Annotated in this window: 113 protein-coding genes (2 of these 113 running past the window's edge); 55 read left to right on the top strand and 58 right to left on the bottom strand. The window is 67.8% G+C overall.

Annotated elements, in window-relative coordinates:
• Together ETP66_RS01390 and ETP66_RS01385 are read left to right on the top strand one after the other, a co-directional pair.
• Positions 1–788: the 3' portion of a vWA domain-containing protein gene (locus tag ETP66_RS01390; RefSeq protein ID WP_130839889.1), read on the top strand. It extends 436 nt beyond the left edge of the window; the window shows 788 of its 1,224 coding nt (coding positions 437–1,224); its start codon lies beyond the left edge, outside the window; the stop codon is at positions 786–788.
• A 118-nt stretch (positions 789–906) separates the two neighbouring features.
• A complete protein-coding gene (locus ETP66_RS01385) occupies positions 907–1,119 on the top strand; it encodes a hypothetical protein (protein WP_130839970.1) in 213 nt (70 codons plus the stop codon).
• Between the two features lie 33 nt (positions 1,120–1,152).
• On the opposite strand, the gene ETP66_RS01380 is transcribed toward ETP66_RS01385, so the two are convergent.
• From ETP66_RS01380 to ETP66_RS01315, 14 genes are all read right to left on the bottom strand, one after another.
• Complete coding sequence (locus ETP66_RS01380) at positions 1,153–2,325, bottom strand: extracellular solute-binding protein (RefSeq protein WP_130839887.1); 1,173 nt, start codon at positions 2,323–2,325, stop codon at positions 1,153–1,155.
• An 85-nt stretch (positions 2,326–2,410) separates the two neighbouring features.
• Positions 2,411–3,562, bottom strand: a complete 1,152-nt coding sequence (locus ETP66_RS01375) for a Wzz/FepE/Etk N-terminal domain-containing protein (protein ID WP_130839885.1) — start codon at positions 3,560–3,562, stop codon at positions 2,411–2,413.
• A 48-nt stretch (positions 3,563–3,610) separates the two neighbouring features.
• On the bottom strand, positions 3,611–5,467 hold the full coding sequence (locus ETP66_RS01370; protein WP_130839883.1) for a polysaccharide biosynthesis protein: 1,857 nt from the start codon (positions 5,465–5,467) through the stop codon (positions 3,611–3,613).
• Between the two features lie 52 nt (positions 5,468–5,519).
• Positions 5,520–6,644 (bottom strand): DegT/DnrJ/EryC1/StrS family aminotransferase, encoded by a 1,125-nt coding sequence (locus ETP66_RS01365; protein WP_130839881.1) that lies wholly within the window; start codon positions 6,642–6,644, stop codon positions 5,520–5,522.
• Positions 6,641–7,255 carry an acetyltransferase gene (locus tag ETP66_RS01360; RefSeq protein WP_130839879.1) on the bottom strand — a complete coding sequence of 205 codons (615 nt, stop codon included), beginning with the start codon at positions 7,253–7,255 and terminating at the stop codon, positions 6,641–6,643. The genes ETP66_RS01365 and ETP66_RS01360 overlap by 4 nt, the downstream gene beginning before the upstream one ends.
• A complete protein-coding gene (locus ETP66_RS01355) occupies positions 7,252–7,872 on the bottom strand; it encodes a sugar transferase (protein ID WP_130839877.1) in 621 nt (206 codons plus the stop codon). The genes ETP66_RS01360 and ETP66_RS01355 overlap by 4 nt, the downstream gene beginning before the upstream one ends.
• Positions 7,873–7,898: 26 nt before the next feature.
• The gene (locus ETP66_RS01350) at positions 7,899–8,804 is read right to left on the bottom strand and encodes a hypothetical protein (protein WP_130839875.1); all 906 of its coding nucleotides are present in this window, start codon (positions 8,802–8,804) and stop codon (positions 7,899–7,901) included.
• Positions 8,805–9,095: 291 nt separating this feature from the next.
• Positions 9,096–10,199, bottom strand: coding sequence for a glycosyltransferase family 4 protein (locus tag ETP66_RS01345; protein WP_236630064.1), 1,104 nt, complete (start codon positions 10,197–10,199; stop codon positions 9,096–9,098).
• A gap of 14 nt (positions 10,200–10,213) precedes the next feature.
• The gene (locus ETP66_RS01340; RefSeq protein ID WP_236630066.1) at positions 10,214–11,335 is read right to left on the bottom strand and encodes a glycosyltransferase; all 1,122 of its coding nucleotides are present in this window, start codon (positions 11,333–11,335) and stop codon (positions 10,214–10,216) included.
• Positions 11,336–11,413: 78 nt separating this feature from the next.
• On the bottom strand, positions 11,414–12,535 hold the full coding sequence (locus ETP66_RS01335; RefSeq protein ID WP_130839870.1) for a glycosyltransferase: 1,122 nt from the start codon (positions 12,533–12,535) through the stop codon (positions 11,414–11,416).
• Positions 12,536–12,600: 65 nt separating this feature from the next.
• On the bottom strand, positions 12,601–13,581 hold the full coding sequence (locus ETP66_RS01330; protein ID WP_130839868.1) for a glycosyltransferase family 2 protein: 981 nt from the start codon (positions 13,579–13,581) through the stop codon (positions 12,601–12,603).
• On the bottom strand, positions 13,544–14,965 hold the full coding sequence (locus tag ETP66_RS01325) for an oligosaccharide flippase family protein (RefSeq protein WP_130839866.1): 1,422 nt from the start codon (positions 14,963–14,965) through the stop codon (positions 13,544–13,546). Before ETP66_RS01325 ends, ETP66_RS01330 begins: the two co-directional genes overlap by 38 nt.
• Positions 14,952–15,893: a UDP-glucuronic acid decarboxylase family protein gene (locus ETP66_RS01320; RefSeq protein ID WP_130839864.1), complete on the bottom strand. Its 942-nt coding sequence runs from the start codon at positions 15,891–15,893 to the stop codon at positions 14,952–14,954. Before ETP66_RS01320 ends, ETP66_RS01325 begins: the two co-directional genes overlap by 14 nt.
• Positions 15,893–17,290, bottom strand: a complete 1,398-nt coding sequence (locus ETP66_RS01315; protein WP_130839862.1) for a UDP-glucose dehydrogenase family protein — start codon at positions 17,288–17,290, stop codon at positions 15,893–15,895. Before ETP66_RS01315 ends, ETP66_RS01320 begins: the two co-directional genes overlap by 1 nt.
• A 70-nt stretch (positions 17,291–17,360) precedes the next feature.
• Between ETP66_RS01315 and ETP66_RS01310 the strand changes: the two genes are divergently transcribed.
• Positions 17,361–17,861 (top strand): hypothetical protein, encoded by a 501-nt coding sequence (locus ETP66_RS01310; RefSeq protein WP_430731866.1) that lies wholly within the window; start codon positions 17,361–17,363, stop codon positions 17,859–17,861.
• Positions 17,862–17,975: 114 nt separating this feature from the next.
• The gene (gene bshA, locus ETP66_RS01305) at positions 17,976–19,070 is read left to right on the top strand and encodes an N-acetyl-alpha-D-glucosaminyl L-malate synthase BshA (protein ID WP_130839858.1); all 1,095 of its coding nucleotides are present in this window, start codon (positions 17,976–17,978) and stop codon (positions 19,068–19,070) included.
• A gap of 42 nt (positions 19,071–19,112) precedes the next feature.
• Here the strand turns inward: bshA and lon are convergent, their stop codons facing one another.
• Together lon and ETP66_RS01295 are read right to left on the bottom strand one after the other, a co-directional pair.
• Positions 19,113–21,539, bottom strand: a complete 2,427-nt coding sequence (gene lon, locus ETP66_RS01300; RefSeq protein ID WP_130839856.1) for an endopeptidase La — start codon at positions 21,537–21,539, stop codon at positions 19,113–19,115.
• Between the two features lie 201 nt (positions 21,540–21,740).
• A complete protein-coding gene (locus ETP66_RS01295; RefSeq protein WP_130839854.1) occupies positions 21,741–22,673 on the bottom strand; it encodes an L-lactate dehydrogenase in 933 nt (310 codons plus the stop codon).
• A gap of 16 nt (positions 22,674–22,689) precedes the next feature.
• Here ETP66_RS01295 and ETP66_RS01290 point away from each other — a divergent pair, with 16 nt between their 5' ends.
• Together ETP66_RS01290 and ETP66_RS01285 are read left to right on the top strand one after the other, a co-directional pair.
• A complete protein-coding gene (locus tag ETP66_RS01290) occupies positions 22,690–23,628 on the top strand; it encodes an alpha/beta hydrolase (protein ID WP_130839852.1) in 939 nt (312 codons plus the stop codon).
• Positions 23,621–24,157: a class I SAM-dependent methyltransferase gene (locus ETP66_RS01285; protein WP_130839850.1), complete on the top strand. Its 537-nt coding sequence runs from the start codon at positions 23,621–23,623 to the stop codon at positions 24,155–24,157. Before ETP66_RS01290 ends, ETP66_RS01285 begins: the two co-directional genes overlap by 8 nt.
• Here ETP66_RS01285 and ETP66_RS01280 read toward each other — a convergent pair.
• Positions 24,147–26,129: a (Fe-S)-binding protein gene (locus ETP66_RS01280; RefSeq protein ID WP_130839849.1), complete on the bottom strand. Its 1,983-nt coding sequence runs from the start codon at positions 26,127–26,129 to the stop codon at positions 24,147–24,149. The genes ETP66_RS01285 and ETP66_RS01280 overlap by 11 nt on opposite strands.
• 74 nt (positions 26,130–26,203) lie before the next feature.
• Here ETP66_RS01280 and ETP66_RS01275 point away from each other — a divergent pair, with 74 nt between their 5' ends.
• Positions 26,204–26,404, top strand: coding sequence for a hypothetical protein (locus tag ETP66_RS01275; protein WP_130839847.1), 201 nt, complete (start codon positions 26,204–26,206; stop codon positions 26,402–26,404).
• On the opposite strand, the gene ETP66_RS01270 is transcribed toward ETP66_RS01275, so the two are convergent.
• The 11 genes from ETP66_RS01270 to ETP66_RS01225 form a co-directional block, all read right to left on the bottom strand.
• Positions 26,383–26,838, bottom strand: a complete 456-nt coding sequence (locus tag ETP66_RS01270; protein ID WP_130839845.1) for a divergent PAP2 family protein — start codon at positions 26,836–26,838, stop codon at positions 26,383–26,385. The two genes, ETP66_RS01275 and ETP66_RS01270, sit on opposite strands and share 22 nt — an antisense overlap.
• Complete coding sequence (locus ETP66_RS01265; RefSeq protein ID WP_130839844.1) at positions 26,822–27,673, bottom strand: bifunctional 5,10-methylenetetrahydrofolate dehydrogenase/5,10-methenyltetrahydrofolate cyclohydrolase; 852 nt, start codon at positions 27,671–27,673, stop codon at positions 26,822–26,824. Before ETP66_RS01265 ends, ETP66_RS01270 begins: the two co-directional genes overlap by 17 nt.
• Positions 27,674–28,129, bottom strand: a complete 456-nt coding sequence (gene nusB / locus ETP66_RS01260; RefSeq protein ID WP_130839842.1) for a transcription antitermination factor NusB — start codon at positions 28,127–28,129, stop codon at positions 27,674–27,676.
• Entirely contained in the window at positions 28,113–28,454 is a 342-nt protein-coding gene (locus ETP66_RS01255) for an Asp23/Gls24 family envelope stress response protein (protein ID WP_130839840.1), read from the bottom strand. Before ETP66_RS01255 ends, nusB begins: the two co-directional genes overlap by 17 nt.
• Before the next feature lie 9 nt (positions 28,455–28,463).
• Positions 28,464–29,801 carry an acetyl-CoA carboxylase biotin carboxylase subunit gene (gene accC / locus ETP66_RS01250; RefSeq protein ID WP_130839838.1) on the bottom strand — a complete coding sequence of 446 codons (1,338 nt, stop codon included), beginning with the start codon at positions 29,799–29,801 and terminating at the stop codon, positions 28,464–28,466.
• On the bottom strand, positions 29,798–30,304 hold the full coding sequence (gene accB / locus ETP66_RS01245; RefSeq protein WP_130839837.1) for an acetyl-CoA carboxylase biotin carboxyl carrier protein: 507 nt from the start codon (positions 30,302–30,304) through the stop codon (positions 29,798–29,800). The genes accC and accB overlap by 4 nt, the downstream gene beginning before the upstream one ends.
• A gap of 68 nt (positions 30,305–30,372) precedes the next feature.
• Complete coding sequence (gene efp, locus ETP66_RS01240; protein WP_130839835.1) at positions 30,373–30,927, bottom strand: elongation factor P; 555 nt, start codon at positions 30,925–30,927, stop codon at positions 30,373–30,375.
• Complete coding sequence (locus ETP66_RS01235) at positions 30,924–31,826, bottom strand: quinate 5-dehydrogenase (RefSeq protein ID WP_130839833.1); 903 nt, start codon at positions 31,824–31,826, stop codon at positions 30,924–30,926. The genes efp and ETP66_RS01235 overlap by 4 nt, the downstream gene beginning before the upstream one ends.
• Positions 31,827–31,832: 6 nt before the next feature.
• Entirely contained in the window at positions 31,833–31,997 is a 165-nt protein-coding gene (locus ETP66_RS11960; RefSeq protein ID WP_201738435.1) for a hypothetical protein, read from the bottom strand.
• A 37-nt stretch (positions 31,998–32,034) separates the two neighbouring features.
• A complete protein-coding gene (gene speB / locus ETP66_RS01230) occupies positions 32,035–32,904 on the bottom strand; it encodes an agmatinase (RefSeq protein ID WP_130839831.1) in 870 nt (289 codons plus the stop codon).
• A 27-nt stretch (positions 32,905–32,931) separates the two neighbouring features.
• Positions 32,932–34,257 (bottom strand): M20/M25/M40 family metallo-hydrolase, encoded by a 1,326-nt coding sequence (locus ETP66_RS01225; RefSeq protein WP_130839829.1) that lies wholly within the window; start codon positions 34,255–34,257, stop codon positions 32,932–32,934.
• Between the two features lie 17 nt (positions 34,258–34,274).
• On the opposite strand from ETP66_RS01225, the gene mglB reads away from it, so the two are divergent.
• From mglB to ETP66_RS01175, 10 genes are all read left to right on the top strand, one after another.
• Positions 34,275–34,766: a GTPase-activating protein MglB gene (gene mglB / locus ETP66_RS01220; protein ID WP_130839828.1), complete on the top strand. Its 492-nt coding sequence runs from the start codon at positions 34,275–34,277 to the stop codon at positions 34,764–34,766.
• A gap of 1 nt (position 34,767) precedes the next feature.
• Entirely contained in the window at positions 34,768–35,358 is a 591-nt protein-coding gene (gene mglA / locus ETP66_RS01215) for a GTPase MglA (RefSeq protein WP_130839826.1), read from the top strand.
• A gap of 154 nt (positions 35,359–35,512) precedes the next feature.
• Positions 35,513–35,644 carry a cytochrome c oxidase subunit 2A gene (locus ETP66_RS01210; protein WP_330848606.1) on the top strand — a complete coding sequence of 44 codons (132 nt, stop codon included), beginning with the start codon at positions 35,513–35,515 and terminating at the stop codon, positions 35,642–35,644.
• 4 nt (positions 35,645–35,648) lie between these two features.
• Positions 35,649–36,203 (top strand): cytochrome C oxidase subunit II, encoded by a 555-nt coding sequence (locus ETP66_RS01205; RefSeq protein ID WP_130839824.1) that lies wholly within the window; start codon positions 35,649–35,651, stop codon positions 36,201–36,203.
• A gap of 1 nt (position 36,204) precedes the next feature.
• Complete coding sequence (locus ETP66_RS01200; RefSeq protein ID WP_130839822.1) at positions 36,205–37,893, top strand: cbb3-type cytochrome c oxidase subunit I; 1,689 nt, start codon at positions 36,205–36,207, stop codon at positions 37,891–37,893.
• Between the two features lie 54 nt (positions 37,894–37,947).
• Positions 37,948–38,415 (top strand): hypothetical protein, encoded by a 468-nt coding sequence (locus ETP66_RS01195; protein WP_130839820.1) that lies wholly within the window; start codon positions 37,948–37,950, stop codon positions 38,413–38,415.
• A 177-nt stretch (positions 38,416–38,592) separates the two neighbouring features.
• Entirely contained in the window at positions 38,593–38,862 is a 270-nt protein-coding gene (rpsO, locus tag ETP66_RS01190; protein ID WP_130839819.1) for a 30S ribosomal protein S15, read from the top strand.
• 58 nt (positions 38,863–38,920) lie between these two features.
• Complete coding sequence (pnp, locus tag ETP66_RS01185) at positions 38,921–41,065, top strand: polyribonucleotide nucleotidyltransferase (protein WP_130839817.1); 2,145 nt, start codon at positions 38,921–38,923, stop codon at positions 41,063–41,065.
• A gap of 81 nt (positions 41,066–41,146) precedes the next feature.
• Positions 41,147–42,877, top strand: a complete 1,731-nt coding sequence (locus ETP66_RS01180; RefSeq protein WP_130839815.1) for a ribonuclease J — start codon at positions 41,147–41,149, stop codon at positions 42,875–42,877.
• Between the two features lie 3 nt (positions 42,878–42,880).
• The gene (locus ETP66_RS01175; protein ID WP_130839813.1) at positions 42,881–43,327 is read left to right on the top strand and encodes a universal stress protein; all 447 of its coding nucleotides are present in this window, start codon (positions 42,881–42,883) and stop codon (positions 43,325–43,327) included.
• Here the strand turns inward: ETP66_RS01175 and ETP66_RS01170 are convergent.
• Together ETP66_RS01170 and ETP66_RS01165 are read right to left on the bottom strand one after the other, a co-directional pair.
• Positions 43,306–44,271: a sodium:calcium antiporter gene (locus ETP66_RS01170; protein ID WP_130839811.1), complete on the bottom strand. Its 966-nt coding sequence runs from the start codon at positions 44,269–44,271 to the stop codon at positions 43,306–43,308. The genes ETP66_RS01175 and ETP66_RS01170 overlap by 22 nt on opposite strands.
• Before the next feature lie 3 nt (positions 44,272–44,274).
• Positions 44,275–46,707, bottom strand: coding sequence for a cation-translocating P-type ATPase (locus ETP66_RS01165; RefSeq protein ID WP_130839810.1), 2,433 nt, complete (start codon positions 46,705–46,707; stop codon positions 44,275–44,277).
• Between the two features lie 67 nt (positions 46,708–46,774).
• Here ETP66_RS01165 and ETP66_RS01160 point away from each other — a divergent pair, with 67 nt between their 5' ends.
• From ETP66_RS01160 to ETP66_RS01150, 3 genes are all read left to right on the top strand, one after another.
• A complete protein-coding gene (locus ETP66_RS01160; protein ID WP_130839808.1) occupies positions 46,775–47,341 on the top strand; it encodes a thioredoxin family protein in 567 nt (188 codons plus the stop codon).
• Between the two features lie 64 nt (positions 47,342–47,405).
• Positions 47,406–48,338 carry an NAD-dependent epimerase/dehydratase family protein gene (locus tag ETP66_RS01155; RefSeq protein WP_130839806.1) on the top strand — a complete coding sequence of 311 codons (933 nt, stop codon included), beginning with the start codon at positions 47,406–47,408 and terminating at the stop codon, positions 48,336–48,338.
• Positions 48,339–48,481: 143 nt separating this feature from the next.
• Positions 48,482–49,030: an SLAC1 family transporter gene (locus ETP66_RS01150; protein WP_236630063.1), complete on the top strand. Its 549-nt coding sequence runs from the start codon at positions 48,482–48,484 to the stop codon at positions 49,028–49,030.
• On the opposite strand, the gene ETP66_RS01145 is transcribed toward ETP66_RS01150, so the two are convergent.
• A complete protein-coding gene (locus ETP66_RS01145) occupies positions 48,923–50,335 on the bottom strand; it encodes a lyase family protein (protein WP_130839804.1) in 1,413 nt (470 codons plus the stop codon). The two genes, ETP66_RS01150 and ETP66_RS01145, sit on opposite strands and share 108 nt — an antisense overlap.
• Positions 50,336–50,498: 163 nt before the next feature.
• Here ETP66_RS01145 and ETP66_RS01140 point away from each other — a divergent pair, with 163 nt between their 5' ends.
• The 12 genes from ETP66_RS01140 (at position 50,499) to ETP66_RS01085 (ending at position 63,589) form a co-directional block, all read left to right on the top strand.
• Positions 50,499–51,794 (top strand): ABC transporter substrate-binding protein, encoded by a 1,296-nt coding sequence (locus ETP66_RS01140; RefSeq protein ID WP_130839802.1) that lies wholly within the window; start codon positions 50,499–50,501, stop codon positions 51,792–51,794.
• The gene (locus tag ETP66_RS01135) at positions 51,795–52,658 is read left to right on the top strand and encodes a branched-chain amino acid ABC transporter permease (RefSeq protein WP_130839800.1); all 864 of its coding nucleotides are present in this window, start codon (positions 51,795–51,797) and stop codon (positions 52,656–52,658) included.
• Positions 52,655–53,728 carry an ABC transporter permease subunit gene (locus tag ETP66_RS01130; RefSeq protein ID WP_130839798.1) on the top strand — a complete coding sequence of 358 codons (1,074 nt, stop codon included), beginning with the start codon at positions 52,655–52,657 and terminating at the stop codon, positions 53,726–53,728. Before ETP66_RS01135 ends, ETP66_RS01130 begins: the two co-directional genes overlap by 4 nt.
• On the top strand, positions 53,725–55,392 hold the full coding sequence (locus tag ETP66_RS01125) for an AMP-binding protein (protein ID WP_130839796.1): 1,668 nt from the start codon (positions 53,725–53,727) through the stop codon (positions 55,390–55,392). Before ETP66_RS01130 ends, ETP66_RS01125 begins: the two co-directional genes overlap by 4 nt.
• A complete protein-coding gene (locus ETP66_RS01120) occupies positions 55,373–56,137 on the top strand; it encodes an ABC transporter ATP-binding protein (protein ID WP_130839794.1) in 765 nt (254 codons plus the stop codon). Before ETP66_RS01125 ends, ETP66_RS01120 begins: the two co-directional genes overlap by 20 nt.
• Positions 56,130–56,873 (top strand): ABC transporter ATP-binding protein, encoded by a 744-nt coding sequence (locus tag ETP66_RS01115; protein WP_130839793.1) that lies wholly within the window; start codon positions 56,130–56,132, stop codon positions 56,871–56,873. Before ETP66_RS01120 ends, ETP66_RS01115 begins: the two co-directional genes overlap by 8 nt.
• A gap of 118 nt (positions 56,874–56,991) precedes the next feature.
• Positions 56,992–58,176 (top strand): ABC transporter substrate-binding protein, encoded by a 1,185-nt coding sequence (locus ETP66_RS01110; RefSeq protein WP_130839791.1) that lies wholly within the window; start codon positions 56,992–56,994, stop codon positions 58,174–58,176.
• 54 nt (positions 58,177–58,230) lie between these two features.
• Positions 58,231–59,106, top strand: a complete 876-nt coding sequence (locus ETP66_RS01105; RefSeq protein WP_130839789.1) for a branched-chain amino acid ABC transporter permease — start codon at positions 58,231–58,233, stop codon at positions 59,104–59,106.
• The gene (locus ETP66_RS01100) at positions 59,106–59,882 is read left to right on the top strand and encodes an ABC transporter ATP-binding protein (RefSeq protein WP_130839788.1); all 777 of its coding nucleotides are present in this window, start codon (positions 59,106–59,108) and stop codon (positions 59,880–59,882) included. The genes ETP66_RS01105 and ETP66_RS01100 overlap by 1 nt, the downstream gene beginning before the upstream one ends.
• A gap of 28 nt (positions 59,883–59,910) precedes the next feature.
• Positions 59,911–60,660 (top strand): ABC transporter ATP-binding protein, encoded by a 750-nt coding sequence (locus ETP66_RS01095; protein ID WP_130839786.1) that lies wholly within the window; start codon positions 59,911–59,913, stop codon positions 60,658–60,660.
• Between the two features lie 6 nt (positions 60,661–60,666).
• Complete coding sequence (locus tag ETP66_RS01090) at positions 60,667–62,520, top strand: AMP-binding protein (protein ID WP_130839784.1); 1,854 nt, start codon at positions 60,667–60,669, stop codon at positions 62,518–62,520.
• Position 62,521: 1 nt separating this feature from the next.
• A complete protein-coding gene (locus ETP66_RS01085) occupies positions 62,522–63,589 on the top strand; it encodes a branched-chain amino acid ABC transporter permease (RefSeq protein WP_130839782.1) in 1,068 nt (355 codons plus the stop codon).
• A 46-nt stretch (positions 63,590–63,635) separates the two neighbouring features.
• Here ETP66_RS01085 and ETP66_RS01080 read toward each other — a convergent pair whose 3' ends face one another.
• The 4 genes from ETP66_RS01080 to coaE are packed head-to-tail and all read right to left on the bottom strand — an operon-like array spanning position 63,636 to position 65,905.
• Positions 63,636–64,181, bottom strand: coding sequence for a glycerol-3-phosphate acyltransferase (locus tag ETP66_RS01080; RefSeq protein WP_130839780.1), 546 nt, complete (start codon positions 64,179–64,181; stop codon positions 63,636–63,638).
• Positions 64,182–64,184: 3 nt separating this feature from the next.
• On the bottom strand, positions 64,185–64,592 hold the full coding sequence (locus ETP66_RS01075) for a SufE family protein (RefSeq protein WP_130839778.1): 408 nt from the start codon (positions 64,590–64,592) through the stop codon (positions 64,185–64,187).
• A 9-nt stretch (positions 64,593–64,601) separates the two neighbouring features.
• A complete protein-coding gene (locus ETP66_RS01070; protein WP_130839776.1) occupies positions 64,602–65,294 on the bottom strand; it encodes an SDR family oxidoreductase in 693 nt (230 codons plus the stop codon).
• Between the two features lie 5 nt (positions 65,295–65,299).
• Positions 65,300–65,905 (bottom strand): dephospho-CoA kinase, encoded by a 606-nt coding sequence (coaE, locus tag ETP66_RS01065; protein WP_130839774.1) that lies wholly within the window; start codon positions 65,903–65,905, stop codon positions 65,300–65,302.
• Here coaE and ETP66_RS01060 point away from each other — a divergent pair.
• Together ETP66_RS01060 and amrB are read left to right on the top strand one after the other, a co-directional pair.
• Positions 65,885–67,180: an HDIG domain-containing metalloprotein gene (locus ETP66_RS01060; protein ID WP_130839773.1), complete on the top strand. Its 1,296-nt coding sequence runs from the start codon at positions 65,885–65,887 to the stop codon at positions 67,178–67,180. The genes coaE and ETP66_RS01060 overlap by 21 nt on opposite strands.
• A complete protein-coding gene (gene amrB, locus ETP66_RS01055; protein ID WP_201738434.1) occupies positions 67,155–68,267 on the top strand; it encodes an AmmeMemoRadiSam system protein B in 1,113 nt (370 codons plus the stop codon). Before ETP66_RS01060 ends, amrB begins: the two co-directional genes overlap by 26 nt.
• Positions 68,268–68,299: 32 nt before the next feature.
• Here amrB and rnr read toward each other — a convergent pair whose 3' ends face one another.
• The 5 genes from rnr to glmM are packed head-to-tail and all read right to left on the bottom strand — an operon-like array spanning position 68,300 to position 73,787.
• Positions 68,300–70,555 (bottom strand): ribonuclease R, encoded by a 2,256-nt coding sequence (gene rnr / locus ETP66_RS01050; RefSeq protein ID WP_130839772.1) that lies wholly within the window; start codon positions 70,553–70,555, stop codon positions 68,300–68,302.
• Between the two features lies 1 nt (position 70,556).
• Positions 70,557–71,801 (bottom strand): aspartate aminotransferase family protein, encoded by a 1,245-nt coding sequence (locus ETP66_RS01045; RefSeq protein WP_130839771.1) that lies wholly within the window; start codon positions 71,799–71,801, stop codon positions 70,557–70,559.
• A gap of 10 nt (positions 71,802–71,811) precedes the next feature.
• Positions 71,812–72,210: an acyl-CoA thioesterase gene (locus ETP66_RS01040; RefSeq protein WP_130839769.1), complete on the bottom strand. Its 399-nt coding sequence runs from the start codon at positions 72,208–72,210 to the stop codon at positions 71,812–71,814.
• Positions 72,198–72,476 carry a ribosome-binding factor A gene (locus tag ETP66_RS01035; protein ID WP_130839767.1) on the bottom strand — a complete coding sequence of 93 codons (279 nt, stop codon included), beginning with the start codon at positions 72,474–72,476 and terminating at the stop codon, positions 72,198–72,200. The genes ETP66_RS01040 and ETP66_RS01035 overlap by 13 nt, the downstream gene beginning before the upstream one ends.
• A gap of 9 nt (positions 72,477–72,485) precedes the next feature.
• Positions 72,486–73,787: a phosphoglucosamine mutase gene (glmM, locus tag ETP66_RS01030; RefSeq protein WP_130839765.1), complete on the bottom strand. Its 1,302-nt coding sequence runs from the start codon at positions 73,785–73,787 to the stop codon at positions 72,486–72,488.
• A gap of 170 nt (positions 73,788–73,957) precedes the next feature.
• Between glmM and ETP66_RS11885 the strand changes: the two genes are divergently transcribed.
• Complete coding sequence (locus tag ETP66_RS11885) at positions 73,958–74,119, top strand: hypothetical protein (protein ID WP_161569056.1); 162 nt, start codon at positions 73,958–73,960, stop codon at positions 74,117–74,119.
• A gap of 16 nt (positions 74,120–74,135) precedes the next feature.
• Here the strand turns inward: ETP66_RS11885 and polA are convergent, their stop codons facing one another.
• From polA to aroE, 3 genes are read right to left on the bottom strand one after another with little or no spacing between them, the layout of a single operon-like run.
• Complete coding sequence (gene polA / locus ETP66_RS01025) at positions 74,136–76,637, bottom strand: DNA polymerase I (protein WP_130839763.1); 2,502 nt, start codon at positions 76,635–76,637, stop codon at positions 74,136–74,138.
• A 9-nt stretch (positions 76,638–76,646) separates the two neighbouring features.
• The gene (locus ETP66_RS01020; protein ID WP_130839761.1) at positions 76,647–77,225 is read right to left on the bottom strand and encodes an IMPACT family protein; all 579 of its coding nucleotides are present in this window, start codon (positions 77,223–77,225) and stop codon (positions 76,647–76,649) included.
• Entirely contained in the window at positions 77,226–78,020 is a 795-nt protein-coding gene (aroE, locus tag ETP66_RS01015) for a shikimate dehydrogenase (RefSeq protein WP_130839759.1), read from the bottom strand.
• A gap of 62 nt (positions 78,021–78,082) precedes the next feature.
• Here aroE and ETP66_RS01010 point away from each other — a divergent pair, with 62 nt between their 5' ends.
• The 14 genes from ETP66_RS01010 to ETP66_RS00945 all read left to right on the top strand — a co-directional run bounded on the left by ETP66_RS01010 (position 78,083) and on the right by ETP66_RS00945 (position 89,457).
• Entirely contained in the window at positions 78,083–79,354 is a 1,272-nt protein-coding gene (locus ETP66_RS01010; RefSeq protein ID WP_130839757.1) for an NfeD family protein, read from the top strand.
• 3 nt (positions 79,355–79,357) lie between these two features.
• Complete coding sequence (gene floA / locus ETP66_RS01005; protein ID WP_130839755.1) at positions 79,358–80,335, top strand: flotillin-like protein FloA; 978 nt, start codon at positions 79,358–79,360, stop codon at positions 80,333–80,335.
• Positions 80,332–80,757: a hypothetical protein gene (locus tag ETP66_RS01000; protein WP_130839753.1), complete on the top strand. Its 426-nt coding sequence runs from the start codon at positions 80,332–80,334 to the stop codon at positions 80,755–80,757. Before floA ends, ETP66_RS01000 begins: the two co-directional genes overlap by 4 nt.
• Positions 80,721–81,716, top strand: a complete 996-nt coding sequence (locus tag ETP66_RS00995; RefSeq protein ID WP_130839751.1) for a PhoH family protein — start codon at positions 80,721–80,723, stop codon at positions 81,714–81,716. Before ETP66_RS01000 ends, ETP66_RS00995 begins: the two co-directional genes overlap by 37 nt.
• Entirely contained in the window at positions 81,694–82,113 is a 420-nt protein-coding gene (gene ybeY, locus ETP66_RS00990) for an rRNA maturation RNase YbeY (RefSeq protein ID WP_130839749.1), read from the top strand. The genes ETP66_RS00995 and ybeY overlap by 23 nt, the downstream gene beginning before the upstream one ends.
• Positions 82,068–82,466: a diacylglycerol kinase family protein gene (locus ETP66_RS00985; RefSeq protein WP_130839747.1), complete on the top strand. Its 399-nt coding sequence runs from the start codon at positions 82,068–82,070 to the stop codon at positions 82,464–82,466. Before ybeY ends, ETP66_RS00985 begins: the two co-directional genes overlap by 46 nt.
• Before the next feature lie 4 nt (positions 82,467–82,470).
• Positions 82,471–82,833, top strand: a complete 363-nt coding sequence (locus ETP66_RS00980) for a hypothetical protein (protein WP_130839745.1) — start codon at positions 82,471–82,473, stop codon at positions 82,831–82,833.
• An 87-nt stretch (positions 82,834–82,920) separates the two neighbouring features.
• A complete protein-coding gene (locus ETP66_RS00975; RefSeq protein WP_130839744.1) occupies positions 82,921–83,391 on the top strand; it encodes a GreA/GreB family elongation factor in 471 nt (156 codons plus the stop codon).
• A 17-nt stretch (positions 83,392–83,408) separates the two neighbouring features.
• Complete coding sequence (lysS, locus tag ETP66_RS00970; RefSeq protein ID WP_130839742.1) at positions 83,409–84,884, top strand: lysine--tRNA ligase; 1,476 nt, start codon at positions 83,409–83,411, stop codon at positions 84,882–84,884.
• Complete coding sequence (locus tag ETP66_RS00965; RefSeq protein ID WP_130839740.1) at positions 84,885–85,778, top strand: cation diffusion facilitator family transporter; 894 nt, start codon at positions 84,885–84,887, stop codon at positions 85,776–85,778.
• 54 nt (positions 85,779–85,832) lie between these two features.
• Complete coding sequence (locus tag ETP66_RS00960) at positions 85,833–87,488, top strand: acyl-CoA mutase large subunit family protein (protein ID WP_130839738.1); 1,656 nt, start codon at positions 85,833–85,835, stop codon at positions 87,486–87,488.
• Positions 87,489–87,501: 13 nt separating this feature from the next.
• Entirely contained in the window at positions 87,502–87,921 is a 420-nt protein-coding gene (locus ETP66_RS00955; protein ID WP_130839736.1) for a cobalamin B12-binding domain-containing protein, read from the top strand.
• Complete coding sequence (locus ETP66_RS00950) at positions 87,918–88,382, top strand: PaaI family thioesterase (protein WP_130839734.1); 465 nt, start codon at positions 87,918–87,920, stop codon at positions 88,380–88,382. The genes ETP66_RS00955 and ETP66_RS00950 overlap by 4 nt, the downstream gene beginning before the upstream one ends.
• A 166-nt stretch (positions 88,383–88,548) precedes the next feature.
• Complete coding sequence (locus ETP66_RS00945; RefSeq protein WP_130839732.1) at positions 88,549–89,457, top strand: DUF72 domain-containing protein; 909 nt, start codon at positions 88,549–88,551, stop codon at positions 89,455–89,457.
• A 231-nt stretch (positions 89,458–89,688) separates the two neighbouring features.
• Here the strand turns inward: ETP66_RS00945 and ETP66_RS00940 are convergent, their stop codons facing one another.
• The gene (locus ETP66_RS00940) at positions 89,689–91,272 is read right to left on the bottom strand and encodes a gamma-glutamyltransferase family protein (RefSeq protein ID WP_130839730.1); all 1,584 of its coding nucleotides are present in this window, start codon (positions 91,270–91,272) and stop codon (positions 89,689–89,691) included.
• Positions 91,272–92,198: an acetamidase/formamidase family protein gene (locus ETP66_RS00935; RefSeq protein WP_236630062.1), complete on the bottom strand. Its 927-nt coding sequence runs from the start codon at positions 92,196–92,198 to the stop codon at positions 91,272–91,274. The genes ETP66_RS00940 and ETP66_RS00935 overlap by 1 nt, the downstream gene beginning before the upstream one ends.
• 70 nt (positions 92,199–92,268) lie before the next feature.
• On the opposite strand from ETP66_RS00935, the gene mntR reads away from it, so the two are divergent.
• Positions 92,269–92,931 (top strand): manganese-dependent transcriptional regulator MntR, encoded by a 663-nt coding sequence (gene mntR / locus ETP66_RS00930; RefSeq protein WP_130839727.1) that lies wholly within the window; start codon positions 92,269–92,271, stop codon positions 92,929–92,931.
• Here mntR and ETP66_RS12340 read toward each other — a convergent pair.
• From ETP66_RS12340 to ETP66_RS00885, 9 genes are all read right to left on the bottom strand, one after another.
• On the bottom strand, positions 92,874–94,628 hold the full coding sequence (locus ETP66_RS12340; RefSeq protein WP_130839725.1) for a glycoside hydrolase family 125 protein: 1,755 nt from the start codon (positions 94,626–94,628) through the stop codon (positions 92,874–92,876). The two genes, mntR and ETP66_RS12340, sit on opposite strands and share 58 nt — an antisense overlap.
• Positions 94,625–95,578 (bottom strand): amidohydrolase family protein, encoded by a 954-nt coding sequence (locus ETP66_RS00920; RefSeq protein WP_130839723.1) that lies wholly within the window; start codon positions 95,576–95,578, stop codon positions 94,625–94,627. The genes ETP66_RS12340 and ETP66_RS00920 overlap by 4 nt, the downstream gene beginning before the upstream one ends.
• A 3-nt stretch (positions 95,579–95,581) precedes the next feature.
• Complete coding sequence (locus ETP66_RS00915; protein WP_330848604.1) at positions 95,582–96,571, bottom strand: ROK family protein; 990 nt, start codon at positions 96,569–96,571, stop codon at positions 95,582–95,584.
• A 104-nt stretch (positions 96,572–96,675) separates the two neighbouring features.
• Complete coding sequence (locus tag ETP66_RS00910; RefSeq protein WP_201738433.1) at positions 96,676–97,506, bottom strand: carbohydrate ABC transporter permease; 831 nt, start codon at positions 97,504–97,506, stop codon at positions 96,676–96,678.
• A 10-nt stretch (positions 97,507–97,516) separates the two neighbouring features.
• Positions 97,517–98,419, bottom strand: coding sequence for a carbohydrate ABC transporter permease (locus ETP66_RS00905; protein WP_130839719.1), 903 nt, complete (start codon positions 98,417–98,419; stop codon positions 97,517–97,519).
• Between the two features lie 18 nt (positions 98,420–98,437).
• A complete protein-coding gene (locus ETP66_RS00900) occupies positions 98,438–99,679 on the bottom strand; it encodes an ABC transporter substrate-binding protein (protein WP_130839718.1) in 1,242 nt (413 codons plus the stop codon).
• Positions 99,680–99,774: 95 nt separating this feature from the next.
• Complete coding sequence (locus ETP66_RS00895; protein ID WP_130839716.1) at positions 99,775–101,205, bottom strand: NAD-dependent succinate-semialdehyde dehydrogenase; 1,431 nt, start codon at positions 101,203–101,205, stop codon at positions 99,775–99,777.
• 163 nt (positions 101,206–101,368) lie between these two features.
• On the bottom strand, positions 101,369–102,172 hold the full coding sequence (locus ETP66_RS00890; RefSeq protein ID WP_130839714.1) for a crotonase/enoyl-CoA hydratase family protein: 804 nt from the start codon (positions 102,170–102,172) through the stop codon (positions 101,369–101,371).
• 206 nt (positions 102,173–102,378) lie between these two features.
• Positions 102,379–103,563, bottom strand: coding sequence for an ABC transporter substrate-binding protein (locus ETP66_RS00885; RefSeq protein ID WP_130839962.1), 1,185 nt, complete (start codon positions 103,561–103,563; stop codon positions 102,379–102,381).
• Between the two features lie 117 nt (positions 103,564–103,680).
• Here ETP66_RS00885 and ETP66_RS00880 point away from each other — a divergent pair, with 117 nt between their 5' ends.
• The 5 genes from ETP66_RS00880 to ETP66_RS00860 are packed head-to-tail and all read left to right on the top strand — an operon-like array spanning position 103,681 to position 107,238.
• Positions 103,681–104,220 (top strand): MerR family transcriptional regulator, encoded by a 540-nt coding sequence (locus tag ETP66_RS00880; protein WP_130839712.1) that lies wholly within the window; start codon positions 103,681–103,683, stop codon positions 104,218–104,220.
• Positions 104,114–105,274, top strand: coding sequence for an acyl-CoA dehydrogenase family protein (locus tag ETP66_RS00875; RefSeq protein ID WP_130839710.1), 1,161 nt, complete (start codon positions 104,114–104,116; stop codon positions 105,272–105,274). Before ETP66_RS00880 ends, ETP66_RS00875 begins: the two co-directional genes overlap by 107 nt.
• The gene (locus tag ETP66_RS00870) at positions 105,271–106,251 is read left to right on the top strand and encodes a phosphotransferase family protein (RefSeq protein WP_130839708.1); all 981 of its coding nucleotides are present in this window, start codon (positions 105,271–105,273) and stop codon (positions 106,249–106,251) included. Before ETP66_RS00875 ends, ETP66_RS00870 begins: the two co-directional genes overlap by 4 nt.
• Positions 106,244–106,594 (top strand): DUF6285 domain-containing protein, encoded by a 351-nt coding sequence (locus tag ETP66_RS00865; protein WP_130839707.1) that lies wholly within the window; start codon positions 106,244–106,246, stop codon positions 106,592–106,594. The genes ETP66_RS00870 and ETP66_RS00865 overlap by 8 nt, the downstream gene beginning before the upstream one ends.
• Entirely contained in the window at positions 106,591–107,238 is a 648-nt protein-coding gene (locus ETP66_RS00860; RefSeq protein ID WP_130839705.1) for a histidine phosphatase family protein, read from the top strand. Before ETP66_RS00865 ends, ETP66_RS00860 begins: the two co-directional genes overlap by 4 nt.
• Positions 107,239–107,251: 13 nt before the next feature.
• On the opposite strand, the gene ETP66_RS00855 is transcribed toward ETP66_RS00860, so the two are convergent.
• The 4 genes in view from ETP66_RS00855 to ETP66_RS00840 are tightly spaced (at most 37 nt apart) and all read right to left on the bottom strand, a layout consistent with a single transcriptional unit that may run on beyond the window.
• Positions 107,252–108,418, bottom strand: coding sequence for a serine hydrolase domain-containing protein (locus tag ETP66_RS00855; RefSeq protein WP_130839703.1), 1,167 nt, complete (start codon positions 108,416–108,418; stop codon positions 107,252–107,254).
• A gap of 9 nt (positions 108,419–108,427) precedes the next feature.
• Positions 108,428–109,165: an SDR family oxidoreductase gene (locus ETP66_RS00850; RefSeq protein WP_130839701.1), complete on the bottom strand. Its 738-nt coding sequence runs from the start codon at positions 109,163–109,165 to the stop codon at positions 108,428–108,430.
• A gap of 37 nt (positions 109,166–109,202) precedes the next feature.
• A complete protein-coding gene (locus tag ETP66_RS00845; RefSeq protein WP_130839699.1) occupies positions 109,203–109,544 on the bottom strand; it encodes a hypothetical protein in 342 nt (113 codons plus the stop codon).
• Positions 109,525–109,704 carry the 3' portion of an ABC transporter ATP-binding protein gene (locus ETP66_RS00840; RefSeq protein WP_130839697.1) on the bottom strand. It continues 573 nt past the right edge of the window, so only the last 180 of its 753 coding nucleotides appear in the window; its start codon lies off the right edge, out of view; its stop codon occupies positions 109,525–109,527. The genes ETP66_RS00845 and ETP66_RS00840 overlap by 20 nt, the downstream gene beginning before the upstream one ends.

The raw sequence follows: 109,704 nt of genomic DNA, 5'->3' as shown, positions 1-109,704 counted from the left end.
TCCTGGGCGCCTTAGGCCGCAACGCCCCCGGCCTCCACCCCACTCCCCACCACGCCCCCGGGGTGGAGAAGACCGGGGAGACCAAGGGGTGGGAGTGGGGGGACCCCCTGGAGCTCAACGTGCCCGAAACCCTGAAGCGGGCCGCGGCCAAGGGGCTCACCGACCTGGGCCCGGAGGACCTGGTCATCGACCTCGCGGAGTACACCGCCAGCATGAGCACCGTGGTCCTCCTGGACTGCTCCCACTCCATGATCCTCTACGGGGAGGACCGCTTCACCCCGGCCAAGCGGGTGGCCCTGGCCCTGGCCCACCTCATCCGCACCCAGTACCCCGGGGACCGGGTGCGCTTCGTCCTCTTCCACGACACCGCGGAGGAGATCCCCTTGGCCAGGCTCCCCCTGGCCCAGGTGGGCCCCTACCACACCAACACCAAGGCGGGGCTGGAGCTGGCCCGCGCCCTCCTCAAGAAGATGGGGGGGGAGATGCGGCAGATCATCCTCATCACCGACGGCAAGCCCTCGGCCCTCACCCTGCCCAGCGGGGAGATCTACAAAAACGCCTGGGGCCTGGACCCCCTGATCCTGGCGGAGACCCTCAAGGAGGCCACCCTGGCCCGGCGGGAGGGGATCCCCATCCACGCCTTCATGCTGGCCCGGGAGCCGGAGCTCCTGGCCTTCGTGAAGAAGCTCAGCCAGATCACCCGGGGCAAGGCCTACCTGACCCACCCCGGGAACATCGGCCGGTACCTCCTCCTGGACTTCCTGAACAAGAAGGTGCGGCGGAACTAGCCCCTAGGAGGCCGAGGTGAGGGAAAAGGCGGAAACCCGGTCCAGCAGCAAGGGAGGGCGGGGCGTCCGGCAAGGGGTTCGGAACAGCCCCTTGGGGGCCCGCGCCCCCAAGGGATACCTGGCCCTGCGCCTCGGCCTGCTCCTGGAGAGGCTCCGCCAGGCGAAGCCCCTGCCCAAGCCCCCGCCCGCCCTGTTCCGGGAGCACCCGGAGGTGCGGACCCCCCTCCGCCTGGACCTTCCCTACTACGCCGCCCGCAGGGGCGGGAAGTTTATCCTGATCCCTTGGGACGGCTACATGGAGGAGGTGGAGCGGGCCCTGGAGGAGCTTTAACATCTTGCCAAGCCATCCTGCTTCCTTGGCCCATCAGCGCAGCGGACCCATCGTTCGCAAAGCCTCCTGCTGCCCTTCATCCAACGCTCTTGGCGCCGGAAGGCCCGCCTTAAGGGCACGCTCCAGGGATCGCTCCAAAGCCGAGGCCCAAAGGAGCAAGGGGCCCTCCTGATGCCAGGGGACCAACATCCCCTTTAGGCCCAGGAGGAGACGCCCCACATCCTCACGAGCCCAAACCCGCTGAGCCTGCAAGCTAAGGGGAAGATAGTATGTAGACTGAGCCCAGAAAATTTGCCGTTCTGGCTCGGCCACATACCGATAGAAAGCCTCTAGACCCTGCTTTACCTCCGGAGAAGCTCCCCGCAAAACCACCAAAACCGATCCGGAGGCCGCCACCCTACCCTCCGCTTCCAAGGGCGGAGGGGCCAGCCCAATGGCAAAAGGCCAGTTGGCCCGACCCTGAGCTGCGGGAAGCAAGGTGGAAGGTCCCAAAGCCAAGAATGCCTTGGTCCTGAGAAAGTCAGCCCCGGCCGCCCAGATCTCTGTGGCTCCTCGTGCCTGCAGAGCACCGCGCCGGGCCATATCCTGGAGATAGGATAGGGTGGCGACGGCCTGGGGATGGTTAAAACTCGGCCGACCCTCCCGCACCAACCATCCGCCCCGGGCTAAGACCAGAGCGGAGAAGCTGTAGGCATCCGCTGAGAAAAGCAGCCCTCGAGCAGAACGGCTGCTGAGCCGCTCCGCAGCCTGGGCCAGCTCAGCGAAAGTACGGGGTGGCCTTACCTGGCGGGCCGCCAGAGCCTGCTGATTGAAAAAGAGCACCGCCACTGAGATTCCCAGAGGATACCCGTACAACCGCCCGCCCACCCGACCTAGGGCCAGAAGCTGGGAGTCGAGGTCGGGTTCCTGGAGCGGAGTAAGGGCCTCCAGCAGCCCTTCCCGAACCAGAACGGGCAGGAAACCCAGCTCCACTTGGGCTGCAGGAGGAGCGGTCCCGTTGCGCAACGCCGCCGCCAACAGGACCCCCATTTCGCGATAATCGCCCACGAACCGGGGTTCTATGCGGAAGCGGTTCTGGGCCCCGTTAAAGGCCTGGACATACCCCTCCAGAACCCCCCCCTCCCCCAGGGTATGCCAGAGGGGAATGACCAGCTGGGCCTGCACCGGGAGGGCAAGGGCGAAGGTTACCAAGAGAGCCGGCCTCATAGCCCCAGCCTACAGGATGGGCCGAGGAGCATCCCGGCACCGGGCCCGGGCAAAGCCACCCTTGCCCGCCCGAGCTCTACCGGCCCTAGGGCCGGGCCGAGCTCCCCCGGGCAGGAGGGCCCAGGGCTTCTTTCACAAAGGCCCCCGCTACCCCTAGGACAAGCCCCAAAGCCGCTCCAAAAACCAGAAGGGCAACCCGCCTAGGCGCCACCTCCTCGTATACAGGTTGGGCGCGAACCAGGACCTCGGCCAAGGCTCCTTGAACCAGTGCCAGTTCCAGCTGGAGGTCCAGGCGCTTCCGGGCAAGGGACGAGTAAGCTTCCTTAGCCAACTCCAAGGTTTGGGTCACCTCGCCCAGCTCCACCCAGGCCCTCGCTACCCGCTCCCGCAAGAGGGCCATGCGGGCCTCGATCCCCTCCAACCTCGCCCTAAGGGCTTCCCTCTCCCGCTCAAGGGAAAGCCTTTCCGGCCCCGAAGCAGCCTGGAGCCTGGATTCTAGCTCCACAAGAGCGCTTTTCATCCTCAGGTATTCGCCCGGCAGGGCATCGCTAACCGCGGTGACCTGGCCGGGAATCTGGGCCAATCCTTGGAGGAAGACCAGCTCCGCCAGGTTGCGCTCCAGGCTGCTGGACTGCCAGAAAGCTGCCCAAGCCGCCTGGGCCTGACGGTATGCCTCCCTTGCCTCGGCCAACGGGCCTTCCAGGAACCCGAGTTGGGCCTCCACTCGGGCCGAAAGCAGGTCCCTAAGCCGGCGCACCACCGCCTCTGCCCAAAGGTCGGCCGCTCTGGCCGCTGCCTCCGGGGAAGGAGCGCGCACGCTGAGCGAGGCCACCACCGTGAAGGAATGCCCCTGGAAACCCACCTGCTGGTGGATAGCCTGGCTCTCCAGGCTGAACCCTCGAATCATGCGTTGGGGCCCCAGGCCTTCCCCTCCCTCTTGCCAGGCAGGGGGAAGCTGCCCTTCCCTCTCCAGGGCTTCCCAGACTTCCCGAGCAACCTCTGGGGAGAAGGCCAAAGCCCTAAGCTCCTCGAGGGGAAGGGCAGTCTGGTCCTGCCCGGGAAGGGGGCGAACACCTAGGGTAGCCGTGGAAGCGTAGAGGGGCTTTGCCAGGAAAAACCCGTAAACGAAGGCCCCCAAGAGCCCCAGCAGGGGAAGACTCAGGATCAGGCCCCATTGACGCCTCAGCGTTTCTAAAATATCTCGCAAAGAGAGTTCGTCCCCAGGGATTTCCGCCATATCAAGCTAAGTATACCGGCCTTGGGTCCAGGAAATCCTCGAGCCAGATCATCCTGAATCGGTTTTACTTTCGGAAACGGGCAGGGCTTCCCAGCTGCCGGGGCTGTAAGAGGGCACCAAGAGGCTTAGGGCCTCCCGCACCTTACCCGGATCATAGGAGCGGGCCGCGGCGAACAGGCCTTCCAACAGGCCGGGAAAGTCTTCGCCCAGGGTGCCGTTCTTAGCCACGAAAATCTTCTCGTGTCTAGAGGCCTCTGTTCCCTCCTCCGCCGTGAGAAGCTCCTCATAAAGCTTTTCCCCGGGCCGCATACCGGTGAAGACGATCTCAATATCTCGGTAAGGCTCCAGACCTGCTAGACGGATCAAGTCCTTGGCCAGGTCCAAGATGCGCACCGGCTCCCCCATGTCCAACACGTAGACCAAACCCCTACCTCCCATACTCCCTGCCTGAAGGACCAGCTGGGTAGCCTCCGGGATGGTCATGAAGTAGCGGCGCATCTCCGGGTGGGTCACGGTCACAGGCCCTCCCCGGCGTATCTGCTCCAGAAACAGGGGCACCACACTACCCCTGCTACCCAGGACGTTGCCAAAGCGCACGGAAACGAAATCCTGCCCCTCCTTGGCTCGTTTGGCTCCCCAGGAAACCACCATCTCCGCTACCCGCTTGCTGGCCCCCATCACGGAAGTGGGGTTCACCGCCTTATCGGTAGAGATGTTCACCAGGCGCTCCACGCCATAGACCAGGGCCAACTCCACCAGGTTCCTCGTCCCCCCCACGTTGTTGAACACAGCCTCGGAAGGCCAAGCCTCCATCAACGGCACGTGTTTGTGGGCAGCGGCGTGAAAAACCACGTGGGGACGGTAAAGGCGAAACACCTGCTCCAACCCCTCCCGGTGCCGCACATCGGCCACCACCACCTTGTACCGGAGCTCGGGCCACTCAACCTCCAGCTCCTTCTCAAGCTGGAACAAGCTGTTTTCCCCCCGCCCTAGGAGGAGCAGAAGGTCGGGGTGGAACCGGGCCACCTGCCGGGAAACCTCGCTCCCGATGGAGCCCCCAGCGCCCGTGATGAGAACCACCCGGCCCTCTAGGTAGCCCGCGATCTCTTCCAGGTTGAGCCGCACAGGCCTCCGGCGCAAAAGGTCCTCCAAGCGAACCTCACGGATCTGGGGAAGCCCCACCCGACCGGAGAGAATCTCGTAGAGGGGGGGCAGGATGCGGTAGGGCACCCTTGAAAGCCGGGCCAGGTTCACCACCTGGCGCACCACGCTTCCGGGGGCAGAGGGCATGGCGATAAGGACCTCTTCCACCGCCAGCTCGCGCACGGCCTTAGGCAGGTCCTGGAGGGATCCCACCACCGGAACCCCCTTAATGGTCTGCCCCCGCTTGTTGGGGTCGTCGTCCAGGAAGCCCACGGGCCTCAGGCCCGCCTCAGGGTGCCGGAGCATCTCACCGGCGATCAAGCTTCCCGCCTCCCCTGCCCCGGCCACCAGGACACGCCGTCCTGTGGTCCCCTGCCCGCGCCGGTTTTCCCAATAAAGCCGGGTGGCCAAACGCGCCCCCCCCATGGCCAAAAGAGCCAAGACCCCGGCGATGGGGGGCACGCTTTTAGGCACGGGCAGGTACGCGGCCAAGAGCCAGGCGAAGAGCAGGAGGACTGCGGTCCCCAGAACCACGGCCTTCAGGAGGCGCAGGAGATCCCGTACCCCTACGCGGCTCCAAGCCTGGAGGTGCAGGCCAAAGAAGTAAACGAGCAGGGCCTTCACCGGAAGGCCCAGCAAGGCATACACCAGGGCCACCTCCCGGTACTGGGGAGGGAGGCCCTCGAGGCGAAGGGTAAAGGCCAGGGGCGTGGCTAAAGCCCAGAGGAGGAGGTCGAGGAGGAACTTGATAGTCGTCCGCATATGCCAGGTTCAGCTTACCCGGGGCAAGGGTGAAAAAGGAATGAACGGCGCTTTACCGCGCCAACCTCCTCAGGGCCTCGACCACCCGGTCCTGGTCCTCCGGTTCCAAAGCAGAGCCTGAGGGAAGGCAAAGGCCTTGCGCAAACAGGTTCTCCGCCACCCTCCCCCCCACCACCTCTGCCCCCTGAAAAACGGGCTGGAGGTGGAGGGGCTTCCAAACAGGGCGGCTTTCTATCCCTTCTTGCTCCAAGGCCTGTCGGATTTGCTCGGGAGAGTGCCCGAAAGCTTCTGGGTCCACCAGGATCACCGAAAGCCAGCGGCTGTGCTTGCCCCAAGGGGCTTCCGGCTGAAAGGAGATACCGGGCAGGTCACCTAGACCCTCCACGTAACGGCGGAAAACACGCCTCCTTGCCTCTACCCGGTCCCGCAGGACACGGAGCTGGGCCCGGCCTACTGCTGCTAGAAGGTTACTGAGGCGGTAGTTGTACCCCACTTCCCGGTGTTCATACCAGGGAACCGGCTCCCGGGCCTGTGCCGCCAGTTTGCGGGCTCGGGCAATGAGGGCGGGATCGTCGGAAACCAGCATGCCACCCCCGGAAGTGGTGATGATTTTGTTGCCGTTAAACGAGAAAACCCCCGTCAGACCAAATGTACCTGGGCTCCTCCCCCGGTAGGTAGCCCCCAAAGCCTCGGCAGCGTCCTCTACCAGGGCTACCCCATACTCTTGGCAAAGGGCCAGTATGGGGTCCAGGTTGGCGCTCTGTCCGTAGAGGTGGACCAGGACCACCGCCTTGGGAAGCCTGCCCCGCTTGGCCCTTGCCTCTAGAAATTCCCCCAAGAGGTCGGAATCCATGTTCCAAGAAACAGCCTCGCTGTCTATGAAAATTGGCCTGGCTCCCAGGTAGAGGATGGGGAATGCGCTGGCAGCGAAGGTAAGAGTGGAAACCGCTACCTCGTCCCCAGGCCCCACACCGGCCAGGATCAGGGCCAGGTGGATGGCCGCCGTACCGGAGCTCAGGGCTAGGGCATGCTTCGCACCCACCACCTCTGCGAACTCCCGCTCAAAGGCTTCCACCTGGGGGCCTAAGGGGGCGACCCAGCCAGACTCCAGGGCCTCCTGGAGGAAGCGGGCCTCGAGGCCGGAGAGGTGGGGAGGAGAAAGGTATATCCGCTTCATATGCCCCTCCTCACCCTGGCCGGAACGCCAAAGGCCACCGCACCCGGGGGGATATCCCGAACCACCACGCTCCCCGCGCCCACCACCGACCAGTCGCCTACCCTCACCCCTGGGGCAAGGGAAGCCCCTACCCCTACCAAGCAACCCTCCCCAATGCGGACCGCACCCGCCAAGCGCACCCCCGGAGCCAGGTGGGCAAACTCTCCCACGAAGCAATCGTGCTCTACAATAGCACCCGTGTTCACAATGACCTGCCGCCCAACCACCGCCAGCGCCTGGACCACAGCTCCGGCAAAAACAACCGTCCCCTCACCTAAGGAAGCCGACGGGTGGACGTAAGCCCGGGGATGAACAACGGTCAGCCAGGAAACGCCGGGATACCGCTCAAACAAAGCTTTCCGCAAGCGATTGTCCCCCACCGCCAGCACCGCCCCTGGAGCGGCTTCCTCCCCAAGAAGGCTCGTGGGGCCGACCACCGGCAGGCCCAGGATATTGGAGCCCCATTTGTCCGCATCGTCATCCAGGACAGCCGTGGGCCTGATTCCCAACTCCATGAGGGTGGCGACCACCACCTTGGCGTGCCCTCCACCCCCGACCACGTACACCCTCATGGCTCACCGGTCCCTTTAAACTCCGGCATGGTGGCATGGCCCGGGGCGGATATCCCCTCTCGCCTGAGTACCTTTAGGACGGTCAAGGCCAGCACCTTCAGGTCAACCCAGATGGTCCAGTTGTCCACATACCACACGTCCAGCTTGAACTTCTCTTCCCAAGTCAGGGCGTTACGCCCGTTCACCTGGGCCCACCCGGTAATGCCCGGCTTTACCTCGTGCCTGCGGGCCTGTTCCGGGGTGTAGCGCTCCAAATACTCCCTGAGAAGAGGCCTAGGCCCCACCAGGCTCATCTCCCCTTTTAGAACGTTGAAAAGCTCGGGGAGCTCGTCCAAGCTGGTTTCCCGCAGAAAGCGGCCAAAAGGGGTTAGGCGTTTGTCGTCGGGAAGAAGCCCGCCCTGGGCATCCCGTTCCTCGGTCATGGTCCGAAACTTGTAGATGACGAAGGGTTTTCCACCAAAGCCAGCCCTTACCTGCCGGAAAAGCACGGGGCTCCCCAGCTCCCGCCGCACCCTCCAGGCCAGATAGAGCATCAGGGGACCGAAGGCAAGGAGGCCAAAGCTGGCTCCTAGGACGTCCAGGCATCGCTTGAGAAAGGTGTTGCGGGCAACCCTCATGGCCTCACCGCGATCAAGTTCAACTGCTAGGTGCCGAGCGCCTCCCTGCCGGTTGTCGAGGGGAAGGAGGCCCACCCTACGGCCGATCTTTGCGCCTGCGCCCGAGCCCAGACCATGAAAACGGCAAGGTACACGAAGATGCGCAGGCGCATCGCCGTTCCCAAATTATCGTTTCCCAAAACGAAAACCGTGGTGTAGGCCAGTGCGAACAGCAGGAGAAATTTCGAGAAGAAATCTAGGCGAAGACGAGCACCCCACACCCCAGCAGCAAAATAGAGAAAGGGCAAGGATTCCGCCAGGAAAAGAAGGAAAGCCTTAAAGGAGTTGAGGTACAGGCCAAGGACCTGATACACAAAAGACAGGCCAAACACCCTCAAAAAATCCATTCCCGATCGCCCCTGGAAGCCGAGCCCGAAGGAGGAGCCCCCCCCTGCAAACCCCTCCTCCCCCCGGTACTGGGCAACGGGGGCCAATAAGCCCACGGTGTGGGCCACGTAGAGGGCCATCCCATAAAGGACCAACCCGGCGAAGATGGCCTCCCAGCGGAGGCGAAAGCGCGAAAAGAGGTGGGCCAACAAAAACCCGAGCCCCAAGGAAAAGCCCAGGTATCCCCGCAGGTGAAAGAGCACCCCCACCAGGACCGCAAACAGGGCGGCATAACCCACCCTGGCTAAGGTAGCCTTGGAAAAATAGCGGCGAGCAACGTAGACCCCGATCAGGAATATGCTCAGCATGAAGACATCCCGATAGATATCCAAAGTGAACCAAAAGGGAGCGGGATAAAGGGCAACCACGGCCGCCGAGAACCAAAACAGCCTGTGCCCGGCTCCCCTAACCTTAAAGCCCCCCACAGCGACATATGCGGCCGCTATGGGAACCAGCCAAACCCCCAGGAGCATATTCAGGAAGGCGACGCCTTGCCTGCTGTACATTCCCGCCTCGTACAACCCCCGTAGGAGGACAGGCCAAAGGGAGGTGGCGTAACCGACCCTTCCCTGGGCATAAGCGTGGTAATAGTCCCCGTCGTTGCCGGACTCAGGCCCTACAATCCAGCCCAGCAAAGGCACACCCCCCAAAACCACCAGGGCCCAGAGGTAGGTCTTACCCAAGGAAGCCGTCAAAAAGACGGCAAACCAGAACCGGCTGGGAAGCTGCGCCCAAAAGGGCAGGGATTTGCCCTTTGCCCTTCCCGGGCCTCTCCTTGTCGCCCAAGCCGCCATTCTCTAAAGCCCCAGATCCCTGACCAGCCGCTCGCTCGCCTTTCTTGCGTCAAACCGCCTCTCCGCCAACCTGCGGCTCTCCCAGCCCATGGGCAGGATGAGGCCAGGCTCCCGCAGGAAAATTTCCATGGCCTTCGCCAGGGCGCTCGCATCCCGGGGCGGCACCAGGAAGCCGTTCACCCCCTCCACCACCGTTTCCCGGCAACCGGGAGCGTCCGTGGTGATCACTGGACGGGCCATGGCCATGGCCTCCTGGGTGCTGCGGGGGACACCCTCCCGGTAAGAGGGTAACACATACACGCTGGTTTCCCGCAAGTACGGGCGCACGTCCCCCGCCCAAGGCACCCATTCCAGAATACCTTCCCTTACCCAGGCCCGCACCTCTTCTTCCCGGACAGCCCCGGGGTTGGTGTCCAGGGGCCCGATGAGAAGGAAGCGGGCCTCAGGATACCTGGCCTTCACCCTGCGGGCGGCCTCGGCGAACTCCCGCACCCCCTTCTCCTTGAGAAGGCGCGCAATGAGGGTAAAGGTGGGCGGGTCCAGATGAGGCGGGGCCGGAGGCCACTCCTCCAGGGGAACCCCGATTCCCCCTAGGAGCACCGCCTTCTCCCTGCGCACTAGACCGCGGGCCACGAACTCCTCGAGGTCATCCGGATTGAGGAAGAAGACCTTGTGGGCCAGGGCGAAGCTAAGGCGGAAAAGTAGGGTCAGTATGCTACGCACGAGCCGCCTCTTCAACCCCTCTTCTCCGGGCGTAAAGGCGTACCCCAGCCCCTCCACCACCGCCGCCCTAAGGGGGACCCCCGCCAGGGCCGCCGCCGGGATGCCGTAGGCGTTGGGCTTGGCCTGCCAGGTAAGGACCACCTGCGGACGCTCCCGACGAAAAAAGCGGAGGAGGGAAAGGAAACTCTTCAGGTCCTCCAGCGGACTTAACCCCGTGCGGCTCAAGGGGTAGTCCACGGGCAAGGCCCCCAGGGCCAGCACCCCCTCCCTGATCTCTGGGGTGAAGTCTGGACCTAAGACCCACACCTTCACCCCCCGCTGGGCCAGCTCCCGCAGCAGGGCTCCTCGGAAACGAATTAGGGAAGGGGTATAGGGGTTGACCATGGCCAGGGAGGGGCTTACACCAACCCTTTCCGCTTCAGCAGGCTCAGGTAAAGAGCCTCCCATCGCTCCACGATTTTATCCAACGAGAAGTGCTCTTCCACCCACTCCCGCCCCCTAAGGCCCATGAGGACGCGGTCCCCCTGGTCCAAGGCCAGCATCCGCTCCATAGCGCCAGCCAAGGCCTCCGGAGATCTGGGCCACACGAGGAAACCGCTTACCCCCTCCCGCACCACCTCCCGGTTGGCCCCCACGTCCGTGGCCACGATAGGCAGGCCGCTGGCGTGGGCCTCCAGAAGAACCATGGGCATACCCTCCCAGGCAGAGGACATCACGTAGGCGTCCGCAGCGTTCATAAGCTCGGGAACATCCTTGCGTAGCCCCAGAAAGCGCACACTTTCCCCCAATCTCAGCTCCAAAGCCAAACTTTTGACCTGGTCCTGCAAGCTCCCTTGGCCCACCACCCAGAGCCGGGCCTGGGGGTGCTTCCCCCTCACCTGGGCGAAAGCCCGAAGGAGGGTCGGGTAATCCTTGGCCTCCTCAAGCCGCCCCACGGCCAGCCACAAGAACTCCTCCCCCACCCCGAGTTCCTGGCGCTTAACCTTACGGATTTCCGGGCGGGGGGCAAAGCGCTCCGTGTCCACGCCATTGGGGATGTAGACCAGTTTGTCCGGCCTCACCGCCCTACCTTGGAGGAAGCGCTCGCACCCTTCCCTTGACACCTGGGTGGTCACATCCGCCAGGAAGTCCGTCAGGCGGTAGGCGAGGTGGGTGCTGCGCTCGGTTTTGAAGGAGCGGCCCACCTCGAGGGTGTTTTGAGCGGTAGAAATCAGCACCGGCACCGGGGCCAGCACCCGGGCCACGCGGGCCAGGAGGTTGGCGTGGATCATCTGGCTGTGGACCACGTGGGGGCGGTACCGCCGGAACAGGGCGGCGAGGCGCACCACTCCCCGAGGATCGGGTTGGCCGCGGCGCATGCCCAGGACCGCTACGGGAATACCAGCTTCCCTGAGTTCCCCCACAAAGGCCTGGGGCTCCAGCAGGGAAGCCACCTGCACCGCCCAACCCCGGGCATGCAAGCGATGGGCTAAAGCCACCACTTGTGTTTCCGCCCCTCCATAGGCTAGTCCCGTGACCACCTTGAGCAAACGCGCGTTTTTCGGCCGCTCCAAGAGCACCCCCCCTCTCGTTTTCCAATGGGGCAACCCGCAAAAAGATCATCTCGCGCGGTTATCCCTCAAGCCCAGCACTTCCTCGTACGCACGCAACGCCTCCTCCAAGCCAAAGCGTTCTCGAGCCCGCCTTGCCCGGGCCTGTTTTTCAGTTTCCGAATCGGGCTGAAGAAGGGCCTCCATCAATGCTTTAGCCAAGGCCTCCTCGTCCCCTACGGGGACCAAGCGACCCCATCTCCCTCCCTCCAGCACCTCTGCGGGCCCGTAAGGGCAATCCGTAGCCACCACCTTTGTCCCTAGAGCCAAGGCCTCAATGAGGACCGTAGGCAGAGCCTCCGAAGCGGAGGACAAGGCCAGCACCGAAGCCCGCCGCATGTAGGGGTAAGGGTTGGCCATGAATCCCGGCATCTCCACATAGGCCTCCAGTCCTAAGCCCCTTACCAAAGCCTCTAGCGCAGGCCGCTCGGGACCCTCACCTAAGATGAGGAGGCGGCTCGGCACCCGCTGGCGAACCTTGGCAAAAGCCCGGATTAGGAGGGAGAAGTCCTTTTGAGGAACAAGCCGCCCCACCCCTAACACCACGGGCTCCTCTCCCGGTCTGAACCAGGGGTGTTCCAAAGGTTCCTCGGCCTTCTGGTAAAGTTCCTCCGTCACCACGGGGTTGTAAATGGTGCGCACCTTTTCCCGTGGGACTCCCAGGTCACGAACCAGTTCCTCCGCCACCCCTCGGGAAACCGCCACCACCGCGTCCGCCCAAGGATAGGTGTTCCGGATCCAAAAGGGCATCAGCTTGCCCCGAAGCGTTTGGGACCACGCGGCGCTGGGAAGGACGCCGATGTGCTCCGCCACCACCAAACGGGTGGGCACCCGGGCCATGCGCCGGGCCCAGATGGCCACCACGTTGGCGTGATTCAAGGAGGATAGAAGAACAACGGGACGCTCTCTCTTTAAGTACCGGACCAGCGGGAGCAGGGATTGGGCCACGCGCCCACTTTTGAAATCCACCAACCTAAGCGGAGAAGGTATCTGGGCTAGAAGGGGGCCGTCGGCGCGAGCCAGGACGAGGTCCACCTGGTAACCCCTGCGGCTCAGGCCTTCTGCGAGAGTAAGGGTTATCCGCTCAGCCCCACCGGCTGCCAGTGAGGGCAAAAAAAGCCCTACCCTCACGTTCCACCCCCGATCCACCGCCCTAGGCGCTTAAGCCAAGGGGGCCTTCCCACCACATCCAGGCCTCAAATCAACCAGCGCGTGCGAAGACCGGGGGGAAGGAAGAGGACCAAAAGGAAGAAGACAGCCTGCCGAAAGCGCTTCCTTAGGGGCAGGTACGGCCAGGTAAGGGAAGCCGCGAGGCCATCAAGGCCTAACTTAGCGTAGCCAGTCCGGACCAGATCCGAGCCTAAGGCTTTGGCCAAGGCCTCTATTTTGTAGCCATGAGCGTGTCCAAAGGGGTATCGGGGAGTCCATCCCCTTTTGGCCGCTTCTCTTAAGATTATGCCCTTTTGGCATTCCCCAATCCGGATCTCCTTTTCCAACCATTCCCTAACCACGTTGAGGGTAGCCCAGGCGTTCTTCCCATGCACCCTGTAAAGGGCAAACGGCTCCTCCACGGAAACGATAGGCCCGCGAAGACCCGCAAGGGTCAGCAAGTAACTGTCCGCGCTGATCCTCCAACACTCCTCGGGCATGGGCAACACCGCGGACAAAAACTCCCGGGAAAAGGCGTTGCCGCTGGTAGGAGGGCTAGGGTACATCCTCCAACGCAGCAAATATTCCCTAACCGAGCCTGAGGGGAGGGGAACCTCTTTTTCGGGGTAGGAGTAACCCAAGGGTTTCAGGATGGCATCGACCACCTCCACCCTCCCCTGGACCGTGGTGATCCCCGGACGCCAGGCAGCCATCACCTGGGCTACAGCTTGGGGCAAGAGCACATCATCCGCATCCAAAAAAAGGACTACTTGACCCTTGGAGGCTCGGAAACCCGCATTGAAAGCGGAGGCTTGCCCCCCGTTTTCCTTGTAAACTGGCACGATTTTTCCCGAAAAAGCATACTCCTCTATCACATCTCGGGAGTTGTCGGTGGACCCGTCGTCCACCACCACAACCTCCAAATTAGTATAACTTTGATTTAAGGCGCTTTCTATCGCATCCCGCAAGTACTGCCCATAGTTGTAGTTATTAATCACGATGCTGACCAACGGCCCCTCTCTCACCATAACCTCCCTTCCAGACCAACCAATGCCTGCGGATCAACCCCCAAGCAGACCTAGACCAGGGCAAAGCCAGCCAGACTCCAAGAGGGCCGAGAGCCCACAAGCCCGCGTGCGGGGCAAAAAGGGCCAGGCCCAAAAAGATAGCCCAGCCCAGCGGTTCCCAAAGGGACAAAGGACCGACGCGGCGGAGGAGGAAAAGGTGGATGAGGGCATAGCTCAGGAGGGCAAGCACTTCGGCCAGACCGTAGCCCAAAAGGCCGAAGGAGGGCAATCCCCAAGCCAGCGTAATCCCCAGCAACCCCATGTGCGCCAGATGGAAGAGGAACACATCGAGGTTGTACCTCAGGACATAAAGCGCAGAGGAATGCAAGGAAAAAGTCGCATTGAAGAGGTAACCCAATGCGACATAAGGTAATACTTTCAAAACCAAATCTCCCGCAGGCCCCAAAAGCCAGGGCAAAACAAGGGGCGAAACCAGGGTAAAAACAAGAAAGACTGAACCCACAGCTAGGGTCTGGACCAAAGCGCCCTCTTCCACCCCCCTAAGCAGGCTACGGCGATCCCCTTGGAGGCGTCCTAACAAAGGTATCGAAATCCTCCAGCCAATCCCGTTGAGAAAGGCCAGGGGTTCTACAATGCGCACGGCCATCGCCACCAGCCCCGCTGCGTCTGTACCCACGTAGCGACCCACCAGGGTAAGCACCAGGGGCAAGCGCACCTGCCAGGCCCACGCGGAAGCGGAATAGCCTAGACCGTAGGCCACCATTTCTTTGAGCAAAGACCCGCGCCATGTCCAACGCGGGCGATATGGAAAGCGAAGCCAGTACCCCACCAGTAGAAGGGTCTGCTGTCCCCATACCCCCACCACAGGTGCCCAAACGCCTTTGCCCGCAAGGGCTAAGGGGATGGCTAAGGAAAGGGCTACAACCTGCCCGAGGAGCTCCACCCTCGCCACCACGGGATAGTCCAGCCTACGCTCTAACTGGCTTAAGGGAACCAAGGCCAGAAGCTGGATAGGTATGAGGGCAAATAAGGCGGTTATGGGCCAGAAGGCTTGCAAAGAAATGCTTGCCAGATGCAGAACCCCGTGGGAAAAGACGGGAGCCAGGAGCAGACTCGCACCCCCAGCCAAAACCAGATAGGCAAAGGCCTGGTCCAGGCGATCCCGGGTGAGCTGAGGATGGCGTATGAGGTACACTCCAATACCCAGGCTCAAGACTTGTATAGCAAAAATAGATATAGCCGCAGCTATGGCGAAGATTCCGTAGGCATCGGGACCGATTATTCGGATAACAAAAAAGAGGTTGGCTAGGCTCAGGAGCATTCCTATGCCCTGCCGCAAGGCAAGGGCGGTTCCGCCAAGAAGGATCTGCCTACGAAGCCCCATCAAGCACTTCCCTAAAGTGGTCTAGGGTCCTCCGCAATCCCTCCCGCACCGCTACCTTGGGCTCCCAGCCCAAAAGCTCGCGGGCCAGGGAGATGTCCGGCCGCCGCTGGCGGGGGTCGTCCTCCGGCAAGGGGCGGAAGACGATAGGGGAAGGGCTCCCTGTGAGCTCCTTCACCAACAGAGCCAGGTCCAGCACCCGGTATTCCTCCGGGTTCCCCAGGTTCACGGGGTAGGGGTAGTCCACCTCCATCAGGCGGCGGAGGCCCTCGATGAGGTCGTCCACGTAGCAGAAGGAACGGGTCTGGCTCCCGTCCCCATAGACCGTGAGGGGCTCCCCCCTCAGGGCCTGGACGATGAAGCTGGAGACCACCCGCCCATCCTCGGGGTCCATGAAAGGGCCGTAGGTGTTGAAAATGCGCACGATGCGCACGGAAAGACCATGGGCCCGGTGGTAGGCCAGGGTCAGGGCCTCGGCGTAGCGCTTGCCCTCGTCGTAGATGCTCCGGGGGCCCACGGGGTTCACGTTCCCCCAGTAGCTCTCCGGCTGGGGGTGAACCAGGGGGTCCCCGTAGACCTCGCTGGTGGAGGCCAGGAAGAAGCGGGCTCCCTTCCTCAGGCTCAGGTCCAGGAGGTGCCGGGTGCCTTCGGCGTTGACCAGGAGGGTTTCTATGGGGAGCCTCAGGTAGCGGGGCGGGGAGGCGGGGGAGGCGAAGTGGAGCACCCAGTCCAGGGGGCCTGCCACCTCCAGGGGTTTACTGACATCGGCTCTGAGGAAGGTGAAGTGGGGGTGGCGCCCCAGGCGCTTCAGGTTCCGGGTCTGCCCGGTGGAAAGGTTGTCCACCCCCACCACCTCGTGCCCTTCGCGCAAGAGCCTTTCCGCCAGGTGGCTGCCCAAAAAGCCGGCGACTCCGGTAAGGAGAACCCGCACTAAGACACCTCCCTCACCAGGCTACCCCTTTGCGGTACGCCCACACCCAGGTAACGGTACCCGAGCCTGAGGAGCTCCTCCCCGTCCAGGTGGTTGCGGGCGTCCACCACCAGGGGGGTGCGGAAAAGGGCCCTAAGGGACCCCCAGGGCCAGGTGCGGTACTCCGGCCAGTCCGTGGCCAGGACCGCCGCGTCCGCCCCCCGGAGGAGGGCCTCGGGGGTCTCGGCGTACTCCAGGGGAAGGGCAACCTCCCTCCGGGCCCGGGGCAGGGCCACGGGGTCGTGGGCCCGCACAAAAGCCCCCCGCTCCAGAAGGAGGGCCGCCAGCTCCAGGGCCGGGGATTCCCGCAGGTCATCGGTGTGGGGCTTGAAGGCCAGGCCCAAAAGGGCAATGGTCCTGCCCCGCAGGGTGCCCAGGGCCTCCTGGAGTTTGCCCACCACCCGCTGCCGCTGGGCGAAGTTCACCCGCCGGGCCGCCTCCACGATGGGCAAAGGGACCCCCGCCTCCTCCCCCATGGCCAGGAGGGCCAGGGTGTCCTTGGGGAAGCAGCTTCCCCCCCAGCCCAAGCCCGCCTGCAGGAAGCGGGGGCCGATGCGGCTATCCAGGCCGATCCCCCGGGCCACCTCGCGGATGTCCGCCCCCACCCGTTCCGCCAGGGCGGCCAGCTCGTTGATGAAGCTGATCTTCAGGGCCAGGAAAGCGTTGGCCGCGTACTTGATGAGCTCCGCCGAAGCCAGGTCCGTGGTGAGAAAGGGCACCGCCCCCATCCGCTCCGGCCGGGGGAGGAAAGGGGGCGGGGGGAAGCTCTGCTCCAGGACGGGTTCATAGAGCTCCCGTAAAGCGGCCACCGCCCTGGGGTCCTCCGCCCCCACCACGATGCGGTCCGGGTAGAAGCTGTCGTAGAGCGCCTGGCCTTCCCGCAGGAACTCGGGGTTGGAGGCCACCGCCAGGCGGCCGTCCAGCTCCCCTCCATGGGCCTGGGCGTAGGCCCGCCGCACCAGGGCTTCCACGAAGTTCCCGCTCCCCACCGGGACCGTGGACTTGTTCACCACCACGGTGAAGCCCTCCCCCAGGTGCCGCCCGATCGCCTCCGCGGCGGCCTGCACCTGGGAGAGGTCCGGGCCGCCCTTGGGCCCTGGGGGTGTGCCCACCGCCAGGAAGACCACCTCCGCCTGGGGGATGGCCTCCTCGTAGCGGGCGGTGAAGCGGATCCGCCCCTGGGCCAGGGCCAGGACCTCCCGCAGGTGGGGCTCGAAGAAGGGGAGCACCCCCTGCCTCAGGCCCTCCACCCGGGCCTCGTCCACGTCCAGAACCACCACCCGGTGCCCCAGGTAGGCCAGGGCCGCCCCCGTGGTGAGGCCCACGTAGCCAGCGCCGACCACCGCTACCTTTTTCATAGCCCCTCCCAGCACCACCTTAGCAGTATACGGGCGAGGAGCGGGTAAAAGGAGATCCCGGGAAGGTAGAATGAGGCCGGCCATGAGGCGGCTTTGGCCCTTCCTTCTGGGCCCCCTGCTGGCGGGCCTGGCCCTGGCCCAGGACTGGCGGCTCACCCGCAGCCAGACCCTGACCCAGGCCGGGGCCCGGGAGTGGCGCTACACCCTGGCCCCCGCGGGCAGGGAGGCCCAGGAGCTCTGGCAGAAGCTTTCGGAGCAGTACCGGGACCATCTGCGGGCCGGGTACCGGGTGGACCTGGGGGCCTGGCGGCTTTACTTCCTGGGGGGGAGGCTGCGCCTCGAGCCCCACTGCCCGGCGGTGAACCCCGCCTGCTTCACCTTTGGGGCCCTCCCCGTGCCCAAGAACCGCCAGGACCGCCTCCTCCTGGAGCTATCGCAGATGCTGGACCAGGCCCTCCTGCAGGCCCAGGGAACGGGGGGCAGCCTCACCCTCTCCCGGCTTTTCCGCCTGGAGGTGCGCCGGGGACAGGGGCCGCCCTACCCCGCAAGCCCCTCGGGCTGGCGGCCCTAGGGGGCGGGGCTGGGCTAGACTGGGAGGCATGACCCGGCGCGGGCGGCTGGCCGAGGCATCTGGCACGCAGGGCGCGGGGGGAAGCCTTCCCCTGCCCCACCGGCGGGTCCGGGCGTGAGGGGGCTCAGGCTCGGCCTGGTGGCTTACCCCGGCCTGGGGGGTAGCGGCATCGTGGCCACGGAGCTGGCGGACCGCCTGGCCCGGATGGGCCACCGGGTCCACCTCTTCGCCACGGAAAGGCCTTTCCGCCTGCCCCCGGGGAGCCCGGTCCGGTACGTGCCCGTGGACCTGCCCTTCTACCCCGTCTTCCCCGGGCCCCTGTACACCCTCTCCCTGGCAGGGGTCCTGGAGCGGGAGGCGGCGCGGCTCGGGCTGGAGCTGGTCCACACCCACTACGCCATCCCCCATGCCGCCGCCGCCTACCTGGCCTTTGGGGAGGGGTTCCCCCTGGTCCACACCCTTCACGGCACCGACGTTTCCCTTCTGGGCATGGACCCCGCCTTCCACGGCCCCACCAAAAGGGCCCTGCGGGCGGCCCGGGCCACCACCGCGGTGAGCCGGGCCCTGGCCAGGGAGGCGGAGCGGGCCTTCGGGGTGAGGCCCGCGGTCATCCACAACGCCGTGGACCCGGAGCGCTTCCGCCCCCGGCCTGAGCGCAAGGGGCTTTACGCGGAGGAGGGGGAGTGGCTTTTGCTACACGCCTCCAACTTCCGCCCCATCAAGCGGGTGCCGGACATCGTGCGGGCCTTCGCCAAGGTGCGGCGCAAGGTGGAGGCCCGCCTCCTCCTCCTGGGCAAGGGGCCCGAGGAGGGGGAGGCCAGAAGGGTGGCGGAGGAGCTCGGGGTCTTGCCCTTCGTCACCTTCCACCCCCCTACCCCCCGGCCGGAGGAGGTCCTGGGAGCGGCGGACCTCTTCCTCCTGGCCTCGGAGGAGGAGTCCTTCGGCCAGGCGGCCCTGGAGGCCCTGGCCAGCGGGGTACCGGTGGTGGCCACCGCCGTGGGGGGGGTGCCGGAGCTGGTGACCCCCGAGGTGGGCCGCCTGGTGGAGCTCGGAGACCTGGAGGGCTACGCGGAGGCCATCCTGGAGCTTCTGGCAAGCCCGGACCTCCCCGGGCTGCGGCGGCGGGCCCGGGCCTACGCGGTGGCGGAGTTCCACCCCGAGCGGATCACGGGCCAGTACCTGGGGGTGTACGAGGAGGCCCTGGGCTGAGGGCGGGGGGCGGGGTGGGGCGGCGCCTGGGCCGCGGGGCCCTCAGGCGCGGGCCACCAGCTCCTTCTTGGGCTTCTTGGCAGGGCCCTTGGCCTTGGTCTCCTTGGCGCGGGCCTCGAGGGCCTTCAGACCCCCCAGGAGGGCCAGGTCCAGCACCCGGTCCAGCCCCTCCACCAGGTGGAAGGTCATGTTCTGGCGCAGGGGCTTGGGGATGTCGGCGAGGTCGGGTTCGTTCTGCTTGGGCAGGATCACCTCGCGGATCCCCGCCCGCCTGGCCCCCAGGACCTTCTCCTTCACCCCGCCGATGGGGAGGACCCTGCCCGTGAGGGTGATCTCCCCCGTCATGGCCACGTCGTGGCGCACGGGGATGCCCGTGAGGGCGGAAACCAGGGCGCTCACGATGGCCACCCCGGCGGAAGGCCCCTCCTTGGGGATGGCCCCCGCGGGCACGTGGATGTGGATGTCGGATTCCTCAAAGCGCCTAAGGGGGATGCCGAAGCGCTCGGCGTTCCGCTTGGCGTAGGAAAGGGCCGCCCGCGCCGACTCCTTCATCACATCCCCCAGCTGCCCCGTGAGGATGAGGTTCCCCTTGCCGGGCATGGCCGAGACCTCCACGAACATGATGTCCCCCCCCACGGGGGTGTAGTACATCCCCGTGGCCACCCCCACCTGGGGCTCCCGGGCCTCGGTCTCCGGGAGGTGGCGGGGCGGGCCCAGGTAGCGCTCCAGGTCCCTTTCCGTGATGCGCACCCGCCTTTTGCCCTCCTCCAGGATCTGCCGCGCCGCCTTGCGCAGGAGGGAGCCGATCTCCCGCTCCAGCTGCCGCACCCCCGCCTCCCGGGTGTAGTGGGTGATGAGGCGCATGAGGGCCGCCTCCGTCACCACCACCTGGCCCTCCACGAGGCCCGCCTCCCGCAGCTGCCGGGGGAGGAGGTAGCGCTTGGCGATCTCCAGCTTCTCCACCTCGGTGTAGCTGGTGAACTCGATAGCCTCCATCCGGTCCCAAAGGGGCGCGGGGATGTTCTGGGGGAAGTTGGCGGTGCAGATGAACATCACCTCGGAGAGGTCAAAGGGCACCCCCAGGTAGTGGTCCACGAACTCCTTGTTCTGGGCGGGGTCCAGGACCTCCAGAAGGGCCGCCGCGGGGTCCCCCTGGTAGGAGATGCCCAGCTTGTCCACCTCGTCCAGGAGGAAGACGGGGTTCTTGGTGCCCGCCTGCCGGAGGCCCTGGACGATGCGCCCCGGCATGGCCCCGATGTAGGTGCGGCGGTGGCCCCGGATGTCCGACTCGTCCCGGGCCCCCCCTAAGGAGACGCGCACGTACTTGCGGCCCAGGGCCTCGGCGATGCTCTTGGCGATGGAGGTCTTCCCCACCCCGGGAGGCCCCACGAAGAGGAGGATGGGGCCCTTGTTCACCTCCTCCCCGGGGATCTCCCCCCGCTGGGCCCTCTCCGCCTTCAGCTTGCGCACCGCCAAAAACTCCAGCACCCGGTCCTTGACCTTCTCCAGGCCGTAGTGGTCCCGCTCCAGGATCTCCTTGGCCCGCGCGAGGTCCAGGTTGTCCTCGGTGCGCTGGTTCCAGGGGAGGTGGACGATCCAGTCCAGGTAGGTGCGCACCACGCTGGCCTCGGCGGAGTCGGGGTGCATGCGGGCGAAGCGGGAAAGCTCCCGCTCCACCTCCTGGCGCACCACGGGGGGCAGGTCCAGGGCAGCCACCTTCCTGCGGAACTCCTCCACCTCCTCCGCCCCCTCCTCCCCGTGGAGCTCCCGCTGGATGGCCTTCATCTGCTCCCGGAGGAAGTACTCCCGCTGGTTGCGGTCGATCTCCTCCTTGACCTGCTGCTGGATGCGCTTTTGGGTCTCGAGGAGCTCCAGCTCCGCCCCCAGCAGCACCAGGACCCGCTTCAGGCGCTCGGCCACCCCCGGGGTCTCCAGGACCTTCTGCTTGTCCTCCAGGCGGAAGTCCATGTGGAAGGCGATGTAGTCGGCGAGCTGGGAAGGATCCTCCAGGTTGAGGACGAACTGGGCCACCTCGGGGGCCAGGTACTTCCCCTCCTTGAGGAGGGCCTGGAAGCGGTCCTTCACCTCCCGCACCAGGGCCTGGACCAGGGTGGGCTCGGCGGGCTCGTCGGCCAGCACCTCCCCCTGGGCCTCGAGGTGGTCCCCCAGGTCCAGCCACTCCCTGACCCGCACCCGGGCGAAGGCCTGGACCAGGACCTGGACGGAGCCGTCCGGGTTCTTGCGCATCTTGAGGATGTTGCAAGCGGTGCCCACCCCGTAGAGGTCGGAGGGCCCAGGGGCCTCCACCTCCTTGTCCTTCTGGCTGACGATGAGAAGCACCCGCTCCCGGGCCAGGGCCTGGTCGATGGCCCGGATGGAGATAGGCCTCCCCGCGTCGATGGGCATCACCATCGTGGGGTAGATGACCGAGCCCCGCACGGGGCAGACGGGCATGTTCTGCGGCAGCATGCTCTTCCTCCTTTGACCTCCTTTGGCCTCGGCCGTGGCCTAAGCCTGCCTGTATCAAGTTTACTGCGAAAGGCGCTTCAGCACCAGGGGCCGGGCAGGCCGAGCGCCTCCAGGCGCGATCCCCCTAGCCGGCAGGGGGCGAAAGGGTGCGGGCACCTTCCCCTCGAGGCCCCCGTCGCAGCGCAGGCCACAACGGGGCGCTTAGAAGCCCAGGGCCGAGGCCGCCTCCTTGAGGAGGAGGGCGCTCTGCCGCAGGGCCTCCCCCTCCGCCGCGTCCAGGCCGGGGGGGATGGTGGCCTCCACCCCCGAGGCTCCCAGGACCCGGGGCAGGGAGAGGGCCACCTCCCGCACCCCAGCCACCTCCTCGGTGAAGGCGCTCACGGTGTAGACCCCCTTCTCGTCGGCGAGGATGGCCCGCACCAGCCGGGCCAGCCCCGCCCCGATCCCGTAGTAGGTGGCCCCCTTGCCCTCGATGATGCGGTAGGCGGCCTTCCGCACCCCCTCGTCGATGCGGGCCCGGTTCCCGGGGGTGAGGGGCCGGCCCCGGGCCTCGGCGAAGGCGATGAGGGGCACCCCTCCCACCTGGGCCCCCGACCAGAGGAGGACCTCCGAGTCCCCGTGCTCCCCCACCACGTAGGCGTGCACCGACTGGGGGGCCACCTCCAGGTGCTCCGCCAAAAGGGCGCGGAAGCGGGCGGTGTCCAGGATAGTGCCCGAGCCCACCACCCGCCCCAGGGGCAGGCCGGAAAGGCGGTAGGCCACCTGGGTCATCACGTCCACGGGGTTGGTGGCCACCAGGAGGACGGCCTCGGGGGCCGCCTCCCCCACCCGGGGGAGGATCTGGGCGAAGACCTGGGCGTTCCGGTCCAGGAGCTGGAGCCGCGTCTCCCCCGGGCGCTGGGCCACCCCCGCGGCCAGGACCACCACCCGGGCCCCCTCCAGATCCCCGTACCCCCCGGCCCGCACCCAGACCGGGTGGGCGAAGGGGGTAGCGTGGAGGAGGTCCTCGGCGTGGGCCCGGGCCAGCTTGGCGTCCAGGTCCACCAGGACCACCTCCCGCACCCCCCCCAGGAGGGCCATGGCGTAGGCGGCGGCGCTGCCCACAAAACCGGAGCCCACGATCCCTACCTTCACGGGTAGAGTATACCCCGTGGTGCGCGTGGACGGCCGCGAGGTCACCTTTTTCCCGCCCCCCGGGGCGGTGGCCCTGGTGGGGGACTTCACCGACTGGAGGCGAAACCCCATCCCCCTGGCGGGCCCCCTCACCCTGGAGCTGCCGGAGGGGGCCTACGTGGAGTACGCCTTCCTGGACGAAGAAGGCCGGCCCTTCCCCGACCCCGACAACCCGGAGCGGGCCGACAACCCCTGGTGGCCCTACGCCCGGGCCCTCCGGCTTCCCGGGCACCGCCTGGAGGCCCCCCCGGAGCCCGGGGAGGAGCCCAGGGTGGCCCGGCACCGCCTGGGGGAAAGGCGCTTCTACGTGGCGGGGACGGGGCCTTCCCCCAAGGCCACCCTGGCGGTCCAGGACGGGGTGGCCTTCTACCGCACGGGGGGGCTCCACCGGGTAGCCCGGGCCCTCCTGGAGAGGGGGGAGATCCCCCCGGTGCGCCTGGTCTTCGTGGAACCCCTGGACCGGGACCGGGAGTACCGCTTCTCCGAGGCCTACGAGGCGGAGTTCCACCGGGTGCTTTTGGAGGTGGAAAGGCTTTACGGCCCCTTGGGGGAGGTGGTCCTGGTGGGGGCCTCCTTGGGGGGGCTCTTCTCCCTGTGGCAGGCCGGGCGGCACCCGGAGCGCTTCGGGAAGGTCCTCGCCCTCTCCCCCGCCCTCAGGGCCCACCCCGGGGGGCAGGACGCCTACCGGGACCGGGAGTGGCTTCTGGAGCGCTACGCGGAGGCGGAGGCCCTCCCTCGGGTCTACCTGGAGGTGGGCCTCCTGGAGTGGCTCCTCGGCCCCTGCCGCCGCTTCGCCGCCCTGCTCGCCGACCGCCAGGCCCCCCACGTCTACCGCGAAAGGGCCTCCGGGCACAACTGGGCCACCTGGCGGCAGGGCCTGGCCCCCGGGCTCCGCTACCTTCTGGGCCATGCCTAGGGACTGGGACGCCTTTTACCGGGAGGCCGGGGAGGTGGGGGAGCCCGCCTTCGTGGTGCGGGCCTACGGGCCCCTGGCCCCCCTGGGGCCGGTGCTGGACCTGGCGGGGGGCTTGGGGCGGAACGCCCGCTACTTCCTGGAGCGGGGCCGCCCCGTGGTCCTGGTGGAGCGGAGCCGGGAGGCCTTGAGGCGGCTTCGGGGCGCCCCGGGGCTTACGGCCCTGGAGCTGGACCTCGAGGCCTCCGGGGCCCTGGAGGCCCTGCCCGAAGGCCCCTTCGCCGTCATCCTCCTGAGCTACTACGTGAACCGCTCCCTCCTCCGGTCCCTCCCCCCCCGCCTCCGGTCCGGGGGGCTCCTCCTGGTGGAGGGCTTCACCCGGAAAGAGGCGGCCAGGCGGGGAAGGCCGGGAAGCCCCTTCTACTGGGAACCCCTGGAGCTCCTCCTCCCGCCCCCCGGCCTGGCCCTGAAGGCCTTCGGGGAGGGGTGGATGGCGGGGTGGCGGGCCTTCGCCGCCTACCTCAGGCCTTGAGGCCCCGGGCCACCAGCTCGGCCAGGTCCAGCACCTCCGGGGGGGCCTCGTCCTGGGCCACCTCCACGTTCATCATGGCCATGCAGAAGGGGCAGCCGGTGGCGATGACCTCCGCCCCGGTGCCCTTGAGCTCCCGGTAGCGGTTCTGGGAAACCCGCATGGCCCCCGGCTCCTCCTCCTTCCAGAACTGGGCCCCACCCGCCCCGCAGCAGAAGCCCCGCTCCCGGTTCCGGGGGGGCTCCAGGAGCTCCAGGCCCGCCCCCTTGAGGGCCTCCCGGGGGGCCTCGTACACCCCGTTGTGGCGGCCCAGGTAGCAGGGGTCGTGGAAGACCACCCTCCGCGCCTCCTCCGAGACCCGGAGCTTCCCGCTCCGGAGGAGCTCGGCGATGAACTGCGAGTGGTGCACCACCCGGTAGGCGCCGCCGAAGTCCCGGTACTCGTTGGCCAGGGTGTGGAAGCAGTGGGGGCAGGTGGTGAGGATGGTCTTGGGGGCCACCCCGTTCAGGGTTTCCACGTTCTCCGCCGCCAGCTGGAAGAAGAGGTACTCGTTCCCGGCCCGCCTGGCCGCGTCCCCGGTGCACCGCTCCCGCCGGCCCAGCACCGCCCAGTCCACCCCGCTGGCGTTCAGGATCTCCACCATGCTCCGGGCGATCCTCTGCGCTCGGGGGTCGTAGCTGGGGGCGCAGCCCACCCAGTAAAGCACCTCGGGGTGGGGCTTCTCCTCCACCGTGGGCACGGCAAGCCCCTCCGCCCAGTCCAGGCGCTTGTCCTGGCCGATGCCCCAGGGGTTGCCGGCGCGCTCCATCCCCCGGAAGGCGTTGTTGAGCTCCTGAGGGAACTCCCCCTCCATGAGCACCTTGGCCCGGCGCACATCCAGGATGTGGAGCATGGGCTCGTTGCCCACCGGGCAGACCTCCACGCAGGCCAGGCAGGTGGTGCAGGCCCAGAGGGCCTCCCCGTTCAGGGCGAAGTCCATGAGGGGCCTGGGGCTCTCCTTTCCGGAGGCGAAATCCCTGAGGATGCCGTTCAGCTCGTAGCGCTCGGAGATGAGGATGGCCGCGGGGCTTAGGGCCTTCCCCGTGGCGTAGGCGGGGCAGGCCTCCTGGCAGCGGTTGCACATGATGCAGGCGTAGGCGTCCAGAAGGCGCTTCCAGGAGAGGTCTTCCAGCCTCTCCGCCCCGAAGCGCTCCTCCCTTTCAAAGTCCAGGGGCTGGAGGGCCCCGGGCCGCTCCTGGCCGAAGGCCAGGTTGACGGGGGCCAGGAAGAGGTGGATGTGCTTGGAGCGGGGGAAGTAGGGGAGGAAGAGGAGGATGGAGCCCAAGGCCCCCCACCAGAAGAGGTGCTCCAGGAGGACGAGGCCCTGGGGGGAGAGCCCCGCCAGGCCCGAGGCCAGGAGGCTCGCCACCGGCTGGAAGGGGTCGGGCTCCCCCTGGGCCAGGGCCGCCGACTTGTGGAGGAGGCGGCTGCCCACGTGGAAGGCGATGAACCCCCCCACGATGGCCGAGTCGGTGGGGATGCCCCGGCGGACCCGCTCGTGCAGGGGCACCTTGGGGTTCCAGGTGAAGTCCTGGGGGGCGGTGAGGTAGCGGCGGACCATGAGGCCCAGGATGCCCACCAGGATGGCGGCGGTGAGGAGATCGGCAAGGAGATTGAATGGGTTCCAGGCTCCTCCGCGGGGGTGGAAGGGGATGAAGCCCTCCAGGAGGTCCACCAGGTTCACCAGGAGGTAGGAGACGAAGCCGTAGAAGACGAAGGCGTGGAGAAGGGAGACCCAAGGGCGCCGTTTGAAGACCGTCTGCTGGGTAAGGGTGAGCCAGATGGCCCGCCCCACCCGCTGGGGCAGCCGGTCGAAGCGGGCCTCGGGCCGCCCGCGGCGGATGGCCCGGTAGACGCGGCGGAAGCCGGTGTAGGCGAAGTAGAGGCTGAGGGCCGCGAGGAGCAGGAAGAGGATCCGTTCCGGCAGGGTGAGCATGCCTAAACCCTCCTTATACTCGGTAAAAGGTTACCCCATGGCCCGGCCACGGCAAAAGGGTACAATGCCCCTTCGTGGAAACCGTGGCCCTGGTGGTCCTCCTGGTCTTTGGCCTGATCAACCTCTACGTCTTCCACCTGTTCCGCAAACCCCTTCTCCCCCTCCTGGGGGCCCTCTTCCTGGCCTTCTTCGTCTTCTTCCTCTCCCCGGTCCTGGGGCTTCTGGTCTTCCTCCTGGGGCAGGCCCTGGCCTTCTACGCCGCGGGGAAGAGCTGATAGCTGGCCAGGGCCACCAGGACCCCCAGGAGGGCTCCCACCAGGACCTCCAGGTAGGTGTGGCCCAGAAGCTCCTTGAGGGGCTCGGGAGCAGGTCCCCTTTCCAGGACCCGCTGCAGCTCCTGCACCAGCTGGTTGAGGAGCTGGGCGTGGAGGCCTGCGGCCCGGCGGATCCCGGTGGCGTCGTACATGACGATGAGGGCGAAGACCGCCGCCACGGCGAAAAGGGCGCTGCCGAAGCCCTCCTGCAGGCCCACGGCCACCGCCAGGGCGCTCACCGTGGCCGCGTGGGAGCTGGGCATGCCCCCGGTCTCCAGGAAGCGCTCCCACTGGAACCGCCCCTCCAGGAAGTAGTAGACGAAGAGCTTCAGGGTCTGGGCCAGGGCATTGGCCACCACCGCGGTCCAGAAGACCTGGTTAGCGAGGAGGTCCATGCCGCCTCAGGAGGGCCGCCCTCACGGTGTTGGCCATGAGCATGGCCACGGTCATGGGCCCCACGCCCCCGGGGACGGGGGTGAGGGCCCCCGCCACCTCCGCCACCTCGGGGTGCACGTCCCCGAGGAGCCTTCCCTCCACCCGGTTCACCCCCACGTCCACCACCACGGCCCCGGGCCGCACCCAGTCCCGGCGCACCAGGTGGGGGCGGCCCACCGCCACCACCAGCACCTCCGCCCGCCGGGCCACCTCCGGCAGGCCCTGGGTGCGGGAGTGGGCCACGGTCACCGTGGCGTCCTCCCGCAGGAGGAGGCCGGCCAGGGGCCGGCCCACGATGTTGGAGCGGCCCAGGACCACCACCTCCTTGCCCCGGAGCGCCACCCCGTAGTGCCGGAGAAGGCGGAGGATACCCAGAGGGGTGCAGGGGAAAAGCCCCTCCCCCCCGCTCCACAGCCGCCCCACGTTCACCGGGTGGAAGCCGTCCACGTCCTTCAGGGGGGAGATGGCCTCGAGGACCCGCTCGCTGCGGATGTGCCGGGGGAGGGGGAGCTGGACCAGGATGCCGTCCACCCCGGGGTCTTGGTTGAGCTCCCCGATCCGGGCCAGGAGGACCTCCTCGGGGGTGTCCTCGGGGTAGACCTCCACCTGGCTCAGCAGGCCAAGCTCCCGGGCTTTCTTGTCCTTCAGGCGCACGTAGGCCACCGAGGCCGGGTCCTCCCCCAGGCGGATCACCCGGAGGGAGGGGAGGAAGGGGAGGGTGCGCAAGGCCTCGCGGAGCTCGGCGTAGACCGCCTCCGCCACCGGGTGGCCGGAAAGGATGCGGGCAAGGGTCACCTAACCCTCCTTAGGCGCTGCCGCAAGCTCGCCCTCCTGGATCCGCCGATAGAGGCGGCCCAGCACCCCGTTCACGAAGGCTCCGGAGTGCTCCCCCCCGTAGCGGTTGGCGATCTTCACCGCCACCTCGATGAGGGGGGCGAAGGGGGTAGGCTCGTAGAGCATCTCGTAGACCGCTAGGCGGAGCACGGTGAGGTCGGTCTTGGACATCTGGGCGAAATCCCAGCCCTCCACCGTCCCCGCCAACACCCGGTCCACCTCCTCTGCGCGGGCCTGGTAGCCCTGGAGGAGGCGGCGGGCAAAGGCCACCCCTTCCTCGTCCAGGGGATCGCTGTAGGCATCCTCCTCCTCCCCCATCTCCTCCAGGGCGTGGCGGAAGGCCTCTTCCAGGCCTACCCCTCCCTGGGTGTGGGCGAAAAGGGCCCGCATGGCCAGTTCCCTAGCCCGCCTGAGCATGGCCCCCCCTGGGGTACTCCACCTGGGCCACGGTGACGTTCACCGCCCTGACCCTCTCCCCGGTGGCCAGGAAAAGGGCCTCGGCCACCGCCTTCTGAACCGTCCGGGCCAGCTCGGGAATGGCCACCCCGTAGTCCACGGCCAGCACCAGGTCCACGGCAAACCCCTCGGGGGAACGCTCCACCTTGACGGGCCTTACGCGCCGGAAAACCTCCCCCAGGGAACGGGGCAGGGCCTCCAGGGGCCTTGCCCCCTCCACCCCCTCTAGGGCGTGGAGTACCAGGCCCTCCAGGGCCTGGTCGCTGATCTCGTAATCCACCCTCACAGGCCCAGTCTACAGCTCCATGCGCCGGGCCACGAAGTTGGTGTACACGGCCCCCCGGCGGAAGAAGGCGTTTTGCAGAACCTTCTGGTGGAAGGGGATGGTGGTCTTGAGGCCGGGCCCCTCGATGACCGTTTCCGCCAGAGCCCGCTCCATGCGCCTTATGGCCTCCTCCCGGCTCGGCGCCCAGGCGATGACCTTGGCGATGAGGCTGTCGTAGTGGGGGGGGATCTGGTAGCCGGCGTAGAGGTGGCTGTCCACCCGGATGCCGGGCCCCCCGGGGAAGAGGAGGGTTTCCACCTTGCCGATGGCGGGGCGGAAGCCCCGCTCGGGGTCCTCGGCGTTGATGCGGGCCTCGATGGCGTGGCCCCGGACCTCGATGTCCTCCTGCCTAAGCCAAAGCCTCTCCCCCTGGGCGATGCGGAACTGGGCCTGGACCAGGTCCACCCCGGTGATCATCTCCGTGATGGGGTGCTCCACCTGGATGCGGGTGTTCATCTCGATGAAGTAGAAGTTCCCCTCCTTGTCCACCAAGAACTCCAGGGTGCCCGCGGACACGTAGCCCACGTGCCGGGCGAGGCGGGCGGCGGCCTCGGCGATGGCCTTGCGGGTCTCGTAAGGCAGGACGCTGGGGGCCTCCTCCAGGAGCTTCTGGTGCCGGCGCTGGATGGAGCAGTCCCTTTCCCAGAGGTGGATGACCTCCTCCCCGTCCCCCAGGACCTGGATCTCGATGTGCTTGGGCTCCTCGATGTACTTCTCCAGGTAGACCGCCGGGTTGCCGAAGGCGGCCCGGGCCTCCTCCTGGGCCTGCTGGATGGCCCGCTCCAGCTCCTCCTCCGTGTGCACCACCCGCATCCCCCGGCCCCCGCCCCCGGCGGAGGCCTTGAGGATCACGGGATAGCCGATCTCCTGGGCGGCCCCCTTGGCCTCCTCCACGCCCGTGAGCTCGTCCGTGCCCGGGACCGTGGGCACCCCCGCCTCCCGGGCCACCTTGCGGGCGGTGGCCTTGTCCCCAAGGGCGCGCATGTTCTCCGGGGTGGGGCCGATGAAGGCGATGCCGTGCTCCCGGCACATCTCCGCGAAGGTGGCGTTTTCCGCCAGGAAGCCGTAGCCGGGGTGGATGGCGTCCGCCCCGGTGACGATGGCCGCGGAAAGCAGGTTGGGGATGTTCAGGTAGCTCTGCCCCGAGGGGGGCGGCCCGATGCAGATGGCCTCGTCGGCCAGGAGCACGGGCAGGCTCCGCTCGTCGGCGGTGGAGTGGGCCACCACGGTCTTGAGGCCGAGCTCCTTGGCCGCCCGGATGATCCGCAGGGCGATCTCGCCCCGGTTGGCGATGAGCACCTTCTTCATACCGGCTGGATCAGGAAGAGGGACTGGCCGTACTCCACGGGCTCCCCGTTCTGCACCAGAATCTTGCGCACAATGCCCGAGACCTCGGACTCGATCTCGTTCATCAGCTTCATGGCCTCGATGATGCAGAGGACCTGGCCCCTCTCCACCCGGTCCCCCTCCTTGACGTAAGGGGGGGCATCGGGGGCCGGGGCCCGGTAGAAGGTGCCCACGATGGGGGCCCGGACCTCCACGCAGCCGGCGCACTCCCCTTCCCTCCCGGACCCCTCCTTCCCTGGGGCCTCGGCCGGCGCAGGGGGGGGAGCCGGGGGGGCCTCGGGGGGGGGCGGGGCCACGGGGGCCGGAGGGTGGGGCAGGGAGGGTACGGCCTGGGGTACGGCCACCACCTGCACCTCCCCCCCTCGGCGCACGGTGAGCTTGTAGTCAGGGGTCTCCAGGGTGAGCTCGTTCACCCCGTGCTCCACCAGGGCCTGCAGGATCTGCTTAAGCTCCTTGGGCGTCATAGGCGCACCTCGTGGGATCAAGCTTACCCCATCGGGGGAAACCGCCCCCTGGGGGGCAACGGGGGTTCCTAGGCGCGGCCCACGTACTGGCCGGTGCGGGTGTCCACCTTGATCACCTCGCCGGGCTCCACGAAGAGGGGCACCTGGACCACCGCCCCCGTCTCCAGGGTGGCGGGCTTGCTCCCTCCGGAGACCGTGTCCCCCCGGACCCCTGGGGGGGTGTCCACCACCCTGAGCTCCACCACCGTGGGGGGGGTGATCTTGAGGGGGCGGCCCTCGTACATGTCCCCCAGAACGGTCATGCCTTCCTTGAGGAAGCGGGCCGCCTCCACCTGCCCCTTTGGCAGGTGGAACTGCTCGTAGGTCTCGAGGTCCATGAAGACCAGGTCCTCCCCCTCCCCGTAGAGGTACTGGAGCTCCCGGGTCTCCACGTAGATGTCCTCCAGCTTCTCCCCGGAGTTGAAGGTGCGCTCGATGGTGGCCCCGCTTTCCAGGTTCTTAAACTTGGCCACCACCTTGGCCCCACCGCGGCCCAGCTTCTGGTGCTGGTACTCCACGCACTCCCACAAGCCGCCTTCCATCTTCACCTTGGTGCCGGGCCTGAGATCCGTCACGCTGATCATGCCGCCTCCCAAAGGTCCACCACCTGGGGCCTAAGCCCTAAGAGGTCAATATACCGGAGGAGGTCTTCCTCCCCCAGCTCCCGCCCGGCCAGGGCCACCAGAAGGGCCTCCAGGACGTTGGTGCCGAAGCTCCGCCCCCCCAGGCGGGGGGTGGTGGTGATCAGCCGGCGCACCCCGCACGCCCGCAGAAAGGCCACGTCCTCCGGGGTGGTGGTGTTGGTGAGGACGGACTTGCCCCGCATGTCGTCGGGCATGTGCCGGCGGATGTAGTGCCAGTCCCCGGCCACCAGATCGGCCCAGCGGTAGTAGCGGCTCCGCCAGTCCACCGCCCGCCCCCGCTGCCGCTCCCCCGTGGGGTAGAGGAGGCGGAAGGGAAGCCGGGTGAGGAGGGGCAGGAGGAGGAAGGCCAGCTTCTGGAGGAAGGAGAGGGAGTAGAGGGGGATGGGCAGGCCCAGGGCGAAGATGAGGTCCCCATAGAGGACCTTGGCCCCCGCCTGGTTCAAGGCCTCGGCCAGGCCGAAGCGGTCCACGGCCGAGGGCAGGAGCACCTTGGTTTTTTCCCATTCGATCAGCCCGGAAAGCTCGGCCACCGCCCGGCGCTCCAGGGTGTGCTTGAGGCCGGAACCGTCCACCACCGGGGTTTGCCGGGCGGCCTCCTTGAGCCTCCGGGCATCGCGGATGGTGTAGCGCCTTCCCCCGGCGAAGAGGTAGAGGTCGATCCCCCCTAGGCCGATGGCGTCCACCTTGCCGTCCAGCTCGGCGATGAGGCGGAGGGCCTTCTGGAAATCCCCGTCCGTCCCCCGCCTTTCCAGGAGCACCTTCTCCCCCAAAAGCTCCACCTCCACCGCGGAGTCACGGCGGCTTTCCCCCAGGGAAACGGAAACCACGCGCCTGGCCACGAGGGGCTATTCTAGCCCGGCCCAGAGGGCCAGGGTCAGGAAGAGCAAGGCCAGGAGGAAGAAGGGCCAGACCCGGCGCACCCCCAAAAGCCGGGCCAGGAGGCCGAAGAGGGCGGCGCCGAAGGCCAGGGCCAGGAAAAGAGCGGGAAGGTTATCGAGAAAAGCCCGCATGGCTCCAGGCTACCGCAAAACCCGCGCCCGGCGGGATCTAGCCCGGCCCGAGCCAGCCCGCCTGCAGCCCCTTGAGGCCGATGGCGTGGTACACCAGCTGGGCCGCGGTCATCTCCGCGTGGAACTGGCCGTTGGGGGAAAGCTCCACGAACTCCATCCCCACCACCTCCTTCTCCCGGAAGACGGCTTCCAGAAGGTCCACCGCCTGGCGGTAGGAGAGCCCCCCGGGGAGGGGTGTGCCCACGCTGGGCATCACCGCGGGGTCCAGGGCGTCGAAGTCAAAGCTGAGGTAGACCCGTTCCCCCAGGGCCCCCAGGATCTCCCCCAGGGGAAGGCCCTGCCGGTGGATGCGGTGGGCGGGGAAGAGGGCCACCCCCCGCTCCCGGACCAGGGCCAAGGCGTCCCGATCCATGGCCCGGAGGCCCACCTGCACCAGGGGAAAGCCCTCCTGCAGGAGGCGGTAAAAGGGGGAGGCGTGGGAGTAGGCCGAGCCCTGCCACTCGGGGTAGAGGTCCGCGTGGGCGTCGATGTGGAGGAGGGAGAACTCCCCCAGGGCCTCCCGGTGGGCCAGGACCAGGGGATGGGCGATGGAGTGGTCCCCCCCCAAGGAGACCAAAAACTTCCCCGCCCGCAGGTGGGCAAGGGCCGCTTCCCGGATGAGGGCATGGCTCTCCTCGGCGCTCCCCGCCACGAAGGGCACGGCCTCCGCCGCGTGGATCCCCACCTCCTCCGGGGCCACCCCAAGCTCCAGGAGAAAGGGCTCCAGCTCCCGGCTCGCCAGGAGGATGGCCTCCGGGCCCCGCCGGGCCCCGGGGAGGAAGGAGAGGGAGAGGTCGTAGGGCACGGGCAGGACCACCACCCGGGCCTCCCTGTAAGGGACGTCGCGCTCGCCGAAGGGAAGGCGCATACCCCAAGAGTCTAGCCGAGGTCCCCCTCAGCGGCCCAGGAAGTAAAGCTCCAAGAGGCGCAGGAGGGCCAGGGTGCCCCGCTCAAAGTCCTGGACGCGCACGTGCTCGCCCGGACCGTGCACCCGGCTCCCGGGGTACCCCACCCCCAGGCCCACTGCAGGGGCCTTCAGGTGGTGGAGGAAAGGGTGCATGGGCCCCGAGCCCGCCATGTTGGGGTAGAGGACCGGCTTCTGGCCGAAGGCCTCCTCCAGGGCCCGCCGGGCCAGGCCCACGAAGGGGTGGGCGAGGTCGGAGCGGGCCGGGCGCTCCCCCTTCTCCAGGACCACCACCTCCACGTCGTGAAAGCCGTGGGCCTCGAGGTGGCGGCGCAGGAGCCCCGGGACCTCCTCGGGGTCCTGGTCGGGCACCAGGCGGAAGTCCAGCTTGGCGAAGGCCTCCGCCGGGAGCACGGTCTTGGAACCCGGGCCCCCGTAGCCCGCGTGGAACCCGTTCAGGTTCACGCAGGGCTCGGTGAAAAGCCGTCCGTAGAGCTCCGGGCCCTCCGCCCCCCCCAGAAAGCCCCGCACCCCGAGGGCCGCCCTCAAGGCCTCGGTCTCATCGGGGATCTCCGCCAGGGCCTCCCGCTCCAGGGGGGTAAGGGGGCGGACCCGGTCGTAGAAGCTGGGGATCAGGACCCTGCCCTCGGCGTCCCGCAAGGAGGCCAAGGCGGCGGCCAAGCGGTAGATGGGGTTCTCCACCACCACCCCGTAGGAGGAGTGGAGATCCGAGGCCGCGGTGCGCACCCTCAGCTCCAGGGCCACGATCCCCTTGAGGCCCGCGTAGAGGAAGGGCCTCCCCTTGGCGTCCACGCCCCCCGCCTCCCAGACGATGGCCTGGGCCCGCAGGGCCTCGGCACGGTCCCGCACATAGGCCTCCAGGTGGGGGCTCCCCACCTCCTCCTCCCCCTCCACCACGAACTTCACCCGGGGCAGGAAGCCGTGCCGCTCCCGGAAGAGCCTGAGGGCCACCAGGCGGGCCACCAGCTCCCCCTTATCGTCCAGGGCTCCCCGGCCGTACCAGGCCCCGTTCCGCTCCACCAGCCGGAAGGGGTCCGTCTCCCAAAGCTCCAGGGGATCCGCGGGCTGCACATCGTAGTGGTTGTAAAAAAGGAGGGCCTTTTCCCCCTCCCCACCCTCGGCGTAGACCACCGGAGGGCCGTAGCCCTCGTGGAGCTCTGCCCTCAGGCCCAGACCCTCGAGGAGCTCCGCCACCTTGGCCGCCCCCGCCTCCAGGGCCCTTCCCTCCGCGCTCACCGTGGGCAGGGCCACGAGCTCGGCCAGAAGACCCTTGGCCTCCTGCAAAAACCCGTCCATGATAGACTGAGCATACTATGGTGGAGCCTTCCCTGGTCCTCTACGGGGACCTGTACGCCCGAGCCCTCGCCCTTCTGGAGGAGACCCTGCGGGAAACCGGGGCCCGCTACGCCCTCCTCATCGACCGCAAGGGCTTCGTCCTGGCCCACAAGGAAGCCCTCTGGGCCCCCAAGCCACCGCCTCTGGACTCCCTGGCTACCCTGGCGGCGGGCAACGCCGCCGCCACCCAGGCCCTGGCCAAGCTCCTGGGGGAAGCCCGCTTCCAGGAGCTCGTCCACCAGGGGGAGCGCATGGGCCTTTACGTGGACGAGGCGGGGGAACACGCCCTCCTCCTCCTGGTCTTCGACGAAAACGCCCCCCTGGGCAAGGTGAAGCTCTACGGCAAACGGGCGGCGGAGGCCTTGGCCAGGATCGCCGGGGAAGCCCTGGCCCACCCGCCCAAACTCAACCTGGACACCCAGTACCGGGAAGAGGCCAAGGCCATCCTGGACGAGCTCTTGGGCAACTAGCATGAGCACCATCAACTTCGCCAACCGCGAGATCAACTTCAAGATCGTCTACTACGGGCCGGGGCTTTCCGGGAAAACCACCAACCTCAAGTGGGTCTACGGGAGAATCCCCGAAGGGCGCAAGGGGGAGATGGTCTCCCTGGCCACCGAGGACGAGCGCACCCTCTTTTTTGACTTCCTCCCCCTGGACCTGGGGGAGGTCAAGGGCTTCCGGACGCGCTTTCACCTCTACACCGTGCCGGGTCAGGTCTTCTACAACGCCAGCCGCAAGCTGATCCTACGGGGGGTGGACGGGATCGTCTTCGTGGCCGACTCCGCCCCCAACCGCCTGCGGGCCAACGCCGAGAGCATGCGCAACATGCGGGAGAACCTGGCGGAGTACGGCCTCAAGGTGGAGGACCTCCCGGTGGTGCTCCAGGTCAACAAGCGGGACCTGCCCGACGCCCTTCCGGTGGAGATGGTACGGGCGGTGGTGGACCCGGGGGGACGCTTTCCCGTCTTCGAGGCGGTGGCCACCGAGGGGCGAGGGGTCTTCGAGACCCTGAAGGAGGTGAGCCGCCTGGTTCTGGCCCGGGTGGGAAGCGGGGCCTGAAAGGCGGGGTCCCTGGGGGCGGGCCAAAGGCCCGCCCCCGCTTTTACCACCCCGGGGTACTCTGCAAAACGCAGGGCCAAGGACTCGACTTTCGCTTAATAAGGGACAAATGTACTTCTCCCTCTCCCTCAGCCTTGGCTAACATGGAACCCGTATGCGGCAGCCGTGGAGGGAGGAAGGTATGGAGGAAAAACCGGTCGGTGCCCTGATGGTGATCGCAGTGCTCACAGGGGTGATCCTGGTCTTCTTCTTTGGGGTTCTCGCCCTGCTCTTCGCTAGGGGGTAAGGGTATGACGGATCGGGAGAAGCAGCTACACCACATCCTGGAGCGCTACGAGAAGGCCTGGATTGGCTTTGCCCTGGCCATGGTCCTCCTCTTCATCGCCATCATCGCCTTCACCCTGGCCAACCACGGTCTGCGCGGGGTGGTGCCCGTGGGGGAACTGGAGCTGGTGGACCCGGCCACGGTGCGCTTCGAAGGCCCCTGGGCCGACCCGGAGCGGGCGGTGGTCCAGACCGGGCCCAACCAGTACACCGCCCACGTGTTGGCCTTCACCTTCGGCTACCTGCCTAACCCCGTGGTGGTGCCCAAGGGTGCGGAGATCGTCTTCAAGGTGACTAGCCCCGACGTGCTTCACGGCTTCCACATCGAGGGGACCAACGTCAACGTCGAGGTGCTCCCCGGGCACGTGGCCATCGTCCGCTACACCTTCCGCGAGGCCGGGGAATACCGGATCATCTGCAACCAGTACTGCGGCATCGGGCACCACCGCATGTTCGGTGCGGTGAGGGTGGTGGAGCCCGAGGAGTTCGCCGCCCTGACGGGCAAAGCGGAGGTGAACTAGCATGGCGGTGCGCGGCCTACCCCAGGTATACGCGTCCCACCCGGAGAAGAAGCTCACCCTCTACTACCTCACCCTGGGCTTCATCGCCCTCCTGGTGGGCAGCCTCTTCGGCCCCTTCCAGGCCCTGAACTACGGCAATGTGGACGCCTACCCCCTCCTTAAGCGCCTCCTCCCCTTCGTCCAGTCCTATTACCAGGGCCTCACCCTCCATGGGGTCTTGAACGCCATCGTGTTCACCCAGCTCATGGCCATGGCCATCATGTTCTACCTGCCGGCACGGGAACTCGCCCCCTTGGGGGTCAAGCCCAACCTGGCCCTGGGCTGGATCGCCTGGTGGATGGCCTTTGGCGGCCTCCTCCTGGCCGCCTGGCCCCTCCTGGCCAACGAGGCCAGCGTCCTCTACACCTTCTACCCGCCCCTCCAGGGCCACTGGGCCTTCTACCTGGGGGCCACGGTCTTCGTGGCCGCCAGCCTGGTGGTGGGCCTCATGGTCCTGGGGATGTGGCTCCGCTTCCGCAAGCTCCACCCCGGGAAGGTCACCCCCTTGGCCACCTACATGGCCGTGACCTTCTGGCTCATGTGGTTCCTGGCCTCCTTGGGCCTGGTGGTGGAGGCGGTGTTCTTCCTCATCCCCTGGTCCTTCGGCCTGATCCAGGGGGTGGACCCCCTCCTGGCCCGCACCCTCTTCTGGTGGACGGGCCACCCCATCGTCTACTTCTGGCTCCTGCCCGCCTACGCCCTCCTCTACCTGGTCCTGCCCAGGATCGCCGGGGGCAAGCTCATCTCCGACCCCCTGGCGCGGCTCGTCTTCCTCCTCTTCCTCCTCTTCTCCGTACCCGTGGGCTTCCACCACCAGTACGCCGACCCCGGGATCGACCCCACCTGGAAGTTCGTCCACGCGGTTCTCACCCTGTTCGTGGCGGTGCCCAGCCTGATCACCGCCTTCACCATCGCCGCCAGCCTGGAGCTGGCAGGGCGCAACCGCGGGGGGAAAGGCCTTTTCGGCTGGATCCCCGTCCTGCCCTGGCATAACCCCGCCTTCGTGGCCCCGGTCCTGGGCCTCATCGCCTTCATCCCCGGCGGGGCGGGCGGGATCGTGAACGCCAGCTACAGCCTGAACTACGTGGTGCACAACACCGCCTGGGTGCCCGGCCACTTCCACCTCCAGGTGGGCACCCTGGTCACCATGACCATGATGGGGGCGGTGTTCTGGCTCATCCCCCACCTCACGGGCAAGCCCCTCAGCGAGCCCATCCGCAAGGCGGGCCTGGCCGGGGTCTGGCTCTGGTTCGTGGGGATGATGGTGATGGCGGTAGGACTGCACTGGCAGGGCCTCCTCTTCGTGCCCCGGCGCTCCTACATCGCCGAAGTCCCCGACGCCTATGCCCACACGGCCGTGCCCATGGTCTTCAACGTCCTATCGGGGATCATCCTCCTGGCGGCCATCGCCTTCTTCTTCTACGCCCTCTTCGCCCTCCTCCTCCAAGGCCGACGCGAGGTAGCGGTGGCGGAAAGCGAGGTGCCCTTTACCGAGGTGCTCTCCAACGGGCAGGGCCGGATGGTGGCCCTCATGGACCGGGTCTGGTTCTGGTTCGCCCTGGCGGTGATCCTGGTGGCCCTGGCCTACCTGCCCACCCTGGTCCAGCTCTTCACCAACATGAACCCCGTGCCGGGGATGCGGGTCTGGTAAGCACCCCCCGCGCCGGGCCCGCCCGGCGCGGGGCCTTCTCGTCCCAAGCGCGCCATGGGTTTTCCTCCCCTGCACCGCCACATAGCCCTCCTCAGCGTCCTGCCCTTCGCCATCCAGTTCGTGGGGATAGGGTTTTCCGATGCCCTGGGGGAGGGGCTTTGCGGCAGCGTCTTCGGCATCCCCCTGCGGGAGGCGGTCCTCTACGGGCTGGTGAGCGAGTACTACTACTACGGCCAGTTCTTCCTCCTCCTCCTCTCCCTAAAGGCCGCCTACGCCCTGGGCCTCCTCATCCAGGGCTCCCTCGCGGAAAACCCCGCCCTGCCCTCCTGGGCGCGGCGGGCAGGGCTGGCCCTTTCCGCCCTCTACCTGGGGGCTTTTCTCCTCACCCGCACCCTTCCCCTGCCCTTCGTCACCCCTGTGGGTCCCGCCCTCCTCTCCCCCGCCCCCCTGGACCCCCTCTCGGCGATGATGGTGCTGCCGGAGCCCTTTCTCCTCTGGCTCCTCCTCAGGGGGAGGCCCTGAGCGCCCCGTCGCGGCCTGCCCCGCGAGGGGGCCCCAGAAGGGCCAGCGGCAATTCCCAAGCTCCGGCGCCCGCTTGACAGGGAGCCTCCCACCCCCTAGGCTCAAGGGTGGCTCGGGCTGACCGGGCCTTCGAGGAGGAAGGGGCCTAAAGCGCTTTCCCCCCTGACGGAGGAGAAAATGCCCATCGCTAAGGAAGAGAAACAGAAGCTCATCCAGGAGTTCGCCCGCTTCCCCGGGGACACGGGGAGCACCGAGGTGCAGGTGGCCCTCCTCACCCTGCGCATCAACCGCCTCTCCGAGCACCTCAAGGCCCACAAGCACGACCACCACTCCCACCGGGGCCTCTTGATGCTGGTGGGGCAAAGGCGGAGGCTTCTGCGCTATTTGGAGCGGGAGGACCCGGAGCGCTACCGGGCCCTGGTTGAGAAGCTGGGCTTGAGGAAGTAAACTGGGCATCAGGTCGGGGGCGGGGCCTTAGGGCTCCGCCTTCCGCTTGAGGAAAGCCATGCCAGAAGCCACCGCCAACACCCCCAAAGCCCAAAGGTACGAGACCCAGGTGGCGGGCCGCCCCCTGGTCCTGGAGACGGGCAAGTACGCCAAGCAGGCCTCGGGATCGGTCCTGGTCCGTTACGGGGACACCGTGGTCCTGGCCACGGCCCAGGCCTCGGAGGAACCCGTAGAGGCCGACTTCCTGCCCCTCACGGTGGAGTTCGAGGAGCGGCACTACGCCGTGGGCAAGATCCCGGGAAGCTTCATGCGCCGGGAAGGGCGGCCGGGGGAGAAGGCCATCCTTTCCGCCCGCATGACGGACCGCCCCATAAGGCCCCTCTTCCCCAAGGGCTTCCGCCACGAGGTCCAGGTGATCGTCACCGTGCTCTCCGCCGACCAGAAAAACCCCCCGGACATCCTGGGGCCCACGGCGGCCAGCGCCGCCCTCATGCTTTCCGATATCCCCTGGGCGGGCCCCGTGGCCGCGGTGCGGGTGGGGCTTTTGGGGGGGCAGTTCGTCCTCAACCCCACCCTGCAGGAGCTAGAGGAAAGCCAGCTGGACCTGGTGGTGGCGGGAAGCCGGGAGGCCATCCTGATGGTGGAGGCCGGGGCGGGAGAGGTGGACGAGGAAACCCTAGTGCAGGCCCTGGAGTTCGCCCATCGGGAGATGCAGGCCATCCTGGACCTGCAGGAGGCCATGGCCAAGGCCTGGGGCAAGCCCAAGATGGCCTGGACCCCCCCCGAGACCCTATCCGAGGAGGAGAAGGAGGCCCTCTACCGCCTGGCCCTGGAGCGGGGGCTTTCCGCCGTCCTGCAGACCGCCAGCAAAGGGGAAAGGAGCCGGGCCCTCGAGGCCTTCGCGGAAGCGCTGATCCTCGAGGCCCTGCCCAAGCGGGAAGACGGCGCCTCCGAGGAGGGCAAGAAGCCCCTCTACGAGAGCGCCTTCGCCGAGGTGGTGCGCAGGGAGCTGAGGCGGCTGGTGCTGGAGGAGGGCAGGCGGGCCGACGGGCGCGGCCCCAAGGATCTCCGCCCCATCTGGATCGAGGTGGACGTCCTGCCCCGGGCCCACGGCTCCGCGGTCTTCACCCGGGGAGAGACCCAGGTCCTGGGCACGGTCACCCTGGGCACGGGCCGGGACGAGCAGATCATCGACGACCTGGGCATCGATGAGACCGATCCCTTCCTGGTGCACTACAACTTCCCCCCCTTCTCCACCGGGGAGGTGAGGCGCCTCCGGGGGGTTTCCCGTCGGGAGGTGGGGCACGGCAACCTGGCCAAGCGGGCCCTGAAGGCGGTGATGCCCAAGGGGGAGGCCTTCCCCTACACGGTCCGGGTGGTGGGGGACGTGCTGGAGTCCAACGGCAGTAGCTCCATGGCCACGGTCTGCGCCGGCTCCCTGGCCCTCATGGACGCCGGGGTGCCCATCCGGGCCCCCGTGGCCGGGGTGGCCATGGGCCTGGTGTGGGAGGGGGAGCGGGCGGTGATCCTCACCGACATCCTGGGGCTGGAGGACGCCCTGGGGGACATGGACTTCAAGGTGGCGGGAACCCGGCAGGGGGTCACCGCCTTGCAGATGGACAACAAGGTGGGGGGCCTGCCCCGGGAGGTGCTGAAGGAAGCCCTGATGCAGGCCCGGGAGGCCCGCTTGAAGATCCTGGACCTCATGGCCGGCGTCCTCCCCGGCCCTCGCCCCGACCTCAAGCCCTTCGCCCCCAGGATCCTGGCCCTCAAGGTGCCGGTGGAAAAGATCGGTCTGGTCATCGGGCCGGGGGGAAAGAACGTGCGGGCCTTGGAGGAGCTCGGGGTGGAGGTGGACATCGAGGAGGACGGCAGCGTGCGCATCTACTCCGCCGACATGGCGGCGGCCCACAAGGCCAAGAAGCGCATCGAGGAGCTCATCATGGAGGCCAAGGTGGGCGAGGTCTACGAGGGCACGGTCACCAAGATCACCCCCTTCGGGGCCTTCGTGAGCCTCTTCCCGGGCACGGAAGGGCTCCTGCACATCAGCCAGATCGCCCCCGGACGGGTGCAGCGGGTGGAGGACCACCTCAAGGTGGGGGACGTGATCAAGGTGAAGGTGCACCGCATCGATGAGCGGGGCAAGATCGACCTGATCCGCCCCGAGCTGGAGGGCAAGATCCCACCCAGGCGGCGCGGATAAGCGCCCCGCGGCCCCTCGGGCCGCGACGGGAACCCCACGGGCAGGCCACAGCCCCGGCTCCGCCGGGAGAACAGGAGGCGTATGGAAAACCCGGAACGTAAACCCAGGCGGCGGCGGCGCAGGCGACCCCAGGAGGGCGCCCCCCCAGAAGCCGTCGGTCCCCAGGACTTCGTGGAGATCATCCCCTTGGGGGGGATGGGGGAGATCGGCAAAAACATCACCGCCTTCCGCTTCAAGGACGAGATCTTCGTCCTGGACGGAGGGCTGGCCTTCCCCGACGAGGGGATGCCGGGGGTGGACCTCCTCATCCCCCGGGTGGACTACCTGATCCAAAACCGCCACCTCATCCGGGCCTGGGTCCTGACCCACGGACACGAGGACCACATCGGGGGGCTCCCCTTCATCCTGCCCATGATTTTCGGGAAAGAATCCAATGTGCCCATCTACGGGGCCCGGCTGACCCTGGGTCTCCTGAAGGGCAAGCTGGAGGAGTTTGGGCTAAGGCCCGGGGCCTTCAACCTAAAGGAGGTTTCCACCGACGACCGCATCCCGGTGGGACGGTACTTCACCCTGGATCTATTCCGCATGACCCACTCCATTCCCGACAACTCCGGGGTGGTGATCCGCACGCCCATCGGCACCATCGTCCACACGGGAGACTTCAAGCTGGACCCCACCCCCATCGACGGCAGGGTCTCCCACCTGGCCAAGGTGGCCCAGGCCGGGGCGGAAGGGGTCTTGCTCCTCATCGCCGACGCCACCAACGCCGAGCGCCCAGGCTACACCCCGAGCGAGATGGAGATCGCCAAGGAGCTGGACCGGGTGATCGGCCGCGCCCCGGGCCGGGTCTTCGTCACCACCTTCGCCAGCCACATCCACCGCATCCAGGCGGTGATCTGGGCGGCGGAGAAGTACGGGCGGAAGGTGGCCATGGAGGGGCGGAGCATGCTCCGGTTCAGCCGCATCGCCCTGGAGCTCGGCTACCTCAAGGTGCGGGACCGCCTCTACACCCTGGAGGAGGTCCGGGACCTCCCCGACCACCAGGTCCTGGTCCTGGCCACGGGGAGCCAGGGACAGCCCATGTCCGTCCTGCACCGGCTGGCCTTCGAGGGGCACGCCCGCATGGCCATCAAGCCCGGGGACACGGTCATCCTCTCCAGCAGCCCCATCCCCGGCAACGAGGAGGCGGTGAACCGGGTGATCAACCGCCTCTACGCCCTGGGGGCCTACGTTCTTTACCCCCCTACCTACCGGGTGCACGCCTCGGGCCACGCATCCCAGGAGGAGCTCAAGCTCATCCTGAACCTCACCACCCCCCGCTTTTTCCTCCCCTGGCACGGGGAGGTGCGCCACCAGACCAACCTCAAGTGGCTGGCCGAGGGCATGAGCCGTCCCCCGGAGAGGACCCTCATCGGGGAAAACGGGGCCCTGTACCGCCTCACGGTCACCACCTTCGAGAAGGCCGGGGAAGTGCCTTGGGGCACCCTCTACGTGGACGGCCTGGGGGTGGGGGACATCACCGAGGAGATCCTGGCCGACCGCCGCCACATGGCCGAGGAGGGGATCCTGGTCATCACCGCCTTGGCGGGAAAGGACCCGGTGGTGGAGGTGGTCTCCCGGGGCTTCGTGAAGGCGGGGGAAAGGCTTCTTGGGGAGGTGAAGCGCATGGCCCTCGAGGCCCTCCACAACGGCGTGCGGGAGAAGAAGCCCTTGGAGCGCATCCGGGACGACATCTACTACCCGGTGAAGAAGTTCCTCAAGAAGGCCACGGGCCGCGACCCGGTTATCCTGCCGGTGGTCATCGAAGGCTGAGGTATGTACCGGACCCTCCTCCTGCCCACGGACGGAAGCCAGGCAGCGGAAAAGGGGCTGCAGGAAGGCCTGCGGCTGGCCAAACTGCTGGGTGCCCAGGCCACCTTCCTTCACGTCCTCGAACCCCTGGGCCCCAGGCTCCTCCTGGGCCCAGAAACCCTCCCCTACTACGGGCAGCTCCTAGAGGAGCAGAGAAAGGCCGCCAAGGAGGCCCTGGCTCGGGCCCAGGCGGAGGCGGAAGCCCTGGGGGTGGCCTGCCGGAGCCTTCTCCGGGAGGGTCGGGCGGCGGAGGTCATCCGGGGGCTTTTGGAGGAGCACGACCTCCTGGTCTTGGCTTCCCACGGGCGCACGGGGCTAGACCTTCTGCTTTTGGGCAGCGTGACCCACGAGGTGCTGCGCCGGGCCAGGAAGCCCGTCTTGGTGGTGCCCTACCGGGCCAAAGAGAGGTAGGCAGCAAGCAGGTACAGGGCCAGGATGGCCCAGGAGTCGTAGGCCAGCACCCAAAGCTTCCTCAGGCTCTGGTACATGAGCCCGGTGAGCACGGCCCCCGCCATGGCCAGGAGGACCAAGAGGCTCACGAGATGGCCGGGGGCCACCTGGGCCAGAAGGGACCCAGGAGCCAGGAGGTCGGCGTAGAAGAGGAGAAAGGTGTTGAACAGGGTGCTCCCCAGAGCGTTCCCCAAGGCCAGGTCCACCGCCCCCAGGCGGGCCGCCGCCACCACCACCGTGGCCTCGGGCAGGGTGGTGACCAGGCCCACCATAAAGGTGCCCACCCAGGCCTGGCCCAGGCCGGTCTCCTCGGCGATGGCCCCCGCCAGGCCCGGCAGGAGGACCGCCGCCCCCACCAAAAAGGCCGCCCCCAGGGCGTAGCGGAGAAGGGCCGTCCGCAAGGGCACCCGTTCGTAGGCCTCGGCCTCTAGGGCCTGGTCCCGGGGGAAGCGCCGGGCGTAGCGGAAGGAAAGCCAGAGGGCCAGGAGGTAAAGGGGGAGAAGGGCCAGGGCGAAGGGCCCCACCCGACCCCCGTTCCCCTCCGCCAGGAGGCCCAGGCCGGCGGTGGCCAGGAGGAGGACCACCAGCCCCAGGCTGAGGGCGTGCCCCTGGCCTGCCCGGGCGGAGAGGGGACGGGGGTGCACCGCGTCCAGAAGGGTGAGAAGGAGGAAGTTCACCATGCTGGCCCCCAGGAGGTTGCCCACGGCGATGTCGGGGAGGTCCTGAAGGGCGGCGCTGGTCACGTGGAAAAGCTCCGGCAGGCTGGTGGTGACCCCCACCAGGAAGAGCCCCATGAAGCTGCGTCCCAGGCCCGTTTTCTCCGCCAAGACATCCCCGTAGTAGGCCACCTGCCGCCCGGCCAGGAGGACCACCAGGGCCACCAGCAGGAAGAGAAGGTAGAGCATCCCCTACCCCTTCCCCCCCGCCAGCCGCCGCACCAGGGGCAGGCTCAGGAGGGCAAAGGCCCCGGTGAGGGCCACGGCGGAGAGGGCCACCAGGAGCTCAGGGCCCTGGAGGGGCACCAGACCCAGGAAGGCCTGCCCCACCCACCAGTAGATGAGGAGTACCTGCAGGGCAGCCCCCAGGAGGATGGCGGCGTTGAGCCAGGGGTTGGGCAGGGGATGGATCCTGAGGAGCCTCGAGGGATAGGCGAAGAAGAGCTGGGCCAGGATCTCGTAGAGGAAGACCGCAGTACGTGCCACCAAAAGCCCCTTGCCCAGGAGGTAGACCCCCAGGAGGACCAGGACACCCATCACCGACTTCACCGCCCCGGTGAGGAGGATGAAGGCCAAAGACGCCCGGTCCAACAGGGGCTCCCTGGGGTCACGGGGAGGCCTCCCCATGAGCCCCGGGTTGCGGTCCACCCCCAGGGCCAAGGCCGGGGGACCGTTGGCGATGACGTTGATCCAGAGGAGCTGCACCGCGGTGAGGGGCAGGAAGAGGGCCCCGTTGTCCCGAAGGCCCAGGGCCAGGGCCAACCCTAAGCCGAAGAGGACCAAGAGGACCAGGGAGACGTTGGTGGAGAAGAGGTACCGGATGAACTTCTGGATGTTCTCGTAGATGCTCCGGCCCTCCTCGATGGCGGCCACGATGGTGGCGAAGTTGTCGTCCAGAAGGACGAGGTCCGCCACCTCCCGGCTCACGTCCGAGCCCCTCTGTCCCATGGCCACGCCCACGTCCGCCTGCTTCAGGGCCGGGGCGTCGTTCACCCCGTCCCCGGTCATGGCCACCACCTCCCCTGCCTTCTGCAGGGCCTGGACGATGCGGAACTTGTCCTCGGGCTTGACCCGGGCGAAGACGTCCACCTCCAGAAGCTCCTCGTCGGAAAGCTCCGCGATCTCCTCCCCCGTAGCCACCGTCTCCGCGGGGATGCCCACCATGCGGGCGACGGCCAAGGCGGTGGCCGGGTGGTCCCCAGTGACCATCACCACCCGCACCCCTGCCTGGAGCACCTTCCGCACCGCCCCCGGCACCTCTGGCCGGGGCGGGTCCAGAAGGAGGGCGAAGCCCAGGAAGCGCAGACCCTCCTCCCGCTGCCCCTCCCCTTGGGCGAAGGCCAGGACCCGGTAGCCCTCGCGGGCATGGGCCTCGGCCTCTTCCAGGAGCCTGGCCTTCTCCTCCTGGGGAAGGCCCAGGCGGGGAATGAGGGCCTCCGGGGCCCCCTTGAGGAAGCTCCCCCCGGGGGTGGTGACCCGCATGTACTTCCAAGCGCTGTCGAAGGGCCGTTCGGAGAGCCTGGGGTACTCCGCCCGCACCCGCCTCACCTCCAGGCGCTTAGCGGCGAAGCGGAGGAGGCCGAGCTCCAGGGGATCCCCCACCCCCGCCTCCAGGTCGGCGTCGTTGCAGAGGATCATGGCGAGGAGCATCCCCTCGGGGTCCGGACCCACCACCTCCTGCACCTCCATGCGGTTTTCCGTGAGGGTGCCCGTCTTGTCGGTGGCGATGACCGTGACGCTTCCCAAGGCCTCCACCGCCGCCAACCGGCGCACCAGGGCCTTGCGGCGCACCATGCGCTCCACCCCCAGGGCCAGGGCCAGGGTCAGGACGGCGGGAAGCCCCTCGGGTACCGCGGCCACCGCCAGGGCCACGGCGAAGATGACCACCTCGTCCGCCCGCTCTAGCCCTTGGAAGAGGAGACCTCCCAGGATGATGAAGACGGCCAGCCCCAGGATGTACCGGGCCACCTGGTGGCCGAAGGCGTTGAGACGCCTTTCCAGGGGGGTCTTCTCCCCTCCGATCTCCGCCAGCAGGCCGGCGATCCGGCCCATGGCGCTCTTGGGACCGGTACGGGTGATCTCCACAAGGGCCCGGCCCCGCACCAGGAGGGTGCCCGCGTGCACCTCCTCCCCTTCCCCCCGCTCTACGGGGACGCTCTCCCCGGTGAGGACGCTCTCGTCCAGGAGGACCCCGCTTGCCTCCAGGAGGAGGCCGTCCGCGGGCACGCGGTCCCCGGCCTCCAAGCGGACCACGTCTCCGGGAACGATCTCCCGGCTCTTCAGGGTGCGGAAGCGGCCGTCCCTCAGCACCCGCACCTGGGGCTCCGCCAGGGTGCGCAGGCGCTTCAGGGCCCGCTCAGAGCGGCTCTCCTGGAGGGTGCCCAGCACGGAGTTGAGGAGGAGGATGGCCAGGATGGCCAGGGACTCGAAGGGGATGCCCTGGGCCCCCTTGTAGATCCAAAGGGCCTGATCCACCACCAGGGCAAAGAGGAGGATGTAGATGAGAGGGCTTTGGAACTGGCGCAGAAACTTTCGCCAGAGGGGCTCCGGGGGTTTTTCCGGAAGGGCGTTGGGCCCGTGCTCCTTTAGCCTGCGCTTGGCCTCCTCTGAAGAGAGTCCGCGCATGGGCCCAGGATACCAGGAGGGGCCGGGGGCCATTGTCCCAGGGACCAGCCCGGGGTATGATGGCCCCATGCTGCAGTACCCCGAGCTTCCCCTGGAAAGCCCCCTGATCGACGCCGAGCTCCCCGACCCCCGGGGCGGGCGGTACCGGCTTTCCCAGTTCCAGGAGCCCCTCCTGGCCGTGGTCTTCATGTGCAACCACTGCCCCTACGTGAAGGGCTCCATCCGGGAGATCGTGGCCCTGGCGGAAAAGTACCGGGGCCAGGTGGCCTTCGTGGGCATCAACCCCAACGACTACAAGCGCTACCCCGAGGACGCCCCGGAGGGGATGGTGGCCTTCGCCGAGGAACACGGCATCCCCTTCCCCTACCTCCTGGACGAGAGCCAGGAGGTGGCCAAGGCCTACCGGGCCCTGCGCACCCCGGAGGTCTTCCTCTTTGACCAAAGGAGGCTCCTCCGCTACCACGGCCGGGTGAACGACAGCCCCAAGGACCCCGCCGGGGTGAAGAGCCACGATCTGGAGGCGGCCCTCGAGGCCCTCCTCAAGGGAGAAGAGCCTCCCTTGAAGGAGGCCCCCGCCATCGGCTGCACCATCAAGTGGCGACCCGGCAACGAGCCCGAGGTGAGGATCGGCTAACCCCAAGTCTTCACCCACCGGGCTGGTTTCGGGTAAACTGGCCCGGGTTTTTTGGAGGTGCCCCATGCGCGTACTGGTGACGGGTGGAGCGGGTTTCATCGGTAGCCACATCGTCCACAGCCTGGTGGAAGAAGGCGTGGAAGTGGCCGTGCTGGACAACCTCGCCACGGGCAAGCGGGAAAACGTACCCCAAGGCATCTACTTCTACAAAGTGGACCTCAGGGACCGGGACGGGGTGGAACGGGTCTTCCGCGAGTTCCGCCCCACCCACGTTTCCCACCAGGCGGCCCAGGCCTCGGTGAAGGTGAGCGTGGAAAACCCCGTCCTGGACTTTGAGGTGAACCTTTTAGGCGGCTTGAACCTCCTGGAGGCCATGCGCAGGTGGGGGGCGGAGAAGCTGGTCTTCGCCTCCACCGGGGGGGCCATCTACGGGGAGGTGGCCGAGGGCGAAGTGGCGGAGGAGGCCTGGCCCCCCAGGCCCAAAAGCCCTTACGCCGCGGGCAAGGCCGCCTTTGAGCACTACCTCTCCGCCTATGGACAAAACTACGGCCTCAAATGGGTCTCCCTGCGCTACGCCAACGTCTACGGCCCCCGCCAGGACCCCCACGGGGAGGCCGGGGTAGTGGCCATCTTCGCGGACAGGGTACTCCAAGGGGAACCGGTAACCCTCTACGCCAGGAGAACCCCCGGGGACGAGGGGTGCGTGCGGGACTACATCTACGTGGCCGACGTGGTGCGGGCCCACAACCTGGCCCTCAAGGGCCTGGAAGGGACCTACAACGTGGCGACGGGGGAGGGGCACACCACCCAGGAAGTCCTCGAGGCGGTGGCCGAGGCCGCGGGGAAAAGCCCCACCGTGCAACCCGCCCCCCCGCGCCCTGGGGATCTGGAGCGGAGCGTCCTCTCCCCCGCCAAGCTCCTGGCCCACGGCTGGCGGCCCCAGGTGGGCTTCCGGGAGGGCATCCGGCTCACCGTGGAATACTTCCGTACCCATTGACATACCCCCTATCCCTATCTTCTGATGCTGGGGGGTATGAGCGTCCGCAGCCACCTGATCTTCACCCGCACGCGCCTGCCCTTCGAGACCGCTAACGGCACCCGGTTTATCCCGCCGGTATCCGCCGCCAAGGCTTCTACCGGATGCTCGCGTTCTTGGGGCTGGGCCTCGTCCTCTTCCTCTGGGTAGGGGCCAACCTCCTGGCCCGCCTCTACGCCTACGAACCCCCAGCCCCGGAGCTGGCACCCGGCTTCTTCGTCGGCTTGGCCCCGGTGGGGGTGGGGATCCCGGCACCCCCCTCCCTCCTCCAAGGGGCCAAGGCGGCGGGCCTTCTCCCCGCGGACCTGGAGAACCTTCATCCCCTCGGCGCTGCCCTCTGGGGCTTAGGGGGATGGTGGTTTGCTCTGGCCATGGCCCTCTTCCTGGAAAACCTCCTCCCGCACCGGGTGCGTTTGGCCTTCCAACCCGGGCTTTGGGGCTTGGCCCTACCCTTGGCCGCCTTCACCCTGGCCGCCAAAACCTTGGCGGAGGGCTTGCACAGCCTGCTCCTGGACCTCCTGGCCCAGGGGCTCCTGGCCTTCTACCTACCCCTCCTGATCCGTAGCCTTCCCGCCTTCCTCCGCCTGGAAACCCTCAGGCCCCTTGGCCAGCAGGCGCCTGGCCAGGCGCACCCGAGCCCGCAGGGCCGCTAAGGCCTTGCGGTCTTCCTTGAGCCGCTTCCTGGCCCGGGCCAAGGCCTCCCCCCGGGCCTTGGGCCCCACACCCCCCAGGACCTCCCGGCGGGCGAAGAAGCCCTCGAGGCCCATCCAGGCGATGAGCTCCTCCCGCTCCACCCCGAGGAGTTCCGGCCTGACCCCGGGCAGGGCCCCCTGCACCCGGCGGTAGGCCTCGGCGAGGGGCACTCCCTGGCGCACCAGGAGGTCCACCGCCTCCGAGGCCAGGACCTCCGGGGAGAGCTCTTCCAGCAGGAGGGCGGGCTCGAAGCGGCTTTCCTCCAGGGCCACCCGGGTGAGCTCGAGGGCGGCCTCCGCCGCTTCCAGAAGGCCGGCCAGGGATTCCAAGGCCCCGGTGGAGTGGTCGTTCAGGTCGGTGTAGGGGGTGTTGTGGTTGAGGAAGAGGAGGGAGGCCGTATCCCCCAGGAGCCGCCCGGCGTAGACCCGGGCGTGCTCCAGCACCACGGGGTTACGCTTTTGCGGCATGAAGCTGGAGCCTTGGGCCAGGCTTTCCCCCACCACGAAGGCTCCCCGCTCCGCCCAGGAGAGGAGGTCAGTCTGGAAGCGGGAAAGGCTCGCCCCCAAGCCGGCCAGGGCCGCGGCCAGCTCCAGGGCGTAGTCCCCTGCGGCCACCGCATCCAGGGTGTTCTCCACCGGCCCCTCGAAGCCCAGAAGGGCGGCAAGCCGCCTGCGGTCCACGGGGTAAGGGCTTCCCGCCAGGGCGCTGGCCCCCAGGGGAGAGCGGTTCAAGGTGGCCAAGGCGCGGAGCAGGCGGCCGTGGTCGCGGGCGAAGAGGGCCTCCACCCCCAGGAGGTAGTGGTCCAGGGTGGTGGGCTGGGCGGGGCGGTGGTGGGTGCTGAGGACCAGGGGAACCCCCGCGTGGGCCTGGGCCTCCCGCAGGAGAACCCGACGGAAACGCCAAAGATCCCCCAGGAGAGCCAAAACCCTGTCCCGGAGGTAGGCGCGGAACACGGTGAGGTCCAGGTCGTTCCGGGAAAGCCCCCGCCTGACCGCCCCCGCCACCTCCTCCCCCCAGTGCTCGGCGAGCTGGGCCTGGATGGAGAAGAACACGTCCTCCGCCTCCCCCGTGAAGCTTGGAAGGGGGTGGGCCCGGAGCTGTCTTAAGGCCGCCACCGCCTCCTGGGCCCGGGGAACGCCCAGGCGGGCGAGCTCCAGGGCATAGGCGGTGAGGGCATCGAAAAAATGAGGGACTAGCTCTTCCCGGGCAAAGCGGTAGTGCCGCGCCAGGACCCAGCGGCGGTAGACGGCGTGCCAGCGGGGCATGGACCCATGCTACTTGACAAGGAATGGGGTTCGGGGATAAGTTGGTCCCAACCGACTGGTCGGTAGCGGCAGGCCCCCATGGGGCCCTTCGGTAAGCGGCAAACGCCCTTGTCGAACGCCGGGGGAGGGGCTAGCCTGGGGGTAAGAGGAAAGGAGGTTGGCGATGGGAAGGATAGGGACGGCGGTCCTTTGGGCGGTGGCGCTCCTCTTGGGGAGCGGGGTCTCGGCCCAGACCCTGCGCATCGGGGTGGTGGGACCCATGGCCTTCGTGCAAGGGGAGCACACCTGGTACGGGGCCACCTTGGCGGCGGAGGAGATCAACCGGGCGGGAGGCGTCCAGATCGGTAACCAGCGCTACCGCATCGAGCTCATCCGGGTGGATACCAACGAGATGACCAGCGTCACCGACGCCGCCACCGCAGTGGAACGGGCCATCACCGCCCAAAGGGTGGATTTCCTGATGGGCGGCTTCCGCAGCGAGGCGGTCCTGGCCATGACCGAGGTGGCCGCAGACTACCGCAAGATCTTCATCATCACGGGGGCCGGGTTGGACGGGCTTCTGGCAGGGCGGGTGGACCGGAACTACGAGCGCTTCAAGTACCTCTTCCGCGTGAGCCCCAATAAGTCCAGCGACCTGGCCCGGACCTCCCTTCTCCTGGCAGCCGAGGTGGTTCAGGCCGTAAGGCAGCAGCTCGGCATCCCTCGGCCCCGGGTGGCTATCCTGGCAGAACGGGCCGCTTGGGCCGACCCCCTGGTGGAAACCGCGGGCCGCCTCTTCGCCGCCCCCCCGCCCCAAGGATACGGGGCCGAGGTGGTGGGCACCTGGCGGCCTTCGGCCACAGCCACCGACGTGACCCCAGAACTCACGGCCATCCAGCGGGCCGGGGCCCAGGTGATCTTCACCGTGCTCTCCGGCCCCGTGGGGGTGCCCTTCGGGCGGGACTGGGGCCGCCTGAGGATCCCCGCCGCCCCCGTGGGCATCAATGTGGAGGCCCAGCAGGAAACTTGGCTCAGGGCCACGGACAACCTCGGGACCTACGTGGCCACCCTGAACTCCCTGGCCCCGGGCGTAGCCATTACCCCGAGGACCATCCCCTTCATCAGCAACTTCCAGGCCCGCTTCCGCCAGTTTCCCATCTACACGGCCAGTGGAGCCTACGGGGCGCTTTACATCCTGGCCGAGGCCCTGACCCGCGCGGGCACCACCAACGTGGACGCGGTGGTGCGGGCCCTCGAGGCCACTGACTACACCGGGGCCACAGGGCGCATCGTCTTCGATCGGACCCACGACGTCACCTGGGGCCCCGGGTACACCACGGGCCTAGGGGTGCAGTGGGTGGGCGGCCGGATGCAGGCCTTCTGGCCCCGCAACTGGCAGGTGGAAGGCCGGGTGGTGAGCTACGCCGGGGTGCGCCCCTATGAGCTCCCCCCTTGGGTGGTGGAGGCCTGGAGAAGGTAGATGCTCGCCGCCATCCTGGTTAACGGCCTGGTCCTGAGCGGCATCTACGGGATGCTGGCCCTCGGCTTCGCCCTCACCTACGGGGTGGCCCGCATCCTGAACCTGGCCCACACCGCTTTCTACATGGCCGCCGCCTACGCCCTTTTCTTCTTCCTGGGACTCATGGGTTTCGCCCCGGCGGCTCTTCTCTCTGCCCTTTTGGTCCTGGGGCTGGCCCTCCTGGCCTACTGGTTCTTTCTGGAACCCCTCAAGGAGTACGAGGCCACGGTCCTCATCGTCACCATCGCCCTGGCCCTCCTCCTCCAGGAAGTGGCCCTCCTCCTCTTCGGCGGGCACTTCCGCTCTGTCCCTGCCCTGCTTCCAGGGTTCGTGGAGATCCTGGGGGTGCGGGTGGCCCAGCAAGCCCTCCTGGCCCTCCTCTTCGCCGGAGGGGTTCTGCTTTTGGCCTGGGCCTTCCTGAAGGGAACCCGGCTCGGCCTCAGCATCCGGGCCGCCGCCCAGGACCAGGAGGCAGCGGAGCTTCTGGGGATCAGCCTTTCCCGGGCCGGGTACTGGGCCGTGGGGCTCGGGGCCCTGCTGGCCGCCCTGGCGGGCCTGGCCGTAGCCCCCATGGCCACCCTGGAGCCCCACATGTGGATGCCGCCCCTCCTGGTGGTTCTGGCGGCGGTGGTCCTCGGAGGGCTCGGTAGCCTCCCGGGAGCCCTCCTGGGAGCCTTGGTCCTGGCCTTCGCCGAGGTAACGGTGGTGAACCTGGTGCCCGGGGGCGCCTTCCTGCGCACCGCCGTGGCCCTCCTCATCCTGGTTTTGGTCCTGGTCCTACGCCCTGAAGGCCTTTTCGGCGCGTCCTTCGCGGAGGAGCGATGACGGGTCCCCTGCGGGTCTGGTCCCTTCCCTGGGCTCTCCTATACCTGCGGCACGAGGTTCTGGCCCTTCCGGGCCGCACCTTGGCCCTGCTCTTCGTCCTCTTCCTCCTTCTCTTTCCCCTCTTCAGCCAGGACCCTTACTGGCTCAGGGTCCTCACCCTCACCGCCATCTTTGCCCTCTACGCGGCCAGCTGGGACCTCCTCTCCGGCTACACGGGCCAGGTGAGCCTAGGACACGCCTTCTTCTTCGGCCTTTCCGGCTATACCTCCGCCATCCTGGGCCGGGAAACGGGGCTCTCCCCTGCCCTCACCATCCCCTTGGGGGCCCTCCTGGCCACCCTGGCGGGGGTGCTGGTAGGCCTCCCCTCCTTAAGGGTGCGGGGGCCCTACCTCTCCCTGGTCACCTTGGCCTTTCCCATCATCGCCACCGGCCTCATCTTCCTCTTCCCCCGGTTCACCGGGGGGGAGCTCGGGCTTTCCGGCCTGCCCCGGCTCGGGCAGAGCCGTCTGGAGGAGTATTACCTGGTGGTGGTGATCTTCCTCATTTCCCTTCTCATCCTGTGGAAGCTTGCGGGCTCGCGAATAGGCCTCCTCTTCCACGCCGTCCGCGAGGACGAGGCCGCGGTGCGCATGGTGGGGGTGAACACCGTGCGCCTTAAGCTCCTGGCCTTCGCAGTAAGCGCCCTTTTCGCCGGGATTGCCGGTGGGCTCTACGCCCACTATCTGCGGGTGGCGGGGCCGGACAGCCTTTCCCTCTTCAACTCCATCCAGCCCGTCATCTGGTCGGTCTTCGGGGGCATCGCCACCATCTACGGTCCCGTGGCCGGCACTTTTCTCCTCTTCCCCATCCTGGAGATCCTGCGGGTCACAGAAGAGCTCCGGATGCTGGCCTTCGCCCTCCTTATCCTTCTCGTCATGCGCTTCCTGCCCCAAGGGGTGGTCCGGGGCGTCCTGGACCGTTTGGAAGAGGTGTGCCCCCGGTGCAAGGTGAGGAACGCCTTCACCCGCAGGCACTGCCGGGCCTGCGGGGTGGAGCTGCACCTTCCTGCGGCAAAGGAGGTGAAACCGTGACCCAGACCCTCTACTGGGAGCGCCCTTGGCTGCGCTTCTACCCCCCGGGAACTCCCGCTGAGGCGGAAACCCCTACGGGCAGCGTGGGCGAGAAAGTGAGGGAGGCTTTCGAGGGGAGGAGCCGTGAAGTGGCCCTCCTCTACTACGGAAGGGCCTACCGCTACGAGGAGCTCCTGGAGGCCATCCAGCGCTTCGCCGGCGGCCTCAAGGCCCTGGGGTTGGCCCCCGGGGACCGGGTGGGGCTCTACCTGGCCAACAGCCCCCAGTTCGTCATCGCCTACCTGGGCATCCTCTGGGCCGGGGGGGTGGTGGTGCCCGTGAGCCCCCTCTACACCTCCCACGAGCTTCGCCACCAGCTCCTGGACTCGGGGGCCCGCTTCCTGGTGGTCCAGGACGCCCTGCTGGAAAACGCCGCCCGAACCGGCGTGGCTTTGGAGGCTACCGTTGTGGCCTCCCTTAAGGAAGCCCTTCCCACGTGGCAAAGGTTGCTGGTGAGAGGGCTTCCCCCGCCCAAAGGACCCGGAATCCATCCCTTCGCCGACCTGCTCCGGAGCGCCCCCCTCCCTGTTCCCGAGCCCCGGGGAGAGGAGGACCTGGCCGCCCTCCCCTATACGGGGGGAACCACCGGCCTGCCCAAGGGGGTGGAGATCACCCACGGGAACATCCTGGCGGCCCACCGCGTGATCCAAAGCCTGAACCCCCTGGGCCGGGAAAACACCATCCTGGCCTTCCTGCCCTTCTACCACATCTACGGCCAGGTGGTCCTCCTCCTTGGGGGGCTTCTCTCCGGGGCCAGGCTGGTGGTCTTCTCCACCCCTGACCCCGACTGGATCCTCGAGGCCATGGTGCGCTACCGGGCCACCCACTTCTTTGGGGTCCCTTCCCTCTACGAGGTCCTCCGGGACCACCCCAAGGCCCACTGGGTGGACTGGCGACGGCTAGAGGTGGTGGTAAGCGGGGCCGACACCCTGCACGAGGCTACGGTGGAGGCCTTCAAGCGGCGCACGGGGAGGGAGATCGCCGAAGGGTACGGGATGACCGAAACCACCTCGGTGAGCCACATCAACCCCCGCGACCGGATAAAGCGGGGCTCTTTCGGCATCCCCCTGCCAGGCATCCGGGCCCTGGTGGTAGACCCAGAAACCCTGGAGCCCGTGCCCGTGGGGGAGGTGGGGGAGCTGGCCCTGGCCGGACCCAACGTGACCCGGGGCTACTGGCGGCGGGAGGACGAGAACGCCCGAAGCTTCTTCAGCCAAGGGGGCCTCCGCTTCTTCCGCACCGGGGACCTGGTGCGCATGGACGAGGAGGGGTATTTCCACTTCTACGACCGGGCCAAGGACATGATCAAGTACAAGGGCCGCCCCGTCTTCCCCCGGGAGATCGAGGAGGCCCTCCGCGCCCACCCTCTGGTGAAGGCCGCCGGCGTGGTGGGGGTGCCGGACCCCAAGGTGGGGGCCTACCCCAAGGCCTACGTGGTCCTGGAGGCGGAGGCCCGGGGCAAGGTGACCGAGGAGGACCTCCTGGCCTTCCTAAAGGAACGCCTCGCCCCCTACAAGCTCCCCAGGGAGATCGAGTTTCGGGGGGAGCTACCCAAGACGGACGTGGGCAAGGTATCGCGCCGGGAGCTGCGGGAGGAGGTCCAGGGTGGACCTGCTGCAGGCTGAAAACCTCTCCAAGCGCTTTGGGGGGTTGCAGGCCCTTTACAGGGTGGACCTACGGGTGAAGGAGGGGGAGATCGTGGGCCTTATCGGCCCTAACGGGGCGGGCAAGACCACCCTCCTGAGGATCCTCCTGGGCATCCACCGCCCCGACGAGGGGCGGGTGTTCTTCAAGGGGAAAGCGATCACCTCCCTCCCCACCTGGGAGCGGGTGCGCCTGGGCCTAGCCGCCACTTTCCAAAGCCCCAGGCCCCTGAAGCGCCTGCCCGTGATCGCCAACGTCCTGGTAGCGGCCTACGGGCCCCGAGGAGGGAGGAAGGGGGACTGGGTGAAGCGGGCCGAGGCGCGGGCCCTGGACGCCCTGGAGTTCGTGGGCATCGCCGACAAGGCCAAGGAGCCGGCCTCGGTCCTCTCGGGGGGAGAGCTCAAACGCCTGGAGATCGCCCGCGCCCTGGCCACGGAGCCCGAGCTCCTTATCCTGGATGAGCCCTTTGCCGGCCTCACCCCGGTGGAGACAGAGCTCCTCGCCAAGTCCCTGGCCCGCCTGCGCAAGGGGGGAAGGTTTGGCAGGCTCCACAGCGAGGGGTGCGCCATGGTGATCATCGAGCACAAGCTTTCCGAGCTCTTCAAGATCGCCGACCGGGTGGTGGTGCTGCACTTCGGGGAGGTGCTGGCGGAGGGTACCCCCGAGGAGGTGGCCCGCAACCCCAAGGTGATCGAGGCCTACCTGGGGGAGGAGGCCCATGCTTGAGGTCCAGGGGCTTTCCCTCAGCTACGGCAAGGCCCAGATCCTCTTCGGGGTGGACCTGGAGGTGCGGGAGGGGGAGCTCGTCTGCTTGGTGGGGCCCAACGGCGCCGGCAAGACCAGCTTCCTCCGGGCCATCACCGGCCTGGTCCGCCTCGAGGCCAGGCTCCACCGGGGCAGCAAGGCGGGGGAGATCCGCCTGGAGGGGGAGGCGCGGTTCTTGGGGAAGCGCATCGACCACCTCCTCCCCCACCAGATCGCCCAGCTGGGCCTGGTCCTCTGCCCCGAAAGGCGGCGGCCCTTCAAGGAGCTCTCCGTGGAGGAGAACCTCCTGGCCGGGGGGCTCCTCCTGCCCAAGGGGGAAGTGCGGAAGCAGCTCGCCTTTGTTTACGAGCTCTTTCCCAGGCTCCAGGAGCGCCGGGGCCAGCGGGCAGGCAACCTCTCCGGGGGGGAGCAGCAGATGCTGGCCATCGGCCGGGTCCTCATGGCCCGTCCCAAGCTCCTGGCCATAGACGAACCCTCCACCGGCCTCGCCCCCAAGGTGCGGGCCCTGGTCTTTGAGCAGATCGCCCGGGTGCGCCAGGAGGGAATCACCGTCCTCCTGGTAGAGCAGGAGGCAGCCCGGGCCCTGGCCTTGGCCGACCGGGCCTACGTCCTCTCCAACGGGCGCCTGGTGCGCCAGGGGCCCGCCCGGGCCCTCCTGCAAGACCCCCAGTTCCAAAGGGCCTACTTGGGCCTTTAGGGCTACCCCTCCCCAACGCCCAGCCAGGAACCTCTCCCTTCCAAGGCGGGGCCTCTTGCCGGGTAGTGGCCGGTATGTTATCTTTGGCTCAAGCACAACCCGAAAGGAGGTAAAGGTGATGAAACGCAGGGAGTTCTTAAGGAAGCTGGGCGTGGGTTCACTCGCAGCCTTGGGCATGCCCTATTTCGCCGCCGCCCAGGCACGGCCCGTCAAGCTGGCCACCCTCCTTCCCCTTACCGGGCCCTTCGCCTTCGCGGGGAACGCGGGGCGGGAGGGCTTCGTGGACGGGGTGGAGTACGTGAACGAGGTCCTGGGAGGGATCGGGGGCCGCAGGCTAGAGCTCATCGTGGAGGATACGGGCTACGACGTGGCCCGGGGCACCGCCGCCTTCAACCGGGTGGTGGCCCGGGAGCGCCCCGACGAGCTCCTCTTCGTCTACGGGGACTCCACCGGGCTTTCCAAGGCCCTGGCCCCGGAGATCGCCCGCACAAACCTGCCCTACTCCGCCACCAGCTTCTCCAACGAGCTGGCGGATCCCCGGACCTACCCCACCATCTTCGTTTTCGGCCCCACCTACAACGACATGATGGAGGCCCTCCTGCGGCAGGTGCGTCTGCAGAGGCCCAGGGCGCGCATTGCCTTCGTCTACTCCAACACCGAGTTCGGCCGCGACCCCATCCCCTACGGCCGGGAGCGGGCCCGGGCCCTGGGGATGGAGGTGGTACATGAGGAGGTGACTCCTCCCGCTTTTACCGACGCCACCCCGGTGGTGCTAAACCTGCGCCGGGCCAACCCCGACTTCGTCATCCTCCAGGGCTACGCCCTCTCGGTGGAACCCCTGATCCTACGGGCAGCCAGGGAACAGGGGCTCCAGGCCCAGTTCATGGGCACTTACTACTCGGCGGAGCTGGCCCTCATCCAACGGGCCGGCCCCGCCGCCGAAGGCTTTACCGTCACCTACCACAACGCCTATTGGTACGAGGCCCTGATCCCTGCGGTGGAGGAGATGCGCCGCTTCCGCCAGCGCAAGGGGCGGGACGCCTCCTATCGCCCCACCTACTACATGGGCAGCCTGGCCGTGGCCTTTGGGATCGCCGAGGCCATGCGCCGAGCGGCCCAGGCGGGCCGGCTCACCCGGGCCGGGGTGGTGGAGCACCTGGAGAAGATCGGAGACTACAACGCCATGGGCCTGGTGCGGGACTTCAACTTCGTGAACCACCGCCTGCCGCAGACCCGCCTCTTCCGGGCCAGCGTCCGCGAGGGGCGTTTCAACGCCATCACCGATTGGCTGCGCCTGGGCTAGCTCAAACCCATCTCCCGGGCCGGCCTGGGCTGGCCCGGGGTTCCTTGGAGATCCATGTCTGACCTTCTGCCCTACCTCATCGGCGGCTTGGCCAACGGCGCCCTCTACGGCCTGCTGGCCCTGGGATTTGTCCTGGTGTACCGGGCCACCAGCGTGGTCAACTTCGCCATCGGGGAATTTCTCCTGGTGGGAGCCTACCTCACCTACACCTTCGCCCTCCTGATGCCCCTTTACCTGGCCATACTGGCCGCGCTTCTCCCCGCTTTCCTCTTCGGGGTGCTGGTGGAGCGGGGCTTCGTGCGGCCTCTTCTGGGGCGAAGCGTGGTGGCGGTGATCATGGCCACCATCGGCCTGGCGGCGGCCCTGGACGGGGGGGTGCAGCTGGTCTGGGGCCCGGACCTGAAGTACCTCCCGGGGAACCTGCCCCACCTGGGCTTCCAGGCCGGGGAGGTCTTCGTTTCCTCCCGGGCGGTGTGGAACCTGCTCCTGGCCCTGCCCCTGGGGCTGGGCCTCCTCTGGCTCCTCCGGAGGAGCCGCTACGGCATCCTGGTGCGGGCCATCTCCGAACGGGAGGTGGCCGCCTTGGCCCTGGGCATCCCCACCGCCCGCCTCCTGGCCGCCGTCTGGGGAATCTCCGCCCTCCTGGCCACCCTGGCCGGGGCGCTTCTGGCCGTGGCCAGCGGGGTGGGGCACCACCTGGTCTTCCTGGGCCTCAAGGTCTTCCCCGTGGCCATCCTGGGAGGCTTGGAGTCGGTAGGAGGGGCCCTTCTGGCCGGGCTCCTCCTGGGGGTGCTGGAGGCCCTTTCCCAACGCCACCTGGAGCCTTTCCTCCCCGGCTTCACCGAGGCCCTGCCCTTTCTGGTGGTGCTCCTGGTGCTCCTCATCAGGCCCTACGGCCTCCTAGGTGAGCGCCAGATCGAGAGGGTGTGATGCTGGTCGTAGAGAACCTCAAGGTGGTCTACCGGGGGGTGATCCTGGCCTTAGACGGCGTCTCCTTGGAGGTGAGGGCAAAGGAGGCGGTGGCCCTCCTGGGTCCCAACGGGGCCGGGAAGAGCTCCTTGGTGCGGGCGGTAGCGGGGCTTCTGCCCAAATTCGAGGGGCGGGTGTTGGACGGGCACGTGCGCCTCCATGGGACGGAGAGCACCCAGCTGGACCCGGTGCGGGTCTCCGCCTTAGGGCTCACGGCGGTCCTGGAGGGCCGCCCCCTCTTCCGCTACCTTACGCCGGTGGAGAACCTGGTGGCCGCGGGGCACCGGCTCCCCCCTCGGGAGCTTAAGGCGGGCATGGAGGAGGTCTTCGCCCGCTTTCCCCGCCTCTACGAGCGCCGCCACGAGCAGGCGGGCTACCTCTCGGGGGGTGAGCAGCAGATGCTCCTCCTGGGCATGGCCCTCCTCACCCAGCCCAAGGTCCTGGTGGTGGACGAACCCTCCTTGGGCCTGGCCCCCAGGCTGGTGGAAGAGGTGATGCGCACCCTGGACACCCTCAGGCGGGAAAAGGGATTGAGCCTCCTCCTCGTGGAGCAGAACGCCCGGGCCGCCCTCTCCATCGTGGACCGGGTGTACGTTCTGGAACGGGGCCGGGTGGTCTTTGAAGGGGACGCCCGCGCGGCCCAGGAGGACCAGGACGTGATGGAGTTCTACCTGGGCAAGGAGGAGGTGGGCTTCCGCCAGGCCCGGCGTTACCGCCGGAGAAAGCGGTGGGTGTGAGGAGGCCCCAACCCTCGGGAGGGAAGCCATGGGCTGGATTCTAGAGGCCAACGACCTGCACCTTTCCTTCAAAGGGGTAAAGGCCCTGGTGGGGGTAACCTTCGCCGTGGGCGAGGGGGAGTTCTTCGCCGTCATCGGTCCCAACGGGGCGGGGAAGACCACGCTCCTCAACGTGCTTTCCGGGGTCTACGAGGCGGAGAAGGGGGAGGTGGTCTTCCTGGGGCAGGACCTCAAGGGCAAAACCCCTCAGGAACGGGCCCGCCTGGGCTTGGGCCGCACTTTCCAGGGCCTGGAGATCTTCCGGGGGATGAGCGTCCTGGACAACGTGAAGCTGGGGGCGGAGCTGGCCTTCCCCTCCTATTCCCTGGCCCTGCCCAAGGCGGAGCGGGAGTGGCGCCTTAGGGCCTGGGCCGAGGAGGTTCTGGACTACCTCCACCTCTCCCCCTTCCGCCACGCCCCCGCGGGCATGCTTCCCTACGGCCTGCAAAAGCGGGTAGAGGTGGCCCGGGCCCTGGCGGGCAAGCCCAGGCTTCTCCTCCTAGACGAGCCCATGGCCGGGCTTTCCTTGGAGGAGAAGCAGGACCTAGCCCGGTTTCTTCTGGACGCCAGGGAGGAGTGGGGCATCACCCTCCTTTGGGTGGAGCATGACCTCCGGGCGGTGCTGGAGCTTTCCGACCGGGTCCTGGTCCTCTCCTACGGGGAGGCCCTTTACTACGGGCCCCCGGAGGGGGTGCGCAAGGACCCCAAGGTGGCGGAGGCCTACCTGGGCCAGGTGTGAGGCAGCATGGAAGGAACGCTTTTAGCTCACCTTTACCGGCACGCCCAGGCGCACCCCGAGGCCCCGGCCCTGCGGGTGAAGCGCCTCGGGGTGTGGCAGAAGACCTCCTGGAGGGAGCTGCTCCAGCGTGCCCTGAGCCTGGCCGGGGGGTTGCATGCCCTCGGGCTGCGGGAAGGGGACGTGCTGGCCATCCTGGGCCACAACGCCCCGGAGTGGGTGGAGGCGGAGCTTTCCGCCCAGGTTTTGGGTGCCCTCCCCCTGGGGATCTACGCCGACGCCATGCCTGAGGAGGTGGGGTATTTCCTGGAGTTCACCAGAGCCAAGGGCATCGTGGTCGCCGACGAGGAGCAGTTGGACAAGGTCTACCCCTATCTGCACCTTCTGGACTTCGTCCTGGTCTGGGAGGAGGCGGGGCTGACCCGCCATTTCCGGGGGAAGGTAGGGCGCTTCAGCCAGGCCTTCGGCGACCCCAGGGTGGGGGAAGAGGCCCTAAGGAGGCGGCGCCCGGAGGAGATCGCCCTCCTCGCCCCCACCTCGGGCACCACGGGCAGGAGCAAGCTGGCCATGCTCTCCCACCGGAACCTCCTGGCCGGGCACCAGGCGGTGGGGGCAGCCTTAGGCTTCCAAAAGGGGGCCTGGGTCTTCAGCTACCTGCCCCTCCCCTGGATCGGCGAGCAGATGCTCACCGTGGTGCAGGGCCTGGTGGAGGGCTCCACGGTGCACTTCCCCGAAGACCCCACCACCTTGAGGGAGGATCTCAAGGAAGTCCAGCCCGACTTCTTCCTGGCGCCGCCTAGGCTCTGGGAGGATATGGCCAGCCTCATCCAAAGCCGCATGGCCGACGCCGACCCCCTCAAGGCCTTCTTCTACCGGGTGGGGATGGGGGCCCTCCTGGAAGGGGCGAGCCGCGAGTTCCGGGGGGAGCGGGTGGGCCTTTGGCTCAACCTCAAGCGGGCCCTCTTCTACCCCCTCATCGCCCGGCCCCTCCGCGCCCGGCTGGGGCTTGCCGCCTGCAGGATCGCCGTCACCGGGGGGGCGCCTTTGGGGAACGAGGTCTTCACCTTCTTCCGCGCCCTAGGCCTGGACATCCGCCAGGTCTACGGCCAGTCGGAAACCGCCGCCGCCACCACCGCCCACGCCACAGGGGACGCTCCCCCGGAGACCGTGGGCCCCCCCCTCCCCGGCACCGAGGTGCGCCTGAGCCAGGAGGGGGAGATCCTGGTACGGGGGCCTCAGGTCTTCCAGGGCTACTTCCGCCAGGAAGGGGCCACGGAGGAAAGCTTCACCGAGGACGGCTTTTTCCGCACCGGGGACGCGGGCTTCTTCGACGAGCGGGGGCACCTGGTGATCCTGGGCCGGGTGAAGGAGGTGGGGGCCCTCCTGGACGGTACCCGCTTCGCCCCCCAGTTCCTGGAGAACCGCCTCAAGTACTCCCCCTACATCCGCGAGGCCGTGGTCTTAGGCCACGGCAAGCCCTTCGTGAGCGCCCTCATCGAGCTGGACCCGGAAAACGTCCAGAACTGGGCCCGGAGGCGGGGCCTCCCCTTCACCACCTACCTCTCCCTGACGGAAAGGCCCGAGGTGAGGGCCCTTATCGCCGAGGAGATCCGCATGGTGAACCGGACCTTGCCGGAAAAGCTTAGGGTACAGCGTTTCGCCATCCTGCCCAAGGAGCTCCACCCCGACGACGAGGAGATCACCCGCACCCGCAAGGTGCGCCGCCAGGTGGTGGAAGCCCGCTACGGTCCGGTGATCGGGGCCCTTTACGGGGAAGGGGGCCGGGTAGAGGTGGTGCTCCCCATCCGCTACCTGGAGGGGGAGGGGCGGCTCCAGGCCACCCTCGAGGTGCAGGAGGTCTAAGGTGTACGCCCTTTCCAAACGCCTCACCGACGCCTACAGCCGCCGCCTGGCCCGGGCGGTGCGGGAGACCTACCGGGAGGACGAGGCCTACGCCAGCACCCCCTTGGGCCGGGTGGCCCTTTGGGCTTTCCTGGCCCTCCTCCTCCTCCTGCCCCTCCTCCTGGGCCCCTACCCCATGTACGTGGCCACCCTGGTGGCCATCGGGGCCCTAAGCGCTCTGGGCCTCCACCTCCTGGTGGGGGGAGCGGGGCAGATCTCCCTGGGCCACGCCGCCTTCATGGGGGTGGGGGCCTACGCGGCCAGCCACCTCTTCGGGCCCCTGGCCCCCCTAGGGATCCTCCTGGGAGGGATCATCGCCGCCCTCCTGGGCCTGGTCCTGGCCCTCCCCTCCCTGCGCATCAAGGGGGTGTACCTGGCCATCGCTACCCTGGCCTTCCAGTTCCTGGCGGACTACGTCTTCAAGAACTGGGAGGCGGTCACGGGGGGGATCCGGGGGCGCACCCTGCCGCCTCCGGAGGTCTTGGGGCTTCCCCTGGACACCCCGGAAAGGCTCTGGTACCTGGCCCTCCTCTTCGCCCTGCCCCTCTTCTTCTACGGCAAGCGCCTCCTCATGACCCGGGCGGGGCGGGCCTTCATGGCGGTCCGGGACAACGACCTCTCCGCCCGGGTGGCGGGGGTGGACCTGGTGCGGGTGAAGCTCCTGGCCTTCGCTCTCTCCGCCTTTTACGCGGGGGTGGCCGGCGGGCTTTTGGCCCAGCTCTACCGGGCGGTGACCCCGGAGTACTTCCCCCTCACGGTGAGCATCCAGTACCTGGCCATGGTGATCGTGGGGGGAGCGGGGACGGTGCTGGGGGCGGTGCTGGGGGCCTTCTTCGTCCTCCTTATCCCCGAGGTGCTGAACAGCTTTGTGGGGGCCCTGGGGCCCCAGTACGCCGCCGCCCTGGCCGCCTGGCGCAACGTGATCTTCGGCCTCCTGATCCTGGTCTTCCTGATCCTGGAGCCCCTGGGCCTGGTGGGGCTTTGGGGCCGGGTGCGCAGCTACTTCCGTACCTGGCCCCTGCCCTACTGAGTACCCCGTGGTGGCTTGCGCCGCCACGGGGGCCCCAAGTGGGCACCTAGCGGTCCCAGTCCTTTAGGTGGCGGAGGGCCACGGGCAGACCCACCCCCAGGCCGAAGAGGAGGTGGAAGGGGGTACGGTCCACCGCCGCCGCCAGGAGGGGCAGGGCCAGGGCCACGGCCAGGGCTGCCCGGTAGGGCCTGCGGAAGAGGAGGGCAAGAAAGGCGAAGAGGACCAGGGCGGCGAGGAGGAGGCGGGGATCCACCGCCAGGAGGGCTCCAGAGGCCGGAGCCAGGGCCTTGCCCCCCCGGAAGAGGAGCCAGGGGGAGAAGGCGTGCCCCCAGGCCGCCCCCGCGCCCCCCGCCAGGCCCCCCAAGGGATCTCCCCCTAAGGCCGCCTCCCCCGCGGCCACGGCCAGGGCCCCCTTGAAAACGTCCAGGAGGAGGACCAAAAGGCCAGGCACCGGCCCCAGGAGGCGGTAGGCGTTCAGGGCCCCGGGATTGCCCGAGCCCTCCTCTAGGAGGTTTTTCCCCCGGAGGGCCCCGAACCAGTAGGCCACGGGGAAGCTCCCCAGAAAGTAGCCGAGGAGAAAGGCGGCCAGCATGGGCTAAAGGACCTGGCGCACCTGCTCCTGCAGGCGGAGGAGGGCGGCCTCGAGGCCCCGCAGGCGCAAGGGGGTGAGGAGTTCCTCCAGCCCCGCCCCCCGGTAGAAGGCGGGGGGCACAGCGAGCACCGCCTCGGGGGGCTCCCCTTCCAGCCCCTCCTTGAGGAGGCCCGCGAAGGCCTTCACCGTGGGGGCCTCGTCGGGGACGAAGAAGTAGAGCCTAACCCTTCCCCCCTCCACCTCCGCCCGCAGGAAGAAGGGGGTCTGGCACTCGGGCACCCGCTCCAGCTCCACCCCCGGGGGCGGCGCGGGCACCCGCTTGGCGTAGTCCAGAAGCGCCTGGGCTTTGAGCTCCTTGGGCATAGCCTTGAGGAGGCCCAAGGCCTCCTGAAGGCGGGCAGGCAGGCTCATGGCCTAAGCTTAGCCGCCCTTGGGGGCGGCGTAGGTGGGGCGGAGCTCCATCTCGCTCACCAAGGCCCCCTCCGGCATCCCCGCGGCAAAGAGCACCGCCTGGGCTACGTCCTCGGGAGCGAGCTTCCAGGTGGCCCCAGGGGTGTTCCCGGCGAAGCCCGTGTCCACCGAGCCCGGCAGGATGTTCACCACCCGCACCCCCGCTTCCCTTAGCTCCAGCATGGCCGCCCCCATGAGGCCCAGGAGGCCGAACTTGCTGGCGTTGTAGGCCGCCCCGCCCTTGAAGGCGTTTTTGCCCGCCAGGCTTCCGATGTTCACCACCACCCCCCTCGAGGCCACAAGGGCTGGCAAAGCCGCCTTGAGGCCCAAAAAGGGCCCCACCAGGTTCACCTCCAAAACCTGGCGGAACTCCTCCTCGCTGAGCTCGGCCACAGGCTTCATCACGCCAATCCCGGCGTTGTTGACCAGGAGGTCCAGCCGGCCGTAAGCCTCCAGGAGGCCTGCCAACGCCTTCTGCCAGTCCGCAAGGGAGCGCACGTCCCCGGGCAAGGCCAAGGCCCCCTCCCCCAGCTCCGAGGCCAAGGCCTCGAGCCTTCTCCCATCCCGGGCAAAAAGCCCTACTCTGTACCCTTTAGCGTGCAGAAGCCGGGCGATGGCCTCCCCAATCCCCCGGCTCGCCCCCGATACCAAGGCCACCCGCATGCCCTCTAGCTTAGCCCAAAACGCTCCTGGATCCGGGCCAGGATCTCCCTCAGCCCCTCCTCCAGCTCCTTAAGCCCCCCTCGGTTCTCCAAAACCCAGGTAGCCCGCTTCCTCTTCTCCTCCTCGGGCATCTGCGCCCTTTCCCGGGCCAGGACCTCCTCCCGGGAAAGCCCGGAGCGGGCCATCACCCGCCCGATGCGCTCCTCCAGGGGTGCCGCCACCAGAAGCGTGGCGTCCAGGCGGGCCTCCCTGCCCTTTTCAAAGAGGAGGGGGATCTCCAGGAAGACCAAGGGGGCTTGGAGGCGGGCGAGCTCCTCCTCAAGAAGCCTCCGCACCTCCGGGTGGACGAGGGCCTCGAGGGCCCGGAGCCTTTCGGGATCGCCGAAGACCAGCTGGGCCAGGGCCCTCCGGTCCAGCTCCTCCCCGGGGAAGGCTTCGGGAAAGAGCCTCCTGAGCTCCTCCTTCCGGTTCTCCCGGGCCTGGGCGGCAAGCGCGTCCAGGTCGATCACCGGGTAACCCCAGGACCTCAGGAGGGCGGCCACCGTGCTCTTGCCGCTCCCGATGTTCCCGGTGATGCCGATAATGATGGGGTGCTTCGCCTCCTCGCCCATAGGGACTTCCCCTTTTATACCCCCAAGGGGGCCATCCCCGTGGGGGGTGCCCTCAGGGACCTCCTCCTGGGAAGGAGGCCCCAGGACCTGGACTTCGCCGCGGAAGACCCCCTGAGGGCGGCGGAGGAGGCCCAGGCCCGCCTGGGGGGCAGCCTCTTCCCCCTGGACGCGGCGCGGGGCCAGTACCGCCTGGCGGTGGGGCCGATGACCCTGGACTTCGCCCCCCTGGAGGGCACCCCCGAGGAAGACCTCGGGCGGCGGGACTTCCGCCTGAACGCCCTCCTCTGGAAAGGGGGCCGGGTCTTCGGCCTCCCGGGGGTGGAGGAGGACCTCAGGCGGCGCCTCCTGGTGATGGTGCGGGAGGAAAACCTCTACGCGGACCACCTCCGGAGCCTGCGGGCGGTGCGCCTGGCGGCCAGCCTGGGCCTGGGCCTCCTCGAGGCCACCAGGGAGGCCCTCGCCCGCCACGCCCGCTTCCTCCTGGCCCATTCTGGGGCCCTCCCGGCGCGGGAGCGGGTGCGGGAGGAGCTGAGCCGGCTCCTCCTCTCCCCGCGCGCCGCCTGGGGGCTCCACCTCCTGGAGCGCACAGGGCTTTTGGACGTCTACCTCCCCGAGCTCCGCCCCCTGGTGGGCCTGGAACAGGGGGGGGTGCACCACCTGGACGCCTGGCGGCACACCCTCTCCGTCCTCTTCCACCTCACCTGGCTCTGGCCGGAGGCCCCCCTCGAGGCCCGGTTGGCCGCCCTCTACCACGACGTGGGCAAGCCCCTCACCCGCCGCTTTGACCCCGAGGTGGGGCGCTACCGCTTCCTGGGCCACGCGGAGGTGGGGGCGGAGGTGGCGGGGGCAAGCCTCCTTTGGCTCCGCTTCCCCAAAGGGGCGGTGGAGGAGGTGCGGGCCCTGGTGCGCCGGCACATGGACCGCCCCCCGGAAGGGGCAAAGGCCCTCCGCCGCTTCTACTTCCGGCGCCAAGACCTCCTTCCCGCCCTTCCCTACCTCATGGCGGCAGACCGCCTGGGCACGAAAGGGGTGGAGAAGGAGGCCTGGGAGGTACTGGAGGCCTACCGGGAAACCCTCTCCGAGCCCCTCCCCGAACGCCCCCTCCTTTCGGGAGAGGAGGTGATGGCCCTCCTGGGCTTACGGCCGGGGCCGGAGGTGGGGCGGGCGCTGGCCCTCCTCCTCGAGGCCCAGGCCGAAGGGCGGGCGCGCACCCCGGAGGAGGCCAGGGCCCTTCTCCTAAACTGGAGGGGTGGTGGGCAGGATCCGGCTCCGTGAACCCCAGATCACCCCGGTGGAAGGGGGGTTTCTCCTCAGCGACCCCTACGGGGTCTTCGAAAAGCCCCTGGCCCTCACGGAAGGGGGGCTCTTCCTCGTCTCCCTCTTGGAGGGGAGGACCCTGGAGGAAGTACAGGAGGAGGTCTTCAAGGCCCACGGGGTCCTGGTGCCCAAAAAGGAGCTGGAAGACCTCCTGAAGGCCCTGGAAGAGGCGGGCCTCCTCCTCACGGAGGAGGTGGAAAGAAGGCTGCGCGAGGAGGAGGAGAGGCTAAAGAGGGAGCGGCCCATGCGCCTGGCGGGGCTCTCCTACCCCACGGGGGAAAAGGAGGCCCGGGCCTTCCTGGAAGCCTTCCGGGCCAGCTTTCACGAGGAAGCTCCAGCAGCCCAGGCCCTTCTCCTCCCCCACCTGGAACCCGCCCGCGTCCCCGAGGCCTACGGGGCGGCTCTGGCCGCCCTGGAGAAAACCCCGCCCCCCGAGCGCCTCTACCTGGTGGGGGTGGCCCACCGCCCCCTGAAGGAACGGGCCGCCGCCCTGCCCGTCCCCTTCCACACCCCCTTTGGCCCGGCGGAGCCCGACCTGGAAGCTCTCCAGGCCCTGGACGCCCTCCTCCCCTTCGAGCTCTTCAACACCCCCCTGGCCTTCCGGGAGGAGCACAGCCTGGAGCTTCCCCTCTTCTTCCTGAAGGGGGCCTTCCCTCGGGCCAAGGTGCTTCCCCTCCTGGTGGGAAGGCGAAGCCCGGAGCTGGGGGAGGCCCTGAGGGTGGTCCTGCGGGACTACCCTGGGCTTTTGGTCCTGGCGGTGGACCTCTCCCACGTGGGGCCCCGCTTCGGAGACCAGCCCTTTTCCCGCCCCCTGGCGGAGGAGGCCAGGAGGCGGGACCTGGGCTTCCTGGAATGGCTCGCCCAAGGGAAACCCGAAGGGGCCTTGGCCCACCTGGGGGCCAACCCCACCCGGGTGGACGCGGTGGAGGTGGTGGCTTCTTTAAGCCCCCTCCTCGCGGGGCGGAAGGGCCAGGTGTTGGCCTACCGCCTGGACCTCGAGGCCCCCACCCTCTCCGCCGTGGGGGCGGGGACCCTCGTGCTTTAACCCCCCCCGCGGCCCAAGCCGCGGCGGGGCCTTCAGCGCCGCCGCTTCCGCCTCGCTCGGGTCTGGACCGGGCGGTGCATCCCCGCCTTTTCCTCCTTGGGCGTCCACTCGCCGAAGTACACCGTGTGCACCGTGGCCCGCTCGGGCCGGTCGTCGCGGTTCCTCTCCTTGGGGGGTCCTACCACTTTGCGCATGTCCTCCTCCTTTGCCTTTCCCTTCTTTACCAGGGTTTTTTCCCTGGAAGCTTCCTTCTTTGCCTCCTCCCGATGGGGCAGGAAATCGATCTGGCGAAGCCTGGGGTTGGCGGCGGCGATCACCACCTCCATCTCGTCCCCCAGGCGGATGCGTTTGCCCTTGGGGCCCAAAAGGGCCAGGGCCTCCTCGCTGTAGGTGTAGGGCCCCAGGGCCTCGAGGCGCACTAGGCCCTCCACCCCGTTTCGCAGCATGACGAAGGCCCCAAAGCTGGCCACCCCCGTCACCTTCCCCGTGAAGCGCTCCCCCAGGTGGAGTTCCGCCCACTTGGCCATGTAGTACTTGGTGAGTTCCCGCTCCGCCGCCTCCGCCTTTCTTTCCATCTCCGAGGCGTGCTCGGCCACGGCAGGAAAGGTTTCCTGCCACCTGGCCCTCTTGGCCGGGGTGAGGGTGCGCCTCAGGAGGGCCTTCAGCACCCGGTGCACCGCCAGGTCCGGATAGCGGCGGATGGGGCTTGTGAAGTGCAGGTAGTGCTCCATGGCCAAGCCGAAGTGGCCTAGGTTCTCCGCGGCGTAGCGGGCCAGGCGCAAGGAGCGCAGGACCAGGCCCGCCACCACGGGTTCCTCCGGGCGGCCCTTGGCCTCGAGGAGCACCCGTTGCAAGGCCTGGGAGGAGAGCTCTTCCGGCAGGGCGTACCCAAGCCGGAAGAGGGCCTGCCGGAGCTTGGCGTAGGCCACCTCCAGGGGCTCCTCGTGCACCCGGAAGAGGCCGGGAAGCCCCTTCTTGACCAGGTGCTCCGCCACCCTCCGGTTGGCGAGGAGCATGAGCTCCTCGATGAGGCTTCGGGCCCTGGGCTCCTCCTGGGGAAGAAGGTGCAGGGTACCCTCCGCCACCTCCACCTTCACCTCGGGGAAGCTGAAGTCCAAAGCCCCCGCCTGAAGGCGCTTTTGCCTGAGCCTTTGCGTGAGGTCCAGGAGGAGGCTAAGGTCCTCCGCCAAGAAAGCGTGTTCTTCCGGCAAACCATACCCCTCGGCGAAGGCCTCCACCTCGGTGTAGGTGGTGCGGGCCACGCTCCTTATTACCCCTTCGGCGAAGCGCACCCGCTTTACCTCCAAATCCTCGCTCAGGTCAAAGAGGACGGAAAGCACCAGCCGGTCCTCGAGGGGCTTCAGGGAACACACCCCATTGGAAAGCCTCTCAGGGAGCATGGGCAGGACCCGCCCCGGCAGGTAGACGCTGGTGCCCCTTAGGAAGGCCTCCTGGTCCAGAGGGCTTCCCTCCTTCACGTAGTGGGCGACGTCGGCGATGTGGACCCCCAGGCGGTACCCCTGGGGCAGGCGCTCCACGTGGATGGCGTCGTCAAAGTCCTTGGCGTCCACCCCGTCCACCGTGAAGACCCGAAGGTGCCGGAAGTCTTCCCGCCTTCTGAGCTCGGCCTCGGGGATCTCCAGGGGGATGGCCTCCGCCTCCCGCAACACCTCCTCCGGGAACTCCGCCCGCAGGCCGTACTTGGCGATCACCGCCTCGGTCTCGGTTTCCGGGGCGTCCCCTTCCCCCAGGTACTCCAGAAACTCCCCAAAAGGGCGCTTGCCGTAGTGCACCCTCACCACGATGCGGCTTCCACGTTTGAGGCCGTGGAGCCCCTCGGGAAGGAGCCTCAGTTCCGGCAAACCCGGCTCGTCCGGGAGGAGGACGGCGTACCCCTTGCGGAAGTCCAGGGTGCCCACCACCCGCTCGCGGGCCCGCCTAAGCACCCGCTCCACCACCCCCCAGGGCTTGCCGTCCCGGCCAGGCGGCATGATCCGGGCCTCCACCAGGTCCTCGGGCCAGGCGTCCAGGGTGTAGCCCGGTGGGATGAAGAGGTCCTTTTCGGGAAGGCGCACAAAGCCGTACCCGTCCCGGTGGAGGTTGATGGGCCCCTGCACCCGAAGCGGGAGGAAGTACTGGCTTCCCTTCTTCTCCAGGAGGCCCTCCCGCACCAGGCCCCGCAGGTAGGCCTTGGCCTCCCGCTTCTCCAGGCCAAACCGCCTGAGGATCTCCTCCAGGCGGTGGGGCTTGCCTGTCTTCTTGAAAAACTCCAGTAAAGTTTCCCGCATTCTATCCTAAGAGGCCCTCCAGGGCCTTCTCCGTGGCCTTTAGGCTCTCGGAGAAAGCCTCTAGGGCCTCGTCCGCGTGCTCCTTGCCGATGATGAGGGGGGGCTCGAGGCGCACCACCTTGGGGTTGTTGAGGCCGAAGGCGGTGATCACTCCCCTCTCCGCCAGCTCCGCCACCACCAGGGCCCCAATGTCGGCATCCGTAAACTCCACCCCCAGCATCAGCCCCCGGCCCCGCACCTCCTCGATCAGGTGGGGGTAGCGGGCCTGAAGGGCCTTTAGCCCCTCCATGAGGTAGCCCCCCACCTCCAGGGCCCTTTGCGGCAGGTTCTCCTCCAGGGTGACCTCGAGGGCCGCCAGGGCCGCCGCCGCCGCCAGGGGGTTCCCCCCGAAGGTGGAGGAGTGGAAGAGGGGGTTCTGCTTGAAGATATCAAAGACCTCCTTTCGCCCCACACAGGCCCCGATGGGCATCACCCCGCCCCCCAGGGCCTTGGCCAGGGTCATGAGGTCGGGGGCCACCCCCTCCCAGTCCACCCCAAAGAGCTTTCCCGTGCGCCCGAGGCCGGTCTGCACCTCGTCGGCGATCATGAGGACGCCCCTTTCCCGGGTAAGCTCCCGCACCCCCTTCAGGTAGCCCTCCGGGGGCACGCGGATGCCGCCTTCCCCCTGGATGGGCTCCACGATCACCGCGGCGGTTTCCTCGTCGATGGCCGCTTCCAGGGCCCCCAGGTCCCCGTAGGGCACCACCCTTACGCCGGGGAGGAGGGGCTTGGCGGGGTTCTGGTACTCGGGCTTGGGGGTGAGGGAAAGGGCCCCCAGGGTCTTGCCGTGGAAGCCGCCTTGGGTGGTGACGATCCCCGGCTTCCCCGTGTAGGCCCGGGCCAGCTTGATGGCCGCCTCCACCGCCTCCGCCCCGGAGTTGCCGAAGAAGACCATCTCCAGCCCCTCGGGGGTGATCTCGGCAAGCTTGGCGGCAAGCCTCGCCGTGGGCTCGGAAACCAGCACCCGCACGGACATGGGCATGCGCTCAAGCTGGGCCTTGACGGCCTCCACCACCTTGGGGTGGCGGTGGCCCAGGTTCAGGGTGCCGTAGAGGCCCAAGAAGTCCAGGTAGCGCTTCCCGGTGGTGTCCCACACGTAGGGACCCTCAGCGTGGGACTCGATCCGGTCCAAACCGGTGAAGCGAAGCAGCCCTGCCAAGCCGGGATTGATGTGCCTTTCAAAAAGCGTAAAGGGGTTGTGGCTCATGCCCACAATGCTACCCTAAGTGTAGCACACTCAAGGCTTGGTAGAGGTCTTCCGGAATGCGGCCAGCCTTCTCCCCCACCTGGCATAGATGCCGGGTAAAACCCTCCGCCAAGAGCGTCCCCTCCCGCTCCACCCGGTAGCGAAAGAGAAGATCCCGCCGGGAAAGCCCCGCCAGGCGGGTTCGCACCAAGACCTCTTCCCCGAAGCGGGCCGGGGCGCGGAAGGTGAGGCCCAGTTCCACCACGGGAAAGAACACCCCCCGGGCCTCCACCCGGTGGTAGGGCAGGCCTGCCCGCTCCAGGAAGTCCACCCGGGCCGCCTCGAGGTACACCGCATAGACGGAGTGGTGGACCACCCCCATCTGGTCGGTCTCCGCGTAGCGGACCTTGATGCGGGTCAGGCTCTCCATGGCAGGAACTCCAGCCTGGGTAGGTGGCGCATCCGCACCCGCCGGGCAAGGGCCCCAAGGAGCCGGCCCTCGGCATGGCGCAGGGCCAAGAGGGCCTTTTCCTCGTCCTGAAAAGCCTCCACGTACACCGTGAGCACCCGGCCGTCCGGGGAAAGGCGCACCCCCTCCACGGTGAGGAGGAAAAGCCTGGGGTCTTCCAGCTCCCCAATGGCCTCCGCCAGGGCGCGCAGGAGCCTCTCCTCCAGGTGGGCCTTCCCGTAGCTCACGCCTCAAGCTTACTCCCGGTCCAGGGCGGAAACCAAGTCGGCAAGCTCCCTCGCCACCGCCTCCGCCCCCTCCTTGGCCTCCACCATGACCCGCACCACGGGCTCGGTCCCGGAGGGGCGCACGTTCACCCGGCCAAGACCCTTGAGCTTTGCCTCGGCCTCCCGTACCGCTTCCCTAAGCCGCGGGTGCCCCATCACCTTGGCCTTGTCCTCCACCCGCACGTTCAGGAGCACCTGGGGGTACATGGGCAGGGCCTCGTACCAGTCGGCGAGGTCTCCCCCCAAGACCTTCAGGGCCTTTAGGGTGAGGAGGGCGGTGAGGAGGCCATCCCCCGTGGTGTGGTGCCTAAGGAAGATCACGTGCCCCGAGGGCTCCCCGCCCAGGAAAAGCCCCTTTTCCTTAAGCATTTCCAAAACGTACCGGTCCCCCACTGCCGCCCGGTGGAAGGCGAGGCCCCGCTCCTTCAGGGCTACCTCGAGGCCCACGTTGCTCATCACCGTGCCCACCACCCCTTCCTCCCCGAAGGCCAAGGCGGTGAGGTAGAGGATGTGGTCCCCGTGGAAAAGCCGCCCCTGGCGGTCTATAAACTGCACCCGGTCCCCATCCCCATCGAAGGCGATGCCCAGGTCCAGCCCCAGCTCCACCACGAAGCGGCCCAGGGCCTCGGGGTGGGTGGAGCCGCACCCCTTGTTGATGTTCCGGCCGTCTGGGGTGTTGAAGAAGGCCATGACCTCGGCCCCCGCCCGCTGGAAAAGCTTAGGCCCCAAGCGGTAGGTGGCCCCGTGGGCCAGGTCCAGGCCGATCCTTAGGCCCGCAAGGTCGGGGGCCTGGGCCAGGAGGAAGTCCAGGTACATCCTTTCCGCCTCCCGGAAGTCCCCCACGGTGCCGATGCCCCGGGTGGGGTGGGCCTCCTCCAGGAGGGCTTCGATTTCCTCCTCCGCCTCGTCGGGAAGCTTTTCCCCTTCGGGGCCGAAGAACTTGATCCCGTTGTCCTGGTAGGGGTTGTGGCTGGCGGAGATCATGGTCCCGGCGGTGGCCTTAAGGTGCCGCGTCAGGTAGGCCACCCCCGGGGTGGGGAGGACCCCCAGGTGCTCCACCCTCACCCCCTGGCTCATGAGCCCCGCGGCCAAAGCCGCCTCCAGAAGGTCGGAGGACTCGCGGGTGTCCTTGGCCAGGAGGACCACGGGCTTCGGGCTATGGGCCCGGAAGTAGGCCCCCGCCGCCTGGCCAAGCCTCAGGACGAACTCCGGGGTGAGGGGGGGCTTGCCCGCCTCCCCCCGCACCCCGTCGGTGCCGAAGTAGCGCCTCATGGGGAAGACTATACGCGCCTGCCGGGTATTCTGGAAACATGGGGACAGCACCAAGCTCCTGAGCCTCGAGGCCTACCTGGAGCGGGAAGCGCGCTCCCAGCGCAAGCACGAGTTCGTGGAGGGGGGTCGGTTACGCCTTAGCCGGGGCCAACGCCCGGCACAACCTCCTGGTGAGCAATCTCCTCTGCCTCCTGCGCAGGGGAGCCGAGGGCAAGCCTTGCCGGGTCGTCCCCTCGGACATGCGCCTCAAGGTGGGAAACCGGGTGTACTACCCGGACCTCACCGTGGTGTACCACCCCCTGGACCCGGAGGCCCTGTACCTGGACCTCTAAACCGAGGAGCAAGGGCTCAGCCCTTGGCGGAAAGCCAGTCCTCCCCCAGGCCCACCTCCACCTCCAGGGGCACGGCCAGGGGCCAGACCCCTTCCATCACCTCCTTGGCCAGGGCGGCCACCGCCTCCGCCCGGTCCTTGGGGGCCTCGAGGACCAGCTCGTCGTGCACCTGCAGAAGCATCCGGGCCCCCAGCCCCTGAAGCCTGGGGAAGAGCCGCACCATGGCCAGTTTCATCAAATCCGCGGCGGTGCCCTGCACCGGCATGTTGAAGGCCATGCGCTCCGCCGCCTCCCGGATGCTCTTCACCCGGGCGTTGAGGTCGGGCACGTACCGCCTGCGGCCAAAGAGGGTTTCCACATAGCCCCGCTCCCGCCCCTCCTTTAGGGTCTTCTCGATCCAGGCCCGCACCTTGGGGTAGCTCTGGAAGTAGCGCTCGATGAAGGCCACCGCCTCCTCGTAGGGGATGGCGAGCTCCGAGGAAAGCCGGTGGGCGGACATGCCGTAAAGCACCCCGAAGTTGATGGTCTTGGCCGCCCGGCGCATCAGGGGGTCCACGGCCTCAGGGGGCACGGAAAACATCCAGCTCGCGGTCTGGGTGTGGATGTCGTGCCCCTCCCGGAAGACCCGGATGAGGTTCTCGTCCCCGGAGAGGTGGGCCAGAACCCGGAGCTCGATTTGGCTATAGTCCAGGGCCACCAGGAGCCAGCCCTCCTCCGCCACGAAGGCCCGGCGGATCCGCTGGCCCAAGGGGGTACGCACGGGGATGTTTTGCAGGTTGGGGTCGGAGCTGGAAAGCCTCCCCGTGGCCGTGGCCGTCTGGTTGAAGCGGGTGTGGAGGCGGCCCGTCCTGGGGTGGACCAGGGCGGGGAGAGGGTCGATGTAGGTGCCCTTGAGCTTGGATAGCTCCCGGTACTGCAGGATGCGGTCCACGATGGGGTGGGCCTCCCTGAGGGCCTCCAAAACGGCGGCGCTGGTGGAGCGCTTGCCCGTCTTCTCCGTCTTGCCGATGGCGGGAAGCCCAAGCTCGTCAAAGAGCACCCGCTCCAGCTGGTCCCGGGAGTTCAGGTTGAAAGGGTGGCCCGCCAAGCGGAAGACCTCCTCCTCGAGGCGCTTAAGCTCCGCCTCTACCTCCAGGGAGAGGGCCTTCAGGTAGGCCACGTCCAGCCGGACCCCGGTGGCCTCCATCTGGGCCAGAACCCGCGAGAGGGGTTTTTCCACCTCCTCATAAAGCCAAAGAAGCCGCTCCTCCCCCTTAAGCCGCTCCAGGAGGGCGGCGTAAAGCCTTTCGGAAAGCAACGCCCTTTCCCCCGCTTCCTCGGTCCACTCCCCCCCGTAGCGGCGGGCCACCCCCTCAGGGGTGGTGTTGGAGGGGTCCAGAAGGTAGGCGAGGAGCATGGGGTCGTCCCCGGGGGCCAGGTCCAGCCCCTCCCGCCCGGCCAAGACGGAAAGGTCCTTGGCGACCAGCCCCCGGACCTCCTTCAGGTCCTTCAGGGCCCAAAGGGGCTTTTCCGCCCGAAACACGCGCCCTCCCAGAGCCCCGGCCAGGGCCAGAAGGTCAGCCCACATGGGCTCGGGGCGGGAGAGGACATAGCCCACGAACGCCCCTTCGGGGGGCGGCCAGGGGGCCTCCCCCGCCGCCGCCGGGCTTTCCAGGAGGCCGAACTCGTGGAGGAGGCTCCCAAACTCCAGCCTTTCCAAAAAGGCCTTGAGCCCCTCCCGGTCCGGCTCTCGGCGCCGAGTGAAGTCCACCTGAAGGGGCAGGTCCGTGCGCACCCGGGAAAGCTCCAGGGACAGCTCGAGGTCCTCCATATGGCTGAGGATCTTCTCCCGCACGGAAGCGGGTTTCACCTGGTCCAGGTGCTTGAGAAGGTTTTCCAGGCTCCCCCACTCCCGGATGAGCCTGGCCGCCGTCTTCTCCCCGATGCCCTTCACCCCGGGGATGTTGTCGGAGTTGTCCCCAGCCAGGGCCCGGTAGTCCACCCACTGCTCGGGACGCAGGCCGTGCTTCTCCCAAAGCCACCCCGGGGTGATCAGGTACCCCTCGGGGTGCAGGATGGAGATCCGGTCCGAAAGGAGCTGGTACAGGTCCCGGTCCGCGGTGAGGATGCGTACCTCGTAGCCTTCCTTTTCCGCCTTCTTGGCCAGGGTAGCCAGGACGTCGTCTGCCTCGAAGCCGGGAACCTCCAAACGGGTGAGGCCCAGAAGGTCCACGAGCTCCTTGATGAGGGCCAGCTGCCGGGGGAAATCCTCCGGCGTGGGGGCCCGGCCCGCCTTGTAGCCCTCGTAGGCCTGGTGGCGGAAGGAAGGGGCCTTGGCATCGAAGACCACGATCACCCCGTCCCCGTCCTCCTTCAGGGCCTTGAGGAGGCTCTTAGCGAAGCCGTAGACCGCCTGCACGGGCTCCCCGCGGCTGGTGGTGAGGCTCTTCAGGGCAAAAAAGGTGCGGTAGGCCAGGTGGTGGCCGTCCACCAGGAGGAGGCGGCCTTTGGGTTCGAAGAGGGGCAGCATCGCCTCCATGGTAAGGGCTCACCCCTCCACCTGGGCCTGCCCCCGGGTCTGGTCCCAAAGGCCCCGCAGAAAAGCCGCTTTCTCCCCTTCTGGAAGGCGCAAGGCGAAAGCCACCCCCTCCGGCAGGTAGGTTTCCTCCGCCAGGAGGCCGCGGGCTCTGAGAAGCCCGCGCACCCGGCCCACCTGGGCAAAGGGCACCCGGAAGCGCACCTCCACCAGGTCCACCAAGGGCACCTTGGGAGCCCGACGCAACGCCCCCGCCGCCACCCCCCCGTAGGCCCGCACCAGGCCCCCGGCCCCCAGCTTCACCCCCCCGAAGTAGCGCACCACCAGGACCACCACCCGGTCCAGTCCCCCCGCCTCGATGGCGTGCAGGATGGGCTTGCCCGCGGTGCCCGTGGGTTCGCCGTCATCGGAAAACCGGTAAAGGGGGCCTATCTTGTAGGCGTAGCAGTTGTGGGTGGCCTCCGGCTCCCGCTGGGCCGCCAAAAAGGCCAAGGCTTCCTCCTCCGAGGCCACCGGGGCCGCCTTGGCGAGGAAGCGGCTTTTCTGAATGATCTCCCCATGGACCACCGGGGCCGCCAGGGTGTAGGCCATTCACCCCTCCTCCAGGGCCTGGCGAGCCGCCTCCTCCATGCCCCTAGGGTCGGGCAGGAGGCCCGTCCAGATGCGGAAGGCCAGGGCCCCCTGCCAGGCCAGCATGGGAAGCCCGGTCTGCACCACGAGCCCCCGGGCCTGGGCCTCCCGCAGAAACCGGGTCCAGAGGGGGCGGTAGACCAGGTCGATGGCCGCCCCCTCCTCCGGGAGGAGGTCTGGGGGCAAGGGGGTGGCGCTTGGGTCCTTCAACCCCACGCTGGTGGCGTTCACCAGGAGCCGGGCCACCTTTGCCCGCTCCAGGGGCACGGCCTTTAGGCCCAGCTCCTCCGCCAGGGCTTCCGCTCGCCCGGGGGTGCGGTTCCACACCCAGACCTCCACCCCCGCCCCCTTCAGGGCCCAGGCCACCGCCCGCCCCGCCCCCCCCGCCCCCAGGACCAGGGCGGGGCCCTCGAGGGGGATGCCCCCCGCCTTGAGGGCCTCGAGGAACCCCGGGGCGTCGGTGTTGAACCCGAAGAGCCTTCCCTCCACGGCGAGCACGGTGTTCACCGCCCCTATGCCTTGGGCTTCCGGGGAGACCCAGTCCAGGAGGGAGAGGGCGGCTTCCTTCAGGGGCAGGGTAAGGTTCACCCCCCGGTACCCCCAGCGCACCACCGATAGGCGCTCCGCCAGGGCCCCCAGGGGGGTTTCCAGGGCCTCGTAGCTGCCCCGGAGGCCCAGGCGCTCCAGGGCGAAGCGGTGCATGGCGGGGGAGAGGGAATGGGTTACCGGGTAGCCCAAGACGGCAAGCCGCAGCACCCCCTCAGAATACGGCGGGAAGGGCAGCCCACACCCCACACTCCTTCCCCTGAGCGTATAGAATGAGGGCGGTGAAAAGGGTCCTGGCTCTTTTCTGCCTTCTCCTCCCCCTGGCCTGGGGCAAGACCTACCTCGTGCCCATCCAGGGGGAGATCGACCCGGCCCTGGCGGTCTTCGTGGACCAGGCCGTCTCCCGGGCGGAGCGGGAAGGGGCGAGCGGGGTGGTCTTCCTCATCGACACCCCAGGAGGCCGGGTGGACGCGGCCATCCGCATCTCCGACCGCATCCTGCAAACCCCCCTCCCCACCCTGGCCGTGGTGCAGAACGCCTTCTCCGCCGGGGCCCTGATCGCCCTTTCCTGCCGCCAGATCGCCATGCTGCCAGGGTCGGAGATCGGGGCCGCCCTGCCCGTGGTGGCCCTGCCCCTGCAGCAGCCCCAGCCCGCCGACCCCAAGGTGATCTCCGCCCTTAAGGGCAAGTTCCGGGCGGTGGCCGAGGCCCGGGGCAGGCCCGCAGAGCTGGCCGAGGCCATGGTGGACCCGGCCATCGAGGTGCCGGGCCTTTCCGCCCGGGGGGAGCCCCTCACCCTCTCCGCCGACCGGGCGGTGGAGCTCAAAGTGGCGGACTTCCGGGCGGGAAGCCTAGCGGAAGCCCTCCGGCAGGCGGGGTTCAGCCTGGAGACGGAGCGCCTCGAGCCCGGACCCCGGGTGCAGCTGGCCCGCTTCCTGACGAGCTCCACCGTGGCCGGGCTCCTCCTGGCCTTGGGGCTCCTCCTCCTCCTCCTGGAGCTCTTCACCCCGGGGTTTGGGGTGGCGGGGGCCCTGGGCCTTGCCTTCTTAGCCCTCTACTTCGCCGGGGGGTGGCTCGCGGGGCTTTCCGGGGCCTTCGAGCTCATCCTTTTCTTCCTGGGGGTGGCCTTCCTCTTGGCGGAAGCCTTCCTCTTCCCCGGCTTCGGCATCGCCGGGGCCCTGGGGGTGGGGGCCATCCTGGCCTCCGTCTACTTCACCTTCGGGGACAACGCCCTCATGGTGATCGCCATCGCGGTGATCGCCTTAGGGCTTGGGCTTTTGCTCATCTTCCGTTTCCTGCCCAAGACCCGGCCCGCCCGGGCCCTGGTCCTGGAAAGCGCCATCGCCGAACACGCCGCCGGGGATGTGGTGGAGATCGGGGCCCTGGGCACGGCCCTCACCGACCTGCGCCCCGGCGGGGTGGCCCGCTTTGGCAACAAGCGGGTGGACGTGGTGGCCAACCGCGGGTTCATCCCCAAGGGCACCGCCATCCGGGTGGTGGACGTGCGGGGGCCCACGGTTATAGTGGAAGCCTTGGAGGAGTAGCCTATGGAAGGACTCGGTGTGCTCTTTTTGGCCTTCGTCATCCTGATCCTCGTCTTCCTCTTTTTCAGCTTCATCCCGGTGGGCCTCTGGATCTCCGCCTGGGCGGCGGGGGTTCGGGTGCCCCTCATCACCCTGGTGGCCATGCGCCTGAGGCGGGTGCCCCCGGCCAAGATCATCTACCCCCTCATCAAGGCCACCAAGGCCGGGCTGGACGTCCGGCTGGACCGCCTCGAGGCCCACTACCTGGCCGGGGGCAACGTGGACCGGGTGGTGGACGCCCTCATCGCCGCGGACAAGGCGGGGATCAGGCTCACCTTTGACCGGGCGGCGGCCATCGACCTGGCGGGCCGGGACGTGCTGGAGGCGGTGCGGGTTTCCGTAAACCCCAAGGTCATCCAGACCCCCATGGTGGCCGCGGTGGCCAAGGACGGGATCCAGCTCCTGGCCACCGCCCGGGTGACGGTCCGGGCCAACATCGACCGCCTGGTGGGCGGGGCCGGGGAGGAGACCATCATCGCCCGGGTGGGAGAGGGCATCGTGACCACCATCGGCTCCGCCCGCTCCCACAAGGAGGTCCTGGAGAACCCCGACAGCATCTCCAAAACCGTGCTGGAGAAGGGCCTGGACGCGGGCACCGCCTTCGAGATCCTCTCCGTGGACATCGCCGACGTGGATGTGGGCAAGAACATCGGGGCCCAGCTGCAGATCGACCAGGCGGAGGCCGACAAGAAGATCGCCCAGGCCAAGGCCGAGGAGCGCCGGGCCATGGCCGTGGCCGCGGAGCAGGAGAACCGGGCCCTGGTGGAGGCCATGCGGGCCAAGCTGGTGGAGGCCCAGGCCCAGGTGCCCCTGGCCCTGGCCGAGGCCCTGAAGAGCGGCAACCTGGGGGTCATGGACTACTACCGCCTCAAGAACATCGAGGCCGACACGGAGATGCGGGACTCCATCAGCCGGGCGGCTAAGTCCGGGAGTGAGGAATGAGTCTAGAAAACCTCCTGGCCCTCCTCTTCCTCCTCTTCTTCATCGTCATACCCACCCTGCAAAGCCTCACCCGCCGGGGCCAGCCCCTTCCCCCTCCCGACCTGCCCCCGGACCTGCCGGAGCCGGAGCCTCCCCCCCGCCCCCGCCCCCAGGCCCGGCCCCGGCCTAGGCCCGCGGCTCCCCCACCGCCCCCACCCCCACCCGCCCCCACCTGGGCCAGCCGGGAGGGGGAGAGCCTGGAGGGGCCGGGCGTCCCGGAGCGGACGCGCCTCGAGGTGCGCTTCCGGGAGGAGCTCCGGGAAGAGCCCCAGGAGCCCTCCCCTGAGAGGAAGCCCCGAAGGGCCTTTCTGGGCAAGGACTGGGAGAGCATCCTCAGAGGGGTGGTATGGCACGAGGTTCTGAAGAGGCCCAAAGGCTTTTGATCCCCCTCCGACCCGAGGAAACCCTGGCCTTCCTGGGCCACGCCGACCGCCACCTGAAGAGGCTTAGGGCCCTCTTCCGGGAGGCCTACGGGGACCGCCTGAGGCTCGTGGTGCGGGGGGACCAGGTGGAGCTCTCCGGGGACAAGGAGGCGGTGGAGGTGGGGGAACGGGTGGTGCGCGACCTCCTGGCCCTCCTCCGCCAGGGAGCGGAGCTGGACGACCCCACCCTGGAGCAGGCGGTGGCCCTGGCCCAGGGGGGGGAGGGCCTCTACCGGGCCACCACCCCGGAGACGGAGCTCGCCCTCCCCGGCCGCCTCCGGCCCAAGACCCCGGGGCAGCGGCGCTACGTGGAGGCCATCGCCCAGCACGACATTACCTTTGGCGTGGGCCCCGCGGGCACTGGCAAGACCTACCTGGCGGTGGCCATGGCCGTGAGCCACCTCCGGGCCCGGAAGGTGAAGCGCATCGTCCTCACCCGCCCCGCGGTGGAGGCCGGGGAGAAGCTGGGTTTTCTGCCCGGGGACATCCAGGCCAAGGTGGACCCCTACCTTAGGCCCCTTTACGACGCCCTCTTCGACATGATCGACGCCGAGCGCTTCGAACACTACCTACAGTCCGGTATCATCGAGGTGGCTCCCCTGGCCTTCATGCGGGGCCGCACCTTGAACGACGCCTTCATCATCCTGGATGAAGCCCAGAACACCACCCCGGAGCAGATGAAGATGTTCCTCACCCGCATGGGCTTCTCCTCCAAGATGGTCATCACCGGGGACATCACCCAGATCGATCTGCCCAAGCACCAAAGGTCGGGCCTCATCGAGGCCACCCGCATCCTCAAGGGGATCGAGGGCATCGCCTTCATCTACTTCAGGGAGTCCGATGTGGTGCGCCACCCCCTGGTGGCCCGCATCATCAAGGCCTACGAGGAGGCGGAGGGTGGTAGCCATCGCGGTCCATAAGCGGCCGCCTCGCGGGCTGGTGCCCAGGCTCCGCCGAGCCCTTTCCGCCCTCATGGAGGAGCTTGGGGTGGCGGACAAGGCGGTCACGGTGATCCTCACGGGAGACCGGAGGCTAAGGGCCCTCAAGCGGGTGTGGTGGGGGGAGGACCAGGCCACGGACGTGCTCGCCTTTCCCCAGTACGAGCCCGGGGACCCCTTCGTGCCCCCCCACCTGGGGGACATCTGGATCAGCTTGGACGCCGCCGCGGAGCAGGCGCGGACAAGGGGGGTTACCCTGGAGGAGGAGGTCCTGGCGCTGGCGGCCCACGGGCTTTGGCACCTCCTGGGCCACGACCACGAGGGGGAAGGGGATTGGCAGGGCTTCCACCGCGTCCAAGAGAGGATCCTCGCCCTCTAAAGGGGGTCCTGCGCTCCTTCGCCTACGCCTGGGAGGGGGTGGGCTACGCCTGGCGGGTGCAGCGGAACTTCCGCCTGCAGGTCTACCTGGGCCTCCTGGCCCTGGGGCTGGCCCTGTGGCTTGGGGTGAGCCCCCTTCCCGTCCTCCTCCTCATCGCCCTGGTCCTCTCCCTGGAGCTTCTGAACACCGCCCTGGAGGCCCTCACCGACCTGGTGAGCCCCGTCTATCACCCCCTGGCCAAGCGGGCCAAGGACACCGCGGCCGCCGCCGTGCTGGTGGCGAGCCTTTCGGCCCTCCTGGTGGGACTCTACCTCTTCCTCCCCCCCCTGCTGGCCCGGCTTGGTCTAAGCTAGGGGCATGGACCACGAGGAGCGGGAGCTGATCCTGGAGTTCTTCCCGGGCACTCCCCCAGAGCTTCTCCCCCTCGGGGAGATTCTTTATTACCGGGACGAGGAGGGCCGGGTGGTCATCCGGGAGAAAGGCCCTCCCGAGCTCAGCCTGACCCTGGAACCCCTTTCCGGAGGCCTGGGCCACCCCCAGGTCTGCGAGGCCTGCCGCCGCCACCTCTCGGGGAGCGCCCTGGGCTTCTTCCGCCACCTGGTGGGCGGCAGCCCCACCCACCTCCGCTACCTGGTCCTCTGCCTGGATACGGAGGGTTGCGCTGGCCGGGCCGAGCCCGGGCGTTTGAGGGAAATCCTCCTTCGGGGTATACTCTCCTGAGAAGGCGGCCCTTGGGCCGGGGAGGTCGGCTTGAGCCGGCCTCTCCGTGTTACCTGCGGGAAGGCACCCTGACCCACGAGGTGAGCTATGGCGCGCGAGGTGAAGCTAACCAAGGCCGGCTACGAGCGGCTCATGCGGCAGCTGGAACAGGAGCGGGAACGCCTGCAGCAGGCCACCCAGATCCTGCAGGAGCTGATGGAGTCCTCCGACGACTACGACGACTCGGGCCTGGAGGCGGCCAAGCAGGAGAAGGCCCGCATCGAGGCGCGCATCGACAGCCTGGAGGACGTCCTCTCCCGGGCGGTGATCTTGGAGGAGGCCACCACCGAGGTCATCAGCCTGGGCTCCATCGTGGAGCTGGAGGACCCTGTGACCGGGGAACGCCTCCAGGTGCAGGTGGTCTCCCCCGCCGAGGCCAGCGTCCTGGAGGTACCCATGAAGATCTCCGACGCCTCCCCCATGGGCAAGGCCCTCCTGGGCCACCGGGTGGGGGATGTCCTCAGCCTGGAAACCCCCAAGGGGAAGAAGGAGTTCCGGGTGGTGGCGGTCCACGCCTAGGCCGCCCCTGAGGTCCCATGAACGAGCAGACGCGGCAACGCCTGCTGAACCTGGAGGCCCTGGCGGAGGCGGGCTTTTCCCCCTACCCCTACCGCTACCCCAAGACCCACCGGGCGGCCGAGGTCCTGGAGGCCCACGCGGGCGCCCCCCCGGAGGCGGAGTGGGAGGGAGAGGTGGCCCTGGCGGGGCGGCTTCTGGCCCTAAGGCGCATGGGCAAGGTGACCTTCGCCCACCTCCTGGACGAAAGCGGCAGGATCCAGCTCTACTTTCAAAAGGAACTCACCCCCCGCTACGAGCTCCTGAAGCGGCTGGATGTGGGGGACCTCCTGGGGGTGAAGGGGACGGTCTTCACCACCCGGACGGGGGAGGTGACGGTCAAGGTCCTCTCCTGGACCCCTTTGGTTAAGAGCCTTCATCCCCTTCCCGACAAGTGGCACGGCCTTAAGGACAAGGAGGTCCGCTACCGCCAGCGCTACCTGGACCTCATCGTGAGCCCCGAGGTGCGGGAGGTCTTCCGCCGCCGGTCGGAGATGGTGGGCTACATCCGGCGCTTCTTCGAGGCGCAGGGGTTTTTGGAGGTGGAGACCCCCGTCCTCCAGCCCACCACCGGGGGGGCGGAGGCCCGGCCCTTCCGGACCCACCACCACGCCCTGGACCACGAGTTCTACCTGCGCATCTCCCTAGAGCTTTACCTAAAACGACTCCTGGTGGGGGGCTTCGAGAAGGTCTTCGAGATCGGGCGCAACTTCCGCAACGAGGGCATCGACCACAACCACAACCCCGAGTTCACCATGCTGGAGGCCTACTGGGCCTACGCGGACTACGGGGACATGGCCCTTTTGGTGGAGGAGCTCCTCTCCGGCCTGGCCCGCCACCTCTTCGGCGGCTACGGGGTGCCTTACCAGGGCCGGGTGCTGAACTTCGCGCCCCCCTTCCGGCGCATCTCCTTTGTGGAGGCCTTGAAAGAGAAGGCGGGCCTCCCCTTCGACCCTCTGGACCTGGAGCGCTTGCGCCTCTGGGCCGAGGCCCACCACCCTGAACTCCGGGGGGTGCCCAACCACAAGCTTCTGGACAAGCTCTTCGGCATCTACGTGGAGCCCGAGCTCCAAGACCCCACCTTCGTCTTCGATTTCCCCCTGGTCCTGAGCCCTCTGGCCAAAAGGCACCGGGAGAAGCCGGGCCTGGCGGAGCGCTGGGACCTCTACGCCGCCGGCATGGAGCTCGCCCCCTGCTACTCCGAGCTCAACGATCCCCTGGACCAAAGGGAGCGCTTCCTGGAGCAGGCCCGGCGCCGCAGGGAAGGGGACGAGGAAGCCCCCGAGCCCGACGAGGACTTCCTCCTGGCCCTGGAATACGGGATGCCCCCGGCGGCGGGCCTGGGCCTCGGCCTGGACCGCCTGGCCATGATCCTCACCGACCAGCCCTCCTTGCGGGACGTCCTTCTCTTCCCCCTCCTCAAGCCCCGGCGAGAGGCCGTGCAAGAAGGGATCTAGGTGACGGAACAGGCCGCCCGCCTGAGCCTCCTGGTGGCCCTCCTGGTCTTGGGCCTCAAGGCCCTGGCCTACCTCCTCACCGGCTCGGTGGCCCTCCTTTCCGACGCCCTGGAGTCCACGGTAAACGTGGCCGCAGCCCTTATGGCCCTCCTCGCCATCCGCCTGGCCCAAAGGCCCCCGGACCGCAACCACCCCTTCGGCCACACCAAGGCGGAGTACTTCTCCGCGGTGCTGGAGGGGGTGCTGGTGGTGCTGGCCGCCCTCCTCATCGCCCGGGAAGCCCTTCCCCGCCTCCTCCGCCCCGTCCCCCTGGAGGGTCTGGGCCCCGGTCTCCTCCTGGCCCTCCTGGCCTCGGGGGTCAACGCCCTCCTGGCCCGCCACCTGATCCGCCTGGGCCGGGTCCTACGCTCCCCGGCCCTCACCGCCGACGGCTATCACGTGCTCTCCGACGTCCTCACCTCCGCAGGGGTCCTCCTAGGGGTGGGCCTGGCGGGGCTCACGGGGCTTTGGATCCTGGATCCCCTCCTCGCCCTCCTGGTGGCGGGGCACATCCTCTTCCTGGGCCTCCGCCTGGTGCGCCACTCCGTGGGGGGGCTCATGGACGAGGGGCTTCCCCCGGAGGAGGTGGGTCGGATCCGCGGGGCCATCGTTCAGGTGCTCCGGGGAAGGGCCCTCGAGGTCCACGACCTCAAAACCCGCAAGGCGGGCCCCCGGGCCTTCCTGGAGTTCCACCTGGTGGTACCGGGGGGCATGACCGTGGAGGAAGCCCATCGGCTCTGCGACGAGCTGGAAAGGGCCCTGGAAAGGGAGTTCCCGGGGCTTTCCGTCACCATCCACGTGGAGCCGGAAAGCGAGCGGCGGGGGGCGGGCCCCTCCCCGGGCGGGAAGGTGTAACGCTCTTTTCCTCCGGCGCAAAAAAGCGTAGACTGGAGGGCAAAGGGAGGGCCCATGCGCAAGAAGCACGACTGGCTCAGGGAAACCTACCGGAAGAGCCTGGAGAAGATGCCGGAGAGGCCCATCGCCCACCGCACCCTCTCCGACATCGCCCCCGAACCCCTCTACACCCCGGAGGACATCGGGGTCCTGGACCCGGAGTACGAGGAGAAGCGGGGCTACCCCGGGGAGTACCCCTACACCCGCGGGGTCTACGGCTCCATGTACCGGTCCAAGCTCTGGACCATGCGCATGTTCGCGGGCTTCGGCACCGCCGAGCAGACCAATGGGCGCTTTAAGAAGCTCCTCCAGGCGGGCCAGACCGGGCTCAGTGTGGCCTTCGACCTCCCCACCCTCATGGGCTACGACGCCGACCACCCCCTCTCCAAGGGAGAGGTGGGGAAGTGCGGGGTGGCGGTCAGTAGCCTGGCGGACATGGAAATCCTCTTCGAGGGCATCAACCTCGAGGAGGTCACCACCTCCATGACCATCAACAGCCCCGCCAACGCCATCTGGGCCATGTACCTGGCGGTGGCCAAGAAGCGGGGCTACGACTGGAAGAAGCTGGGGGGCACCATCCAGAACGACATCCTCAAGGAGTTTATCGCCCAGAAGGAGTTCATCTTCCCCCCTGAGCCCAGCGTGAAGCTGGTCATCGACACCTTCGAGTGGGGGCCTAAAAACGTCCCCAAGTGGAACTTCATCTCCGTCTCCGGCTACCACATCCGCGAGGCGGGAAGCACCGCGGTGCAGGAGCTGGCCTGGACCCTGGCGGACGGCTTCGAGTACGTGGAGGCCGCCCTCAAGCGGGGCCTGGACGTGGACGAGTTCGCCCCCCGCATCAGCTTCTTCTTCGACGTCCACAACGACTTCTTCGAGGAGATCGCCAAGTTCCGCGCGGCGAGGCGCATCTGGGCCAAGGAGATGCGGGGGCGCTACGGGGCCAAGAACCCGCAAAGCTGGGCCCTCCGCACCCACGCCCAGACCGCCGGGGTCTCCCTCACCGCCCAGCAGCCCCTGAACAACATCGCCAGGGTGGCCATCCAGGCCCTGGCCGCCGTCCTTGGGGGCACCAACAGCCTGCACACCGACGCCTACGACGAGGCCCTGGCCCTGCCCACGGAGGAGTCGGCCACCATCGCCCTCCGCACCCAGCAGATCATCGCCTACGAGACCGGCGTCACCCACACCATCGACCCCCTGGCGGGGAGCTACTACGTGGAGTGGCTCACCGACGAGATGGAGCGCCAGGCCATGGCCATCATCGAGGAGATCCGCCGCATGGGAGGGGTGGTGCGGGCCATCGAGGAGGGCTACTTCCTGCGGGAGCTGGCCGAGGCCAGCTACCGCTACCAGCAGGAGGTGGAGCGCAAGGAGCGCATCATCGTGGGGGTGAACGCCTTCACCGACGAGGTCCCCCTGAAGGTGCCCATCCAGCTGGTGGACCCCGAGGTGGAACGGGTCCTGGCGGAGCGCCTGGCCCGGGTGCGCCGGGAGCGGGACCCCAAGCGGGTGGCGGAGGCCCTTCAGGGCCTAAGGCGGGCGGCGGTGGAGGGGCAGAACACCATGCCTCACTTCGTGGAGTGCGCCCTGGCCTACTGCACCCTGGGGGAGATGATGGACGTCCTGCGGGAGATCTACGGCACCTACCAGGAACCGGCCTACGTCTAAGTAGGATGGGGCTATGGACAGGCGCATACGGGTGCTCATCGCCAAGCCGGGCCTGGACGGCCACGACCGCGGGGCCAAGGTGGTGGCCCGGGCCCTAAGGGATGCGGGGATGGAGGTCATCTACACGGGCCTCCGGCAGACCCCGGAGATGATCGTCAGCGCCGCGGTCCAGGAGGACGTGGACGCCATCGGGCTTTCCATCCTCTCGGGGGCCCACATGCACTATTTCCGCGAGGTGAAGCGCCTTCTGGAGGAGCAGGGGGCCTCGGACATCCTCCTCTTCGGCGGGGGCATCATCCCCGACGAGGACGTGCCCAGGCTGAAGGAGCTGGGGGTGGCCGCGGTCTTCGGCCCCGGCACCAGCACCCAGGAGATCGTGGACTTCCTCCGCCAAGCGGTGCCCGAGCGCTGGCGGGCCCAGGGCCTGGCATGAAGGCCATCCAGCTCCACTACCCCCCGGAGTGGGCCCACTGCTACGGGTGCGGCTACCTGAACCCCATGGGCCTCCACCTCCAGACCTACTGGAACCGGGAACGCAAGGAAAGCCGCACCGCCTTCACCCCGAGCCCCCACCACACCGCCATCCCCGGCTTCGTCTACGGGGGGCTTTTGGCCTCCCTGGTGGACTGCCACGCCACCGCCACCGCCGCCGCCGCCAAGGCGGACGCCGAGGGACTGGACCTGGAAAAGACCCCCCTCCGCTTCGTGACCGCGAGCCTCAAGGTGGACTACCTGAAGCCCACCCCCTTAGGGCCGGAGCTGGTCCTGGTGGGGCGGGCCAGGGAGGTGAAGGGGCGGAAGGTGGTGGTGGAGGCCGAGGTCTACGCAGGCGAAGCCCTGACGGTGCGGGGGGAGGCGGTTTTGGTCCAGATCACCGAGGGCTTCGGCGGCTGAGCGCCCGGCGCGGCAACGGGGCCCCAAGGCCGCGGCTTTCGCCGCAACGGGGTCCCCGAGAACGCCGCGGGAGGGCCCCTTCCCTCTCACCCCGCGGAGCAGCGCCTGCGGGCGGACGCTTAGGGAAAGCCTTGCCCTAAAGGCCTCTTTCCCCCACCATGAGGGCGTGGGGGAGATCCGCGTGGGCACCGCCAGCTGGACGGACGAGACCCTCCTCGCCTCCGGCTGGTACCCGCCTGAGGTGAGGCACCACCCGGAAAGGCGCCTCCGCTACTACGCCCAGCACTTCGACGCCGTGGAGGTGGACAGCACCTTCTACGCCCTGCCCCGCCTCGAGGTGGCGGCCAAGTGGGCGGAGCGCACCCCGGCGGGCTTCCTCTTCCACGTCAAGGCCTTCTCCGCCTTCACCGGGCACGGCCTCGAGGCCCAGGCCCTCCCCCAGGACCTCCGGGCCCTCCTCCCCCGGCGGGAAGGCCACCTCCCCCAGCGGGAGGTGCCACGGGAGGTGGTGGAGGAGGCCTGGCGGCGGTTCTTCGCCGCCCTGAAGCCCCTGGAGACCCTGGGCAAGTTGGGCTACCTGCACTTCGGCCTCCCTCCCTGGACCGAGCCCAAGCCCCGGAGCTTCGCCTACCTGGAGGGGCTGGCGGAGCGGACCCGGGGCTACCTGGTGGCGGTGGAGTTCCGCAACCCCCGGTGGTACGCCGCCTGGGGCTTCGTCAGGCGGGAGCTGAGGCGCCTGGGCCTGGCCCACGTGAGCGTGGACGCCCCGCCCCACCCCGAGGCCCCCCCGCGGGTCCTGGAGTCCACCCACCCTGTGGCCGTCCTGCGGTGCCACGGCCGGAACGCCGAGACCTGGAAGGGCCCCCACGGCAAGGCCTACGAGCGCTTCAACTGGCGCTACACCGAGGAGGAGCTCCAGGACCTGGCCCAGGCGGCCCGCACCCTGGCGGAGCGGGCGGAAGCGGTCTACGTCACCTTCAACAACAACTACGGCACCCAGGGGGTGGAGGCCGCCTTGGGCCTCAAGCGCCTCCTGGGCCTAGGGCCCCCCTCCTGGGCGGCCGCCCTTCCCTGACGGGTACCGGGCCGTGGGGCCGCGACGGGAGCCCCCAAAGGGGCACGGACACCCCCTTCCCCCCTGGCGGGCAACCCCCCGGACGGCTGGGGCGTGGCCTCGGGCCCGGGAAGCGGGCGGAGGGGGGTGCCCCACCACCCCACCCTGACCCCGTCAGGGTGGGGGCCCGGGTAGGGAGAGGGGGGCGGCTCCGGCACCAGCCCTGGGACGAAGGGCGCAGGGGAAAGGGCATCAATAGGCCAGGGCCAGCCCCTCGGCCCGGGGGTCGGAGGCCCCCAGGAGGGCCTCCCCGTGGCGCAGGACCACCTGCCCCCGCCCGAAGAGGCCGTACTCCACCTCGTACCGCACCCGGTGCCCCAGGTCCTTGAGGAAGAGGGCCGTGGCCGGGGGGATGCCGGGCTCCAAGAGCACCTCGTCCCCACCCCTGCCCGGCACCACCTGCCACCGCGGCCGGTCCAGGGCCGCCTGGGGGTTCAGCCCCTGGGCCAGGGCCAGCACCACCTGCACGTGCCCCTGGGGCTGCATAAACCCCCCCATCACCCCGAAGGGCCCCAGGGGCCTCCCCTCCCGGGTGAGGAAGCCGGGGATGATGGTGTGGTAGGGCCGCTTCCCCGGCCCCACCCGGTTGGGGTGCCCCGCCTCCAGGGAAAAGCCCAGCCCCCGGTTCTGCAGGGCGATCCCCGTCCCCGGCACCAGGATCCCCGCGCCGAAGCCCTGGTAGTTGGACTGGATGAGGGAGACCATCACCTCCCCGTCTGCCGCCGCCAGGTACACCGTCCCCTCGGGCCTGAGCCCGGGCAAGGCCTGGGGCAGGGCCCGCTCCCCGATGAGCCTGCGCCGTTCGGCCACGTACCCGGGGTCCAGGAGGGCCGGGGGAGGAACCTCCAGGAACCGGGGGTCGGCTACAAACCGGAAGGCGTCGGCCAGGGCCAGGCGCATGGCCTCCACCTGCAGGTGGTAGCTGAAGGGGTCCTCCGGTTTGAGTTCGAACCCCTCCAGGAGGGCCAGGGCCAGGAGGGCGGCCACCCCCTGGCCGTTGGGGGGCAGTTCGTGGACCGTGAGGCCCCGGTACTCCAGGGAGAGGGGTTGCACCCATTCCGCCTCGTGGGCCCTGAGGTCTTCCAGGGTAAGGAGGCCCCCCGTGGCCTCGCTGAACCCCGCCATGGCTTCGGCCAGGTTTCCCCGGTAGAAGCTCTCCCCGTAGGTTTCGGCGATCTCCCTTAAGGTCTTGGCGTGTGCCGGGCTCCGCCACACCTCCCCCGCCCCCGGCGCCCGGCCCCCGGGGAAGAAGACCTCCTGGAAGGGCCGGAACTCGGGGCCCTTTAGGGGCAGGTAGATGGCCTCCGCCCTGCGCCAGGCCCGGGCCGTCTCCGGGCCCACGGGGAAGCCCTCCTCCGCGTAGCGGACCGCGGGGGCCAGGACCTCGGGGAAGGAGAGCCTCCCCCACCGCTCGTGCAGGGCCCGCCACCCCGAGACCGCTCCGGGTACCGTCACCGGGAGCCAGCCCCGCTCCGGCATCCCCCCCTCGGGGGTCCTTTCCGGGGTGAGGGCCAAAGGGCTCCTCCCCGAGGCGTTCAGCCCGTGGAGCCCCCCATCCCACACCTGGGCGAAGAGGTCGCCCCCGATCCCGTTAGAGGTTGGCTCCACCACCGTGAGGCAGGCGGCCATGGCGATGGCCGCGTCCACCGCGCTGCCCCCCTTGAGGAGCACCTCCATCCCCGCCAACGCCGCCAGGGGCTGGCTGGTGGCCACCGCCCCCCTTCGCCCCAGCACCACCTGCCGCCGGGAAGGGTAGGGGTAGCGGGTGAGGTCCATCAGAGGAAAACCCCCTTGGGCAAGTAAGCGGACACCACCCAGTTGGGCGCGTCCACCACCTCGCTGATCCTCAGGTCCACGGCCACGCTGCAGAGCATGTAGGCCGCCTCGGGGGAGAGGCCGTACTCCCGCCCCAGGTGGTCGATCATATACCGCACCGCGTCCTTGGCCGCGACCATGAGGTCCGGGGCAATCCCGGTGGTGGCGAAGAAGCCCCTGTCCCCTGGGCCTCCCGCTGCCCTGGCAGGGGTCTCAAAGGCCGGGCGCGGCAGGTGGGCTGCCTTCTTTAGGTCAAACCGCAAGGTAAGGCGCATGGGCGACTCCACGGCGGTGCCGCATACCTCGCCGTCCCCCTGGACCGCGTGGGTGTCGCCCACGGAAAACAAGGCCCCCGGCACCTGCACCGGGAGGTAAAGCCGGGCCCCTTCCCCCAGGTCGCGGATGTCCAGGTTGCCCCCCACCTCCCGGGGTGGGACCACGGAGTGCACCCCAGGCGCCCCCGGGGCCACCCCGAGGGTGCCGGGGAAGGGGCTATAGGGCAGCCGAACCCCGGGGAGGAACTCCACGCCCTCCTGGGTGTAGCGGGAAAGGTGCAGGTGGGGCTTCGGGAAGTCCTCGGCCAGGAGGCCGAATCCGGGGATGATGGCGGTCCACCCCCACCCCGACCCCTCGAGGCCCACCACCTCCACCACCAGGGCGTCCCCGGGCTCCGCCCCCTCCACGAACACGGGGCCGGTCACGGGGTTCACCCGGGCGAAGTCCAGGCGGGCCACGTCCTCGGCGGTGGAGGCGGGGGAGAGCTGCCCCCCCGAGGCGTCCACCACCTCAAACTCCACCACCTCCCCGGGGGAGACCTGGGCCACCGGGGGCAGGCCGTTGTCCCAGCCGAAGTGGTGGTGGCCCCGGTGCACCGTCTTGTAGGGCACGGAACACCTCCTCTCCCCAAGCATACCCCAGGCGGGGCCCGGAGAGGGGGGGCGTGCTAGCCTGAAGGGGATGGACCGCGCCCCCCTTTCCGAGGCCCAGGAGGACTACCTCAAGCACCTCTACCTCCTGGAGGAGGACCTCAAGGGTCCGGTCTCCAACCAGGCCCTGGCGGAGCGGCTCGGGGTCCGGCCCCCCTCGGTCACGGGCATGCTCAAGAAGCTCGCCGCCTTGGGCCTCATCGAGCACCTCCCCTACCGGGGGGCCCGGCTCACGGAGGCGGGGCGGCGGGTGGCCCTGGAGATCCTGCGGCACCACCGGCTCCTCGAGGCCTACCTGCACCGGAGCCTGGGCTACGGCTGGGAGGAGGTCCACCAGGAGGCGGAGCGCCTGGAGCACGTGATCAGCGAGGCCTTCGAGGAGAGGATCGCCGAACTCCTGGGCCACCCCCCCTTCGACCCCCACGGGGACCCCATCCCCACCAAGGACCTGGACCTGCCCGAGGTCCAAGCCCTCCCCCTCTCCGAGGCCCCCCCAGGGGAGGCCCGGGTGGTGCGGGCCCTGGCCCAGGACCAGGGGACCCTGAACCTCCTCCTCCGCCTGGGCCTGGTCCCGGGGAGGCGCCTCCGGGTCCTGGAGCGGGCGGGAGGGGTGCGGGTGGAGGTGGGGGGGGAGGTTTACCTCCTGCCCGAGGCCCTGGCCCAGGCGGTGGGGGTGGCGGTGGAAAGGGCGTAGGCCACAAAGCCCGCCAAGGAGGCGAACCCCACCCCGGTGCGGGCCAGGCCCGTGTCCGGGTCGAAGGACTCGGGGGCATAGCCCATGTCCAGGGGGGCCTCCCGGAGGACGCGGAGGGCCTCCCGGGCCGGCCTCCCCCCCAGGAGGAGGCGGTTGGCCAGGGCGAAGCCGGAGGGGAAGGGGAAGTGGGGGGAGCCCTCCCCAGGGTAGCGGCCCCGGTAGTGGTAGGGGTTCTCAGGGGAGAGGATGCGCCGCACCGTGCGGCGGAACCAGGGGTCCTCCGGGGGGCAGAAGCCCAGGTGGGGCAGGAGGAGGAGGCTCCCCGCGGGCTCGTCCCCCAGGAGGGCCCCGCCCCCGGGCTCGAAGGCGAAGGGGAAGACCCCGCCCCTCCCCCGGGGCCTGACCCCCTCCCGGCGGAGGGCCTCCCGGATGGCCTGGGCCTCCCCCGCCAGCTCCGCCGCCCACCCCGCCCACCTCCCCCCCAGCCGGGCCAAGTGGGGGGCCAGGCGGGCCAGGGCCTGGGCCAGGAGGGCGTTGCCGTAGAAGAGGTAGGGGTAGGGCACGGGGTCGTCCGCCGGGGAGAGGAAGGTGCGGTAGAGGGGAAGGGCCGGGTGGCGCTCCTCCCGGATCCGGGCCAGAACCCCCTCCAGGGGCTCCCAGACCTCCGGGAGGAGGTCCAGGTCCCCCGTGGCCTCCAGGTAGCGGGCGAGGGCCAGGGGGTAAGCGGCGGCCTCGTCCAGCTCAAACCCGGGGTAGAGGGGGGGGCCGGAGAGGTACTGGGCGTGCTCCCCGGGCCAGGGGGCGTGGCGGAGGAAGAGGGCCTTGAGGAGGGTCCTGGCCCTCCGCCGGTCGGCGAGGAGCAGGGCGGGGAAGAACCAGAGGAGGCCGTCCCGGGCCCAGTAGGCCCCGCTCACGTAGTAGTGGGGGCTCCTGGAGGTGAGGGCCACGGGCTCCCCCTCCAGGGCCTCCCCCTGGGCGAAGTGGTAGGCGAAGAGGAGGTGGCGGCGGTAGACCCCGGGCAGAGGCCCCCCGTACCCGGCCACCAGCCCCTCCAGGTGGCGGAGGGTGGCCCCGAGAAGCCCCTCCCACCCCACCCGCCGCAGGTGCAGGGCGGCCGTCCGGGCCCCGTCCCCCTCCCGGGCCAGGGCCAGGTACAGGGTGGCCTCCCCCCCGGGCCACTCCAGCTCCAGGCCCGGGCCCCACCCCCGCACCAGGGGCGCGGGCTCCCCCTGCCAGGCCAGGGCCAGGAGGGTGCGGTGGGCGCGGAGCTCCAGGAGGTGGCTCCCCGTCCAGGGGTCGTGGGCGAAGCGGGGCCTGGCCTCCACCCCCTCCTCCCGGAAGCGCCGCAGGAGGAGGCCGAAGGGGCCGCCAAAGACCCGCAGAGGGCCGGGCCCCCGCACCCGGAGGGCGAAGCCCGTAACCCCCGGGGGGGCGAGGAGGACCGCCTCCCGGCCCTCCCCCCGCCAGAAGGGGATCCAGTCCGCCAGGATCCCCCCCTCCCAGCCCTCCCCCTCCACCCCCAGGAGGGGGTCCCCCACCAGGTCCAAAAGCCCGTCCCAGGCCAGGCGGACCACCCCCGCCCGCCGCAGAAGGGGCCGGTCGGGGTCCGCCTCCAGGTGGAGGAGGAGGCTCCCCGTGGGCCGGTGGCGGGGCGGGGCCTCGAGGACCGGGGCGGGGGTGAGGAGGGCCTCCCTCACGCCCCCTCCAGGCGGAGAAGCCTCAGGGCGTTCCCGGCGAAGATCTGCCTGAGACCCTCCTCAGGAATCCCCGCCTCCACCGCGGCCCGGAACTGCTCCTCGAGGTAGCGGCGCACCCAGCCCCGGGGGAAGTGGGAGCTGTCGGTGCCGAAGAGGATGCGCTCGGGACCGAAGGCCTCGTGGAAGGCCCGGAAGAGGTCCTTGAGGCTGGGCTCGGGCCACCCGTAGCGCCGCCACTCGTTGTTGCCCGAGGTGTCCACGTAGACGTTGTCCGCGGCCCACATGAGGTGCATGAGCTCCCGCACGTAGCCGCAGCCGAAGTGGGGCACCACGAAGGCCACCCCGGGGAAGCCCTTGGCCACCCCGTGCAGGGCCAGGGGGCTGATGTTGGGCGCATAGGCGACCCCGCCCCCGCCCCCCAGGGGGCCGAAGTGGATGAGGACGGGGAGGCCCAGCCGCTCGCAGGCGTCCCAGAGGGGGTCCAGGGAGGGGTGGTCCAGGGGGCGGGTCACGGCGGGGGCGAAGACCTTGTAGCCCCGAAGCCCCAGCTCCCGCACCGCCCGCTCCAGCTCCGCCGGGGCCTCGGGATCCTCGGGGTCGTGGTGGGCGAAGCCGTGGAGGCGGGGATAGGGCTTCAGGGCCCGGGCCAGGGCCTCGTTCCCCCCGCCGGTGAGGAAGAGGATCCCCAAAAGCCCCTCCCTTTCCGCGGCCTCCGCGTAGCGCCGGGCCGCCTCCTCGGGAGGGGGCTGGGGGTCTTCGGGAAAGGGAAAACCCCAGGCCCGCCACCACGGGCGCTGGGCCTCCTGGTTCTTCCGGGCCCAGTGACGGAGCTTCTCCTCCCCGTAGCGCTGGGCAAACTCCCTTCCCCACCGGCCCCAAAGCTCCTCCCCCGCGTAGGGCAGGTGGGCGTGGAAGTCAAAAACCGGGACGGGCAAGGGGGTTTCGGCCACGGCTCACCTCCGGTTTCGAAGTCCTAGCAAGCTAGCTTCAAAGGTCTGACCTAAGGCAAGGGCGATGGCCCCATAGAGGGGAGCTTCCCCCGAAAGCCGTGAGGGGCGGAGTTCCAAGGCGTACGGGGTTTTCATCAAAAATTTTCCCACTCTTTCCAGAAGGGTCGGAAGCCACTCCTGGGGCTCTATATCCAGAAAGATAGCCTCCAGATCTGCCACAGCGGTAAGGGCAATGATCACCTGGGTTAGATGGAAAGCATATCGGTTCAGAGAATTCTCCTCAGCTTGGGAATCGGGGCTTAAATTTAGAACCTCCAATCTACTCGTTACTAGAGCCTCTTCCAAAGAAATCACCTCACCATCCGACTCCACCAAAAGGTACCCCACTTCCCCAGCTAGGCCCCTAGTTCCTCGCTGCAAGCGGTCATTCAAGATAATCCCCGCTCCCACCCCTTCCTTCACCATGAGAAACGCAAGGTTCTTATACCCAGTAGCATCTCCCGCCCACTTTTCCCCCAAAGCGGCCAACTTAGCATCATTCTCCACATAAGTGGGAAGATCATATCGTTCGGCAAGGAAAGCAGCTAGAGCCAGGCCCTCCAAGATGGGCATCTTGACGCTTAAGCGGATACGCCCTTCTTGGTCTACGCTCCCTGGCACTGCTACCGCCAAAGCAGCAAGGCGGTCCGGATAGGCCACTGAAGACTTCACCTGTTGAAGCAAACCATCCAGGCCCTCCAGAACCTCAGAGAAGGTTCTCTCCCTCAGAGCAACCCGGTGGTATCCCCGGATTTCCCCTTGAAAGTCCACCCAAGCTCCCTTGAGGCCCCCGGGCTCGAGAACAGCTGCAACCCCGTAAGCGGCCTCCGGATTAAGACTCAGCTGCCTAGCCGGACGCCCTGTGCCCCCTCCAGGACCCCGCTCCTCCCGGACTAGGCCCAGGGTCAGAAGTTCCTTGAGAATGGCGTTTAGGGTGGCTTTGGAAAAGCCCATCTCCGCTTGAATCTGAGAACGGCTCGCCAGACGCCGGGCCCTCAGATAAGCCAGCAAAAGGGCTTGATTCAGATCGCGGATTAAGGGAGGGCGGGCTACCATGATCAACCCTTTAGTCCGGTCAGCGTGATACCACGTATGAACTGGCGCTGGAAAAAGAGGAAGAGGAAAATCATGGGCAGGGAAGCCACCAAAGCCACGGCCATTTGCCAGTGTATGTTAGCCCCGTACTGCTCATTGAAAACCTGAAGGCCCACGGGCAAGGTGCGGCTGCGATCCGAGTTGGAAACGATCAAAGGCCAGAGGAACTCTTCCCAGGAAGCTACAAAGGTAAAGATGGCTAAGGCAGCCACGGCAGGACGAACCAGAGGCAGGATCACGGTGAAGAAGATTCTCGGCTCGCTGGCCCCGTCTATACGAGCAGCTTCGATCAGCTCGTCAGGGATGGTACGAATAAATTGACGCATCAGGAAAACGCCGAAGGCATCGAAAAGCCAAGGATAGGCAACCCCTGCCAGGGTATCCACCAAACCTAGGCGGTCTGTAAGCAGAAAAAGAGGGATCATCCGCACTTGGAAGGGCACCATCAAGCTAGCCAGAAAGAGGATAAAGAGGAAATCCCTGCCAGGAAAGGAGAACTTAGCAAAGGCATAGCCAGCAGTAGTACTAGTAAACAATACCCCCAAGACCACGATACCCGAAACAACCAGACTATTAAAGAAGTATCTCCAGAAAGGGAACTGCCCGAAACCCTGGGTGAAGTTATCCAAGGTAGGCCTCTCGGGAAGCCAGGTAGGCGGCACACGGATCACTTCGTCGAGGGGCTTAAAGGCAGCGGAAACCATCCAAATAAAGGGCAACAGCATGAGGGCTGAGCCCAAGATCAGGATCCCGTAGACCACCAGTTTGACCAGGGGATGGTTAGGAAGCTCCACGAGAAACCCCCTAGAACTGTACCCTCCTTTCTAGGAATCGCATCTGTAGAAGGGTGACCAAAACAATCAGGAAAAGGAGGACCATGGCATTAGCGGAAGCATACCCTAGATCAAATTGGCGGAAGCCAAGATCGTAAATGTGGAGCACATAAACACGGGTAGCGTCCAAAGGACCTCCGGGAGGCCGGAACTGTAATCCACCGGAACTCATCACGTAAGGTATCGTGAATACCCGAAAGGCATTGATAACCAGGATGACGCTAACGAAAACCAAGGTGGGGTTAAGCAGGGGTAAGGTAATGTGGCGGAAAAGCTGCCAGGTAGAAGCCCCGTCTATTTTCGCCGCTTCCACATACTCCCGGGGTATGGTTTGCAAGCCCGCCAGGAAAAGGACCATCGCCTGACCAATTTGCTTCCACACACCCACCACCATAACCGCTGGCAGGGCCCAAGCGGGGTCAGCTAACCAGCCTGGCCGGGGCAAACCCAGAAGTCCGAGGAAGTAGTTGACTACACCAAAGGTTGGCTCGAAGAGCCATCGCCAAACAAAGGCCGCGGCCACCATGGAGGTTACCACAGGGAGAAAATAGATCGTACGGAAGAGCGACTTGAAGCGGAGCCAGGCCGCATCCAGCACAATGGCCAAGGGGAGGCTTATCAAGATGATGGCAGGAACCACCACCACCGTCCAGAAAAGGGTGTTCTGCAGAGACTTCCAGAAAAGGGGGTCCTGAAGCATCTTGGCATAGTTCGCCAAACCTACGAACTGAGGTGGGGCAAAAATACTGTAGCGCTCCAGGGAAAGCTTAAACGCCCAAAGGAGAGGATAGAGGTCCACCAGCAGGTACAGGAAAAAGGCCGGGGCTAAGAAAGCGTAGCCCCAAAAGATCAGATAGCGGCGGTAGCGACTCATAGCCCCGGCCAGTAACATCTAGCGTCCGAGAGCACGGCGCATAACCTCCAGCTCCCTCTGGGCAGCCTGCTGCACCAGGGTTTCCAAAGGCGTGTTGGTCAGCGCAATAGCGTCAAAGAGATCGTTGCGCACGGGATCGGCATTGCCCACGTACTCTGTGGGCCGTACATTCCTAAGGGCCTCAAAGATTACCCGATCCGCGGGGGTACGAACCATGGCCGGATGGTTGGTGAAGGCGAGGTTTCTGGCGGCAGGCAGTTCGCCGGTTCCCTGGTACCACCGCACCTGCGCCTCTTCTGAGGTGATAAAGGTAATCCAGCGCCAAGCCCAATCCGCATTCGGGGAACGGGTATTGACCACATAGGCCCAGTGGCTCCCTGGGGTAATCGGGCTCCTTCCCGGAGGAGCGGGCAGGGGAGCGACCGTATAACGCAGGTTAGGAGCCATCCGCTCTAGACGCCCTCTAGTCACAGGGTGGTTGATGTAGAAAACCGCTCGATTTTGCTCAAACTTAAATTGACCAGTCAGAAACCTAGGACTATCCACCGCTTGAGGACCCCGCACCAGTTGCTCAACAATGCGCCAAGCCTGCAGGCCTTCTGGAGAAGTGTAATTCACACGGAGGTTTACCGGGTCTATGACGGAACCCGGAATGTATTGGTAAAGGAGAGCTGTGTAAACAGCCCATCGGTAGCGGGTGTCCAGACCTGCCTGCAAGATGTTCCCCGCCGCATCCCTTTTCGTAGCCCTTCGGGCTTGGGCCACCAATTCCTCCCACGTCCGAGGAGGCCTGCTGGGATCAAGACCCGCTTCTCTGGCCAAGTCATCGTTGATGAAGAGCACCAGATGCTGAACATCCGTGGGAAGACCATACAGCCTACCCTGGTACTCCAGGCGACGAATAGTCCAGGCCATGAACCGGCTCCGGGCCTGCTGCAGCGTCAAAACTCCTTCCGGCACCGGGGCCACCAAACCTCCCCAAATAAACTGCTCAGCCCAGTCCATTTTGATCTGGAAAACGTCCGGTCCACGACCTGTAGCCAGACCCACTGTGAGCTTGTCAAAGTACTGTTCGAAGGGAATTGGCTCAAACTCTATGCGCACTCCTGGATTCTGAGCCTGAAAACGATCTATAAGCTCTCGTAGAAGAGGGGTACGGGCTTCATGGTGATGTTGCCAGTGCACGATCGCTACTCGCTGAGCCGTAGCAATCCCTGCGCCCAGTAAAGCCACCCCTAAGGCCAACCACCATCGGCGCATACTGCCCTCCTTTACTTCGGAATATAGCCTATACTAAACCGCGGGGCAAGTCAAGCCCTTCCCTGCCCTGGGGGCCAAGTCCAGCAAGCGTCGCCTTAAAGCCCCAGGGAGATGTACTTCACCTCCAGGTACTCCTCTAGGCCCCACCGCCCCCCTTCCCGCCCCAGCCCCGAGCGCCTGACCCCGCCGAAGGGCGCCTGGGGGGTGGAGGGCACCCCGTCGTTCACCCCCACGATCCCGTAGTCCAAAGCTTCCGCCACCCGGAAGGCCCGGGAAAGATTCCGGGTAAAGAGGTAGGCCGCCAGCCCCGAAGGAAGGGCGTTGGCCCGGGCGACCGCTTCCTCTTCGTTCTGGAAGGTGGCGATGGGGGCCACGGGTCCGAAGGTCTCCTCCCGGAAAATCCGGCTTCCCGGCCTGACATCCAGAAGCACCGTGGGGGCGAAGTAGAGCCCTTTGGCCTCCCCTCCTGCTACCAGGCTGGCCCCCCGCGCCAGGGCGTCCTGCACGTGCCCCTCCACCTTCTCCAGGGCCGCCCGGTTCACCAGGGGGCCGATGTCCGTCTCCTCCAGAAGGGGGTCCCCCACCTTAAGGGCCTTGACCCTTTCCGCGTAGGCCTCGGCGAAGGCCTCGGCGACGGGCTCCTCCACCAGGATCAGGTTGGCCGCCACGCAGGACTGCCCGACGTTGCGGAACTTGGCCCGCACGGTCTCCGCCACCGCCCGCTCCAGGTCCGCGTCGGCGAAGACCAGCACCGGGGCCCCGCCCCCCAGTTCCAGGGAAACCCGCTTCAGGGTCTTGGCCGCCTCCCCGTAGAGCTTGAGCCCCACGGGGGTGCTCCCGGTGAAGGTCAGCTTGCGCACCCGCTCGTCCTCCAGGAAGGGCCGGGAAAGGGCCTCGGGGTCGGAGGTGGGCAGGACCTGGAAGACCCCCGGGGGCCCTCCCGCCTCCAGGAAGAGCCGGGCCAGGTAAAGGGCGGTGAGGGGGCTTTCCTCCGCGGGCTTGAGGACAAAGCTGTTGCCCGCGGCCAGGGCGGGGGCCACCTTGCGGGTCACCATGGCCGCGGGGAAGTTCCAGGGGGTGATGCCGTAGACCGGGCCCACGGGTTCGTAGCGCACCAGGATGCGCTTGTGGGGGAACTGGGAGGGGAGGGTTTCCCCGTAGACCCGCTTGGCCTCCTCCGCGTACCATTCCACGAACCCCGCGGCGTAGCGCACCTCCCCGCGGGCCTCCTTCAGGGGCTTGCCCATCTCCAGGGCCATGAGCCGGGCCAGGGGCTCCTCGTGGGCCAGGATGAGGTCGTGCCAGCGCCGGAGCACCCCGGCGCGCTCGTAAGCCGTGGCCTGGGACCAGGCCCGCTGCGCAGCCACCGCCTCCTCGAGGGCCTCCGCCGCCTCCTCCGAGCCGCAGTCCGCCACCTCCACCACCGCCTCCCCCGTGGCCGGGGAGACCACAGGGAAGCGGCGGGGGAGGGAGCGCCACCCCTTGCCGATCAGGGCCTCCTTGGGGAATTCCAGGCTCTGAAACATGCTGACCTCCCCCATTAGGCTATCCCCGCCTGGGGGATACCGGGGAGAACGCCCTCACGGCACCACCACCTCTCCGTGGGCCAGGTGCTAAGGCCCTCGCCGATCTCCCCTACTTTAGGGCACCCCCCCAGGGGGGGAAGAAACCCTGCGAATCACAAGGCCATCAAGGGTCCTGAGGATACGTTTGTGGGGGCTTGGGTCGCTTACCACGAACATAGTTTTCGAGGCCTTCTTGTAGCTCCGAGGATTCGAGGCTAAGTTGCCCTATCTGAGCTTCCAGTTTCAGTCCCTCGCTTAAAGAAACCGAGGTGCCAATCAAGGTGGCTCGCCTATCATTCCTTAGTGAAACTTGAGGATAAGAGGCCATGTGCTCAGCTATCTGTAAAGCGCGATCAAGACTTTGCCCAACCGGAACAACTTCCTGGACGAGGCCCATTCGTAAAGCCTCATATGCGTTGATGACAACTCCCGTTTCGATCAGATACAGGGCGTTGCTCAAACCGACAATCCTCGGAAGCCTTTGAGTCCCCCCATCGATTAAGGGAACCCCCCATCGGCGGTTCAGAACGCCAAACCTTGACGACTCGTCGCAAATACGGAAATCACACCAACACGCCAACTCCAACCCCCCTGCCACGCAGTAGCCCCTTATAGCCGCAATCGTTGGTTTATCCACATCAAGAACCCGAGTAATCCCCATTGGTCCATGCCGCTCCGGGTCACCTCTGCGCTGTGCTGAGGTACCATGAGCATAAGCAAACTTCAAGTCAAATCCACTACAAAAAGCCTCTCCACCCGCACCCGTAAGGACAAGCACCTTCAGATCATCATTAACACGGAACTGTTCTATTGCATCGTAGAGCATATCGGCCGTTTCACCGTCCACGGCGTTTCGAACCTCTGGGCGGTTGAGCGCGACAATCAATACTGATCCCCTCTGCTTGGTCAGAACCTTTTTTCCCTCCATTGCGGTTATCCTCCTTCATTTACCCGAAATGCGCCGCTCAATACGGGACCCTACCTTGACATATCACCCTACCACAAAGGTTGTCCCGAAGTTTTACGCTCCAAATCCGCTCTTCAATCAGAAACACAGCCTTGCCTCTTCGTCAAGGCTACGGCCCCGAGAGAAGTCCCTAAAAGTGTAGGAGAGCTTGGAACGAGATGGCCTCCCTAGCCAAGCCTCAGCCAGTCAGTAATGGCATTGAAGCGCCCATCGCGGACGCTGGCCCGGAAGAGGCGGGTCTGCGGCAGGCGGTGGTTCACGAAGTTGAAGTCCCGCACCAGGCCCATGGCGTTGTAGTCTCCGATCTTCTCCAGGTGCTCCACCACCCCGGCCCGGGTGAGCCGGCCCGCCTGGGCCGCCCGGCGCATGGCCTCGGCCAAACCCAATGTCATTGCCAGAGTCCCCATGTAGTAAGTAGGGCGGTACGAAATGTCGCGCCCTTTGCGTACGCGGAAACGACGCATCTCCTCTACTGCAGGCACCAAGGCCTCATACCAGTAAGGATGATGGTAAGTTACAACAAAACCATCGGCCGATGGGCCCGCCCGCTGGATAAGCAGGGGCTCCGCAGAGAAATAGGTGCCCATAAATTGTGCCCTAAGACCCTGCTCCTGAGCACTGCGCAGAATGAGAGGCTCTACAGTGAGAATATATCCATGGATTATGATGAAATCAGGGTTTGCCCGTCGAAGGTTGAGAACGAACGGGGTAGGATCAGTGATAGTAACAGGCGTGATTTCTTCGTGTACCACCTCCATCCCCAGGGCCCGGGCCCGCTCCCGGCCGTAGGGGATGGGGTCGCGGCCGAACTCGGTGTTGGAGTAGACGAAGGCAATGCGCGCCCTGGGCCTCTGCAGACGCACCTGCCGCAGGAGAGCCTCCATCATGTCGTTATAGATGGGGCCGAAAAGAAACATCGTAGGATAATTCTGAGGGTTAGCCAACTCATTGGCGTATCCCGTTGCAGAATAGGGCAAATTCAAGCGGGCGATTTCAGGGGCTAAAGCCTTGGAAAGACCAGTAGAGTCCCCATAAACGAACAAAAGTTCATCAGGCCGCTCCCTTGTAATCACACGGTTGAAGGCGGCGGTGCCCCGGGCCACGTCGTAGCCCGTATCCTCCACGATGAGCTCCAGCCTGCGGCCCCCGATCCCTCCCAGGACCTCGTTCACGTACTCCACCCCGTCCACGAAGCCCTCCCGCCCCGCGTTCCCCGCGAAGGCGAAGGGCCCGGTAAGGGGAAGGAGGGTGGCCAGCTTGACGGGCCGTGCCTGGGCGGCGGCGAAATAGGGCATGCCCAAGGCTGCGAGTGAACCCACGCCCAGCTTCCTTAAGAACTCCCTGCGTTTCATCTGAACCTCCTTGTCCTTCACTTGGATAGTATGACTTTTTGGATCGCTAATGTCAAGTATGACCACGAATGTACCAACTGCACAACTTTGCTCAACCGTGGTATGATAAAAGGGTTTATGGACCACGGCCTTAATGCCTCCTTGCTTTACACCTTGGGCGACCTCGCAAAGGAAGCACGGATATCGCGCCGCATCTTGCAGCACTACGCCAACCTGGGCCTTCTAGAACCTGGTGCTCTCACATACGGCGGTCGAAAACTCTATACTTCCTTTGCCTTTGACCTTATAAGGGATATTAGGGACCTGAACCAGCTGGGATTCTCGCTGGAAGAGATTCACAAAATTATGACGCTAAAGAAAGCTATTTTTCATCCAGATGGTTCCTACAAAACAGGATGGCAAAGGCAAGACATTTCCCTTACCGACGAGGAACTCATGTCTATGTGGTCTAAAACAGGGGAAGTATTAGCAACCATTCAACGCCAAGAACGTGCCCTAAAACGCTTCTACAACTTCCTCACCAAGCACTTCGCCCCAAAGGAGGTGGCGGATGGAGTTCAGTCTGGACCAGGAAACGGAGGCACTGCGGGAGCGGGTGAGGGCCTTCCTGGAGGAAGCGGTCATACCCAGGGAGAAGGAAGCGGCGGAAAACCTTGACCGCCTGGAAACCCTCAGCCAGGAGCTTCAGGGTGAGGCCAAGCGCCGCGGCCTCTTTCTACCCCACATGCCCAAGGAGCTCGGCGGCCTTGGCCTTTCCTGGCGGCAGCTGGCCGTGGTCCTCGAGGAGGCCGGGCGGAGCCTCCTGGGCCCTAAGGCCCTCAACGCTTCTGCTCCCGACGAAGGGAACATGCACCTCCTGGAAAAGGTGGCCACCCCGGAACAGAAGCGCCGCTACCTTTACCCCCTTTTAGAGGGGGAGGTCCGCAGCGCCTTCGCCATGACCGAGCCCATGGGGGCGGGGGCTGATCCCAACCTCCTCAAGGCCACCGCCCAAAGGAAGGGTAAGGGGTTCGTTTTGGAGGGGCGGAAGTGGTTCATCACGGGCGCGGAGGGGGCGGCCTTCTTCATCGTTCTGGCCAAAGCGGAAGAGGGACCCACCATGTTCCTGGTGGACCGGGAAAACCCCGGGCTCAGGCTCCTCAGGAGTATCCCCACCATGGACCACTGGAGCGTGGGAGGGCACGGGGAGCTGGTCCTGGAGGGGTGCGAGGTGGGGGAGGAAGCGGTTTTGGGCGAGGCGGGCAAGGGCTTCCAGTACGCCGAACTCCGCCTGGACCCCGCCCGCCTCACCCACTGCATGCGCTGGCTGGGGGTGGGGGTGCGGGCCACGGAGCTCGCCCAGGAGTATGCCCTCAAGCGGGAGTCCTTCGGCAAGAGGCTCGCCGAGCACCAGGGGGTGCAGTTCATGATTGCGGACAGCCACATGGAGCTCCACGCTGCCAGGCTCATGGTCTGGCACGCCGCTTGGAAGCTAGACCGGGGGGAGCGCATCCGCCACGAGGCCTCCATGGCCAAGGTCTTCGTGGCCGAGGCGGTGAACCGGGCGGTGGACCGGGCGGTGCAGATCACCGGGGGCCTGGGGATTAGCGAGGACATCCCCCTCTCCATCTTCTACCGGGAGGTGCGCCCCTTCCGCATCTACGACGGCCCCAGCGAGGTCCACCGGGCCTCTATCGGCAAGCGGGTGCTCTACAAGGGCTTGCGGCCATGAGGGCAGCCCTGGAAGCCGCTCTTAAGGAACTCTTCGGTCCCGGTGAGCTCCTCTATCTGCAACGGATCCCCGGAGGGGCCTCCAAAGAGGCCTGGGTCCTGGACTACCGGGTGGGGGAAAGAGTCTACCCCCTCTTCCTCCGCCGGGCGGGGGGCGGGGTGATCCAGCGGCGCACCCTTCCTCTGGCTACGGAGTTCCGCCTGCTAGAGGCGGCCCACGCCCACGGGGTCAGGGTAGCCCGGCCCCTCCGCTACTTTCCCGACCTCGAGGACCGCGAGGCCTTCCTCATGGAACGCCTGGAGGGAGAGTCCATCGGCACCCGGGTGGTGCGCCGTCCCGAGTTGCAAAGGACCAGGCAAGGCCTCCCCCAGGCCATGGCCGAGGAGCTGGCCAAGATCCACCGCATCCCCCAAGACCGCCTCCCCCCCCTCCCCGGCCCGGGGGAAAAGCCCGCCCATGCGTGGATCCTGGAGGAGCTCTACATGGACCTGGACGCCCTGGAGGAGCCCCACCCCGCCCTGGAGTGGGGCCTTCGCTGGCTCCAGGACCACCCCCCCAGGCCTCTCTCCCCCGTCCTGGTCCACGGGGACTTCCGCATCGGCAACCTCATGGTGGACGGGGAGGGCCTAGTGGCCGTTTTGGACTGGGAGTTTGCCCATCTAGGGGATCCCCGGGAGGACCTGGCCTGGCCCCTGGTGCGGGCCTGGCGCTTCGGGGAGGATGGGAAGCGCCTCGGGGGCGTGGGGGAGGTGGAGCCCTTCCTGGCCCGCTACAACGCCCTCACCGGACGGGAGATCGCCGCGGAGGAGCTCCTTTGGTGGGAGATCTTGGGGAACGTGCGCTGGGGCCTCGGAGCCCTGAACCAGGCGCGGCGGCACCTCAAGGGGGAGGAGCGGAGCGTGGAGCTCGCGGTCCTGGGAAGGCTCGCCGCCGAGATGGAGTACGAGGTGCTTCACCTGCTGGAGAGGTATGGATAGGCCCACCTTGGACGAACTCCTGGAAGCCACGGCGGAGTTTCTGGAGAGGGAGATTCTCCCGACCCTCGCCGACCCCAGGCTCCGCTTCCAGACCCTGGTGGCCCTGAACGCCCTGGGCATCGCCCGCAGGGAGCTCGCCCTGTGGCAGGGGCTGATGGCGGAGGACCAAAGGGCCTTGGCCACCCTCCTGGGCCGGGAGGGGGAAGGGGCAGAACTCCTAGGAGAGCTGGCCCATAGGATCCGCCAAGGCCAGGCTCCCGAGGGCACCTTCGCCTTCCTGAAGGCCCATGTGGCCAGAAAGCTCCGGGTGGCAAGCCCCAGGTACCTGGAGCGCTACCCATGAGGGAAAGGCGGCGGCTCCTCCTCCTGCGCCACGGGGAGGTGGACTACTTCCCGGGAGGCCGGCCCATCCCTCCGGAAGGGGCGGGACTCACGCCGAGGGGAGAAGCCCAGGCCAAGGCTGTAGGCGTCCTCCTGAGGAGCAGCCCTCTGGACCTCGCCCTCCACACCGGCCTGCCCAGGACCCAAAGAACCCTGGAGATCGTGCTGCAGGACCGGAAGGTCCCCGTGGAAGCCTGGCCCGAACTCCAGGAAATCCGCCCGGGACGCCTTAAGGACCTCCCCGATCCGGAAAGGGCCTTTCGGGAAGCCTTCCACCCCAAGGACCTCTCGGAGCGCTTCCTGGGTGGGGAAAGCTACGCGGCCTTCTTGGACCGGGTGGTCCCCGCCTACGAGCGCCTCCTGGGGAGGCGCTGGGACACCCTCCTCCTGGTGGCCCACGGGGGGGTGATCCGGGCCCTCCTCTCCTATGCCCTCACCGGGCGGCGGGGGTTTCTGCCCCTGGAGGTCCACCCCTGCGGGCTCAGCGTCCTGGACCTGGGGGAGAGGCCTCTCCTCCGGGTCCACAACCTCACCCCCTACGACCCCCTCCCCCAAAGCCGCCTCTCCACCATGGAGGCCCTCTGGGAGGCCTACCGCAAAGCCTGAGGGAAGGCGGCCCTCAGTCCAGGGCCCCGTAGACCAGGGTGCGGAAGGCGAGGCCGAGCCGGGCCCCAAGCTGGGACTCGAGGGCCCTTTCCGGCGCCACCACCGAAAGGAGGCTCGGGGCCTGGGCCAGGAGGAGGGCGGTGAGGCCCAAGGCGGGGTCCACGAAGAAGAAGGTGCCGGCAAACCCCCACCAGTAAAAGTCCCCGGGGCTTCCCGGGGCGAGACCCATTTCCCCCAGGCGCACCGCCACCCCCAGACCGAAGCCGTAGCCGGGGCCCGGGCCGTACTCCGGACCGCGCCGCATCCCCTCCCAGGCCAGGGGGCCCAGGTGGTCCTGGGTCATGAGGCGGGCCAAGCGGGGATGCAGGAGCCCTCTCCCGGTGCGCAGGGCCTCGAGAAAGCGAAGGTAGTCCTGGGCCGTCCCCACCCCCCCCATCCCCCCGGCGTACCGGGGCGGGGGCCCCTCCACGGGGAGGAGGCGGATGGACCTGCCGGTCTCCGGGTCCTTGGGGAAGGGCTGGGCCAGGCGGGCGGGGTCCTCGGCCCGGAAGCCCGAGTCCCGCATCCCCAAGGGAGCAAACACCCGCTCCGCCAAGAGCTCCGCCAGGGCCTTGCCGGAGAGGGCCTCGAGGAGGTGCCCGAGCACGTCGGTGGCCAGTCCGTACTCAAAGGCCTCACCCGGCTGGAAGCGGAGGGGGAGGGCAGAAAGGCGCTCCAGGAACTCCTCCCGCGTCAGGTCAAAGCGGTCCACCCCCGCCTCCAGGTAGCGCCGCTTCACCGGGGAGCGGAAGAAGACCCCGTAGGTGAAGCCCGCCGTGTGGCGCAGAAGGTCATAAACGGTAACCGGTGCCCTCAGGGGCTCGGGCACCACCTCCTCCCCCACCTCCCGCCCCACGTGGAGCCGGGAAAAGGCGGGCAGATACCGCTCCACGGGATCCAGCAGGGAAAGCGCCCCGTCCTCCACGAAGGTGAGGGCCAGGGCGGAGACCCAGGGCTTGGTCATGGAGTAGAGGCGGAAGAGGGCGTCCTCCTCCATGGGGCGGCGCCTCTCCGGGTCCGATAGGCCGAAGGCCTCCCCGTAGACCACCTCCCCCTCCCAGGCCACCACCGCCACAAAGCCGGGGAGGAGGCCCTCCCCCACCAGGCCCCGCAGGTAGCCGCTAAGCCGGGCGAAGCCCACCCCTCCTCCCTAGGCGGGGGCCGCCCCCACCGTCCTCCCCCCGTCCACGAAGAGCACCTGGCCGGTGACGAAGCTGCTCTCGTCCGAAACCAGGAAGAGGGCGGCGTAGGCCACCTCCAGGGGCTTCCCCGACCGCCCCAAGGGGGTGGCGGCGATGGCCTTCTCCCGCACCTTCTCCGGCACCCGGGCCGTCATGCGGGTCTCGATGAACCCGGGGGCCAGGGCGTTCACCCGGATCCCGTACCGCCCGAGCTCCAGGGCCAGGGTGCGGGTAAGCCCCACCACCCCCGCCTTGGCCGCGGCGTAGTTGGCCTGCCCCAGGTTCCCCAGGTAGACCCGGGAGCTGGTGAGGACGATGGAGCCGGGGTTCCGCTCCCGCATGGCCTCGCTGGCCGCCCGCGCCACCAGGAAACTCCCCGTGAGGTTCACCCGGAGGACGGCCTCCCAGTCCTCCAGGGGCATCTTCCAGTGGAAGCTGTCCCTTGTGATGCCCGCGTAGTGGACCACCCCGTCCAGGCGACCAAAGGCCTCCAGAGCCTTGCGGAAGCCCTCCGCTACCGAAGCCGGGTCGGCCACGTCCATGGGGATGGCCAGGGCCCCCGTGCCCTCAGCCGCCTCCAAGAGGGGCCCCTCCTCCAGGTCGCAGGCGGCAAGCCTGGCCCCTTCCCGGGCGAAGAGCTCCAGGGTGGCTCGGCCGATGCCGTGGGCCGCCCCGGTGATGAGGACCGCCTTGTCCTTGAGCCGCACGCGCCACCTCCTCATGACCGAACGGTCGGTAAGCACCCTACCCCGGGGGACGGGGCCCTGTCAAGCGGGGGAGGGGCCAGGCGTAGTAGGGGGTCTCCACGAACTCCGGGGGCCCCCCCAGGTAGACCCGGAGGCCGGGAAGGACCACGGTCTCCCCCTCCCAATCGAAGGCCAGGGGGTCCACGGGAAGGGGGTAGTGGAGCACCCCCTGGCGGGGCAGGCCCAGGCGGAGGAGCTCGGGCGGGGAGAGCCTGCCCACCAGGAGGTAGCGGGCCCTTCTGGGACCGCTTTCCGTGTAAAAGGCCACCTCCTCCCCCAGGTCCAGGAGGAAGGCCCTCCCCCGCACGAAGAGCCTGGCCCTATCCGTCCAGGTAGACATGGGGCCTCCCCATCAGGTGGGCCACCCGCACCCCTGGCCCGTAGAGGCTTTGCAAAAAGGCCTCCTGCAGCACCGCCTCCGGCCTGCCCTCCGCCAAGAGCCTGCCCCCCTTCATGACCGCCACCCGGTGGGCCAGGGCCGCCTGGTTGGGGTCGTGGAG

Origin of the sequence: Thermus thermamylovorans, assembly GCF_004307015.1 — a bacterium.
In the GTDB taxonomy this organism is placed as follows: domain Bacteria; phylum Deinococcota; class Deinococci; order Deinococcales; family Thermaceae; genus Thermus; species Thermus thermamylovorans.
This window is presented reverse-complemented; position numbering and strand designations above follow the sequence as displayed.

What these genes read in the sequence shown, in the direction of transcription:
- glmM (WP_130839765.1), bottom strand. Translation starts at nt 73,787, where the DNA reads ATGAGGCGCTACTTCGGCACCGACGGGGTGCGGGGGGAGGCGGGCAAG.
- ETP66_RS00960 (WP_130839738.1), top strand. Translation starts at nt 85,833, where the DNA reads ATGCGCAAGAAGCACGACTGGCTCAGGGAAACCTACCGGAAGAGCCTG.
- ETP66_RS01355 (WP_130839877.1), bottom strand. Translation starts at nt 7,872, where the DNA reads ATGAGGGTTGCCCGCAACACCTTTCTCAAGCGATGCCTGGACGTCCTA.
- mglA (WP_130839826.1), top strand. Translation starts at nt 34,768, where the DNA reads ATGAGCACCATCAACTTCGCCAACCGCGAGATCAACTTCAAGATCGTC.
- ETP66_RS00845 (WP_130839699.1), bottom strand. Translation starts at nt 109,544, where the DNA reads ATGTCTACCTGGACGGATAGGGCCAGGCTCTTCGTGCGGGGGAGGGCC.
- ETP66_RS00870 (WP_130839708.1), top strand. Translation starts at nt 105,271, where the DNA reads ATGAGGGCAGCCCTGGAAGCCGCTCTTAAGGAACTCTTCGGTCCCGGT.
- ETP66_RS01210 (WP_330848606.1), top strand. Translation starts at nt 35,513, where the DNA reads ATGCGGCAGCCGTGGAGGGAGGAAGGTATGGAGGAAAAACCGGTCGGT.
- ETP66_RS01100 (WP_130839788.1), top strand. Translation starts at nt 59,106, where the DNA reads ATGCTGGTCGTAGAGAACCTCAAGGTGGTCTACCGGGGGGTGATCCTG.
- floA (WP_130839755.1), top strand. Translation starts at nt 79,358, where the DNA reads ATGGAAGGACTCGGTGTGCTCTTTTTGGCCTTCGTCATCCTGATCCTC.
- ETP66_RS01345 (WP_236630064.1), bottom strand. Translation starts at nt 10,199, where the DNA reads ATGGTCAACCCCTATACCCCTTCCCTAATTCGTTTCCGAGGAGCCCTG.
- ETP66_RS01010 (WP_130839757.1), top strand. Translation starts at nt 78,083, where the DNA reads ATGAGGGCGGTGAAAAGGGTCCTGGCTCTTTTCTGCCTTCTCCTCCCC.
- ETP66_RS01150 (WP_236630063.1), top strand. Translation starts at nt 48,482, where the DNA reads ATGCTCGCGTTCTTGGGGCTGGGCCTCGTCCTCTTCCTCTGGGTAGGG.
- ETP66_RS01145 (WP_130839804.1), bottom strand. Translation starts at nt 50,335, where the DNA reads ATGCCCCGCTGGCACGCCGTCTACCGCCGCTGGGTCCTGGCGCGGCAC.
- ETP66_RS00880 (WP_130839712.1), top strand. Translation starts at nt 103,681, where the DNA reads ATGGACCACGGCCTTAATGCCTCCTTGCTTTACACCTTGGGCGACCTC.
- lysS (WP_130839742.1), top strand. Translation starts at nt 83,409, where the DNA reads ATGAACGAGCAGACGCGGCAACGCCTGCTGAACCTGGAGGCCCTGGCG.
- mglB (WP_130839828.1), top strand. Translation starts at nt 34,275, where the DNA reads ATGGTGGAGCCTTCCCTGGTCCTCTACGGGGACCTGTACGCCCGAGCC.
- ETP66_RS01160 (WP_130839808.1), top strand. Translation starts at nt 46,775, where the DNA reads ATGCTGCAGTACCCCGAGCTTCCCCTGGAAAGCCCCCTGATCGACGCC.
- accC (WP_130839838.1), bottom strand. Translation starts at nt 29,801, where the DNA reads ATGAAGAAGGTGCTCATCGCCAACCGGGGCGAGATCGCCCTGCGGATC.
- ETP66_RS01180 (WP_130839815.1), top strand. Translation starts at nt 41,147, where the DNA reads ATGGAAAACCCGGAACGTAAACCCAGGCGGCGGCGGCGCAGGCGACCC.
- ETP66_RS01175 (WP_130839813.1), top strand. Translation starts at nt 42,881, where the DNA reads ATGTACCGGACCCTCCTCCTGCCCACGGACGGAAGCCAGGCAGCGGAA.
- ETP66_RS00865 (WP_130839707.1), top strand. Translation starts at nt 106,244, where the DNA reads ATGGATAGGCCCACCTTGGACGAACTCCTGGAAGCCACGGCGGAGTTT.
- ETP66_RS01115 (WP_130839793.1), top strand. Translation starts at nt 56,130, where the DNA reads ATGCTTGAGGTCCAGGGGCTTTCCCTCAGCTACGGCAAGGCCCAGATC.
- pnp (WP_130839817.1), top strand. Translation starts at nt 38,921, where the DNA reads ATGCCAGAAGCCACCGCCAACACCCCCAAAGCCCAAAGGTACGAGACC.
- ETP66_RS01200 (WP_130839822.1), top strand. Translation starts at nt 36,205, where the DNA reads ATGGCGGTGCGCGGCCTACCCCAGGTATACGCGTCCCACCCGGAGAAG.
- ETP66_RS01325 (WP_130839866.1), bottom strand. Translation starts at nt 14,965, where the DNA reads ATGGGGCTTCGTAGGCAGATCCTTCTTGGCGGAACCGCCCTTGCCTTG.
- ETP66_RS00900 (WP_130839718.1), bottom strand. Translation starts at nt 99,679, where the DNA reads ATGCGCCGATGGTGGTTGGCCTTAGGGGTGGCTTTACTGGGCGCAGGG.
- ETP66_RS00980 (WP_130839745.1), top strand. Translation starts at nt 82,471, where the DNA reads ATGGACCACGAGGAGCGGGAGCTGATCCTGGAGTTCTTCCCGGGCACT.
- lon (WP_130839856.1), bottom strand. Translation starts at nt 21,539, where the DNA reads ATGCTGCCGCAGAACATGCCCGTCTGCCCCGTGCGGGGCTCGGTCATC.
- ETP66_RS00915 (WP_330848604.1), bottom strand. Translation starts at nt 96,571, where the DNA reads ATGGGCTTTTCCAAAGCCACCCTAAACGCCATTCTCAAGGAACTTCTG.
- ETP66_RS00860 (WP_130839705.1), top strand. Translation starts at nt 106,591, where the DNA reads ATGAGGGAAAGGCGGCGGCTCCTCCTCCTGCGCCACGGGGAGGTGGAC.
- ETP66_RS01020 (WP_130839761.1), bottom strand. Translation starts at nt 77,225, where the DNA reads ATGGCCTACACCCTGGCGGCCCCGGTGGTCCATGGGGAGATCATTCAG.
- ETP66_RS01330 (WP_130839868.1), bottom strand. Translation starts at nt 13,581, where the DNA reads ATGGTGAGAGAGGGGCCGTTGGTCAGCATCGTGATTAATAACTACAAC.
- ETP66_RS00875 (WP_130839710.1), top strand. Translation starts at nt 104,114, where the DNA reads ATGGAGTTCAGTCTGGACCAGGAAACGGAGGCACTGCGGGAGCGGGTG.
- mntR (WP_130839727.1), top strand. Translation starts at nt 92,269, where the DNA reads ATGGACCGCGCCCCCCTTTCCGAGGCCCAGGAGGACTACCTCAAGCAC.
- ETP66_RS01040 (WP_130839769.1), bottom strand. Translation starts at nt 72,210, where the DNA reads ATGGAGAGCCTGACCCGCATCAAGGTCCGCTACGCGGAGACCGACCAG.
- ETP66_RS01350 (WP_130839875.1), bottom strand. Translation starts at nt 8,804, where the DNA reads ATGTACAGCAGGCAAGGCGTCGCCTTCCTGAATATGCTCCTGGGGGTT.
- ETP66_RS01270 (WP_130839845.1), bottom strand. Translation starts at nt 26,838, where the DNA reads ATGGACCTCCTCGCTAACCAGGTCTTCTGGACCGCGGTGGTGGCCAAT.
- ETP66_RS00995 (WP_130839751.1), top strand. Translation starts at nt 80,721, where the DNA reads ATGGCACGAGGTTCTGAAGAGGCCCAAAGGCTTTTGATCCCCCTCCGA.
- ETP66_RS01135 (WP_130839800.1), top strand. Translation starts at nt 51,795, where the DNA reads ATGCTCGCCGCCATCCTGGTTAACGGCCTGGTCCTGAGCGGCATCTAC.
- efp (WP_130839835.1), bottom strand. Translation starts at nt 30,927, where the DNA reads ATGATCAGCGTGACGGATCTCAGGCCCGGCACCAAGGTGAAGATGGAA.
- ETP66_RS01045 (WP_130839771.1), bottom strand. Translation starts at nt 71,801, where the DNA reads ATGAGCCACAACCCCTTTACGCTTTTTGAAAGGCACATCAATCCCGGC.
- ETP66_RS01110 (WP_130839791.1), top strand. Translation starts at nt 56,992, where the DNA reads ATGAAACGCAGGGAGTTCTTAAGGAAGCTGGGCGTGGGTTCACTCGCA.
- ETP66_RS00940 (WP_130839730.1), bottom strand. Translation starts at nt 91,272, where the DNA reads ATGGACCTCACCCGCTACCCCTACCCTTCCCGGCGGCAGGTGGTGCTG.
- ETP66_RS01170 (WP_130839811.1), bottom strand. Translation starts at nt 44,271, where the DNA reads ATGCTCTACCTTCTCTTCCTGCTGGTGGCCCTGGTGGTCCTCCTGGCC.
- ETP66_RS00955 (WP_130839736.1), top strand. Translation starts at nt 87,502, where the DNA reads ATGGACAGGCGCATACGGGTGCTCATCGCCAAGCCGGGCCTGGACGGC.
- ETP66_RS01140 (WP_130839802.1), top strand. Translation starts at nt 50,499, where the DNA reads ATGGGAAGGATAGGGACGGCGGTCCTTTGGGCGGTGGCGCTCCTCTTG.
- rpsO (WP_130839819.1), top strand. Translation starts at nt 38,593, where the DNA reads ATGCCCATCGCTAAGGAAGAGAAACAGAAGCTCATCCAGGAGTTCGCC.
- ETP66_RS01070 (WP_130839776.1), bottom strand. Translation starts at nt 65,294, where the DNA reads ATGCGGGTGGCCTTGGTATCGGGGGCGAGCCGGGGGATTGGGGAGGCC.
- ETP66_RS11960 (WP_201738435.1), bottom strand. Translation starts at nt 31,997, where the DNA reads ATGCGGGCTTTTCTCGATAACCTTCCCGCTCTTTTCCTGGCCCTGGCC.
- ETP66_RS01285 (WP_130839850.1), top strand. Translation starts at nt 23,621, where the DNA reads ATGCCTAGGGACTGGGACGCCTTTTACCGGGAGGCCGGGGAGGTGGGG.
- ETP66_RS00905 (WP_130839719.1), bottom strand. Translation starts at nt 98,419, where the DNA reads ATGAGTCGCTACCGCCGCTATCTGATCTTTTGGGGCTACGCTTTCTTA.
- ETP66_RS00950 (WP_130839734.1), top strand. Translation starts at nt 87,918, where the DNA reads ATGAAGGCCATCCAGCTCCACTACCCCCCGGAGTGGGCCCACTGCTAC.
- ETP66_RS01365 (WP_130839881.1), bottom strand. Translation starts at nt 6,644, where the DNA reads ATGAAGCGGATATACCTTTCTCCTCCCCACCTCTCCGGCCTCGAGGCC.
- ETP66_RS00895 (WP_130839716.1), bottom strand. Translation starts at nt 101,205, where the DNA reads ATGTTTCAGAGCCTGGAATTCCCCAAGGAGGCCCTGATCGGCAAGGGG.
- ETP66_RS01315 (WP_130839862.1), bottom strand. Translation starts at nt 17,290, where the DNA reads ATGAAAAAGGTAGCGGTGGTCGGCGCTGGCTACGTGGGCCTCACCACG.
- ETP66_RS01155 (WP_130839806.1), top strand. Translation starts at nt 47,406, where the DNA reads ATGCGCGTACTGGTGACGGGTGGAGCGGGTTTCATCGGTAGCCACATC.
- ETP66_RS01375 (WP_130839885.1), bottom strand. Translation starts at nt 3,562, where the DNA reads ATGGCGGAAATCCCTGGGGACGAACTCTCTTTGCGAGATATTTTAGAA.
- ETP66_RS01090 (WP_130839784.1), top strand. Translation starts at nt 60,667, where the DNA reads ATGGAAGGAACGCTTTTAGCTCACCTTTACCGGCACGCCCAGGCGCAC.
- ETP66_RS01130 (WP_130839798.1), top strand. Translation starts at nt 52,655, where the DNA reads ATGACGGGTCCCCTGCGGGTCTGGTCCCTTCCCTGGGCTCTCCTATAC.
- ETP66_RS01380 (WP_130839887.1), bottom strand. Translation starts at nt 2,325, where the DNA reads ATGAGGCCGGCTCTCTTGGTAACCTTCGCCCTTGCCCTCCCGGTGCAG.
- ETP66_RS01280 (WP_130839849.1), bottom strand. Translation starts at nt 26,129, where the DNA reads ATGCTCACCCTGCCGGAACGGATCCTCTTCCTGCTCCTCGCGGCCCTC.
- ETP66_RS01080 (WP_130839780.1), bottom strand. Translation starts at nt 64,181, where the DNA reads ATGCTGGCCGCCTTTCTCCTCGGCTACTTTCTGGGGAGCTTCCCCGTG.
- ETP66_RS00890 (WP_130839714.1), bottom strand. Translation starts at nt 102,172, where the DNA reads ATGGAGGGAAAAAAGGTTCTGACCAAGCAGAGGGGATCAGTATTGATT.
- ETP66_RS01195 (WP_130839820.1), top strand. Translation starts at nt 37,948, where the DNA reads ATGGGTTTTCCTCCCCTGCACCGCCACATAGCCCTCCTCAGCGTCCTG.
- coaE (WP_130839774.1), bottom strand. Translation starts at nt 65,905, where the DNA reads ATGGGCGAGGAGGCGAAGCACCCCATCATTATCGGCATCACCGGGAAC.
- ETP66_RS01310 (WP_430731866.1), top strand. Translation starts at nt 17,361, where the DNA reads ATGAGGCCGGCCATGAGGCGGCTTTGGCCCTTCCTTCTGGGCCCCCTG.
- speB (WP_130839831.1), bottom strand. Translation starts at nt 32,904, where the DNA reads ATGCGCCTTCCCTTCGGCGAGCGCGACGTCCCTTACAGGGAGGCCCGG.
- ETP66_RS00885 (WP_130839962.1), bottom strand. Translation starts at nt 103,563, where the DNA reads ATGAAACGCAGGGAGTTCTTAAGGAAGCTGGGCGTGGGTTCACTCGCA.
- nusB (WP_130839842.1), bottom strand. Translation starts at nt 28,129, where the DNA reads ATGCTCAGGCGGGCTAGGGAACTGGCCATGCGGGCCCTTTTCGCCCAC.
- ETP66_RS01165 (WP_130839810.1), bottom strand. Translation starts at nt 46,707, where the DNA reads ATGCGCGGACTCTCTTCAGAGGAGGCCAAGCGCAGGCTAAAGGAGCAC.
- ETP66_RS01075 (WP_130839778.1), bottom strand. Translation starts at nt 64,592, where the DNA reads ATGAGCCTGCCTGCCCGCCTTCAGGAGGCCTTGGGCCTCCTCAAGGCT.
- ETP66_RS01360 (WP_130839879.1), bottom strand. Translation starts at nt 7,255, where the DNA reads ATGAGGGTGTACGTGGTCGGGGGTGGAGGGCACGCCAAGGTGGTGGTC.
- ETP66_RS00975 (WP_130839744.1), top strand. Translation starts at nt 82,921, where the DNA reads ATGGCGCGCGAGGTGAAGCTAACCAAGGCCGGCTACGAGCGGCTCATG.
- accB (WP_130839837.1), bottom strand. Translation starts at nt 30,304, where the DNA reads ATGACGCCCAAGGAGCTTAAGCAGATCCTGCAGGCCCTGGTGGAGCAC.
- ETP66_RS01370 (WP_130839883.1), bottom strand. Translation starts at nt 5,467, where the DNA reads ATGCGGACGACTATCAAGTTCCTCCTCGACCTCCTCCTCTGGGCTTTA.
- ETP66_RS01105 (WP_130839789.1), top strand. Translation starts at nt 58,231, where the DNA reads ATGTCTGACCTTCTGCCCTACCTCATCGGCGGCTTGGCCAACGGCGCC.
- ETP66_RS01225 (WP_130839829.1), bottom strand. Translation starts at nt 34,257, where the DNA reads ATGGACGGGTTTTTGCAGGAGGCCAAGGGTCTTCTGGCCGAGCTCGTG.
- ETP66_RS01095 (WP_130839786.1), top strand. Translation starts at nt 59,911, where the DNA reads ATGGGCTGGATTCTAGAGGCCAACGACCTGCACCTTTCCTTCAAAGGG.
- polA (WP_130839763.1), bottom strand. Translation starts at nt 76,637, where the DNA reads ATGGAGGCGATGCTGCCCCTCTTCGAACCCAAAGGCCGCCTCCTCCTG.
- rnr (WP_130839772.1), bottom strand. Translation starts at nt 70,555, where the DNA reads ATGCGGGAAACTTTACTGGAGTTTTTCAAGAAGACAGGCAAGCCCCAC.
- ETP66_RS01000 (WP_130839753.1), top strand. Translation starts at nt 80,332, where the DNA reads ATGAGTCTAGAAAACCTCCTGGCCCTCCTCTTCCTCCTCTTCTTCATC.
- ETP66_RS01205 (WP_130839824.1), top strand. Translation starts at nt 35,649, where the DNA reads ATGACGGATCGGGAGAAGCAGCTACACCACATCCTGGAGCGCTACGAG.